This is a genomic window from Micromonospora sp. NPDC049274, from assembly GCF_040678875.1.
GTDB lineage: Bacteria > Actinomycetota > Actinomycetes > Mycobacteriales > Micromonosporaceae > Micromonospora.
This window is the reverse complement of the sequence record NZ_JBFAQS010000014.1, coordinates 55,426-169,956: the sequence shown is the minus strand read 5'-3', so window position 1 is coordinate 169,956 and position 114,531 is coordinate 55,426. Positions and strand designations below refer to the sequence as shown.

The following is a 114,531-nucleotide window of genomic DNA, read 5'->3' as shown; positions in this document are numbered from 1 at the left end:
AGGACGACCCGGGCGCGGTGGTCGACACCCGCGCCGACGTGTACGGGCTCGGCCGCCTCGGCATCCGGCTGCTGGCCGCCGAACCGCCGGACGCGCGGCCGCCCCGGCCCGGTCCGGCACCGGACGTCCGACTCCGCGCGGGCGTGCCTCCGGCGGTGGCGGCGGTGCTCGCCCGGGCGACCGCGTACCACCCGGCCGACCGCTATCCCGACGCCGCTGCCCTGCGGGCCGCGCTGACCCGCGCGACCGACCCGGGGGAGCGGCCGTTCGCGCCCACCCGGGCGAGCGGCCCGGCGGGACGGCCCGTTGATGTGAACCGGGCGGGTGGCCCAACCGGACGGCCCGTGGCGCCGACGCAGGCAGGTGGCCCGGCGGGGCTGATTGCGGCGGCCGGTTCGGGGCGGCGGCCGCGTGCCCGCCGCTCCTACCGGTTGCGGCTGGCCGGGGCCGCTGTCGTGTCCGCCGTCGCGGTGGGTGCGGTGGGCGCCGAGTCGGGTGGCGTCGGGTCGGGTCGACCCGGGGACGGCACGTACACGGCCGGGCCGTTGACTGTGGCGTTGCCGGCCGGCTGGTCCGCCGTGGGAGCGACCTGGGCCGGTCAGTACGGCGCCGATGGCGAGCCGGAACCGGCGTTGGTGATGTCCCCGCAACCCCGGCGCTGGGCCGCTGATCCCCGACTGCCCGGCGCGTTCGTCGGCCTCTCCGCCACCACTGCGGCACGCACCACCCCGGCCGGTTTCCTGGCCGAGCGCACGCACGGGGACTGCGCGCCCGCACCGGCCCGCACCACCCGGCAGGCGGGCGTCGAGTGGACGGTGGTGGCGTACCGCTGCGAGCGGGACCGGCCGAGCATCGTCGAGTCGGCCGGCCTGCATCCCGCCCGGCGCGCCCTGGTGTACGTGCAGATCGCCCCGCCGACGGACAGTGGGCCCGACTTCGTGGACACCCTGCTCGCCGGAGTGCGGGTCACCGGACCACCACGGTGATGGTGTGCTCCCGACCCTCCTGGGGGATCGTCACGGCGACGGTGCCGGGGCGGACGAAGCGGATGTCCACCACGCCCGCCTCGTACTGCTGGGAGACCAGCTCCGGGCGGTCCACGGTGACGAGCCCGGGCCCGATGCCCTGGATGCGCAGCACCGCGCCGGTGGCGAAGCAGAGCGATCGCAGCAGCTCGACCTCGGTCTCGGCGAGCGGCAGGTCGTAGCGGACCGCGCCCTGACAGGCCGGGGTCGCGGCGGTAGGCGGGGAAGTCGTGCGGGGCGTACCCCTTGTTCTGGTTGGTGTGGGGGGTGCCGCGACCGGCCGCCCGCTGGTCGGCGGCGGCGGTCGGGACGGCGAGCCGGCGGGCGCCGGGGTCGCGGCGATCGCGGAGGGTGTCGGTGTGGAACGGGTCGGGCCGGGCGGTTGGACGGGCAGTGGGGCGACGGCGTCGGCGCCGCAGGCGGCCACCGCCACGGCGGCCGTGAGGACGACGGCGAGCCGGCGGAACGACGCCCGGCTCATTCCGCGCCGAGCCGCTGCCGGACCTGCCGCCGGGCCAGGTGCAACCGGGACTTCACGGTGCCCACGGGAACGTCGAGCAGGGCGGCGATCTCGGGGTAGCTCAGCCCGAGGACGTCGCGCAGGGCCACCACCTCGGCGTGGTCGGGGTGGACCGAGTCGAACGCGTCGAGCAGGTCGAGGCGGGTGCCCGCGACCACGCTGGTCCGTCGCGGGTCGGCCTGGTCGGGCACCGGTACGCCGCCGGCCTCCAACCGGCAGCGGCGGCGCAGCGTGCGATAGGTCGAGCGGGCACGGTTCGCGGTCAGCCGGTGCAGCCAGGTGCGGAACGAGGAGCGCCCCTCGAACCGGCTGATGCCGCCGGCCAGGGCCAGCAGCGCGTCCTGGCAGGCTTCCTCGGCGTCCTCCCGGTTGGGCAGGAACCGGGCGCACAGCCGCAGCACCTCCGGGCGCACCGCGACCAGCAGGGCGTCCAACGCCGCCGCCTCACCCTGCGCGGCGCGGCGGGCCAGGGCGTCGAGGTCGTCCGGAGCAGGCATGCCGGGTGTCCAATGCTCGCCGGTGCCGATCCTCAAGCGTACGGCCGTCGTCGCTGTCCGACCCTCCTCCGGTCCGCCACCCGACCCGCGCTACTCGAACCGGGAGACGTCCCCCGCGCCGCGACGCAGAATCTCCGGCTCGGGCCCGGACAGGTCGATCACCGTCGTCGGCTCCTTGCCGCACTCGCCGGCGTCGAGCACCGCGTCGAGCTGGTGGTCGAGCCGCTCCTTGATCTCCCAGCCCTGGGTCATCGGCTCGTCCTCGCCGGGCAGTGCCAGGGTGCTCGACACCAGCGGCTCGCCCAACTCGGCGAGCAGCGCCTGGGTGACGGTGTGTCGGGGCACCCGCACGCCGACGGTCCGTTTCTTCGGGTGCAGCATCCGGCGCGGCACCTCCTTGGTGGCCGGCAGGATGAACGTGTAGCTGCCCGGCGTGGACGCCTTCACCAGCCGGAACACCGCGTTGTTGATCTGCACGAACTGGCCGAGCTGGGCGAAGTCCCGGCAGACCAGGGTGAAGTGGTGCCTGTCGTCGAGGCGGCGGATCTGGCGGATCCGGTCCAGGCCGTCCTGGTTGCCCAACTGGATGCCGAGGGCATAGCAGGAGTCCGTCGGGTACGCGACAAGCCCACCACCGCGGATCAGGTCGGCGACCTGGCCGATGATGCGGGGCTGCGGGTTCTCCGGGTGCACGTCGTAGTACCTCGCCATGGGCAAGAGCCTAGGCCTGTCGGGGTGCGATCAGGAGACGCGGGCCACCCTCGGCGCGGACGGTGGAGCCGCCGAGATCACCTCGGTAGGGTAGGTCCCGGTCGGGTCCGACCAACAAGATCCACACCGCCGGGGGGCGCCAGGCATGGCCGATTCGTTCGCGCATCTGCACGTGCACACGGAATACTCGATGCTCGACGGAGCGGCCCGGCTGAAGGACCTGTTCGCCGAGGCCAACCGGCTGGGCATGCCGGCGGTGGCGATCACCGACCACGGCAACATGCACGGCGCGAACGACTTCTACAACCAGGCGATGGCAGCCGGGATCACCCCGATCCTGGGCGTCGAGGCGTACGTGGCGCCGGAGTCGCGCTATCACAAGGCGCGGGTCAAGTGGGGTCGGCCGGAGCAGAAGAGCGACGACATCTCCGGTAACGGCGCGATCACCCACAAGACCATGTGGGCGAAGAACGCGCAGGGTCTGAAGAACCTGTTCACGCTCAACTCGCGCGCGTCCATGGAGGGGCACTACGTCAAGTGGCCCCGGATGGACATGGAGCTGATCGCCGAGCACGCCGAGGGGATCATGGCGACCACCGGTTGCCCGTCGGGCGCGGTGCAGACCCGGCTGCGGCTCGGTCAGTTCGACGAGGCGCTCAAGGTCGCCGCGAGCTACCAGGACATCTTCGGCAAGGACAACTACTTCCTGGAGATCATGGATCACGGCCTCTCCATCGAGAGCCGGGTCCGCGAGGGGCTCACCGAGATCGCCCGCAAGCTCGACATCCCGCCGGTGGTCACCAACGACTCGCACTACACGCACGAGGCGCAGGCCACCGCCCACGACGTGCTGCTGTGCGTGCAGACCGGCAGCAACATCGACGACCCGAACCGGTTCCGCTTCGAGGGCGGCGGCTACTTCGTCAAGAGCGCCGACCAGATGCGCGCGGTCGACTCGTCCGAGCTGTGGCAGCAGGGTTGCCGCAACACCCTGCTGGTGGCCGAGAAGGTCGACCCGAAGGGCATGTTCGAGTTCCACAACCTGATGCCGCGCTTCCCGGTGCCCGACGGCGAGACCGAGGAGTCCTGGTTCCGCAAGGAGACCTTCGCGGGCCTGGGTCGCCGCTACCCGAACGGCATCCCCGAGGGGCACGTCGTCCAGGCCGAGTACGAGCTGGGCGTCATCAACCAGATGGGCTTCCCGTCGTACTTCCTCGTGGTCGCCGACTTCATCCAGTGGGCGAAGAACCAGGGCATCGCGGTGGGTCCGGGTCGTGGCTCGGCCGCCGGCTCGCTCGTCGCGTACGCGCTGGGCATCACCGACCTGGACCCGATCCAGCACGGCCTGATCTTCGAGCGGTTCCTCAACCCCGAGCGTGTCTCGATGCCTGATGTCGACATCGACTTCGACGAGCGTCGGCGCGGCGAGGTGATCAAGTACGTCACCGACAAGTGGGGTGAGGACAAGGTCGCCCAGATCGCGACCTTCGGCACGATCAAGGCGAAGGCCGCGATCAAGGACTCGGCCCGGGTGCTGGGCTTCCCGTACGCGGTCGGCGACCGGATCACCAAGGCGATGCCGCCGGCCGTGATGGGCAAGGACATTCCGCTCACCGGCATCTTCGACCCGAAGCACCCCCGCTACGCCGAGGCCGGCGAGATCCGCGGCCTGTACGACTCCGACCCGGACGTCCGCAAGGTGATCGACACGGCCAAGGGCATCGAGGGGCTGATCCGGCAGACAGGCGTGCACGCCGCGGGCGTCATCATGTCCGCCGAGCCGATCATCGAGCACATCCCGTTGATGCGCCGCGACGCCGACGGGGCGATCATCACGCAGTTCGACTACCCGACCTGCGAGTCGCTCGGGCTGCTGAAGATGGACTTCCTCGGCCTGCGCAACCTGACGATCATCGACGACGCGGTCAAGAACATCGAGCTGAACCACGGCCTCAAGCTCGACCTGCTGGGCCTGCCGCTGGACGACAAGGCCGCGTACGAGCTGTTGGCCCGCGGTGACACCCTGGGCGTGTTCCAGCTCGACGGTGGGCCGATGCGGTCGCTGCTGCGGTTGATGAAGCCGGACAACTTCGAGGACATCTCCGCCGTCCTCGCGCTGTACCGGCCCGGCCCGATGGGCGTCGACTCGCACACCAACTACGCGCTGCGCAAGAACGGCCTTCAGGAGATCACCCCGATCCACCCGGAGCTGGAGGAGCCGCTGCGGGAGATCCTGGCGCCCACCCACGGCCTGATCGTCTACCAGGAGCAGGTGCAGCGCGCCGCGCAGATCCTCGCCGGCTACACGCTGGGTCAGGCGGACCTGCTGCGCCGGGCGATGGGTAAGAAGAAGAAGGAGATCCTCGACAAGGAGTTCATCCCGTTCCGGGACGGCTGCCGCGAGCGCGGCTACTCCGACGAGGCGATCCAGGCCGTGTGGGACGTCCTGGTGCCGTTCGCCGGGTACGCCTTCAACAAGGCGCACTCCGCCGCGTACGGCCTGGTGTCCTACTGGACCGCGTACCTGAAGGCGCACTACCCGGCCGAGTACATGGCCGGCCTGCTCACGTCCGTCGGTGACGACAAGGACAAGATGGCGCTGTACCTGTCCGAGTGCCGCCGGATGCGCATCCAGGTGCTGCCGCCGGACGTGAACACCTCGGCCGGGCCGTTCACCCCGGTCGGCAAGGACATCCGCTTCGGCCTGGCGGCCGTGCGCAACGTCGGCGCGAACGTCGTCGCCTCGATCATGCGGTGCCGGGGGGAGAAGGGCGACTACGCCGACTTCTACGACTTCCTGTCCAAGGTGGACGCGGTGGTCTGCAACAAGAAGACAATCGAATCGCTGATCAAGGCCGGTGCGTTCGACTCGCTGAAGCACCCCCGCAAGGGCCTGCTCGCGGTGCACGCCGACGCCATCGACGCGTACGCCGATGTCAAGCGCAAGGAGGCGGTCGGCCAGTACGACCTCTTCGGCGCCGGCTTCGGCGACGCCGACACCGGCAGCACGACGGTGATGCCTGTCATCAGCGAGAGCGAGTGGGACAAGCGCGACAAGCTGGCCTTCGAACGCGAGATGCTCGGCCTGTACGTCTCCGACCACCCGCTGTTCGGCCTGGAGCACATCCTGGGAGCGGCGGCCGACACCACAATCGCCTCCCTGGCGGAGGAGGGCGCGGTCCCGGACGGGGCGGTCGTCACCCTCGCCGGCATCCTCTCCGGCGTGCAGCGGCGGGTCACCAAGCAGGGGCGGGCCTGGGCGTCGGCCACCCTGGAGGACCTGGCCGGTGGGGTGGAGACGCTGTTCTTCCCCAACACCTACGAGGTGATCGGGCAGTACATCGCCGAGGACGCCATCGTGGTGGTCAAGGGCCGGGTGGACCGCCGCGACGACACCCCCCGGATCATGGCGATGGACATGTCCATGCCCGACGTCAGCACCAGCGCCACCAACAAGCCTGTCACCCTGACCATCCCGGTGCACAGGTGCACGCCACCGCTCGTGGAACGGCTCAAGGAGACCCTGGTGCTGCACCCCGGCGACACCGAGGTGCACGTCAAGCTGCTCAACGGCGGGCGTACCACCACCCTGCGGCTGGGCCCGTTCCGGGTGGCGGCGACGACCGCGCTGATGGGTGACCTCAAGAGCGTCCTCGGCCCGGCCAACGTGAGCTGACCGGTCCGCGGCCCGGCCGGCGTGCGTCGGCCGGGCCGCGACGCCGGCTCAGCCCCGGTCGGGGGCCGCGATCTCGCGCAACTGGCCGTCGGCCAGCCGCAACCAGCGCTGCACGCCGATCTCGGCGAGGAACCGCTCGTCGTGGCTGACCACGACAAACGCCCCCTGGTACGCGGACAGCGCGCTCTCCAGTTGGGCCACGCTTACCAGGTCCAGGTTGTTCGTCGGCTCGTCGAGCAGCAGCAGTTGCGGCGCCGGTTCGGCGCACAGCACACAGGCGAGAGTGGCGCGCAGCCGCTCACCCCCGGAGAGCACGCCGACGGGCAGGTTCACCCGCGAGCCCCGGAACAGGAACCGGGCCAGCAGGTTCATCCGCCGCGCGTCCGGCAGGCTCGGCGCGTACGCGGCGAAGTTCTCCGCTACCGTGCGGTCGAGGTCCAGCAGGTCCAGCCGCTGCGACAGGTACGCGATCCGCCCGTCGGCCCGTTTGATCTCGCCGCCGGCCGGTGCGAGATCGCCACTGACGAGGCGCAGCAGGGTCGACTTGCCGACGCCGTTCGCCCCGGTGAGGGCGATCCGCTCCGGCCCTCGGATCACCAGGTCGGCGCCGTCGCCGCCGAACAGTTCCCGATCGTCGAAGCGGGCCCGCATCCCGTGGCCGGAGAAGACCGTGCGCCCGCCCGGGACGGTGGTGTCCGGCAGGTCGACGGTGATGGTGTCCTCGTCGCGTACCGCCCGGCCGGCCTCGTCGAGACGGGCCTTGGCCTCGCCGAGCCGGGCCGAGTGGGTCCCCTGCGCCTTGCCCGCCGACTCCTGCGCGCTGCGCTTGAGCCCACCGGCCACGATGCGGGCCAGGCCGGCGTTCTTCAGGTTCTTGGAGGCGTTGCTGGCCCGCCGGTCGGCCCGTTCCCGAGCCTGCTGCATCTCCCGCTTCTCCCGCTTGACCTCCTGCTCGGCGTTGCGCAGGTTGCTCTCGGCCACCTCCCTCGCCGCCTGCACCGCCTCGGTGTACGCGGTGAAGTTGCCCCCGTACCAGGTGATGTCGCCGCGTTCCAGCTCGGCGATGCGGTCCATCCGGTCCAGCAGCTCCCGGTCGTGGCTGACCAGCAGCAGGCAGCCGGACCAGTCGGACAGCACGTCGTAGAGCTTGTGCCGGGCCTCCAGGTCCAGGTTGTTCGTCGGCTCGTCGAGCAGCAGCACGTCTGGCCGGCGCAGCAGTTGCGCCGCCAGGCCGAGGGAGATCACCTGACCGCCGCTGAGGGTGTGCAGCCGCCGGTCGAGCGCCAGGTCACCGAGGCCGAGGCGGTCCAGTTCGGCACGGGTGCGCTCCTCGATGTCCCAGTCGTCGCCGATCGTGGCGAAGTGCGCCTCGCTGGCGTCGCCGCCCTCGATGGCGTGCAGTGCCGCGATCCGCTCGGCGACGCCGAGGACCTGGGCGACGGTCAGGTCGCCGACCAGCGGCAGCGTCTGCGGGAGGTAGCCGAGTACGCCGTCGACTGTGACAGTGCCGCTGCTGGGCGTGAGTTCCCCGGCGATCAGCCGCAGCAGGGTGCTCTTGCCGGCACCGTTGGGCGCGACCAGGCCGGTACGACCGCCGGGGACGGTGAAGGACAGGTCGGAGAAGACCGGAGTGTCGTCCGGCCAGGAGAAGGACAGGTTCGAGCAGACGATGAACGCATCAGACATGCGAGTGACCTCAACGGGTGGGGTGGGCGCGCACGAGCCGCCCGACGACTAACGGGGACCGGTGGAACGACGACATGGCCACGACGGCTGCGCGGACGCGCGCCGAGCCGTTGGCCGAACATGTCCGGTCTCACCCGGAGATGTCGTCGTCACCCGCCATGTCTGGTCTCCCTGGTCGTACCGCTAACCCAACTCCGCAGAGTCTAACAACGGATCTTCCGTCCGCCACCGGGTTCCGACTTGATGCCGCTTCGGGTATAGCTCGGGCTATAGTTATCCCATGTCTCATGAGCCGCCACGTCGCTGGGCGATCAGGACGACAACGGATGTCCGCGACTGGTTGCGATCTCTGCGGCAGACCGACCCGGCGACGTACCGGTCGGTCAACGTGGCCATCGACATGCTTGCGGAGGCGGGCCCTGGCCTGGGGCGTCCGCTGGTTGACACCCTCAAAGGTTCGACCGTCAGCAATCTCAAGGAACTCCGACCGAGGTCCGGAAGGGACGTTGCCGTACGGGTCCTGTTCGTCTTCGATCCCTGGTCCCAGGCCGTGCTGCTGGTGGCCGGCAACAAGGCAGGAGACTGGAACCGATGGTACGAGAAAGCGATCCCGGTCGCTGAGATCGCGTACGAGGGTTGGCTGGCCTTCGAGAGGAAACGGAGGGAGGGCTGATGAGCGACTTCCATGACTGGAACGACATTCGGGCCGAGCTGCACGACGGGGACGATGAAGCGCTCGACGCCGAACGTGCCCGCACCGAGGCGTGGATCAGCGCGTTCCATCTTGCCGAAGAGCGGAAGCGGCTGGGCCTGACCCAGCGACAGGTGGCTGAGCTGATGGGTGTCACGCCCGGTCGAGTCAGTCAGATCGAGAACGGCGACCTGGAGGCCAACGAGGTCGCGACGCTGAGCCGATACGCACGGGCGCTCGGGGCCCGCATGCGGATCATCTTCGACTACGGCGACGACCTCCGGCAGATCGCTTGATCCGGGGCCCGGGAGAATGACCTCAAGTAGGGGAGCCGTCCCGGGTAGAGGCGCGAGCCCTCTGGACAGCGACAGACGTCCGTCGGCGAGTTCTGATGACGGCCTCGATCACCGCCAGGTTGATGATCCAGGCCAGGGTCTGGCCGACCGGAATCATCGAGGGCGCCTGCGCGCCGATCTCGCCCGCGGTGACCCTGCCGAACGGGATCTGCACCAGCAGGAGCAGGGGTACGAAAATGCGAGCCGTGACGGCGAGGAAGGTCAGCGCGTAGTTGCGCATCATCCAGTTCCGGTGGGCGGCGAAGTCCCGCCGTCGGGCGGCCCGGTACCCGAGACCGCCGGTGATCAGCCACAGCGCTGCCGCGGTGGTGAGACTGATCTGCGTCAGGAGGTGACCGGACCACAACGCGACTGGGATCGCCGTGAGGCCGGACGGCAGGACTCCGATGACGAGGTAGCAGCGGCCGATGGTTCGGTGGATCCGTGGGCGGGCGCGCACCTTCGGTATGAACTGGAGAGGGCCGAGGATCAGCGCGACCGCGGCGGTGAAGATGTGCGTGACGAGCACGCCGTAGTGCATGGCGTCACTGACGTCGATACGGCTCTTCTGGATGTCCAGGGCCAGGTACGGGTACGCGAGCACCACGCTGACGACGACGGCGATGACGAGCAGCAGCCAGGGCGTTCGTTTCTGCATGCCCCCAGCGTTTCCGACGACGCCGTTTTCCGCGTCCGCCCCACGACGGCCGATGCGTACGTCAGGCAGCGTACGGCCAGGGGGTCGGCCCGGCCGGCGTCAGCGCTCTGCGGTGAGGCCGGCGCGGATGCCGAAGACGACGAGTTGGGCCCGGGTACGGGCATTCAGTTTCACCATCGCCCGACTGGCGTGGGTCCGCACGGTTGCCGGACTCAGCGACAGTTCTCGGGCGATCTGCTCGTTGGTGTGACCGGTGGCCACCCAGGCCACGACCTGCCGCTCCCGGTCGGTGAGCGTGTCGATGCCTGTGACGCCGCCGCCTGGCTGGCTGAACAGCGACACCACCCGCCGGGTCACCGACGGCGACAGCAGCGCCTCGCCGGCCGCCGCCACCCGGACCGCCCGAACCAGGTCCGCCGGGTCGGTGTCCTTCAGCACGAAACCAGCGGCCCCGGCCTGCAGCGCCTCGAAGATGTACCTGTCGATCTCGAAGGTCGTCACCACGATCACCCGGGTGCCCGCGAGGTCGGGCTCGGCCGCGATCGCCCTCAGCGTCGCCAGGCCGTCCAGGCCGGGCATCCGGACGTCCAGCAGCAGGACGTCCGGCCGCACCCGGCGCACCACCCGCAGTGTGTCGTGCCCGGAGGCTGCCTCGCCCACCACGGCCAGGTCGTCCTCCCGGTCGATGAGCACCCGCAGGCCCCACCGCACCAGTTCCTCGTCGTCGGCCAGGACCACCCGGATCACCCGGCACTCCCCACCGGTAGCCACGCCGTGACCTGGAAACCACCGCCGGTCCGTGGGCCGGCGGTGAACCGACCGCCGACAGCCTTGACTCTGCGGCACAGCCCCGACAACCCTCGGCCTCCCGTCGCGGCACCGTCGGCGGCGCCCCGCCCACGGTCACCTACCTGCACCACCACGTCACCGTCGACCGGTGTCACCTGCACATCCGCCGTGGTCGGTCCGGCATGCCGCAGCACGTTCGTCAAGGATTCCTGCACCACCCGGTACGCCACCGCGTCGACCTCATCGGTAAGCGCCACCTCGGTCATCGTCACCTCAACCGGCAGACCGGCCGCGCGGATCTCGTCGACGAGGGCACCGACACCGGCCAGCCCCGCCTCCCCGGCACGCGGATGGAACGCGTCGAGCATGCCGCGCAGGCCGGCCAACGACACGCCGCTGGTGGCCTTGATCGCCTCCAACGAGGCGCGCGCCTGGTCGGGGCGCTCGTCGAGCACCAACAGCGCGATCCCGGCGTGCATCGCGATCAGCGCGAAGCCGTGTCCGGCGACGTCATGCACCTCGCCGGCGAGCCGTACCCGCTCGGCCGTGGCCGCCCGGGCCACCAGATCGCGCCTGGCCCGATCCCGGGCCACAGTCGTGAGGTGCACCAGCGCGCCCAACGACCACGGCAGCACCACCCAGCCGGTCCATCCCATGGCGAGCAGGGCGGGCTGGTGCAGGTGCGGCATCGAGCGCAGCAGCACCGTTACCGAAGCGGTGAGCGCCGCGATCCCGCACGCGGCGGCGGACAGTCGCAGCGGCCGGCGTCTGGCCACCTCGAACATGGCGACCACCATGCACAACTGCACTGGCCCGTACGGGTAGCCGGCCAGCAGGTAGGCGCTGACGCTCAGCATGGCGCCGGCAAGTGCCCAGACCGGCGCCCGACGCAGTCCCACAGTCGCCAGTGCCGCCGCCGAGACCAGCGAGATCCCCCAGAAGTCCAGGGCCGCATCCGCGGTGTCCTGCCCGCGGGCCGCACCGATCGTGCCGGCGACGAGCACCGCCGCCGCCACGACCGTCCACATCAGGTCCGTCAGCCATCGGAACCGCCGGGGCCCGGGTCGCCCGTCGTGTTCGTCACCTCCCACGAGCCCGCCACGCCCCGAGCATCGCCACGACCCCCGTGACCGCGGCGAACGCCAGCCCGAGCGACATCACCACGTTGCCCGCGACGGTCCCCACATTGTCCGAACGGAAATTCGGCGTGAGTTGGCCGGCCGCCCACCCGCCGAGGACGATCCACAGCGAGATCAGCACCGAGAACACAGGCGCCCACCAGCGCGGGACGGTGAACACCACCAGGGCGCCGCACACCACGATGAAGACGACCCCCGGTGGAAACACGGGGAACTTGCCGGGGTCGGCGATCCACTGGATGAGCAGTCCCAGGATGCCCACCACCAGCCCCCACAGCGACAGCCTTGTGCTTCTCGATGCCGCCGCCACTCTCGCCACGATCGCGCTCACCGTCGAGGTCCTTCCGTCTCAGAGTTCTGTCGTCCGTCTGGGTGCGCCGTCCGGGCCGGCACGGATCTGTGCCGCCGAACGGCGGCGATCCCGAACGCGGCAGCCGCGGCGAATCCGGCCAGCTGGAGCCATGCCGCGCAGAACTGGACGGGTTCCGCCGGGGTACCGAGCCGATCCACGAAGGAGGCGTCGGAGAACCCGCCGACGAGAAACAGGACGCCCGTCACCACCGCCAACAACGGCATGAAGCGCCACCTGACGGCCGCCACCACGGCGGCCACCCCCAGGTAGATCAGCGGCCCCGGCCCGTCGTAACCGGCGACCAGGCTGCGGGAGGAGACAATCTCGGGACCAGCGTCGCCGATCGCCGCCACGACCAGCGCCACGCAGGTCGCGACGGCCCAGCGGCGCCGATCCGCCTTCGCCATGGATTGATCCGTCACGGCTCGACTATCCGCCGCCTGGCCGGGATCGGCGTCAGCCCACGGAAGGCTCGGCTCTACGCAAATCTGCGTAGCCGGGCCGGCTCACCGGGGCCGGTATTCGACCTCGGGGCGGCCGGGGGTGCCGTAGCGGGGGCTGCGGACCGCGCGGTCGATGGTGACCAGGTATTCCAGGTAGCGGCGGGCGGTCACCCGGGAGATGCCGGTCGTCGCGCTCACCTCGGTCGCCGACAATCCCGCCTGCGGGCCGGTCCCGTCGGCAAGCGCCGCGCGTACCCGATTGAGGGTCTGCGCGTCGAGGCCCTTGGGCAGGCTGTGCCCGGCGGCGCCGCGCAGGGTGGCGAACATCCGGTCCACGTCGTGCTGCGCGGCGACCTCACCGTCGGCGAGCGCCTGCGCACGGTAGTCGGCGTAGCGCTCCAGCTTGTCGCGGAACGCGGCGAAGGTGAACGGTTTCAGCAGGTAGTGGGTCACCCCGAGGGACACGGCCGTCCGCACCACTGCCAGGTCCCGCGCAGAGGTCACCGCCAGCACGTCGACACTGCTGCCGGCCGCGCGCAGCGCCCGGCAGACGTCCAGGCCGTGCAGGTCCGGCAGCCGAAAATCCAGGAGTACGAGGTCCACGTCGCCGCCGCCGCCCGCGCGCAGGGCCGCCATGGCCGCCCGCGCGGTGTGCGCCACCCCGACCACCACGAAACCGGGAACCCGTTCGGTGTACGCGGCATGCGCCTCGGCCAGCAGCGGCTCGTCCTCGACGACGAGCACCCGGATGTCTGTCATCGCGGGGCACCGCCGATCGGCAGGCGGACCGTGAACAGACTGCCGCCGTCGTCCGAGCGGCTCACGTCGTAGCTGCCACCGTGGCGGCGGACCACCTGCCCGATCAGCGCCAGACCGAGCCCTCGTCCGGTGCTCTTGGTGGACCAGCCGCGCCGGAACGCGTCCGCCACCCGGTCCGCGGCCAGCCCGGGACCGCTGTCGGCGACCCGGACCACCAGTTCGTCGTCGACGGCGCCGACGAAGACCCGCACCGTGCGTGGCGGTGGCGTGCCGGCGACCGCCTCCAGGGCGTTGTCGATCAGGTTGCCGACGACTGTGAGCAGGTCGTTTGTCGGCAGGGGGCTGTCGTCCAGGCGGCAGTCCGGCTCGATGACCAGGTCCACGCCCCGCTCGCCGGCCTGGGCGGACTTGCCGAGCAGCAGCGCGGCCAGGGCCGGCTCGGTGACCGCGTCGACGACCCGGTCGGTCAGCTGCTGCGCGAGGGCCAGGTCGCGCGTGCCGAGCCGGACCGCCTCGTCGGCCCGGCCCAGCTCCACGAGCGTCAGGACGGTGTGCAGCCGGTTGGCCGACTCGTGAGTCTGCGCCTGCAACGCCTCGGTCAGCGCGCGGACCGAGTCCAGCTCGCTGGCCAGGGTGCGCAGCTCGGTCTGGTCGCGCAGGGTCAGCACCGTGCCCAGCGGCGCGCCCTCGAAGCGGGCGGTCCGCTGGTTGGCCACCAGCACCCGGTCACCGGCCAGCATGGGCTCGTCGAGGGCGTCGCGGCCGGAGCCGAGCAGCTCGGCCACGGCGGGCGGCAGGTCGATCCCGGCCACCGGCCGGTCGGTGACCGGCTCGTCGGCGTCGAGGCCCAGCAGCCGCCGGCCCTCGTCGTTGACCAGCGCCACCCGCCGATCGGTGGTCAGCACCACGAGACCCTCGCGCACCGAGTGCAGGACCGCGTCGTAGTACTCGTACATTCTGGTCATCTGCGCCGGTCCCAGGCCGTGGGTCTGCCGGCGCAGGCGGCGGCTGAGCAGCCACGAACCGGTCGCGGCGAGCGCGAGCGCCGGCGCCGCGACGCCGAGCAGCACGGGAAGCTGGCGCAGCAGCTTGCGGTTGATGGCCCGGGTGGTGATGCCCACCGACACCAGGCCGACGATGCGCCGCTCTTCGTCGTACACCGGCACCACCGCACGCACCGACTCGCCGAGGGTTCCGACGTTTGTGGTGGTGAACGGTCGGCCCGCCAGGGCGGGCCCGATGTCGCCGACGAACGGCTCGCCGATGAGTTTCGGAGTCGGGTGCGAGTAGCGGGTGCGGTCGGGGGCCATCACGACCACGAAGTCGGTGTCCGTGGCCCGCCAGGTCGATTCGGCGTACGGCTGGAGGATGCTGGCCGGGTCGGCGGTCGTGAGGGCCGCGCGGACGTCGGGGGAGCCGGCCACGGTCTGCGCCACCGCGAGCACCTTCTCCTGCGCGGCCTGGCGGGAGTCGACGCGGGCCAGCCAGACGGCGCCCGCCGCGCCACCCAGTACGAGCAGCGTCACCACCACCGCCTGGAGGGCGAACAGCTGCCCCGCGATGCTCCACTGTCGTCGGGCCACCCCCAGCACCTCCTCGAGGTATTTCGCGGTGAACAGAATGACCGCAAGGATGTCAACGGGTGAGACGCGCTTCACATTGTCGACATGGACACCACCGAATCCACCACCACGGCGGAGCCGTCGGCCCGCCGGGACCGTACCCGTTACCTGTACCTGGCCGTCATCGTGGCCGTGCTCGCCGGCATCGTGGTCGGCCTGGTCGCCCCCGATTTCGGCAAGGAACTCAAGCCGATCGGCACGGGCTTCGTCAACCTGATCAAGATGATGATCAGCCCGGTCATCTTCTGCACGATCGTGCTGGGCGTCGGCTCCGTCCGGCAGGCCGCGAAGGTCGGCAAGGTCGGCGGTCTGGCGCTGGGCTACTTCCTGACCATGTCGACTGTCGCGCTCGCCATCGGCCTGGTCGTCGGCAACCTCATCCACCCCGGCGCCGGCCTTGACCTCGGCCAGGACCTCGCGGGCGCGGGCAAGGCCGCCGCCGGCGACGAGGCCGGCGGTACGGCGGAGTTCCTGCTCGGGATCATCCCGACCACCCTCTTCTCCGCGCTGACCGAGGGGGAGGTGCTCCAGACGCTGCTGGTGGCGCTGCTCGTCGGCTTCGCCGTGCAGGCGATGGGCCGGCGCGGTGAGCCCGTGCTCGGCGCGATAGCCGTCATCCAGCGGGTCGTCTTCAAGGTCCTCGCCATGATCATGTGGCTGGCGCCGGTCGGCGCGTTCGGTGCGATGGCCGCCGTCGTCGGCGCGACGGGTGTGGACGCCCTCAAGAGCCTCGCCCAGATCATGCTCGGCTTCTACGCCACCTGTCTGATCTTCGTGCTGGTCGTCCTCGGCGCGCTGCTGTGGTTCGTGGCCCGGATCTCGATCTTCTCGCTGCTGCGCTACCTGGGCCGGGAGTTCCTGCTGATCCTGTCGACCTCCTCGTCGGAGTCGGCGCTGCCCCGCCTGATCGCGAAGATGGAGCACTTCGGCGTGAGCAAGCCGGTCGTGGGCATCACGGTGCCGACCGGGTACTCGTTCAACCTGGACGGCACGGCGATCTACCTGACGATGGCGTCGCTGTTCATCGCCGACGCGCTGGGCAACCCGCTCTCCATCGGCGAGCAGATCTCGCTGCTGCTGTTCATGATCATCGCGTCGAAGGGCGCTGCGGGCGTCACCGGCGCCGGCATCGCGACCCTGGCCGGCGGGCTCCAGTCGCACCGACCCGACCTGGTGGACGGCGTCGGGCTGATCGTGGGCATCGACCGATTCATGTCGGAGGCCCGGGCGCTCACCAACTTCGCCGGCAACGCCGTGGCGACCGTCCTGGTCGGCACCTGGACCGGCGAGTTCGACAGGGATCGGGCGGCCGGAGTGCTACGCGGCGACGACCCGTTCGACGAGGCCACGATGCTCGACGACCACGACGACGACGAGTCGGCGGCACGCCCCGACGAGGCGTCCGCCCGGGCCGGCGTCCCCGCCTGACCCGTTCGGTCTTGATCGACACGGGTTCGGCGACTTGATCGACACGGGTTCGGCGAAACCGGGGTATCCGAACGCGTCGGACCCCCCGATTTCGCTGATCTCGTGTCGATCACCACCGAGAGGCGCCGACCGAAGCGTGTGCGGGTTACCGGGCGGCGGGCCGGTCGGTAGCGTGGGGCGTCGTTGCCCTCAGGGCCGCCGTGCAGAATTCGGCCGGTGGCAGGTATTCGTGGGCGGCCACGTAGTGGAGCAGGAGCTGAGGCGCGGCGTACACGACGCCGTCGCCCCGTACCTCGAATTCGGCGCTCTCGCGGGCGATCGCGCCCTGCCGAACGGCGTCTCTGGTGTCCTCGCCCAGGTCCCGGACGCAGATCTCGCAGTAGTGGTACCCGCGTGTCTGGCGGACGCGCACCGTGGCCAGTTCGGTCAGAGCGGACAGCAGCCCGTCCGGGGGAGCGCCGGTCGGGAACGGATGCGCGGCATCCAGCCAACCGACGTTGAGCAGCGGCTCGTCGGACGCCCGATGGCCGTCCTCGTCGTGCCGCTCCAGGTACGTGTACGGCGTCAGGTCCGCGAAGTAGGTCACGGGTTCTGTCTACCCTCGATGTACTTGACAGGCGATGTGTGAGCGTTAACATCGACAACCACCACTGTCTGTCGGGAGGTCCGATGACGCTCGTCCTCGCGCGTTCCACCGCACGGCGCATGGCGGGGCTCACGGCCCTGGTCGTCCTGCTCGCCGTCGGCCTGAGCGTCATCTCCGGAAAGCCGGCCGCGGCCTGGGACAACGGCACGGCGAACACCCCGCCGATGGGGTGGAACAGCTACGACTCGTTCAACTGGCGCGTCACCGAGTCCGACGTGCGGGCCAACGCCGACTACATGCGAGACAACCTGCGCCAGCACGGCTGGGAGTACGTCGTCATCGACTGGGCCTGGTACTACCCGGGCCAGCACAACAACAGCCCCAACCAGGACGCCAACCTCAATCCTCGGCTGCGGATGGACGCCAACGGGCGGCTGCTGCCGGACACGACGCGGTTCCCGTCTGCGGCGGGCACCAACGGGTTCAAGCCTCTCGCCGACTACGTGCACGACCAGGGCCTGAAGTTCGGCGTCCACCTGATGCGCGGCATCCCGCGGCAGGCGGTCGCGGACAATGTGCCGATCCTCGGCACCAACTGCCGCGCCAACCAGATCAACAACAGCACCACCGCGGCCTGGCTCAACCTGATGTGGGGCCTGAACATGTCCAACGCCTGCGCGCAGGCGTACCTGGACTCGGTCTTCCAGCTCCTGGCCAGTTGGGGTGTCGACTTCGTGAAGGTGGACGACATCGCGGCCCCGACGTACCGGCAGGCCGAGGTCGAGGGCTACCGGACCGCGATCCAGCACAGCGGTCGACCGATGGTGCTGAGCCTCTCGCCCGGCGCGACACCGCTGGCCAGTGGCGCGCACGTGCGGGACAACGCGCACATGTGGCGCATCGTCAACGACCTGTGGGACAACTGGTCGTCGCTCGACGCGCTGTTCGACCAGTTGCGCAACTGGACGCCGTACCGGACGACGGGCGCCTGGCCCGACCCGGACATGATCCCGATCGGACGGCTGTCGAAGTACGGGCCTGTCGGCTCGCCCCGCTACTCCGGGCTCACCGCCGACGAGCAGCGCACACTCATGAGCCTGTGGGCGATCAACCGGGCGCCGCTGATGTGGGGCGGCAACCTGGTCGAGAACCGCGCCGCCGAGCTGGCGTTGATGACGAACGCGGCGGTGCTCGCCGTCGACCAGAACAGCGCCAACAACCGGCAGCTCGTCGGCGGCACCCGGCAGGTGTGGACCGCCGACGTTCCGGGCAGCGACAACCGGTACGTGGCGCTGTTCAACCGCGAGAGCGCGACCGCCAACGTCTCGCTGAACCTGGCCGACCTGGGCATCGGCTCGGCCACCGTCACCGACCTGTGGTCAGGTGCGGGTCTCGGCACCGTCACCGGGACGCTCACCCGATCCCTCCCCGCCCACGGCAGCGGCCTGTACCGGGTGGCGCCGCTGACCACCGCCCCCACGCCTACCACCTACACGGTGGCCGCGCGGCACAGCGGCAAGCTTCTCGACGTCTCCAACGCGTCCACCGCCGACGGCGCCAACGTGGTGCAGTGGGGCGCGAACGGGCAGGCCAACCAGCGGTGGCGGTTCACCGACGCCGGTGGCGGCTACTCCACGGTGACAAGTGTCAGCAGCGGCAAGTGTCTCGACGTGTACGGCGGCGCGGGTGCCACCGGCGACGGCGTCCGGGTGATCCAGTGGGCCTGCAACGGCGGCACCAACCAGCAGTGGCGCGTCGAGGACCTCGGGACCGGGTACGTCCGGCTCGTCGCCCGCCACAGCGGCAAGTGCCTCGACGTGCAGAACGCCGCCACGGCGGACGGTGCCCAGGCCGTGCAGTGGACCTGCGGCACCGGCGCCAGCCAGCAGTGGCGACGCACCACCGTGTAGCGCGCCGTCGCCCCCTCGGCGTGATTCGGTCGCGAAACACGCCGCCCCCGCGCGACCCCGAGAACAATTGTGGATCGGAAAGGGGTGCCGCGACGAACCGGGGGAGCAGGCGTGCTCGCGACCAGCCTCCTCGGCCGGCTGCGTCGCCGTGACCCGGGGGACGCCGTCCTGCGGCGCGCGGTGCGCCTGACGCTCGTCGCGTCCGTCGTCTTCTACGCCTGCCGTTACGGGGCGGGCAGTCAGGTGCTCGCCACGTACGGGCTGTTCGGCACGATCGCCGCCGGGTCGTTCGCCCAGTTGCCCGGTCCGGCGCCGCAGCGGGCGCGGATCCTCGTCACGGCGCTGCCGGCGGTCTGGGCGTTGATCGCGGCCGGCACGCTGCTGGCGTGGAGCACGTGGGCCGCGGCCGGCGGAATGCTCGTCGTCGGGTTCGTCGTGTCGTTCGCGGGGGTCGGCAACCCGCGCCTGGTGGGTCTGGCCAGCGCCTTTCAGCTCTTCTACATCCTGGCGTCCTTCCCGCCGTACCAACCGGACACCCTGCCGCAGCGCCTCGGCGGGGTCACGCTCGCGGTCGTGCTGCTCGCCGCGGCCGAGGTGCTGCTCTGGCCCGACCCGGTGCCGGTCACCTACCGGCAGCTGCTCACCCGGGCGGCCGACGGCGTCGCGGCGTTCCTCGACGATGCCGCCGACGCGCTTACCGACCCGCACGCCGGTCACGGTGGCCGGGACAGCCGGCGTGCCCAGGCGTACGACCTGGTGGCCCCGCTCGGTCTCGGCCGTAACCCGCCGGAGCAGGCGCCGACCGCGGCGGGCGCCCAGGACCGGGCGCTGCGGATCTCCGCTGCGGCGTTGCGGGAGGTGCTCGCCGAGGCGGACCGGCTCGCGGCCGACGCCCCGCCCGAGCCGATCCCGGACCTGGCGGCGGCGCGGCTGCTGCGCGCCTGCGCGGAGACGACCAGGGCCGGCGGCCGGAGCCTGTCACCCGGCGTGGCACCTGTCGACCTGGGGAGCCTGGACGCCGCGATCCGCACGGCCGAGGCCGCGTACCCGGTGGAACGCGGTGGCGGTGCGCCGGACGTACCCCGGATGTGCCGGGACGCGACCGCGCTCGCCCTCGCCGACCAGGTGCGGGTCTTCGCCGTCGGCGCCCGGGTCGCCGCCGGGGCACGGCCCGCCGGGGGCGCGGCCTACCCCAGACTCTTCGAGTACGCGCGACACAGCCCGTGGACGCTGTACTGGCGGCAGTTCCGCGCCCACCTGGCGCCCCGCTCCGCCCACCTGCACAGCGCGCTGCGACTGGCCGTGGCGCTGTCGGTCGCCCGGGTGGCCGCCGGGGTGTTGCAGCTCCACCACGGCTTCTGGGTGCTCCTGACGACGCTCACGGTCCTGCGGACCTCGGCCGCGGACACGCGCACCGCGTTGCGACCGGCCGTGCTGGGCACGATCGCGGGCGTCGTCGTGAGTGGCCTGCTGGTGCTCCTCATCGAGGAGCCCATCGTGTACGCCGTCGTGCTGCCGGTCACGCTGCTGCTGGCGTTCGGTGTCGGTCGCCTGCTGGGCCCGGTGTGGCAGCAGGCGCTGTTCACCCTGCTGCTGACTGTCGTCTTCAGCCAGCTCAGCCCGGAGGGGTGGCGGCTCGCCGAGGCGCGTCTGGTCGACGTCGGACTCGGCGCGGTGGTCGGTGTGCTCGCCGGCGTCGCGATGTGGCCGCGCGGCGCGAGCCACGACCTGCGCCACAACGCCGCGCGGTACCTGACGGCCAGCGGGGACGCCGTCGCGCAGACCGTGGAGGCGGTGCTCGGCGACGCGCCGCCGCCCGAGGACGACCTCGATCGGGTCCGCCGGCGCATGGTCCTGGTCGACTCGTCCTACTGCCAGTACCACTCCGAGCGCCACGACCCCCGACGTGGGCGCGTCGACTGGGACGCCGCCCTGGGCGCCGGGCAACACGTCGTGCCCGGCGCCGAGTCGCTGCTGCGCCGCAACCCGCCCGGCTGCCTCGCCGGCTGGCCGGCGGCGGCGGTCCTGCTGCGCGACGCGGCCGGGCAACTGCGCACGGCGTACGACGAGCTGGCCGGCGAGGTGGCACACGGCCGGACCTCGGGCCCGGTGCCCACCCCGGCCGACTGTGTCGACGAGGTGGACCGGGTCCGCCCGCTGCTCGGCGCGGTGGACACCGCGGCGGTGCGGCACCTGGTGGAGGTCGACAGGTGGCTCGCCGGCCTCGCCGACAGCCTCAACCGGATCCACCCACCCGCCGACGGCGAGCCGTCCGGCGAACGCCTCAGGCCCTGACGAACGCCTGGAAGCCGTCGCCGCTCACCAGGGCACCGGACCGTTGTCATCGAAGAATCCGCCGGTCGCGCCGTCGTCGCCGACCGTGGCCCAGTACACCGAGGCGCGGGCGCCCTCGTCGGTGCTCTTCACGCCCTTGAAGCTGTTCAGGTCGGTGGCGACGTACCCGGGTGTGACGGCGTTGATCTTCACGTGCGCCAGCTCCGGATCATCGAGGAACGCGTTGGCGTACTTGACCGTCAACATGTTCACCGCGGTCTTGGCGGCCGAGTACGCAAACGACTCGTGCGAGTGGGCGAACATCGAGCCCTTCTCGGTGGCCTTGGCGAAGATCGCGGAGTCGCTGGAGAGGTTGACGATGCGCGGTGCCGCCGACCGACGCAGAAGCGGCAGCATGGCATGGATGACCCGGACGGTGCCGAACACGTTGGTCTCGAACTCCGGGCGCATGTCGTCGGCCGACACCTCGACGGCCGGCTTGCGGATGAGCATCCCGGCGTTGTTCACCAGGACGTCGAGGCGGCCGTACTCGTGGTCGACGAACTCGGCTGCCTGCCTCACCGACGCGTCGTCGGTGACGTCGATCTGCACCGGGCGCACCGTGAGCCCGGCGTCGACGAGGTCCTTGGCGGCTTCGGCCCCGCGCTGGGCAGCACGGCTTCCCAGGAGAACGGTGAGGCCGCGTTCGGCGAGCTGCCGCGCGGTGGCCAGACCGACGCCCTTGTTGGCGCCGGTGACCAGGGCGATCTTTTCGGTGGACATGTGTCGTCACTCCCTTGGGGCAGGGGACGTAGGATCAGAAGTGATAGTGCCCCTACACTTTTACCGTAGGGGGCCTACGTTTGACAAACGACGAAGGGTGGCAGGGTGGCGATCCCCGCGTCGCGACGTCCGAAACGAGCGGACGCCCGCCGCAACTTCGACGCGCTGCTCTCGACGGCCCGGGAGGCGTTCGCCGAGAACGGTGCGCAGGCCTCACTGGAGGAGATCGCCCGGCGGGCCGGGGTGAGCATCGCCACCCTCTATCGCAACTTCCCCACTCGAGAGGACCTGGTGGAAGAGGTCCACCGTGAGGAGGTCGAAGCCCTGTGCCGCGCGGCCGCCGACCTCGATGCCCTCGACCCGTGGGACGCCCTCGTCACCTGGCTGCGCCACTTCGTCGACTACATCGGCACCAAGCTCGCCTTCGCCGACGCGCTCAACCGCACCAGCGACAGCTTCCAGGCCTGCCGCCGGGCAATGCGCCAGGCTGGCGGCCCGCTGCTCGAACGCGCGCAACGAGCCGGTGTCGCGCGCCCGGAGCCGTCGATCGACGACATCCTGCGCATGGTCGCCGGCGTGAGCACCGTCTCGTACGTCGACGACGCGCAGCGCGAACGCGTCCTCGGACTGACACTCGACGGCCTGCGGGCGGCCCCTGCCGGCTGAGCACGGTGAGGCTGGCTCCGTCGGACCGTCCGCAGGCCGCCCGTAGCGGATTGGTCGTGCCACGGCGAGATGATCCCGCCTAGCGTCGACGTCATGGAGATCGCGCAGGCACAGCAGTTGTGGAAGCCGGAGCCCGGCTGGTTGAACACGGCCTCCTACGGATTGCCGCCCGAGCCGGCCTGGACGGCGTTGCAGGAGGCCCTGGCCGGCTGGCGGCTGGGCAGCACGTCGTGGGAGGGCTGGGGTGAATCGGTGCACCGCGCCCGTACCGCCTTCGCCGGTCTGATCGGCGTGTCGGCTTCTGACGTGGCGGTTGGCGCGACAGTCTCCCAGATGCTCGCGCCGGTGGCGGCGGGGCTGCCGGCGGGGGCCACCGTGGTGGTTCCGGAGATCGAGTTCACCTCGAACCTGTTCCCCTGGCTGGTCCAGGAGGAGCGGGGCGTCACGGTCCGCACGGTGCCGGCGGACCGGCTGGCCGACGCGATCGACGCCGACACCTACCTCGTCGCGTTCAGCCTGGTGCAGTCGTCCGACGGCTCTCTCGCCGCGTACGACGAGATCGTGGCCGCGGCCCGCGCGCACGACGCGCTGGTGGTGGTGGACGCCACCCAGGCGTGCGGGTGGCTGCCCTTCGACGGGAGCCGGGCCGACGTGGTGACGGTGGGCGGCTACAAGTGGCTGATGAACCCACGCGGCACGGCGTACACCTATCTCGCCCCGGCGCTGCGCGAGCGGCTGCGCCCGGACGCGGCCGGGTGGTACGCGGGCCGCGACCCGCACGCCTCCTACTACGGCCCGCCGCTGCGGCTGGCCGACGATGCCCGGCGGTTCGACATCTCGCCGGCCTGGTTCAGCTGGGTGGGCGCGGCGCCGGCCATGGAGTTGGTCGCCGAGATCGGGGTGCCGGCGATCCGGGAGCACGACGTGGCGCTGGCCAACCGGTTCCTGGCCGGCCTGGGCCGACCGCCGGCGGACAGCGCCATCGTCAGCGTCGACGTGCCCGGCGCGGAGCAGCGTCTCGCGGCGGCCGGCATCCGGGCGGCGGTACGCGCCGGACGGGTCCGCGCCTCGTTCCACCTCTACTCCACCGAAGCCGACGTGGACGCGGCTCTGGAGGCGCTGACGGGCTGACCCGACTCAGGCCAGGTGGCCGCCGATCTTCGTGTACCCGCGCAGCAGGTCCCGGGAGATGATCAGCCGCTGCATCTCGTCGGTGCCCTCGAAGATGCGGTAGAGCCGGACCTGTCGGTACCAGCGCTCGATGGGCAGCTCCCGGGTGTAGCCCATGCCGCCGTGGATCTGGAGCACCCGGTCGACCACCCGGTTGACCATCCCGGCGCCGTAGAGCTTGCCCATCGACGAGGCGTGCCGGGGGTCCAGGCCCTGGTCGACAGTCCACGCCGAGCGCAGCACCAGCCAGCGGGCCGCCTCCAGCTCGGTCTCCGAGTCGGCGATCATCCACTGGATGGCCTGGTTGGTGCCGATCTTCGCGCCGAACGTCTCGCGGGTGTTGGCGTAGTCGATCGCCATCTGGAGGACCCGCTCGGCGATGCCGATGGCGTGCGACGGGATGGTGTAGCGGCCCTTGCCGATCCACTCCATGCCCAGCGTGAAACCCTGCCCGATCTCGCCGAGGATGTTGCGGTGCGGCACGCGTACGCCGTCGAAGATCAGCGACGCGGGTCCGCCCTCGCCCATGGTCTGGATGAACTCCGAGCGCCAGCCCATCGACCGGTCCACCAGGAAGGCGGTCGCGCCGCCGTTGCGGGCGCCCTTCTCCCGGTCGGTCACCGCGACCACGATGGCGAAGTCGGCGTCGTGGCCCCCGGTGATGAACGTCTTCTCGCCGTCGAGGATCCAGTCGTCGCCGTCGCGGCGGGCGGACAGCCGGATGTTCGCCGCGTCCGAGCCGGCGCCCGGCTCGGTGATGGCGAAGCAGGACCGCCGCTCGCCCTCGATCGTCGGGATGAGGAACTCCTGCTTCTGCTCCTCGGTGGCGTGGAACAGGATGTTGTCGGCCTCACCGCCGAAGCGGAACGGCACGAACGTGTGACCCAGCTCCGTCCAGATCAATGACTGGAGGACGGCCGGCAGGTTCATCCCGCCGTACTCCTCGGGGGTCGCCAGGCCCCAGAAGCCGAACTTGCGCGCCTTGAGTTGCAGCTCGCGCACCTCGGAGTGGTCCAGGCCCGGCTGGTGCGCGCGTTCCCGGCGCAGCACCTCCGCCTCCAGGGGCATCACCTCGCGGCGGATGAACGACCGGACGGTGTCCCGCACCGCCCGCTCCTCGTCGGTGAGCGAAAAGTCCACGGTGGTCCTCCTGGCGTCGGCGCGGCCGGTCGCCTCTAAACTAGCGGTGTAAGTTTTGATGCGTCCAGACCCCACGACCCGGACCCGACGAGGAGCGCAGTGCCCCGACCCCGCCAGCCCCGGCTCACCCGGCAGCTGATCGTCGACGCCGCCACGGCGCTCATCGACGCCGAGGGTCTGCCCGCGCTCTCCACCCGTCGACTCGCCGCCGCGCTGGGCGTGCAGGGCCCGTCGCTCTACAACCACTTCGCCACCAAGGACGAGATCCTCGACGCGGTCGCCGACACGGTCACCGGCGCCGTCGACACCAGCGGCTTCACCGGCCGGGACTGGGCCGCCGCGCTGCGCGACTGGGCCTGGTCGTACCGGCGGGCGCTCACCGCGCACCCGAACATCGTGCCGTACCTGGCGCAGGGTCCCGGCCGCCGACCGGCAGCGCTCGCCATGGCCGACGCGGTCTACGGCGGCCTCGTCCGCGCCGGGTGGCCACCGGCCCGCGCCACCCACATCGGCGCGGCGCTGCGCTACTTCGTGGCCGGCTCGGCGCTCGGCTCGTTCGCCCGCGGTTTCGTCGAGGACCCCGAGCTGTACGCCGCGCACTACCCCCACCTGCGCCAGGCGCACCGGCTCGCCGAGCACCAGCAGAGCGTGGACGAGGGCGCCTTCGCCCTCGGCCTGGACGCGTTGCTGCACGGCCTGGCTGCCGAGTACGCCCGCACCGTCGGGCCGGTGGAGTCCGGCCGGCCCAGCGGGTAGCGTCCAAACTCCCGGCGCTAGTTTCCTCGCCCGCCGCGACCCCGCCACCGTCACCCGCCGTCGCCCCGCCCGCCGTCACTCGACCCGCCGCCACCGCCCGTCGCCCACCCCGGAAGGGACGCCATGGACCTCGCCGCCCCGCCGTCGCTGCTGCCCGATGCCCTGCGCCTCAGGCGCCACCTGCACGTCGGCGGAGAGTGGACGTCTCCCGCCGGCACCGACGTGATCGACGTGGAGAACCCGAGCACCGGTGAGCCGATCGGTCAGGTGCCCGCGGGCACGGCGGCCGACGTGGACGCCGCCGTCGCCGCCGCCCGCGCCGCCTTTCCCGGCTGGGCGGCCACCGCGCCGGCAGAACGGTCCGCGTACCTGGACCGGCTGCACGCCGCGCTCGCCGCGCGCGCCGACGACCTCGCCCGCACCATCGCGGTCGAACTGGGCGCCCCGCTCAAGCTCGCCACCCGTGTGCAGGTCGCGCTGCCACTGATCGTGCTGCGCGACCACGTGGCGCTCGCCGCCCGGCCGCCGGTCGAGGAGACCATCGGCAACTCTCTCGTCGTCCGCGAGCCGATCGGCGTGGTCGGCGCGATCACCCCGTGGAACTACCCCCTGCACCAGGTGATGGCGAAGGTCGCGCCCGCGCTCGCCGCCGGCTGCACTGTCGTCCTCAAGCCCAGCGAGTTGACCCCGCTGACCGCGTACCTGCTCTTCGACGCGGTCACCGAGGCCGCTCTGCCGCCGGGTGTGCTCAACCTGGTCCCCGGCACCGGCGCGGTCGTCGGCGAGGCGCTCGCCAGGCACCCCGACGTCGACCTGGTCTCGTTCACCGGCTCCACCGCCACCGGCACACGCATCATGCGACTCGCCGCCGACCGGATCGCCCGGGTCGCGCTGGAGCTGGGTGGCAAGTCCGCCAACGTGATCCTCCCCGACGCCGACCTGCCCACCGCGGTCAAGGTAGGCGTCGGCAACGCCCTCATGAACTCCGGTCAGACCTGCACGGCGTGGACCCGGATGCTTGTGCACCGCGACCGGTACGCCGAGGCGCTCGACCTGGTCGCGAAGGCGGTGGCCGGCTACGGAGTCGGCGACCCGTTCGACCCGGCCACCCGGCTCGGCCCCCTGGTCTCCGCCGCTCAGGCGACGCGGGTGCGCGGGCACGTCGAGCGGGCTCTCGCCGAGGGCGCCCGCCTCGTCGCCGGCGGCCCGGACGCCCCGGTGCCGGCGCGGGGGCACTTCGTCGCCCCGACCGTCTTCGCCGACGTGCACCCGGACGGCGCGCTCGCCCAGGAGGAGGTCTTCGGCCCGGTGCTCGCCGTACTCCCGTTCGACGACACCGACGAGGCCGTGGCCATCGCCAACAACTCGCGCTACGGGCTCGCCGGTGCGGTCTGGTCCGCCGACACCGAGGCGGCGCTCGCGGTGGCGCGGCGGCTGCGGACCGGCGCGGTCGACATCAACGGCGCGGCGTTCAACCCGCTCGCGCCCTTCGGCGGTTACAAGCAGTCCGGCCTGGGCCGGGAGCTGGGCGTGCACGGGCTCGCCGAGTTCTGCGAGCTGAAGGCCATCCAGCGATGAGCGGCCCCGAGCGGGCCGGCGCGCCGGCGGTGGGTGCTGCCGCGACGGCCGGCGTGTCGGCGGTGGGCGCCGAGCCGGCCGTCGCTGTTGGGCCGGCGGGCGCGCCGGTCACCGTCCGCGCGCTTGTCGCGCGCGGGCCCGGCGCCGAGCTGCGGGTCGAGCGGGTACGCCTGCCCGCGCCCGGCCCCGGCGAGGTGCGGGTGACGATCCGGGCGGCCGGCGTGTGCCACTCCGACCTGTCCATGGTCAACGGCACCCTGGCCGCGACGTTCCCGCTGGTGCTCGGGCACGAGGCGACAGGCGTGGTGGCCGAGGCAGGTGCGGGCACCCGGCTGCCGGTCGGCACGCCTGTGGTGCTCAACTGGGCGCCCGCCTGCCGGGCGTGCTGGTGGTGCCGGCACGACGAGCCGTGGCTCTGCGCCGCCAACACCGCCCCGACGGTGGCGCGCGGCGAGACCGAGGACGGCGTACCGCTGCACCTCACGCTCGGCCTCGGCGCGCTCGCCGAGGCGGTGGTGGTGCCGGAGAGCGCGGTCGTGCCGATCCCCGCCGGGTTGCCCGCCGAGCAGGCCGCGCTGCTCGGCTGCGCGGTGCTCACCGGTGTCGGCGCGGTCGGCAACACGGCCCGGGTCGCGCCCGGCGAGTCGGTTGCCGTCATCGGGCTCGGCGGGGTCGGGCTCGCCGTTCTCGCCGCCGCCCGCCGGGCCGGCGCCGCGACGATCCTCGCCGTCGACGTGGCCGAGGCGAAGCGGGACCTGGCCCTCGCCGCCGGGGCCACCGACTTCCTGCTCTCCGACGACCGGCTCTCCAAGGAGGTGCGGGCGCGCACCGAGGGTCGGGGCGTCGACCACGCCTTCGAGTGCGTGGGGCGCGCCGCCACGATCCGGTCGGCGTGGCGGCTCACCCGGCGCGGGGGAGCGGTCACCGTGGTCGGCATGGGTGCCAAGGACGACATGGTCAGCCTCGGCGCGCTGGACATCTTCCACTCCGCGCGGACCCTGCGCTCCTCGGTGTACGGCTCGTCGGACCCGGACCGGGAGGTGCCGGTGCTGGCCGCTGAGCTCGCCGATGGCGCGCTGGATCTGCGCGTGCTGGTCAGCGGCACGGTCGGGCTGGACGAGGCGCCCGCCGCGTTCGACCGGCTGGCTCGAGGCGAGGGCGCTCGCTGGGTGGTCACGCTGGACTGAGCGAGCAGGCTCGCGTGCCGGCCGTTTCCGGCCGGCAGCGCGCGCGGTCTCGATCAGAAGGGTGGGGTGTCCTCGCCCATCAACGCCAGCACGACGCCACCCCTCCCGCTCTTGAGGCTCTGGACCACGACCTTGCCGGTGCTGCCGTCGGGCAGCTCCAACGTGAAGGTCTTCCCGACCGCGTTCTTGGGACCGTTGCCGGCGCTGTTGGCGGGCCGGAAGTCCCCTGCCCACGGCCGGGTCCCACCCTTGCGGGCGGGCTCGGCGAAGAGGGCGGCGGTGCCAGGGGTCCTGGTGCCGTCCGAGGAGAGAAGCACTGAGGCGCTGCGAAAGGTAGCCATATGCGGCAAGGATATCCCGGACCGCGCTCGGCCGCGCTCCGCAACTGCCCTCTACACCGAACGGCCACCGGAGCGACCGCGATCTGCCACCCCCTGGTGACGATCGTGTGATGGGTGCGGTCCGGGCCAGGCCCGGTCGCTGAATCCGCAGCCGATCGTGCGCCTGAGGAGCATGACGACATCGACGAGGCACTTCCGACAGTCGGCAGGAGCTGAACAGCGTAGGGTCGGCGTGCAGTGGAGGACTTCGCGCCCGCCGCGGGTCTTCTGTCACCTGCACGCCGCGATCAGGCGAGTACCACGCTGCGCGTTCACCGACCTGCTCCAGGAGGTTCGATCATGTCCAAGGACTCGACGAGCAAGGCGAACGTCAAGAAGAAGGGCAAGACGATCAAGGAAAAGCAGACTGCGAAGCGCCTGAAGCGCGACGAGCAGACCGGGCGTTCCTCAAACATCGTGCCCACGGGGCGCTGACGCCGGCAGCATCGCTCAACTGTCCGAATGCGGTGATGAAGGTGGGGGCCGACGATAGTCGGATCCTCACCCGCCGAATCACCAGCGGGCCGCCCGGCGCCAGCACCGCCGGTAGCTGCTCGGCACGGCAGGGAATTCAGGACCGGTACGCGGGCCATAAGATCTACTTCTATGGTCCGCACCACACCGCCGCGTCCCCTGGACATCACCGAGCTCTTCCCCGAACTGCGGGAACATTCCACCACCGCTACCCGCCTGCATCCCCGGCCCGGTGCTCCGACCGCCCGGGACAGCTCGGTCGGCGGACCGTTGCTGTGGCCGGCCGACGAGGTGTGGCCGGTCTGCGACGACGCCGGGGCGCACGAGCCGTACAACCTGACCACCATGGCCGCCCTGCGCCGCAGGCGGGAGATTCTCGCGACCGCCGAAGCCCGGGAGTCGCTGCCGGGCGAGGACTTCTTGACCGCGCTGGAGCGGGCCGAGCTCGATGCCGCCGACGCTCTGGATCTGGACGACCTGATCGAGGATCCCATCCCGTTGGTCCCGGTCGCGCAGCTGTACCGACGAGATATCCCGGACTTCGCCGGTCCGGACGGCACCGACCTGCTCCAGGTGCTGTGGTGCCCGGTGGACCACGCGGACCGGCACTACAGCCCTCGCGTCTTCCTCTACTGGCGCGACAGTTCCGCCCTCGGCCCGCTGCTCGAAGCGCCTCCCGAGCCGCCGGTGATCAGTGACATGTACCTGCCGGTGCCGTGCGTGGTGCACCCGGAACAGGTCCGTGAGTACCAATACGCTGGCCTGCTCCCCGCTGACCTGTGCGAGCGGCTCGACGCGTGGGACGACGACGAGGACGACAGCCGTCCCCACTACCAGTCCGACCTGTCCCTGGCGCCGGGGTGGAAGGTCGGCGGGTACGCGAACTGGTCGCTGACCGATCCGTACCCGATGGACTGTGCTGTTTGCGGCACCGCGATGACCTTGGTGTTCACCGTGGCCTCGGCCGACTGGAACGGCACGCGTTGCAGCTGGCGCCCGTCCGAGGAGGACCCGACCGCGTCCTCGGACACCACGGGTGTGCAGATCGGTCGTTGCTATTCGCTGTACACCTTCCGTTGCCCCGAATCCTTCGCGCATCCCCCGGCCACCGCCATGCAGTGACGCGGCCTTTCTCCCTGGCTTGCCGGCGCGCGCGTGGGACGCGACAGTTGTCCGCGGATCACGTGGTGTGATCAGTAGATGTGAAGGGGGCACGGTGGGGCGCAAGGCGATCATCTTCCACGGGACCGGTGGCAACCCGGACGTCGTCTGGTACCGCTGGTTGGCGGGGCGGCTCGAGGCGCGGGGTTACGCCGTCGAGGTGCCGTACCTGCCGGGCCTCAACGTCGAGCCGATCGCGACGTTCCTGCCGACGGTGCTGGCCGGGCACCACGTCGACGAGGACACCGTCCTGGTGGGCCACTCCGGCGGCGCGGCGTTCCTCCTGGCGTTCCTGGAGCATGTCGAGGCGACCGTCGCTCAGGCGATCCTGGTCGCCGGCTACTGCACCCAGCCCAACACCAGCGAGGAACCGGTGCTTCAGGAGAGCTACGACTGGGCCGCGATCCGGTCGCACGTGCGCGACATCGTCTTCATCAACTCCCGCGAGGATCCGTACGGCTGCGACGACCGGCAGGGACGCGCCATGTTCGAGCGGCTCGGCGGCACCCAGATCGTGCGCGACGACGGGCACTTCGGCGACTACGACCAGCCGTACGAGCGGTTCGAGCTGCTCGACCGACTCATCCCCTGACGCTCGTCACATCCGCGCCCGCAGCACGTCGACCTCGCAGCCGGGCGCCGACGGGTCGAAGCCGTGCTCGACCAGCCAACGGATCGCCACCAGGCTGTGCCACGACCACCAGCCCCGGATCACGTCGAGGTCGACGTCGGCGCCGTAGCCGGTCAGGACGTCGCCGAGGCGCTCCTCGTGGCCGAGCGTCAGGATGGCGAGGTCGTACAGGGCGTCGCCCCGGCTCGCCTCGGACCAGTCGAGCACACCGGTGACCTCGTCGCCGTCGACGAACACGTGGGCGACCTGCAGGTCGCCGTGCGTGAACACAGGTGTCCACGGCCGGAGCGCCGCCTGGGCCACGTGGCGGTTGCGGGTGACCAGGTCGGCGGGGAGAACGCCGTTCGCGGCGAGCCACCCGCACTCGCCGTCGAGCCGCGCGATCAGCTCGTCGAGGCTCCGACCGGGCCAGGGCGGCAGCGGCGCGTCGTGCAGCGCCCGTACGGCGGCGCCCGCCGCGGCCCATGCCGTCGACGGCGCGGTCGACGGCTCGCCGAGGCGGCCGAGCGCCCTCCCGCGCAGGGCGGCGAGCGCGAGCACGGGCGGTTTGCGCCACAGGACCTCCGGGGTCGGCACGGGCGCGAGCGCCATCGCCGCGACCTCGATGTCCGCACGATCCTGCTCGGCGTCGATCTTGAGGAACACGTCGCCGACGCGCACGGTCGTCCGCTCCCGGTGGGCGACGACGACCTCGATCTCCTGCACACCGGCCATTGTGGCGGGATCGACCACCGACGCCCAACGGGTTTCCGGGCCTGATCCGTTGCGTCGGAAAAATACCTAGCAGTACTATGCATCGTACTTCTAGGGTTTGGGGGTGAGGGGTCTCGTGAAGGTCGCGAAGGACCTGGTGGCCGCGTCGGCGACACCGATGGTGCTCGGCATCCTGGCCGAGGGGGAGAGCTACGGCTACGCCATCCTCCGGCGGATCAACGAGCTGTCCGGGGGTGAGCTGGACTGGACCGAGGGGCTGCTGTATCCGCTGCTGCACCGGCTCGAACGCCTGGGCCATGTGGAGGCGAACTGGCAGTCGGTCGCCGGTGAGCGCAAGCGCAAGTACTACCGGATCACCGATCGGGGCCTGGCCGAGCTGGCCGAGCAGCGCCGACAGTGGGACACCGTCGTGGGCGCGCTCAAGGAGATCTGGCACGACCGTACGCCGCTGACGGCGCGCCCGCTGGAGGGCCTCGCGTGACGGCGCACGACGGGCCGGAGGAGCTGGAGGCGCAGTTCGCCCAGTGGCGGCGCTACGTGCTCCGGCGTCGGGAACTGCAGTCGGTGGACGCCGACGAGTTGGAAGACCACCTCCGCGGCTCGGTCGACGAACTCGTCGCGGCGGGCCTGAGCCCGGACGAGGCGTTCCTGGTCGCGGTCAAACGGATGGGCAGCCTCGACGAGCTCTCCCGCGAGTTCGCCCGGGAGCATTCGGAGCGGTTGTGGAAGCAGCTCGTGCTGACCGGCGACTCCGGCCCGGCCGCCGGCCCGCGCTCCCGTCGGGACCTGTGGGTCATGCTCGGCTGCGCGGCCGGCGCGGTGGTGTCCGTCAAGGCGCCCGCGCTGTTCGGGTGGAGCTTCGAGGACGACGGCTCGTTCTACGCCCGCAACGCCACCCTGTTCGCGCTGCCCTGGCTGGCGGCGTTCCTGGCCTGGCGCAGGCGGGCCCGACCGCTGGTGATCGGGGTGCTGGCGGCGCTGTTCGTCCTCGGCGCCGTGGCGGCGAACGTCTACCCCCTGGCGGACGACTCGCAGTCAGTCGTCGTCACCGGCGTCCACCTTCCGATCGCCCTGTGGCTCGTGGTCGGGCTGGCCTACGTCGCCGACGACTGGCGCTCGTCGCGTCGACGCATGGACTTCATCCGCTTCACCGGCGAGTGGTTCATCTACTACGTCCTGATGGCCCTCGGCGGCGGCGTGCTCGCGGCGTTCCTGTTCAACACCTTCGCCGCCATCGGGATCGTCCCCGAGGCGTTCGTCTCGCAGTGGCTCCTGCCCTGCGGCGCCGCGGCAGCGGTCGTCGTTGCCGGGTGGCTGGTCGAGGCCAAGCAGAGTGTCGTCGAGAACATCGCGCCGGTCCTCACCCGGCTGTTCACCCCGCTCTTCACCGCCGCCCTGCTCGCCTTCCTCGTGGCCGTCGTCTGGACCAGCCACGGCATCGACGTCGAGCGCGAGGCGCTGATCCTGTTCGACCTCCTGCTCGTCGTGGTGCTGGGGCTGCTGCTCTACTCGCTCTCGGCCCGCGACCCGCTGGCCCCGCCGGGCGCCTTCGACAAACTCCAGCTCGCGCTCGTGGTCAGCGCGTTGGCCATCGACGTGCTGGTGCTGGTGGAGATCACCGGCCGCATCACCGACAACTACGGCGGTACGCCCAACCGGGCGGCGGCGCTCGGCGAGAACGTGATCCTGCTGGTGAACCTCGCGTGGTCGGCGTGGCTGCTGCTGAGCTTCCTCCGTCGGCGTACGCCGTTCGCGGCGCTCGAACGCTGGCAGACCGGCTACCTGCCGGTCTACGCCGCGTGGGCCTGGATCGTGGTCCTCGTCTTCCCCCCGCTGTTCAGCTACGCCTAGCGGCCGATGGGTACGACCCCGTCCGGCAACCTCAACCAAGCGGTTGGTTGACAGTGCGGCACAACGATGCTGAACTATCAACCAACCGCTTGGTTGGGGATGGGTGAGGATGACGGAACGGCACGACCGCCGGCAGGCGCTGGTTCACGCGGCATTCTCGGGGATCGCCGAGAGCGGCTTCGAGGGGTTCCGACTGCGGCCGATCGCCGCAGCGGCCGGCATCGACCACTCCACCCTGCACCACTACTTCCGGACCAAGGCCGACCTGATCGCGGCGGTGCTCGAACACGTGACAAGCCAATTCGAGGCGACGATGCACACCGATCTGGACCCCGCCGCTCGACTGCGGCACCACCTCCGCGAGATCGCCACCGCCGTCGCGCGGCGGCCCGAGTTGTTCATCGTGCTCGACGAGCTAGATCTGCGGGCCCGACGTGACGAGTCCACCGGGGCCGACATCGAGCGCGACGAACAGGGCTGGCGGGACGCGCTCGCGGCGATCTTCACCGAGGGTGTCACGCAGCATGTCTGGTCGACGGACCTCGACGTCGCGGCCAGCGTCGAGCTGGTGATCGCCACCGTCAAGGGCATTCGCCTGCGTCCCGACCGAGCCGAGTCCGTCGTCAACCAATTGTGCGACCTCTTCGCACCGGAAAGGCTCACCCATGACTGACGTGCTCATCGTCGGCGGTGGCATCGGCGGCCTCGCTCTCGCCCAGGGTCTGCGGAAGCACGGCATGACCGTCGCCGTGTACGAGCGTGACCGCCACCGCGACGACCGGGTGGACCGCTACCGCCTCGCGATCAACCCGGCGGGCAGCCGGTCGCTGCGTGCCTGCCTGCCCGACCGACACTGGCAGGCGTTCACCGACACCGCGGGCCGGCCCGGCGGCGGTTTCGGCTTCCTGGGCACGGACCTGCGCACGCTCGTCCTCGTGGAGGACGCCCTCATGTATCCCGACGATCCCGATCCCGCGGAACGGGCCTACCCGGTCGACCGTTCCACGCTGCGCGACGTCCTCCTCGACGGGCTGGACGACGTCGTCCACTACGACAAGGCGTTCGAGCGCTACGAGCTGACCGCCGGCGGTCGCCCCACCGCGCACTTCGCCGACGGGACGTCCGCAACCTGCGACGTCCTGGTCGGCGCGGACGGGATCAACTCCCGGGTACGCGCGCAGTATCTGCCGACCGCCACCCAGCGGGACACCGGTGCGGTGGGCGTCGGGCTCAAGCTGCCGCTGAACGACGACACCCGAGCCTGGCTGCCCGCCCGGCTGGCCGCGGGCATGAACCTCATCGTGACCGGTGGGCCGTACTTCCTGTTCACCTCGGTGTTCGAACGCCAGCAGCCGACGGGGGACGACTATCTGCTGTGCGCGTTCGTCGCCCGTACCGACCTGTTCCCCTCGCGTCCGGAGCGCCTCGACGGCGCGCAGGTGAAGACCTACGTGGCGGGGCTGATGACGGACTGGCACCCCGCGCTACGCCAGTTGATCGACAGGTGCCCACCGGGCGACGTGAGCGCGTTCCCTTTTCAGGCGTCCGACCGTCCGGCGCCCTGGGCACCCTCGCGGGTCACCGTGCTCGGCGACGCCGTGCACGGCATGCCGCCGGCCGGCGGCAACGGCGCCAACACCGCGCTGCGCGACGCCGCCCTGCTCACCCGCCAGTTGTCGCTGGCCGACGGCGGCCACCTGCCGCTGCTGGACGCGATCGGCGAGTACGAGACCGAGATGCGCGAGTACGGGTTCCACGCCGTCGACCTGGCCATGCGAACCCTCCACCAGGGCATGATGAGCAACCCGATCAGCGTGGGTCTGACCCGTGGCTGGTTCGGCCTCTGTGGCATCGCGGCACCGCTGCGCCGGATGACGTTCGGCGCGAGCTGGGCCAGGATCAGCGCCCCGCGCCACTGGGAGCGGGCCGCCTGACGAGCGCTTCCCTCACTTGCCGGTGACGATGCCCGGGTTGATGCACAGGCCCGGGTTCGCGCCGTTCTTCTCGGCGATCTCGAGACAGCGGGTCACCTTGTCGACCTTGGCGTTGGTCTCGGTGATCTGCTTGGAGATCTCGGCGTTCTTGCGATCCTGCTCCAGGTTGCGGGTCTGGGCGAGTTTGTCCTGGAACGCCTTGATGTTGCCCTCGGTCTTGTCGTCGTGGTTCACCCGCGTGATGGTCACCGAGAGGATGTCCACGTCGCTGGCGAGGCGGGTGTCCGCGCTGGTCTTGATGTTCGCCGCGAACGGCTTGAGGTCGACGTTGAGGTCGCCGGTCCGATCATCGATCTTTTCCAGCGGGTTGTACGCGGCGAACGCGTCGTTGACCGCGCTGTCGAGCTGCACACCCACCCGCTGACCCCGGAAGCTGTCGAAGTCTCCCTTGTAGTCCATGAACTGCTTCGGCGCGTTCTCCGGCTTGACCTGCCACTCGATCAGCACCTCGACGCACGCGTCGGCGAGCGTGCCGGTGCGGACGCGTACGCAGTTGTTGCCGCCGATGTGGTCGTACTTCTGCCGGCCCGCGTCCCATTCGCCGACCTTCTGCCAGGGGGCCACCCACTTCAGACCGGAGCCGGTCACCTTGCCGGTGGGCTTGCCGAAGCTGGTGACGATGCCGACCGAGCGGATCGGCACCGAATGGGCGCTGGAGACGACGCCGACCAGCAGGGTGAGAGCGAGGAAGGCGAGCGCCGCGAGGGCGGCCATCCGCTTCAGGGGCCGCGCGGGGGCGACGAGAGCCAGGACGGCGCTGACGACCAGGGCGACGGCGAAGACGATCGCCATGGTGAAGCCGACAGGCATGGGGTGGGACCTTCCGCTGGGCTGTGTAGATCATCAACCTAGGAGGTCCGGTCAAGCGACTCGCACGGCCGGTAGTGGCTTTCGCCGCCGCAGCTAAATTCCGCGCCGGGCGCATCCGCCGCGCGCAGTGGCAGCGAACTCCGGGTAGCGAACGTCTACCCGGGGGTACGCCTTTGCTGACCGAGCCGATGCTGACCGATCCGATGCCGGCCGATGCCGTGCAGACGGCGCTCAAACGGGTCTTTCTGGCGGCCGAGGACCTGGACGGCAACCGTGTCGCCGCGCTGACGCGGGAGTTGGCCGTCGATTGGGGCGTGCCGGCGCTCTGGGAGCAGGTCTGCCGGCCGCTGCTGGCGGGGCTGTCGGGGCGTACCGCCGCCGAGGTCGCCGTCGAACACGCCCTGGCCGAGGGGGTCCGCGTCGGGCTGGACGTGCACCGCCGCGAACCTGGCCGCTCCCTGCCCACCGGCGGGGTGCTGCTGGCCGGCGCCGAGCAGGAGGCGCACAGCCTCGGCCTGCACGCGCTCGCCGCCGCCCTGCGAGAGCAGGGGCGCGGCTGCCTGAACCTCGGGCCCGCGCTGCCCTGGCCCGCCCTGACCAGCGCGGTGTACCGGGCTCGCCCGCACACGGTCGTGCTCTGGTCGCAGACGCCTGTCACCGGCCGCGCGTACCGCCTGGTGCGTTTCGCCCGGGATTTTTCCCACCTGCGGGTGTACGGCGCGGGGCCGGGATGGATCGAGCCGCTCGCCGCGCCGGTGGGCCACCTGGCCGGATTGCCGGCAGCCGTCGCCGCCTGTCTGGCGGCTCAGCGAGCGTGACGCCCGCCACATACGATACGGATCGGTTCCGTATCGTTAATGCCTGCCCTTAGGCTGTCTGCGTTACGAGACTGGCCCGTATCGTATTGCACGACGGGTGCAACCGGGGGGAGAACCGGGCATGGAACTGCACGACAACACGGGACACCCGAGGAGGTGGGCGATCCTGGGGGTGCTGGTGATCAGCCTCCTCGTCGTCGTCCTCGACAACACGATCCTCAACGTGGCCCTGCGCACGCTGGCCGACCCGGTGCACGGCCTCGGGGCCAGCCAGGGCGAGCTGGAGTGGTCCATCAACTCCTACACGCTGGTCTTCGCCGGGCTGCTGTTCACCTTCGGGGTGCTCGGTGACCGGTCCGGCCGCAAGCGCTTCCTGATGATCGGGCTGGTCCTGTTCGGGCTGGCGTCACTGCTCTCGGCGTACGCCCAGAGCCCCGGTCAGCTCATCGCGGCCCGCGCCCTGATGGGGGTCGGCGGCGCGGCCATCATGCCGGTGACGCTGTCGATCATCTCCAACGTCTTCGACCCGCGGGAGCGCGGCCGGGCCATCGGCGTCTGGGCCGGTGCGGTCGGCCTGGCCGTGGCGGTCGGCCCGATCCTCGGCGGCACGCTGCTGGAGCACTTCTGGTGGGGTTCGGTCTTCCTGATCAATGTCCCGGTGGTCGTCGCCGGCGTGGTCCTGGTGGCGCTGCTGGTTCCCGAGTCGCGTGACCCGCGCCCCGGCCGCGTCGACGTGCTCGGCGTCCTGCTCTCCGTGGTCGGCCTGGTGGCCCTCTCCTACGGCATCATCGACGGCGGCGAGCACGGCTTCGACCGTCCGCTGGCCTGGGGCTCGATTCTGGTGGGCCTCGCCGTGCTGGCCTGGTTCGTTCGGCACGAGCTGCGCGCCGAACACCCGTCGCTGGACGTCCGTCTGTTCAAGGTGCCCCGGTTCGCCGCGCCGGTGGCGATCGTCGGCCTGGTGTTCTTCGCCGCGATGGGCGTGATGTTCTTCAGCTCCTTCTACCTGCAGCTGGTGCGCGACTACAGCCCGCTCCAGACCGGCCTGCTCTTCCTGCCCTTCGCCGGCGCACAGCTGATCTTCGCGCCGCGCAGCGCGGCGATGGTCCGCCGCTACGGCGGCCGCGCGGTCGCCGCCGTCGGACTGGGACTCACCGTGGTGGCACTGGCCGCGTTCGCCTTCATCGGCGCGTCCACCCCGATCTGGGTCGTGCTTGTCGTCTTCTTCATCCAGGGTGTCGGGATGGCCAACATCATGCCGCCGGCCACCGAGTCCATCATGTCGGCGCTGCCCCGTGAGAAGGCCGGCGTGGGCTCCGCGGTGAGCAACACCGTCCGCCAGGTGGCCGGCGCGCTCGGCGTGGCGGTCCTCGGCTCGGTGCTCTCCGCTGTCTACCGCAGCGACGTGGGCGACGCGCTGACCGGCCTGCCCGCGCAGGCCCGCGACGCGGCCAACGAGTCGATCTCCGGGGCGTACGCGGCCGCCGGAAATCTTGGCCCGGCGGCGCCGACACTGATCTCGGCGGCCAACGACGCCTTCGTCACCGCCATGCACTGGGCGGCGGCGCTCTCCGCGATCGTCGCGGCCCTCGGCATGCTTGTGGTGCTGCGCTGGATGCCGGGTCGCGACGCCCTGGCTCCGGCGTCGGCGGCGCCCGCCGCCGAGCCCGAGCTGGCCGGGACGGCCTAGGTTCTTCGACGATGTCCGACATGACCTCCACCGCCGATGCTCCGCGGTCGCCTGGGCGACCGCGGAGCCTCCGCGCCGACGAGGCGATCATCGAGGCGACGCTCGACCTGCTCGCCGAGGGCAGCACCATCGAGGCGCTCTCCATCGAGGCGATCGCCGCCCGCGCCGGCGTCGGCAAGGCCACCATCTACCGCCGCTGGGCCGGCAAGGACGCGCTGCTGCTGGACGCGCTGCGCCGGCTCAAGGGCATCCTGCCGCAGCCCGAGGGGCACTCGCTGCGGGACGATCTGATCCTGCTGGTCGGCGCCATCGGGAAGAACGTCGACCCGCGGGCGTCGAAGATCATGCCCTGCCTGGTGCCGGAGGTGAACCGCAGCCCGGACCACTTCCGCCTGTACCAGAACATCATCGCCCCGCGCCGGCAGCTCATGCGCGAGGTGCTCCGACGGGGCATCAGCGAGGGATTGCTCCGGCCCGACCTCGACATCGAGGTGACCATGGCGTTGCTCACCGGGCCGATGCTGATCCAGCGGGTGCTGCAGTGGAACCCGGAGCTGAACGAGCAGACCCTTCCGGAGCAGGTCGTCGACGCGGTGCTGGCGGGCATCCTGACCCGCTGACCCGGCCCACCGGGCACGGACCGACCGGTCCGGCCCCGGTGGACCCGGGCTGCCAGGGGGTGGCTGCGCTCCGCGCCGGCCGGCGGGCGCGGGTGTCGGCCGTCCCGGTGGACGCCGGCGGCAGGCGGGGGCGCGGCGGTCCGAGGTCAGGCGTTCGAGGCGCGCAGGCGGTGCAGGCGCAGCGCCAACTGCACCTCCAACGCCCGCTCGGGCCGCTGCCAGTCCGCGCCGAGCAGCTGCCCGACCCGCTCCAACCGCTGGGTCACCGTGTTGACGTGTACGTGCAACTGCTCGGCGGCCCGGGCCAGGCTGCCGCCCACCCCGAAATACGCCTCCAGCGTCTTCACCAGCGCCGTCCCGCGCCGGGCGTCGTAGTCGACCACCGGCCCGACCGTGGCGGTGAGGAACTGGGCCACGTCCCTCTCACCCCGGTCACCGACCGTGCCCAGCAACAGCCCGACGAAGCCCAGCTCCGCGGTGCTGGCCCCCTGACCGGCGCGGCCCAGCGCACCCAGCGCCGTCAGGCAGCGGTCCGCCTCGTGGAACGTCGCGGCCAGCGTCCCCGGCCCGGTCGACGGGCCGCTCGCCCCGGCGGTCACCGGCCGGCCCGTCACCCGCGACAGGTCACGCGCCACCGCGCGGGCGCTGCCGCCGGCATCCTGACCGGGCAGCATCAGGACCACCCGACCGTCGCGCGCCGCGGCCAGACCACCGCGCGCCGAGGCGTACGTGGTGGCCCAGGAGAGCACCCGCTGCCGAGCCGAGCCGGTCGCCGCGATCGCGTCCTCGCCCACCGCCACCAGCACGTGCGGCGCGTCCAGGTCCACGCCGAGCCGACGCGCCCGACTGCGCAGCGCGTCGGTGTCCCGCAGCGGCCGGGCGATCAGGTCGTCGAGCAACTCGCCACGGACCCGACCCTCCGCCTCGGCCACGGTCCGGCGGAACAGCAGCAGCAGCGCGGTCACCAGCGCCGCCCGCTCCAGGATCCGCTGGTCGGCGTCGACCAACTCGTCGTCGGGACGCAGCACCAACGCGCCCAGGTTCTCCGCGCCGGCCACCACCGCCGCGTACCAGAGCGGGCCGCGGCGCACGCTGCGTCCCTCCGTACGCGACGCGGCCACCGCCTCGACGATGTCCGCCCGGTCCGGCTCGTCGATCTCTCCCACCCGGGCCAGCAACCGGCCCTGGGCGTCCAACGCCAGCAGCGCCCCGCCCAGCACGTCGGTCACCGCCGCCGCCACGTCCTCCACCCCGCCACCGCGCAGCACCAGCGCCGTCATCCGGTCGTGCGCCGCCGCGGCCCGCTCCACCGAACTGCTGTGCGCCCGGATGGTGGTGTTGGCAGCCGACAACTCGGCCAGGGCCGAGCGGGTCTCGGCCAGCAGCCGAGCCGTGTCGATCGCCACCGCGGCGTGCGCGGCGAGGGAGACCAGCAGCGCCACCTCCTCCCGGGCGAACGGCCGGGCCGAGCGGTTGGCCGAGTACAGCACCCCGATCGAGGTGGAGCCGAGTCGCAGCGGCACCCCGAGGATCGCCACCAGGCCCTCCTCACCCACGCCGGCGTCGATCTCCCCGGTGTGGTGGAAGCGCGCGTCCTCGCCGTAGTTCGCGGTGACGTACGGGGCGCCGGACTGGGCCACCAGGCCACCGAGGCCGGCGCCCATCGGCAGCCGCAGCCGCTGGAAGCGGGCCGACACGGACCCGTCGGTCACCCGCATGTAGGTGTCGCCGCGCTCGTCGTCGTTGAGCGTCATGTACGCCACGTCGGCGCCGAGCAGGTTGCGGGCCCGGTGCACGATCGCCCGCAGCACGTCGTCCAGGTCGCGCAGCCCGGCCAGGTCGCTGACCGTGTCGTACAGGCCGGACAGCTCGGTCTCGCGGCGGCGGCGGCGCTCCAGCAGCGCGCGGACCCGCAACGCCACCGTCTTGGCCTGCTCCAGCTCGGCCAGCCGGTCGGCGGGCATCCCGGCGGCGCGCGCGGCCACCAACGGGCCCTCGAACTCCACCGCGGCGGCCTCGCGAGCGAGCAGTTCGAGGAACTCCACCGGCGACGACATGGTCGACATTGTGCTCAGGCCCACTAGTTGGCCGTCCAGCCCCCGTCGAGCGCGATCGACGCGCCCGTGATGAAGGCCGCCGGCGGCGCGCAGAGGTACGCCAGCAGCTCCGCCACCTCCTCCGGCTCGATCAGCCGCTTGATGGCGGCCCGCGCCAGCATGACCTTCTCGATCACCTCGGTCTCGCCGATGCCGTGGCTGGCCGCCTGGTCGGCGATCTGGCTCTCCACCAGCGCCGTCCGCACGTACGCCGGGTTGATGCAGTTGGCGGTCACCCCGTGCGCGGCGCCCTCGAGCGCCACCACCTTCGACAGCCCTTCCAGGGCGTGCTTCGCCGAGACGTAGGCCGCCTTGTACGGCGAGGCGCGCAGGCCGTGCACCGAGGAGATGTTGATGATCCGTCCCCAACCCCTGGCGTACATGTGCGGCAACGCCCGGCGGATCAGCAGGAACGGCGCCTCCACCATCACCCGCTGGATGTACTCGAAGCGCTCGACGGGAAAGTCCTGCACCGGCGCCACATGTTGGAGCCCGGCGTTGTTGACCACGATGTCCACGTCCACGTCGAGCGCGTCCACGGCCGCCGCGTCGGCCAGGTCCACGCCCTCGGCGCGTCCGCCTGCCTCGGCGGCCACCGCCCTGGCCGCCTCCAGGTTGCGGTCCACCACGAGCACCGTGGCGCCGGCCGCGCCCAGTCGCAGGGCACAGGCCCGCCCGATGCCGCTGCCGCCCCCGGTGACCAGGGCGGTCCGACCGGCGAGGTCGACCTGTACGACGTGGGGGACCGCCACGGGTTCTGCCGTCATGGCGCAAGAAGTTACGAGCTGTGTGCCCTGCGGCACATGGGGCAGCGACACATACTCCGTACCACTGCTGTGTGGCCCACTCGCCCCCTGCCACCCGTTCCGCCCCCGTCCCGCCACGCCTCGCGCCGCAAGATCGCGCCACCTCCTGGATGTAGTGGCTTCCTGACGCTTCGTGGCCACCGCATCCAGGATCGAACGCGACCTTGACGGCCGGCGGCGCCCAGACCCCGCTTCGGTCCCTTGGGCACGCTGGCCGTCGCCAAGATCCGCGCAATATCAGGGATGTTGCTGTCTCGCGGCTGTCGGAGGCAGCACCATCCGGGAAGTTGCGCGGATCTTGGCGGGGGCGGGGGCGAGGGGTGAAGGGGCGAGGGCGAGGGCGAGGGGTGAAGGCGAGGGGCGAAGGGGCGAAGGGGCGAGGGGGCGAGGGCGTGTCCCGTGGGGCCGGTGGGAAGGGCGGCAGTTAGGGTGTCGAACACACGTACTGCTGACGGCTGGGGGAGGGGGCGGCGTGCGGGTGCTGGGGGTCGACCCGGGGTTGACGCGCTGTGGGGTGGGCGTCGTCGAGGGCGTGCCCGGTCGCCCCTGCAGGCTCATCGCCTACTACGTGGTCTACACCGACCCGGCCGACGACCTGGCGCTGCGCCTGCTGCACCTGGACCAGTCGCTGACCAAGCTGGTCGCCGAGCATCAGCCGGAGAGCGTCGCCGTCGAGCGGGTGTTCAGCCAGCACAACGTCCGTACGGTGATGGGCACCGCGCAGGCCAGCGGCATCGCCGTGCTGGCCGGGGCGCGGGCGGGGCTGCCGGTGCAGACGTACACCCCCAGCGAGGTGAAGGCGGCGGTGACCGGTTCCGGTCAGGCCGACAAGGCGCAGATGACCACCATGGTGACCCGGCTGCTGCGGCTGGACGAGCCACCGAAGCCGGCCGACGCCGCTGACGCGCTCGCCCTGGCCATCTGCCATGTGTGGCGCGGTGGCACCCGCTCCAAGCTGGCCGCCGCGGCCGACCGGGCACGACGAGGAGGAGCACGATGATCGCCAGCGTGCGCGGCACGGTGACCGCGACGGGTCCGGATCTGGCCGTGATCGAGGTCGGCGGTGTCGGCCTGGCCGTGCACTGCGCCCCCGGGACGCTCGCGGAGCTGCGGGTGGGGCAGCCGGCCCGGCTCGCCACCAGCCTGGTGGTCCGGGAGGATTCGCTGACCCTCTACGGGTTCGCCGACGACGACGCCAAGGCGCTGTTCGAGCTGTTGCAGACCGCCAGCGGGGTCGGCCCGCGGCTGGCTCAGGCCGTGCTGGCCGTGCACACGCCGGACGCGGTCCGCAAGGCCATCGCCAACGCCGACACCGCCGCGCTGACCCGGGTTCCGGGGATCGGCAAGAAGGGCGCCGAGCGTCTGGTGCTGGAATTGCGGGACCGGATCGGCCCGGTGTCGATAGGCGCCGACGGGGTGGGTGGCGTGACCGGCGGCGCCTGGCCCGATCAGGTACGCCAGGCGCTTGTCGGCCTGGGCTGGACGGCCGGTCAGGCCGACCAGGCCGTGGCCGCCGTGGCGGAGACCATCGACGGGGCCACCCCGCCCGTGCCGGTCCTGCTCAAGCAGGCCATCCGCCTGCTGGGTCGGACCCGATGACCGCCCGGCCGCGACGGGAGGCGGCACGGTGAGCGATACCGACGGGCTCGTCTCGGCGTACGTCAGTGATGCCGACCGGGACGCGGAGGCCACCGTGCGGCCCCGGCGGCTGGCCGAGTTCATCGCCCAGGACCGGGTGCGCGATCAGCTCGACCTGCTGTTGCAGGGCGCGATGCGGCGGGGGTCGCCCCCGGATCACATCCTGCTCTCCGGGCCACCCGGGCTGGGCAAGACGAGTCTGGCCAACATCGTCGCCGCGGAGCTGGGAGCGGGCATCCGGGTGACCAGCGGCCCGGCGATCGAGCGTTCCGGCGACCTGGCGGCGATCCTGACCAGCCTCGCCGAGGGCGACGTGCTCTTCATCGACGAGATCCACCGGATCGCCCGGCCGGCGGAGGAGCTGCTCTACAGCGCGATGGAGGACTTCCGGGTCGACGTGATCGTGGGCAAGGGTCCGGGGGCGACGGCGATCCCGCTGGACGTCGAGCCGTTCACCCTGGTCGGCGCGACCACCCGCTCGGGTCTGTTGACCGGGCCCATGCGGGACCGGTTCGGCTTCGTGGCGCACCTCGACTTCTACGCCCCGGCGGACCTGGAGACGCTGCTGCACCGGTCGGCGCGCATCCTCGGCGTGCCGATCACCGCTGACGGCGCGGCAGAGATCGCGGGCCGGTCCCGGGGCACACCCCGGATCGCCAACCGGCTGCTGCGCCGCGTCCGCGACTACGCCGAGGTCCGGGCCGACGGTGTGGTCACCCTGGGCACCGCCCGCAAGGCGTTGACGGTGTACGACGTCGACGCGCTGGGCCTGGACCGGCTGGACCGGGCGGTGCTGACCGCGCTGGTGGATTCGTTCCGGGGCGGTCCAGTCGGGTTGTCCACCCTCGCCGTCGCGGTGGGGGAGCAGCCGGACACCGTCGAGGAGGTCTGCGAGCCGTTCCTGGTGCGGGCCGGCCTGTTGGCTCGTACCCCGCGGGGCCGGGTCGCCACGGAGGCCGCCTGGCGGCACCTGGGGCGTACGCCGCCGAATGGTACATTTGGGATGGATGTCCCGTCTGCGCCCGATCTGTTCTCCCAGGACACCGATCAGCCGTGATGTGAACGTGATCTGTGCCGCATTCGGTGTTCTCAGGTGCAGGGATTAGACTTCGCCGCGGTCTGTACAGGATGTGAGAATCCGCCTCCGCTCCGGCACCCTCGTGCCGGGACGGTGGCCAATGGGAAGGCAGTAACCGTGCAATACCTTGCAGCGGGTGGTGGGGCCGGCGGCTTCACGCCGATCCTGATGATCGTCCTGCTCTTCGGCGTCATGTACTTCATGATGATCCGTCCGCAGCAGAAGCGTCGCCGCGACGCGGAGGCCATGCAGTCCGGGCTGGGTCCGGGCGACGAGGTCGTCACGATCGGTGGGCTCTACGGCACGGTCACCGGCGTCGAGGACGACGCCGTTCTGCTCGAGATCGCTCCGGGCGTGCAGACCCGCTACGCGCGGCCGGCCATCGCCCGGGTGGTTACCCGCGCGGAGTTGCCGAGCGAGCCGGTCACCGAGGACGCGGACACCGTCAAGGACTGATCCGGGCGGCGGTCCTGGCGTACGGCCAGGCGACCGGCGCTCGGAGCCACCGCGCCCGACGGGGCAGCGGACGCGATGTGAAAACTGGATAGTTGGGTCGACGCCGGGCGTCGGCACGTTCCCGTGACCGTCGGCGTCCCACGTCGGCGCGTCCGGTCAGCGTGCCGGCACCCCCGTCGGCCAGGTCAGACCCGTTGGCCGGGACCCCCGGCCCGACACTCGCCGCCGCCGCGCGCAGCGGCGCGACCGTACAGGGAGACAGGACAACCGTGGCACCACCTCAGGGACAGATGCGACCCGGCCGGCAGCTCGCCGTGCTCGGGTTCATCTTCGTCGTCCTCTATCTTTTGGTGTTCTTCTCGGGCGGCGCCAGCGGCAGCTTCAAGGACCGGCTGGAGCCCAAGCTCGGCCTGGACCTGATCGGCGGCACCCGGATGACGCTGGAGGCGACCAACAACGTCGACGGCAAGCCCCCGACGGCCGAGAACCTCGAGGAGGCCCGGCAGATCATCGAGAACCGGGTCAACGGGCTCGGCGTGGCCGAGGCCGAGGTGGTCACCGAGGGCAACCGGAACATCGTCATCTCCCTGCCCGGTGAGAACCGGAACCTCGACGAGGTGGGCAGCGCCGCCGAGCTGCGCTTCCGCAAGGTGCTCAAGGCCGCCGACGGCAGCGGTACGGCCGCAGCGCCGCCCGCTCCCACGGGGGCCCCGCCGGGCAGCGTCACCCCGTCCGGCGCTCCCTCGGCGACCCCGTCGGGCAGCGGCGCGCCGAAGGTGAGCACGCCGGCAAGCGGCGCGGCGAAGGTGAGCCCGTCGGCCAGCGGTGGGCAGGGCGGGATGGCGCCCGCGCCGTCCGCCAGCGCCACGCCGGCCCCCTCGGCTTCGGCCTCTGCCTCGGCTCCGGCGAGTGCCGCCGCGCCGTCCGCCAGCGCCGAGCCGGTGTCGGCGAGCGTCGAGGAGCAGCGCAAGGCCGTCGAGCAGAAGGTCGGCGCCGCCGCCTGGCAGGCCGCCAGCGGTTTGCAGGCTCCCGCCGACCTGAGCGCCGACCCGTCGCTGGGCGACAAGCTGAAGCCGTTCAGCGCGCTGTCGCCGCAGGAGGTCGCCGTGCTGCCGGCGCAGATGCAGTTCAACGTGCCGACGATCGGCTGCGCCCAGCTCGACAAGCGCCCCCCGGCGTCGATCTCGGCCGAGAAGCAGCAGGTCGTCGCCTGCGAGGGCGGCGCCTCGAAGTACCTGCTCGACCAGGCCAAGGTGCTCGGCACCGACGTGGACGACGCCGACGCGGTGCTCGACCAGACCAACGCCTGGGTGGTCAGCCTCGACTTCACCGGTGACGGCCAGGCCAAGTGGACCGCGTTGACCCGCGAGTCGTTCACCAACGAGGGCCAGGCCTGCGACGCGTCGGCTCTCGGCCAGGACGGCAAGTGCCGGGTGGCCGTCGTGCTGGACAACGAGATCGTCTCCTCCCCGGAGATCCAGGCTGTGCTGACCGGCAACTCCCAGATCACCGGCAGCTTCACCCAGAAGGACGCCAGCGCACTCGCCGGCCAGCTCCGCTACGGCGCGCTGCCGGTGACCTTCAAGCCGCAGGAGTCGCAGAACGTCACCGCGACCCTGGGCGCCAGCCACCTGCGGGCCGGTCTGCTCGCCGCCGGCATCGGCATGCTGCTGGTCATCATCTACGCGTTCTTCTACTACCGGCTGCTCGGCTCGGTGATCTTCCTGAGCCTGATCCTGTCCGCGCTGCTCGTCTTCGGCGCGCTTGTAGTGCTGGGCCGGCAGATCGGCTTCACGCTCACGCTCGCCGGCATCGCCGGCATGATCGTCTCGCTCGGTGTGGCGGCGGACTCGTTCGTCATCTACTTCGAACGACTCAAGGACGAGATCCGGGAGGGGCGCAGCCCGCGCAGCGCGGTGCCCCGCGCCTGGGTCCGCGCCCGCCGGACGATCATCTCGGCCAACGCGATCACCCTGCTCTCCGCGGTGGTGCTCTACGTGGTCTCGGTCGGCACGGTCAAGGGCTTCGCGTTCGCCCTCGGCCTCGCCACGGTGCTGGACCTGGTCGTGGTCTTCCTCTTCCGGCACCCGATCATGACGATGTTCGCCCGGACCCGGGCGTTCCTGTCCCCGCGGGTCAGCGGCCTGGGCCGAGCGCTTCCGGCCCGCAGCCAGCAGACTCAGCCCCGCAACCCGCGCGCCAAGGAGGCCTGAGATGGCTCAGAACGGTCTGGCGAGCCGCCTCTACAACGGCGAGGCCGGTCTCAACGTCGTCGGTCGGCGCAAGCTCTGGTTCGGTGTCGCCGGGATCCTGATCCTGATCGCGATCCTGAGCGTCTCGATCCGCGGGTTCAGCCTCGGCATCGAGTTCGCCGGCGGCAACTCGTTCCAGGTGCCGGCAAGCGTCGGCACCATGGACAGGGCTGAGGAGCAGGTAAACGCGGCGCTCGCGGCCGAGGGCGGCGGCGCCGAGGTGGCGACCGCGCAGAAGGTCGGCGGCACGGGCGGCGACTCGTACGAGTTCCGTACCGGTCAGCTCAGCGCGGAGCAGACCACCGCGGTCAAGGCCGACATCGCCAAGCGGTTCGGCATCGACGCGGGCCAGATCAGCGGCAACCAGGTCAGCGAGGCGTGGGGCAGCCAGGTCACCTCGCGGGCCCTGCTCGGCCTGGTCATCTTCATCGCGCTGGTGATGGTCTATCTGATCCTGCGCTTCGAGTGGCGAATGGCGGTCGCCGCGGTGGCGTCGCTGTTCACGAACCTGATCCTCACCGCCGGCATCTACTCGCTTGTCGGCTTCGAGGTCACGCCGTCGACGATCATCGGCTTCCTCACGATCCTGGGCTTCGCGCTCTACGACGTGGTGGTGGTCTTCGACAAGGTGCAGGAGAACACCCGGGGCATCACCGCCAACAACAACCTGACGTACGGCGAGGCGGCCAACCTGGCTGTCAACCAGAGCCTCATGCGGTCGCTGAACACCTCGGTGGTGGCCCTGCTGCCCGTCGGTGGTCTGCTCTTCATCGGCGCCGGTCTGCTCGGCGCCGGCACGCTGAAGGACCTCGGCCTGGTGCTGTTCGTCGGTATGGCGGTGGCGTTCCTGACCTCCATCCTGGTGGCGACGCCGCTGCTGGCGCTGCTGAAGAACTACGACCCGCGCATCCAGGCGCACAACAAGCGGGTGCAGGCCCGCCGGGGTGCGCCGAGCCGTGGCGAGGTCAGCGGCAAGGGTGCCCCGGCCCCGGTCGACGGCGAGGTGGCCGACGCGCCGCTCGACCCGGATTCCGCCGCGCTGGCCGGCGCCGCCCCGAAGGTGGGCGCGCGGCCGGCGGGCAAGCGGCCCACCGGTGTCCGGGGTGGCCGCCCCGGCGGCGGCGGCAACCGGCCGGGTGGCGCCAAGCGGCGCTGATCGGCCCCGGGGCCGACCCGGGAGGAAACGCCTGAACGGCGTCCGGCATGCTGTGCGAGCAGCATGCCGGACGCCGTCGTCGTTGGAAGGGAAGCGGAACAGCCGTGACGGAGACCCACAGCACCGCGGCGCGCGGGGACAGCGGCCCGGAGGCCGCCCGGTTGGTGGCCAGCCGGGTGCTGGACGTGCCGGACTTCCCCAAGCCCGGTGTCCTGTTCAAGGACCTGATGCCGCTGTTCGCCGACGGCAAGGCGTTCCGTGAGGTGATCGACGGGATCGTCGCGTACCACGGGCGGGACGGCTTCGACGTGGTGGTGGGTATCGAGGCGCGCGGCTTCGTCGTCGCGGCGGCTGTCGCGTACGCGGCCGGGGTGGGCGTGGTGCCGGTGCGCAAGGCCGGCAAGCTGCCCCGCCCGGCGCACTCGGTGTCGTACGCCCTCGAGTACGGCGAGGCGACCCTGGAGGTGCACGAGGACGCCTTCACGGCCGGCCACCGGGTGCTTGTCGTCGACGACGTGCTGGCCACCGGCGGCACCGCCGAGGCGACGCTGGACCTGGTCGAGCGGGCCGGCGGAACTGTCACGGGCTTCACCGTGCTGCTGGAGCTCGGCTTCCTGGGAGCGCGCGAGCGGCTTGCCCCACGTCCTGTGCATGCCCTGTTGACCGTTTGATCCCGGCCCGCCGGGCGGAGGTCAGGCCGACCGTCCGGCGGAGCGGCACCCGACCGTCCGTGCGGGTAGCATTGCCCTTTGCTGACGCCGGCGGTACACCGTCCGGCGAGCGCGACCAGGCCGGCCGAGGTTCGGCCGGTGTGTTTCCGGCGAGCGGTGAGGAGGCCGGTGTCCCACGATGTCGTCCCTCCGGCGGAGGGCACGGTGCACCCCACAGGCGACGCTGACGGCTCGGTGACCGACCGGAACGGCGACGCGCCGGCCCGGGTGACGGGCACCGACAACGGTTCCGGCAGCTCTCCTGCCGATGGCGCGACGGCTCCGACCGGCGTCGCGGCGGGCCCCACCACCGAGGCGCCCCCGGGCGCCGACGGGGTAGTGGTCCCGTTCCCGACCGACGCGGACGTCGACCCGTCGCCGAGCGGTGGCTTCGCGTTGTCCAACGCGCCCACCGGTCGTCGGGTACGCGCCCGGCTGGCCCGGTTCAACGCGCCCTGGCAGACCTCGCAGGTCAGCGAGGTGCTGGAGCCGCTCATCGCGAGCCACCGGGAAAACCACCCGAAGGCCGATGCACGGCTGCTGCAGCGTGCCTTCGACACGGCCGCGCGGTGGCACTCCGGGCAGTACCGCAAGTCCGGCGATCCGTACATCACCCACCCGCTCGCCGTCGCCACCATCCTCGGCAACCTGGGGATGGACACCACCACCCTGGTGGCCGCGCTGCTGCACGACACCATCGAGGACACCGAATACACCCTCGACGCGATGCGCGCCGACTTCGGTGGCGAGGTCGCCCTGCTTGTCGACGGCGTCACGAAGCTCGACAAGGTCAAGCTGGGCGACGCCGCCAAGGCCGAGACGATCCGCAAGATGGTCGTGGCGATGGCCAAGGATCCGCGGGTGCTGGTGATAAAGCTGGCCGACCGGATGCACAACATGCGGACGTTGACCTTCCTGCCCCGCCCCAAGCAGGAGCAGAAGGCCAAGGAGACGCTGGAGATCCTCGCGCCGCTGGCCCACCGGCTCGGTATGAACACGATCAAGTGGGAGCTGGAGGACCTGGCGTTCGGCACGCTGTTCCCCAAGCGCTTCGAGGAGATCAACCGGCTGATCGGCGAGCACCAGCCGCAGCGGGAGTCGCTGCTGCGACAGGTGACGCAGAAGGTCGGCACCGACCTGAAGGCCGCCAAGATCAAGGCGGAGACGACCGGTCGGCCGAAGCACCTCTACTCGATCTACCAGAAGATGATCGTGCGGGGTCGCGACTTCAACGACATCTACGACCTGGTCGGCGTCCGGATCCTGGTCGACACCGTGCGGGACTGCTACGCGGCGCTCGGCGTGATCCACGCCAACTGGCAGCCGGTGCCGGGGCGGTTCAAGGACTACATCGCGATGCCCAAGTTCAACATGTACCAGTCATTGCACACGACTGTCATCGGGCCCACCGGCAAGCCGGTGGAGATGCAGATCCGCACGTACGCGATGCACCGCACCGCCGAGTTCGGCATCGCCGCGCACTGGAAGTACAAGGAGCACAAGGGCACCCAGATCGTCGGCCCGCCGGCGCACATCGACGAGATGACCTGGCTGCGGCAGCTGCTGGACTGGCAGCGGGAGGCGGCCGACCCGAGCGAGTTCCTGGACGCGCTGCGCTTCGACCTGTCCAGCCAGGAGGTGTACGTCTTCACCCCGAAGGGTGACGTCATCCCGCTGCCGACCGGGTCGACGCCCGTGGACTTCGCGTACGCGGTGCACACCGAGGTCGGGCACAAGTGCATCGGCGCGCGGGTCAACGGCAAGCTGGTGCCCCTCGAATCGACGCTGTCCAACGGCGACGTGATCGAGATCTTCACGTCCAAGTCCGAGACCGCCGGCCCCACACAGGACTGGCTGGGCTTCGTCAAGAGCCCCCGCGCGCGCACCAAGATCCGCCAGTACTTCAACAAGGAGCGGCGCGAGGAGGCGATCGAGGCCGGTAAGGACGCGATCGTCAAGGCGATGCGCAAGCAGGGCATGCCGTTGCAGCGGATGCTCACCTCCGACGCGCTGATGTCGATCGCCCGGGACCTGCACCTCGCCGACGTGGCGTCGCTGTACGCGGCGGTCGGCGACAGCCAGGTTTCGGCGCAGTCGGTGGTGCAGAAGCTGATGGCCGCGTACGGCGGCGAGGAGGGCGCGGCGGAGGACATCGCCGAGACCGCCGTCGCCACCCGGCCGCCGCGCAGCCGGCAGAGCAGCAGCGACCCCGGCGTGGTGGTCCGCGGCGTCAGCGACGTCTGGATCAAGCTGGCCCGCTGCTGCACCCCGGTCCCACCGGACTCGGTGTTCGGCTTCGTCACCCGCTCCGGCGGGGTGAGTGTGCACCGCGACGACTGCGCCAACGCCGAGGACCTGCGGGCGCAGGCCGAGCGGGTGGTCGAGGTGAGTTGGAAGCTCACGTCCGCCTCCACGTTCCTGGTGGCGATCCAGGTCGAGGCTCTGGACCGGCACAAGCTGCTCGCCGACGTGACCCGGGTGCTCTCCGACGAGCGGGTCAACATCCTGTCCGCGACGGTCACCACCACCCGCGACCGGGTGGCGGTGAGCCGGTTCAGCTTCGAGATGGCCGACCCGAAGCACCTGGGCCACCTGCTGGCCACCGTCCGCAAGGTCGACGGGGTCTTCGACGCGTACCGGGTCACCTCGGGCGCCTGAACCCCGTACCCCGCACACGGAAGCGCCCGCCGGCTCAGCCGGCGGGCGCTTCGTTGCGCGGGTCTCAGCCCTGCGGCGCGCTCATCGTGAGGTCGGTGATCACGACCTCCTTCTTCGGGTGGCCGCCACCGGCCTGCTTGGCGAACGCCCCGTCGTCGCCGGCCTTGGCCACGTCCTTGACGATGTCCATGCCGCCGGTGACGGTGCCCAGCACCGTGTACGCCGGGTCCAGCGGCGAGTCGCCGTAGACGATGAAGAACTGGCTTCCGGTGCTGCCCGGCTGGCCGGAGTTGGCCATCGCGATGACGCCCTCCGGGTACGGCGGCCGCTTGTCGGTGGGCAGGTTCTCCTCGGGCAGCCGGAAGCTCGGGCCACCCGTGCCGTCGGTGTCCCGCCAGCCCTTGCCGGTGGCGCTCGGGTCACCGCACTGCAGCACCTTGATGCCCTCGGTCACCAGGCGGTGGCACTTGCTGTTGTCGAAGAAGTTCTTCTCCGCCAGGTAGCTGAACGCACCCGCCGTGCACGGCACCTGCGACCTGTCGACCTTGGCCGTGATCGGGCCCAGGTTGGTGGTGATCGTCATGGTCTGCACGCCGGTGCCCGACTGCTGGTTGCTGGGCGTCCCGACGTCCTTGATCTGCGGGGGCCGCTGGTCGGTGGGCATCGCGTTGTAGACGCACTCCCTGGCGCCGGACTGCGAGGCGGCGGTGCCGCTCTTGTCGTCGTCGCCGCCGAGGGTCGTGACCAGCCAGACGGTGCCGGCGACCACGAGCACCAGCACGGCGGCGGCCCCGACGATCGCCTGCGTCTGGCGGCGCTTGCGGGCCTTGGCCGAGCGCTCGGCCATCTCCTTCTCGAGTCGGGCGCGTGCCGCCGCGCGCTGCCGCTCTCTGGTGGACGTCACGCCTGGATCCTCCTGGCTGTTTGCTGCGGGGTGCCGCTCGGGTGGGGTGGGGCGACCGGTCACCCGGCGCTCGGGCTGCTGGCCGGTGCGCCGGACGACGCCGGTGCCGCGCCGGTGGTCGGCTCGCCGACCGTGAGGCTCTGGATCACCACGTCGGTCTTGGGCTTGACCTTGGCCCCGGTCCCATTGTCCACGGTCGGCTGGGCGCCGATCTTCTCCACCACGTCGAGCCCACCGGTCACCTTGCCGATCACCGGGTACTTCGGGTCCGTGGTGGTGAAGTCCTTGAAGAAGATCAGGAACTGGCTGCCGTTGGCACCCGGCGGGTTCGAGATCATCGCCACAGTGCCCTTGGGGTACGTCGGCGGCTGGCCGGGCGCCGGGCTGGCCGACGGCGAGGCCGACGGCACGGTCGGTACGTCCTCGTCGTAGAACGAGTAGGTCGGACCGCCGAGGCCGGTGCCGCTGGGGTCACCGCAGCGCAGCGCGCCGTCGGCGGTGATCTCGTGGCACTTGGTGTTGTCGTAGAACGACCGGCTCGCCAGGTGGGCGATGCTCGCCGCCGCGCACGGGGAGTTGGTCAGGTTCAGCTCGGCGGTGACCGGCGCACCCTGGTTGGTGGTGACTGTCATCGCCCGCGTGCCGTCGGTCGGCAGGTCCTTGGTCGCCGGCGTGCCGACGTCCTTGAGGTTGGTGTTGGCGCTCGCGTCCTGTGGCGTCCAGAGGCAGGTGTCGGACGCGGCCGTGTTCTGCTTCGGGTCGGAGTCGAACGCCCCGAGCGCCCAGGCCGAGCCGGCCACGATCACCGCGAGGACCAGGAAGGCGCCCACACCGGCCTGGATCTGCCGGCGGCGCCGCGTGGCGGCGGCCCGGCGAGCCAACTGCCGGTCGAGCTTGGCCCGCGCGAGTTTGCGCTGCCGGTCCCTGCTGGAAGCCACAGGTGCTCCCCTTTCCTCTGCCTGGTCGTCACCGGCGGCCGGGTACCCCGGCCCGTCCGGGCGTCGCGTGTGCCACGCCACACGCCCGCCAGAGTGTACGGCTAGTGACTGGGAATGTGGTGTACGAGGTCCATCCCGCCGCCAGCAGCCCATATCGTGCGATGTCACTGTGTCGGATGGGGCCGCGGGGGCGGACGCGCCAAACGCGCTCGCGCCGCCGGTTAGGCTGCTCAGGACGACAGCTCGACGGAGAGGACAGCGCCCGTGCTCGTGGCCGGCTTTCCCGCGGACGCCTTCGGCACCAACTGCTATGTGGTGGCCACCGCGCCGGGGGAGCAGTGCGTGGTGGTCGATCCCGGCATCGGGGTGCTCGACCAGCTCGACGCGCTGCTCGCCGAGCACCGCCTGCATCCGGCCGCCGTGCTGCTCACCCACGGCCATCTGGACCACACGTTCTCGGTGGCGCCGGTCTGCGGTGCGCGCGGGATCACCGCGTACGTGCACCCCGGCGACCGGGAGATGCTCGCCGACCCGGCCAAGGGCCTGTCGGCCGACCTGACCTCGCTCTTCGGTGGCCGGCTGACCTACACCGAGCCGGAGGACGTGGCCGATCTGACCGACGGCGCCACCCTCACGCTCGCCGGCCTGGAGATCGCTGTCGACCATGCCCCGGGCCATACCGGCGGGTCGGTGCTGTTCCGGCTGCCCGGCGCCGGGTCGGGCTGGGAGGCGGACGAGATCTGCCTCTCCGGCGACGTCCTCTTCGCCGGCTCGATCGGCCGCACCGACCTGCCCGGCGGCAGCATGCCGGCGATGCTCACCAGCCTGCGCGACAAGATCCTCCCGCTGGCCGACGACACAGTCGTGCTGCCCGGCCACGGCCCCGGCACCACCATCGGCCGCGAGCGCGCCAGCAACCCGTACCTCATCGAGGTGGCCGGCGCGACGCCGGCCGCGCCCACCCGGGGCCTCTAGTTCTTTCGTCCGCGCCGCGCGCGGACCCACGACACCACCGCGCCGCGGGCGCGGAATCGCAAGGAGTACGCCGATGAGCAAGCCCACGCCCATCTCCGGTTTCCCGGAGTGGACCCCCGGACAGCGGATGATCGAGCAGTTTGTGCTCGACAAGATCCGGGACACCTTCGAGCTGTACGGGTTCGCGCCGCTGGAGACCCGCGCCGTGGAGCCGCTGGACCAGCTGCTGCGCAAGGGCGAGACCTCGAAGGAGGTCTACGTGATCCGGCGGCTGCACGCCGACGCCGAGGGCGCCGGCGGTGACGACCAGCTCGGCCTGCACTTCGACCTGACCGTGCCGTTCGCCCGCTACGTGCTGGAGAACGCCGGCAAGCTGACCTTCCCGTTCCGCCGCTACCAGATCCAGAAGGTGTGGCGGGGCGAGCGACCGCAGGAGGGGCGCTACCGGGAGTTCGTCCAGGCCGACATCGACATCGTCGACCGGGACACCCTGGCCCCGCACCACGAGGCGGAGATGCCCCTCGTGATCGGGGACGCGCTGCGCGCCCTGCCGATCCCACCGGTGACCATCCAGGTCAACAACCGCAAGATCTGGGAGGGCTTCTTCCGGGGCATCGGGGTGACCGACCCGGAGGCGGCGCTGCGCACCGTCGACAAGCTCGACAAGATCGGCCCGGTGAAGGTGGCCGAGCTGCTGGCCGAGACCGCCGGGGCGAGCGAGGCGCAGGCCAAGGCGTGCCTGTCGCTGGCCGAGATCTCGGCGCCGGACGCTTCCTTCGCCGACGCCGTACGCGCGCTCGGCGTCAACGACCCGCTGCTCGACGAGGGCATCGAGGAGCTGGTCGGTGTGGTGGAGACCGCCACCGAGCACGCGCCGGGCCTCTGCGTGGCCGACCTGCGCATCGCCCGTGGCCTGGATTACTACACGGGCACCGTCTACGAGACCCAGCTGCACGGGTACGAGCGGTTCGGGTCGATCTGCTCGGGCGGCCGCTACGACAACCTCGCCACGGCCGGCAACGTCTCGTACCCCGGGGTGGGCATCTCGATCGGTGTTACCCGGCTGCTCGGGCTGCTCTTCGGCGCGGGGGAGCTGTCGGTCTCCCGTTCGGTGCCCACCTGTGTCCTGGTGGCACTGGCCGACGAGGAGCACCGCCCGGCCAGCGGCCGGATCGCGTCGGCGCTGCGTCGGCGGGGCATCGCCACCGAGGTGTCGCCGAGCGCGGCGAAGTTCGGCAAGCAGATCCGCTACGCCGAGCGGCGCGGCATCCCGTACGTCTGGTTCCCGGGGGCCGACGGCGCGCCGGACGAGGTGAAGGACATCCGCTCGGGTGAGCAGGTCACGGCCGACGCCGGGGAGTGGGCGCCGCCCCGGGAGGACCTGAAGCCGACGATCGGTTGAGTGTCACGACTGGCGCGCACGGCCGCGGGGACCTACGGTAGCGTAAGTTACGCCACCGTAGGGAGTTACTCGTGACCGTGAGCACCACACTGAGCCAGACCGCCCTGCTCGTCGAGCTGGAGCCGGTTGTCGCCCGCAACCTCGACCGCCACCTCTCGCTGGCCAAGGAGTGGTTCCCGCACGAGTACGTGCCGTGGAGCGAGGGGCGGACCTTCGACGGGCCGCTCGGCGGCGAGGCGTGGTCACCGACCGACTCCACAATTCCCGACGTGGCCCGCACGGCGCTGATCGTGAACCTGCTGACCGAGGACAATCTGCCCTCGTACCACCACGAGATCGCCACCCTGTTCGGCCGGGACGGCGCGTGGGGTACCTGGGTGCACAGGTGGACCGCGGAGGAGGGTCGGCACGGGGTCGCGATCCGCGACTACCTGACCGTCACCCGCGCGGTGGACCCGGTGGCGTTGGAGCGGGCCCGGATGACGCACATGTCGGAGGGGTACACCAACGCCCACGGCGACGAGGTGCTGCACTCGTTGGCGTACGTCTCGTTCCAGGAGCTGGCGACCCGCATCTCGCACCGCAACACCGGCAAGGCCACCGGCGACCCCGCCTGCGAGGCGCTGCTGGCCCGGGTCGCCGCCGACGAGAACCTGCACATGGTCTTCTACCGCAACCTGCTCGCCGCCGCGTTCGAGCTGGCCCCGAGCCAGGCGATGCGGGCCGTGGCCGACGTGGTGGCCGACTTCCAGATGCCGGGCAACGGCATCGACGGCTTCGCCCGCAAGTCGGTGGCGATCGCCCTCGCCGGCATCTACGACCTGCGCCAGCACCGCGACGATGTGCTCCAGCCGGTGCTGCGTCAGTGGGACGTCTTCAACGTGACGGGCCTGAACGCCGACGGCGAAGCCGCCCGCGAACAACTGGCCACCCAGCTCGACGCCCTGGAAAACGCGGCGTCCCGCTTCGAAGAAAAGCGCGACGCCCGAGCAGCCCGCCTAGCCCTCCGCTAAACCCCACCCCACCCCACCCCACCCCTCCCCCCTTTCGTTGTTGATGATGAAGTTATTGCCGCGACACGCCGACGAGGCGGGCAATAACTTCATGATCAACGCGGTGGGGTTAGGGGAGGGGGAGGGGAAGGGGGAAGAGGAGGCAGGTGCTTGTCGCGTGGGCTATCAGGCGGTTTCCCGCGTCCGTCAGGCGGGCTTCGGCCAGGGCCGTGCGGCGGCCGCGTTGCAGCACAGTGCCCTCACAGCGCAGCGTGCCGCTGTCGACGGTGACCGGGCGGAGGAACTTCACGTTCAGGTCCAGCGAGGTGTAGCCCACCCCGGCGGGCAACGTGGTGTGAACGGCGCAGGCGGCGGCGGTGTCCAGCAGGGTCGAGATGACGCCACCGTGGACGGTGCCCAGCGGGTTGTAGTGGAACTCCTGCGGGACCAGCTCGACGGCGACCCGCCCCTCGTCGGCCTCCATCCGCGCCATGTCGATCAGGTGCATCACCGGGGGTGCGGCCAGTTCTCCGGCGATCATCGCGCGGAGCAGGTCGAGGCCGCTGCGCCGACCGACCTGCGCCGCGTTGGCCGCCGGGTCGGACCAGGTGAAGGTCCGGCTGCGCGCCGGCTCCTGGGTCTGTGTCATGGACGCAGCGTGGCAGCACGTTGCTGAGTCTGTCAATGAGACCTAGCCTGGTCGGATGACACCCGCGGCACTGGACTGGTCGGTGGAGAACTGCACCATCGCCCGCGCGATGGAGATTCTCGGCGAGCGGTGGACGATGGTGGTGCTGCGGGAGGTCTTCAGCGGCGTACGACGCTTCGACGACATGCGCGTTCGCACCGGGATTCCACGTCAGGTCCTCACCAACCGGCTGGCCGTGCTCGTCGAGCGGGGCGTGCTGCGTCGTGAGCCGTACCGGGAGCCTGGCAGCCGGGTGCGCCACGAGTACCGGCTGACGGAGAAGGGTCTGGCCCTCTGGCCGGTGCTGGTCGCCGTGCTCGGGTGGGGTGACCGCTACCTGGCCGATGCCGAGGGCTCGGCCCTGAGCGTCGAGCACCGCGACTGCGGCGCCCCGGTACGCGTCGAGCTGCGCTGCGCCGACGGGCACCCGGTGGATGACCCCCGCGACGTGGTGCCCCGCCCGGGCCCCGGCGCGCGCCGCCGTACCCCCTGACACCGCCGCGCCGCCTGTCCGCCGCGCCGCCTGTCCGCCGCGCCGCCTGTCTGCCGCGCCGCCGCACGTCCGCCCTCCCGCCGCCGGCTGTCCGCCGTGCCGCCCGATCCGTGGAGGTGTCGCGGCGGGGTTGTGGCGTCAACGGCGGCGGTTGACGAGGGGTGTCCGAAACGGATCCGGTGGTCGTCGAGGTGTGACGGCAGGTGTCCGCGAGCGTGTCAGCGGTGTTGCGGAGGTGTGACCGGCGGGGGTCGACGAATTCGGGCGAAACCAGGTCTTGTCAATGATCTTAAGTATGTGAATACTTCAGTGCACTCGGCCGGTTTTCGCAGATCGGCCGGGTTGCCCTCGGGTCAGCCACCCCCGGCCAGACCCGTCTCCCCCGCCCAGGAGGTTTGTTACATGCGACCCACGAGGTCCTCATTCCGCGTTGCGGCGACAGTTGCCGTGAGCGGAACCCTGGTCGTCGGTTCGCTCATCGGCGCACCCGCCCAGGCCGCCCCCGCCGCCTCGCCCGACGCCGCCGCGGCCCTCTCCGCTCAGCTCGGTGACCGCTCCGCCGGCTCGTACATCGACGCCAGCGGCAAGACCGTCGTCACGGTGACCGACGCCGCCGCGGCGCGTACGGTCAGCAACGCCGGGGCGAGCGTCCGGTACGTCACCCGCGGCGCCGCCGAGCTCAACCGCGCCACCGCCGAGCTGGAGCGCTCGGCGAAGATCCCGGGCACCGCCTGGTGGAGCGACCCGGTCACCAACCAGGTGGTCGTCTCCGTCGACAGCACCGTCACCGGTGCCAAGCTGGAGCGGGTCAAGGCCGCCGCGGCGCGCGCCAACGGCGCGGTGCGGGTCGAGGCCGAGGCCGGTGTGCTGAGCACCCGCATCTCGGGTGGCCAGGCCATCTACACCGGCGGCTACCGCTGCTCGCTCGGCTTCAACGTGCGCAGCGGCAGCACCTACTACTTCCTGACCGCCGGGCACTGCACCAACCTCGGCACCAACTGGTACTCGAACTCCAGCCAGACCGCCCTGCTGGGCACCCGTACCGGCACCAGCTTCCCGGGCAACGACTACGGCATCGTGCGGCACAACAACTCCGCCAACGCCGCCGGTAACGTCTACCTCTACAACGGCAGCTACCGGGACATCACCGGCAGCGGCAACGCGTCGGTCGGCCAGTCGGTGCAGCGCTCCGGCAGCACCACCGGCCTGCGCAGCGGCACGGTGAGCGCGACCAACGCCACGGTGAACTACGCCGAGGGCTCGGTCTCCGGCCTGATCCGCACCAACGTCTGCGCCGAGGGTGGCGACAGCGGTGGTTCGCTCTTCTCCGGTGGCACCGCGCTCGGCCTCACCTCCGGTGGCAGCGGCAACTGCAGCAGCGGCGGCACCACCTACTTCCAGCCCGTCACCGAGGCCCTGAGCCGCTACGGCGTCAGCGTCTTCTGATCGATGCACCGCCCGCGGGTCGCCGGATTCCTCCGGCGGCCCGCGTCGCGCGTCCGGGGGCGCCGCCGAGGCCGGCCGCCCGCCCCGCCACCTACGCGTGCGGGCCCGGCGTCCGTGCGCGGCCTCAGGCGAGACGATCCGGGCCGTCGGTGGGGAACAGGGGATCCGGGGGTACGGCACCTGTCGTCGGCAGGGCCGGCCCGAGTGTCGTGGTGCCCTCGGTGGCCCGTGCGAGGTGTGCCCGTCGAGCGGAGAGGACCGCCAGCAGCGGCCAGAGCGACACGCCCACCGCCGTCACCCGTTCGGCCAGGCCGGTTCGTGATCCGTTGGTCACCTCGAACGCGAACCAGCCGAAGAGGGCGAGCAGCACGAGCGTGGCGCTCAACGCCACCCCTCGACGAAACGCCCAGGGCACCCGCGGATGGGCGGTGTCCGGGCCACGCGGCAGCCGCAGCGCCGACCCGGCCGGCCAGAGCGCCAGCGCGAGGACCGCGACGGTAGCCGCGATGCCGTGGCTGAGGGAGCCGCCGACCGCCGGCCGGGGAAAGGCGACGAGCGCGATGGTGGCCACGCCGCCGACGGCGAGCAGGAAGCGGCTGGGCAGCCCGGCCGCGTGCAGCACCGCCGCGATCGCCAGGTAGCAGCAGCCGAGCAGCAGCAGAGCAGTGATCATGATCCAGCCGTCGGTGGCGTCGTGCCCGGCCAGTTCGCTGATGGTGTCCCGCACCGGGTCGTACCCGGCCGGCTGTCGGGCGCCCGCGACCGTCCAACCGCCCACCAGCAGCACCGGCGCGGCCACCGCCGTGGCGACGCCCCAGTTCGGTACGGCGCGCATTCGGCCACGTTAACCGGCGTGACGGCCCGCCGAGCCGGGTTCGCCAGGCTGCCACCGGCGACGCGCACCGGACTGCCGCCTGCCCACCAGCGAATCGTGCCGGCCTGCCGGGTGCCCCCGAGCGGAGCCGGCCGCCCCTGACAGAATGCGGGTGAGGACTGTTCCACGATGAGGAGTTGCCAGCCGTGATCCGTACCCACAATGCCGGAAGCCTGCGCGCCGCGGACGCCGGCTCGACGGTGACGCTCGCCGGGTGGGTTGCCCGCCGGCGTGACCACGGCGGCGTCATCTTCGTCGACCTGCGCGACGGCTCCGGCGTGGTCCAGGTGGTGTTCCGCGAGGAGGACGCGCACGCGCTGCGCAACGAGTTCTGCGTGAAGGTCACGGGTGAGGTGACCCGCCGGCCGGCCGGCAACGAGAACCCGGAGCTGCCCACCGGTGACGTCGAGGTGACAGCCGTCGACCTGGAGGTGCTCTCCGAGGCCGCGCCGCTGCCGCTTCCGGTGGACGACCAGGTCGAGGCCGGCGACGACCTCCGACTGCGCTACCGCTACCTGGATCTGCGCCGCAGTGGCCCGGCGAACGCGCTGCGGCTGCGCTCGCGTGCCAGCCACCTGGCCCGAGGCGTGCTCCACGAGCGGGACTTCCTGGAGATCGAGACGCCGACGCTGACCCGCTCGACGCCTGAGGGCGCCCGCGACTTCCTGGTGCCGGTGCGGCTCCAGCCCGGCAGCTGGTACGCGTTGCCGCAGTCGCCGCAGCTGTTCAAGCAGCTGCTGATGGTCGGCGGCATGGAGCGGTATTACCAGATCGCCCGCTGCTACCGCGACGAGGACTTCCGCGCCGACCGGCAGCCCGAGTTCACCCAGCTCGACATCGAGATGTCCTTCGTCACCGAGGACGACGTGATCGACCTCGGTGAGGCGATCGTCTCGGCGCTGTGGAAGGACCTGGCCGGGCACGAGATCACCCGACCGATCCCGCGGATCACCTGGCACGACGCGATGGCCCGGTACGGCTCGGACAAGCCGGACCTGCGCTACGGCGTGGAGCTGACGGACCTGACCGAGTACCTGCGCGGCACCGAGTTCCGGGTCTTCGCCGGGGCGATCGACGCGGGTGGCTACGTCGGCGCGGTGGTCATGCCGGGTGGCGCGTCGCAGAGCCGCAAGGAGCTGGACGGCTGGCAGGACTGGGCGAAGGCGCGCGGCGCGCGGGGTCTGGCGTACGTGGTGCTGGACGCCGAGACCGGCGAGGCGCGCGGGCCGGTGGCCAAGAACCTGTCCGCCGAGCACCTGGGTGGGCTCGCCGACGCGGTCGGCGCCAAGCCGGGCGACGCGGTCTTCTTCGCCGCGAGCGCCACGACCCGGGAGGCGCAGGAGCTGCTGGGCGCGGCCCGCGTCGAGATCGCCAAGCGGGCCGGTCTGGTCGACGAGAGCGCCTGGGCGTTCTGCTGGGTGGTCGACGCCCCCATGTTCGAGAAGACCGACGAGGGTGGCTGGACGGCCGTGCACCACCCGTTCACCTCGCCGAACGCCGAGTGGGTGGACCGGTTCGAGGAGGCGCCGGACCGCGCCCTCGCGTACGCGTACGACATCGTCTGCAACGGCAACGAGATCGGCGGCGGGTCGATCCGTATCCACCGCGGTGACGTGCAGAAGCGGGTGTTCGACCTGCTCGGCATCACTCCCGAGGAGGCGCAGGACAAGTTCGGCTTCCTGCTGGAGGCGTTCAAGTACGGTGCTCCGCCGCACGGCGGCATCGCGTTCGGCTGGGACCGGGTCTGCATGCTCCTGGCCGGCGCGGACTCGATCCGTGAGGTCATCGCGTTCCCGAAGACCCGGGGCGGGTTCGACCCGCTGACCGGCGCGCCGACGCCGATCACCGCCCAGCAGCGCACCGAGGCCGGCATCGACGCCAAGCCCAAGCCCCCCGCGACGGCCCACACGGGCACGGCCGGCCCGGCAGCCCCGGTGGCCGACCCGGTCTGACCCCACCCTGCCCTGTCGCTTGGTCGATCAAGAGGTTTGCGTCATCATCGCCCCGCGAGATGACGCAAACCTCTTGATCATCAGTGGGGGAGTGGGCTGCGATGCGGGTGCTTGTCGTCGGTGGTAGTGGGTTTCTGGGCTCCGAGGTCTGTCGGCGGGGCCTGCGCGCCGGGTTCTCGGTGGTGGGGACGTTCCACTCCGGGTCCATCGGGGTGCCGGGGGTCGCCGGGCGGCGGCTGGACGTGACCGACCGGGCGGCCGTGCGCGCGCTTGTCGCGCAGGTGCGGCCGGACGCCGTGGTCGCGACCCCCTATCGGTACGACGACTGGACGGTCACCGCCGACGGCGCCGCCCACGTGGCCCTCGCCGCCGCCGAGGTGGGAGCGAGGCTGGTGCACCTGTCCAGCGACGCGCTGCACGGCGGCCGACCCACCCCGTACGCAGACGACGACCCGCCCAGCCCGGTCAACGCGTACGGGGCCGCGAAGGCGGCGGCCGAGACCGCCGTGCGGGCGATCGACCCCGGCGCGGCGCTGGTGCGTACCTCGCTGATCCTCGGGGAGGGCAGCAAGCAGATCGAACTCTGCCGGGACGCGCTCGCCGGCCGCGCCGTCCTGTTCACCGACGAGTTCCGCTGCCCGATCGACGTGGGCGACCTGGCCGACGCCGTGCTGGAGCTGGCCCGCTCGTCGTACGCCGGAGTGCTCAACGTGGCCGGTCCGGAGGCCGTGAGTCGGGCCGAGCTGGGTCTGCTGGTCGCCGAACGGTTCGGTCTGGACCCGGCCGGGCTGAAGACCACCACGGCGGCCGCCGCCGGCGTGGTCCGCCCCAGTGACGTACGCCTCGACTCCGCCCGTGCGGCCGACCTGCTGCGGACGCGACTGCGCGGGGTGCGGGAACTCCTCGGCTGACGACTCTGCACACTTTCTATGCACAACTCTTGTGCATAGAAAGTGTGCAGAGATAGTGTGCAGTCATGGCGACTGACGAAGCGACCCCGCGGCCCGCCCCGCGGGAGGTACGGATCGACAAGCGGCAGGTCCGGGTGCTCGCGCACCCGCTGCGGATGCGGCTGGTCGGCGCCCTGCGCGTGAACGGGCCGGCCACCGCCACCACCCTCGCCGAGCTGCTCGGCACCAACACCGGCGCGACCAGCTATCACCTGCGCCAACTCGCCGAGGCCGGGCTGGTCACCGAGGATCCCGACCGGGGCAGCGGACGGCAGCGCTGGTGGCAGGCGACGCACGACGTCACCAGTTGGGACCCGAGCGACTTCGACGACGACCCCGACGCCCGCGCCGCGATCGAGTGGATCCAGGGCGACCAGGTGCGCCTCCTCGTCGAGCACGCCGAACGTTGGTTCGCCACCCAACACGAGTGGTCCCCCGCCTGGCGGGACGCCCTCGGCATGGGCGATGTCTTCCTGACCATCCCGCCGGAGCGGCTGGAGGCGCTCAAGGCGGAGGTGTGGGCGGTGCTGGAGCGCTATCACCGGGAGGCCGAGCCGGTCGACACGGCCGAGCCCGCCGACCCACAGGCCCGTCCGGTGCAGGTCTTCCTGGCCGCCTACCCACTGCTGGACGGCCCCCGATGAGCGCGAGGAGTGAGCCGGGTTTGCGAGCCCCGCAGTCGCGAGTGGAGGTGGCGTCATGAGCGCGAGGAGTGAGCCGGGTTTGCGAGCCCCGCAGTCGCGAGTGGAGGTCATGCCGTGAGCGCGCTGACCGTACGCCAGGTTCGGGGTCGTTACCTCACGTTGTACGGCCTGCGCTGGCTGCCCACGGGGTTGATGATCCCGGTGATGATCCTGCTGATGCAGGAGCGGGGCCTGTCGCTGCCGCAGATCGGCCTGGTCAGCACGGCACAGGGGCTGCTGGTGCTCGCGTTGGAGCTGCCCACCGGTGGTCTGGCCGACGCTCTCGGCCGCCGACCCGTCCTGCTCACCGCCGGGGCGATCAACCTCGCCTCGCTGGCGCTGTTCGCGGTGGCCGACTCGTTCTGGATGTTCTTCCTGGTCTGGGCCTTGCAGGGGATCTACCGGGCGCTGGACAGCGGCCCGTTGGAGTCCTGGTACGTCGACGCCACCCTGGCCGCCGACCCGCAGGCCGAGTACGAGAAGGGCCTCGGGTACGCCGGCACCGTCATCGGAGTGGCCATCGGCGGCGGCGCGCTGCTCAGCGGCGGCCTGATCGCGCTCGGTCCGCTCGGGCCGGTCAGCGCGCTCACCGTGCCGGTGTTGGCCGCGATCATCGCGCAGGCGGGGGCGCTCGTCGCGTTGCTCGTCCTGCTGGTCGAGGAGCGGCCGGCCACCGGGTTCGCGGCGCTGCGGTCCTCGGTGGCGCAGGCGCCCCGCATGGTCGGTCAGGCCGTCGGGCTGCTGCGCCGGTCCCGGGTGCTGCTGGCCCTGGTGGCGGTGGAGCTGTTCTGGGGCTTCGGCATGGTCACCTTCGAGTCGCTGCTGCCGCTACGGCTCGCCGAGGTGATCGGCGACCCGGAACGCGCCGCCGCGCTGCTCGGGCCGGCCAGTTCGGCGGCCTGGATCGCCAATGCGGCAGGCGCGGCGCTGACCCCTCTGCTCCTGCGCTGGCTCGGCGCGGCGCCCGGTGCGGCCCTGCTGCGCATCCTGCAGGGCGTCACTGTCGTCGGGATGGGGCTGCTCGCCGGCCCGGTCGGGGTGCTGGTGGCCTATCTGGTCTGCTACGCCGTGCACGGCGCGTCGAACCCGCTGCACAGTGGCCTGTTGCACCGCCAGGTCGACGGCCCGTACCGGACCAGCGTGCTCTCGCTGAACTCGATGATGGCGCAACCGGCCGCCGCGCTCGGCGGGGTGGTGCTGACCGCTGTCGCCGCCGCCGCCAGCGTCAGCACCGCGATGGTGGTCGGCGCGGTCGTGCTGGCCGTCGCGGCCCCGCTCTACCTGCCCGCCTGGCGCGCCGGCCGGCGCGCCGTCGCCGATCCCGCCGACCCGCCAGCGGTCCCCGCGCAGGCACCCGCGCCCGGAGCCGTACCCGCTCCCGTGCCCGGATCTGCCGACCAGCGCGCCGGCCGGTAGGACGTCAGGCGAGGCGGATCGAGGTGACGTGGTGGGTGCTGGTGAAGCCGAGGCGGCGGTAGAGCCGTACCGCCCCCACGTTGTCCGGGTAGACGCCGAGCCCGACGGTGTCGTGTCGGGCCAGCAGCGCCCGGGTCATGCCGGCGGTCAGCGCCGCGCCGAGGCCCCGGCCGCGCTGGTCGGGGGCGACGGTCAGGCCCGCCAGGAACCCGACGTCGCCCCGGCTGCGGTCCGCGCCGCACGCCACCAGCCGGCCGCCGGCCCGGATGCCGTACCAGTCGACCACCCGCGGGTCGCCCGGCCGGGTGGTGGTGCTCGGGAACGCCTCGTCGACCAGAGACTGGAGTTCCGGGCGGTCGGCGTCGGTGAGCCGTACGACAGGCTGCTCGTCCGGCTGCTGCGGCGGCGGCACTGTGGTCCAGTGGAAGTCCCAGTCGACGTGTTCGGCCACCGGTAGTCGGGCGGCCAACAGGGCGGGGTCGAGCCGGGGCAGGTGCAGCCGGTGCTCAGGCCGCAGCACCCCGTCGGCGACCAGCGCGGCGCAGATCGCCAGCACCGGCTCGGTGGGGCCGACGGCGTCGGCGCCCAGCCCGCGCTCGGGCGGCAGCAACCACAGCACGGCGCCGTCGCGCCGGTAGCCGTGCGCCGGCACGCCCGGCGAGAGCGAGTGCCTGACGAACGGGTGGTCACCGGCCGCGGCCAGGATGACGGCCCGCTCGTGGATCGCCTGGTCGTCGGTGATCATGACGGTCAGCCTAGAAGTCGCCGTACGAGCGAGCGCGCCCGGTCCGGCAGCCGGCGGGCCGATCCACTGTCGAGATTGGCGAGCCGACCGATTGGGTACATCACGCGCCGACCCACTGGGAACCCCCACCGGAGGACCGACATGCTCGCCATTCTCGCCGCCATCGTCTTTGGCTTCGCCCTGCTGCTCGACCTGCTCAACACCGACTTCGGCGCGCCGGACCTGTTCAACTGGAACACCCTCGTGCTCATCGGCCTGCTCCTGCTCTCGCTCTACCTGGCCGGCGTCGGCAGCGGCCCGCGCGGCGGTGGCGGCGGCCGCTGGTACCGGGGCCGTCGTCCCGGCCGTGGCTGACCGAGACCGATCAGCGATGGCCCGGCCCGCAGCGCGCTTCCGGCGTCGCGGGTCGGGCCCGGTACTGTCTTCGTGATGGAGTCCGACGCTCTCTTCTCCCTCGGTGCGCCCACCGGGCCGCGCAGCGCGCCCGAGGGCCCCACCGGTGTCGACGGCTTCACTCCGGTAGCGGACGATTCGCCCCTGCCCGTCCGCATGCGGCCCACGAGCCTGGACGAGTTGATCGGGCAGGACCACCTGCTCGCCCCCGGCGCGCCGCTGCGGCAACTGGTCTCCGGCGGTGCCCCCCTGTCGGTCATCCTCTGGGGGCCACCCGGCAGCGGCAAGACCACCATCGCGCACCTGGTGGCCAGTGCCACCGACCGCCGCTTCGTCGCCATGTCGGCCCTCTCGGCCGGCGTCAAGGATGTCCGGGCGGTGATCGAGGCGGCCCGTCGTCAGCGCCGCTCGGGCGGCCCGCAGACGGTGCTGTTCATCGACGAGGTGCACCGGTTCAGCAAGACCCAGCAGGACTCGCTGCTCGCCGCCGTCGAGGACCGTACTGTCACGCTGCTCGCGGCGACCACTGAAAACCCGTACTTCTCGGTCATCTCACCGCTGCTGTCGCGGTGCGTGCTGCTCACCCTGCAACCGCTCGACGACGACGCGGTCCGCGGCCTGCTGCGCCGCGCGGTCGCCGACGAGCGCGGCCTGGGCGGCGTACTCACCCTGACCACCGACGCGGAGGACCACCTGGTCCGGCTCGCCGCCGGTGACGTCCGCAAGGCGCTGACCGCGCTGGAGGCGGCGGCGGCCTCGGCCGCGGCGCTCGGCGTCGAGCGCATCGACCTGGCGACCGCCGAGCAGGCGGTGGACGTGGCGGCGGTGCGCTACGACCGCGACGGCGACGCCCACTACGACGTGGTCAGCGCGTTCATCAAGAGCATGCGCGGCTCGGACGTGGACGCCGCGGTGCACTGGCTGGCCCGGATGCTCGTCGCGGGGGAGGACGCCCGGTTCATCGCCCGGCGGCTGGTCATCTTCGCCAGCGAGGACGTGGGCATGGCCGATCCCACCGCGCTGAGCGTGGCCACCGCCGCCGCGCACGCCGTGGAGTACGTGGGCCTGCCCGAGGCGCAGCTCAACCTGGCGCAGGCGGTGATCCACCTGGCCACCGCACCGAAGTCGAACTCGGCCACCACTGCGATCGGCGCGGCCATGGCGGACGTACGGGCCGGCCGGGGTGGGCCGGTGCCTCGTGGGCTGCGGGACGCGCACTACGCCGGCGCCCGCGGACTGGGCCACGGCGCCGGATACCGCTACCCGCACGACGACAAGCGTGGCGTGCTCACCCAGCAGTACGTCCCGGACGACCTGGTGGGCGTCGACTACTACCAGCCCAGCCCGCACGGGGCCGAACGGTCCGTGTCGACGCGGCTGCCGTTGCTGCGCCGGATCGTACGCGGGCTGCCGGCCCCGCCCGCCCGCCCCGAAACCCCGACCGCCGGGTCGCCCGCCGCCAGTGTCACCGCGTCCGCGACAGCGGTCCCGTCGGTGGCGGCCCCGACCGTCGGTCCACCGGTAACGCCACAGCCCGACCCGGCGCTTGCCGGTCGGAACGGCCGGCCGGCCACGGATGCGGGCGGTCCCGGCACGAAGCAGGACAGCGGCACGGACGCCGCAGGAGAGGGTCAACAGTGAGATCGCGTGGTGCGGACCGCCCCGACGAGGGCCCGGACGAGCGGCGTGATCCCCGCGCCAAGGGCCGCCGCTGGGGTCGAGGCCGAGCCGAGGCCGAGCCGGAAGAGCCGGTGGCCGGCGAGGAGTTCGGCTGGATCGACGACCTGCGCTCGGCCAAGCAGCAACGCGGCGAGCTGGGCCCGGACGGCGCCCCGGCCGAGCCCGTGCCACCTCGCGCGGGCGCGGCGACGCCGCCGGACGCGCCGCCCGGCCCACGCCGCCCCGACGCCGAGAGCGCCGGAACGCGCCGCCCGGTCGACGGGCCGTGGCCGGGAGAGGCGCCCCCGCCGGGTCGCCGCCCGGACGCCCGCCCGCCCGCCGACCGCGAACTCCCCGACGGCCCACCCGCCGACCGCCTCCGGGCACCCGGTCCTGCCGGCGCTGTCGCGGGCCCGCCGACGCCGCGCGGCGCCCAGCCGGTTCCCGGCACCGGCCCCCGCGCCGCCGCGCCCCCCCTCGCGCCACCGGCCGCCCGCCCGGGCGACGGTGACCCGGCGAGCCCTCCCGGTCCCCGCCCGCCCACCGGCGCTCCGGCCGGCCCGGCCCGACCGCGTCCGACCGTGGGACCGTCCGGCCCGCGCCTGGGACAGCCGACCGCGGGCGCCTCGACCGGCCACTCGCCGGATGCCGCTGCCCCGACCGGCCGGGCGGACGCGATGCCGCCGCTGCGCCGGCCGGACGCCGGGCCGTCGGGCCGCCGACCCGGGCCCGACCCGACCGGTGGCGGCCGGCCGCCGACAGGTGATGGCCCGCCCGTCGGGCGACGGGCGACGGGACCCGTCCCCGATCCGGCACGAACCGCCGGGCCGCCCACCGCGGCCGGTCCGGCCCGGCTCGGTGCGCCGCCGCCCGGCGTCGCACCGCCTGTCGGCGACGGGTTGCGCGCGGACCCCGCGATCGACAGCGACCCGCGTACGGCCCGGCGTCGTCCCGGCCCCGTCGACCCGGGAGCGCCCGAGCCCGAGGGTCACGCCCGGGCCGCCGGAGGTGGTCGCCGCCGTGCCGCCGAGCCGGACGAGCCGGTGGTGCCCCGCTCGGGCAACGCCCCACCCATGCCCGAGGCACCCACCGTGCCGCCGAGCGCCGCAGCCACCGGCGCTGGTCCCACCGGCGCCACCAGCGCTGGACCTGCCAGCGTCACGTCCACCGACGGCACCGGCCGCCGTCGGGCGGTCCCCGACGACCAGGGTCGACGCGCGCCGACCGGCGGTGAGCCGCGGGCGGACCGTCCGGAACGGCCGGCCGACTGGCTGCGTCAGGCCGGCCGGCTGCCGCACACCGACCCCGGCCTGCCGGTGGTCAACCGCCGAGGCGGCGATGCGCAGCCGCCGACCGCGAACCGGCCCGTCGGCCGCCGTGGCGCCCCGCCGCCCGCCGGTGATCTGACCGATCGCTCCGGTGGCCCCCTCGCCGTCCCCGATCCGGCCGCGGACCGCGCTGCCGGTCGCCGTCCCGTCGGGCCGCCGGCCGACCCGGGCGCGGACGCTCCCACCGGCCGTCGGGCGGCCCGATCCGGTGCGCCGGAGTCCACCGCGGAGCAGCCGAGCGGTCCCGCGCCTCATCCGACAGGTGAGCGACCCGTCGGGCGTCGGGGCGCTCCGGGAACGGCTTCGGATCCGATCAACCGACGACGCCGCCCGCCCGCCGAGCCCGCCACCGACGGACGCACCGGCCAGGTGGACGACCGCGGCGACGACCCGTACGCCGGCCCTGGCGGCAGCGGACGGCCTGCGCCCGTCCGGGGTGCCCGCTCCGCACCACCCGGCGCTCGGGCCCGGCTCGCGCCCGGCGACGCGCCGGTCTCCGGCGCCGGTCGCCGTGGCCCCGACGGTCCACCCCGTCCCAGCGGCATGCCCGAGCGCGGCGCCGCGCGCCCGGACGGGCCGGCGCGTGCCGCCGTCCCGCCGGGCGCCGGCCCGGATGGTCCGCCCCGGCCTCGCGCGGACGGGCCGGCGCGTGCCGCCGTCCCGCCGGGTGCCGGCCCGGATGCTCCGGCGCGTGCCGCCGTCCCGCCGGGCGTCGACCCGGATCGTCCGGCCCGCGCGGTGGTACGCCCGGGCGTCGGCCCGGACGCCCCGCCGCGCCCCGGCTCGGCGCGGCCCCGCCCGGACGGCCCGGCCCGTGCCGCCGTCCCGCCGGGCGGCGGCCCGGACGGTCCGGCCCGTGCGGCAGTCCGTCCGCCGGGCGTCGGGCAGCCGCCGGTCGGCGACGACCGAGCGGGTGCCGAGCACGCCGGCCCCGGTGCACCTGCGGCCGCGCGTGCTGCCGCCCCGCGACCGGCGGACCGCGCCGCGGGCCGTGCCCTGCCGCCGCCCCGCGAGGCCGGTCGGCCCGAGCCCAGCGGTGTCGCCCCCGTGCCGCCGCCCGGCCGGCCCGGCGAGCCGGCCGGTGTGGCCCGCGCCGCCGTCGTGGTGCCCGCCGCGACGCCGCCGGTGGACCGGCCGATCGCCGAGCCGACCGACGGGCCCGCACTGCGCGCGGCCGGCCAGGAGGCGTCCGACGACGATGCCCCGGGCGCCCGTTCCGAGGTACGCCGGCAGTCACGCGAACGGCGCCGACTGCGGGTGGCCATTTTGGCGCTGGTAAGCGTCGTGCTGCTCGGCGCGGTACCGCTCTTCTTCGGGGTTCGCACGCTCAGCCGGGACCCGGTCTTCGACAACCTGGACCAGCTCGGTGTGCCCGCGTGGGCCGCGACGAAGACTGTCGACGATGTCAGCGGCAGCCGCTGGTGCCTGCTGGACTGTCGGCTGCGCGAGCGCACCGTCACCTCGGAGAAGTCGCCGGAGGAGACGACGAAGGTCTACGAGGAGGCGCTGCGCCAGGACGGCTGGCGACCGTGGAAGGTGAGCCGCTGCCCGGAGCAGAAGACGAAGGGCAGCTACAGCTGCTGGCGTCAGGACGAGCTGACCCTCGACCTGTGGGTACGGGCGCCGGCCTGCGTGCCGCCACCTGTCGACGGGGAGCCGGCGATCGTGCCGTCCCCGGAGCCGTCGGCCGCTGCGGGGGAGTGCACCGGCTCGTTGGTGTCGGTGAAGGTGCGCAACGCGATCGACGACGAGCGGACCAGGCCGCAGCCCAGCACCGATCCGTCACTGACCGGAGAGGACCCGTTCCCGACGGTCAGCGGAGATCCGCTGGGCGACGTGACACCCTCACCGTCCTGAGCCGCTCTCCATCACGGACGGTAGGGTCTGGGGCTGGCGGGCCCGCCCGTGTCCGGTGACCGGCGACGGCCCGGCTTGTTCGGTGGGCACCACTGTTGTGCGTTCCGGGGACGTCGGGTCCTGCGGAACTCTGCTTGAGGAGGACAGGCGTGGGCGACATTTTGGCGATCGCGGCGCTGATCGCGGCGAGCGCGTTCGCGGTGCTGGTGCTCATCCTGACGCTGCCCATCCTGCGGCTGCGACACACGGTGGACGCCACCACCCGGATGATCAACGATCTCAACGATCGGACCGGACCGCTGCTCGGTGACGTGAACACCACTGTGAAGAACGTCAACGTCGCCCTGGAGCAGGTGCAGACCTCGCTCGACGGCGTGAACCTCCAGCTGGCGAAGGTCGACACGATGACCAGCCACGCCCAGAACGTCACCGCCAACGTCGCCAACCTGGCCACCGTCGTCTCTGCCGCGGCCGCCAACCCGCTGGTCAAGGTGGCCGCGTTCGGCTACGGCGTGCGCAAGGCCGCCGCCGGCCGCCGGCACGCCGAGACCGAGCGCGAGGTGCGCGACACCATCAAGCAGCAGCGACGGGCCGCGCGGCGCGGCAACAGCTGACCGGCCCGGCGCACCAGGAGGTAGCGAGACATGAGGCGCTTGTTCTGGCTCGGCATCGGCGTGGCCGTCGGTGTGATCGTGGTCCGCAAGGCGACCCGCACCGCGCAGGCGTACACCCCCGCCGGCATCGCCAGCTCGTTGTCGGAATCCGCTGGCGGCCTGATGGAGTCGCTGCGTAGCTTCGTGGAGGACGTCCGGGTCGGGATGGCCGAGCGCGAGCAGGAGATCCACCACGCGTTCGCCCAGGGCGAGGCGTTCGACGACAAGTTCGCCGACCTGCGGGAGGACCCGCGCATCGGCGATCGAGACATCTTTCCGGAGGAACACCAGCGATGAAGACGGCGGAGATCAAGCGGCGGTACCTCGCGCACTTCGAGGCGAACGGCCACGCCGTGGTGCCGTCCGCTCCGCTGCCCGCCATCAGCGACCCGAACCTGCTGTTCGTCAACGCCGGCATGGTGCAGTTCGTGCCCTACTTCCTGGGCCAGCAGACCCCGCCGTACCGGCGGGCGGTGAGCGTGCAGAAGTGCATCCGCACGCCGGACATCGACGAGGTTGGCAAGACCAGCCGGCACGGCACGTTCTTCCAGATGAACGGCAACTTCTCCTTCGGTGACTACTTCAAGGCCGGCGCGATTCCGCTGGCCTGGGAGTTGTCCACGAAGCCGGTCGCCGAGGGTGGGTACGGCCTGGATCCGGAGCGGATCTGGCCGACGATCTACCTCGACGACGACGAGGCGTACGAGATCTGGCGGTCGGTGGGTGTGCCGGCCGAGCGGATCGTCCGCCGGGGCAAGGCGGACAACTTCTGGTCGATGGGCATTCCCGGCCCATGTGGGCCGTCGTCCGAGCTGTTCTACGACCGGGGCCCGGAGTACGGGGCCGAGGGCGGCCCGGCGGTCGACGAGGACCGGTACATGGAGTACTGGAACCTCGTCTTCATGCAGTTCGAGCGCGGCCCGGGCACGACCAAGGAGGACTACCCGATCCTGGGTGACCTGCCCGCGCAGAACATCGACACCGGCATGGGCCTGGAGCGGATGGCCTCCATCCTGCAGGGTGTCGACAACCTCTACGAGATCGACGAGGTTCGACCGATCCTGGCCCGCGCGGCGGAGCTGACCGGCAAGCGGTACGGCGCGCACTCCGGGCACGTGGCCAGCGAGTCGCACCCGGACGACATCCGGCTGCGGGTGGTCGCGGACCACGTGCGTACCGCGCTGATGCTGATCGGCGACGGCGTGACCCCGAGCAACGAGGGCCGTGGCTACGTGTTGCGCCGGATCATGCGCCGGGCGATCCGGTCGATCCGGCTGCTCGGCTGGCAGGACCGGGCGCTGCCCGAGCTGCTGCCGGTCGCGCGGGACTGCATGGCGCCGTCGTACCCGGAGCTGGCGACCGACTTCGACCGGATCGCGCAGTACGCGTACGCCGAGGAGGAAGCCTTCCTGTCGACGCTGCGCGCCGGGACGACGATCCTGGACACGGCGATCGCCGAGACCCGCACGGCGGGCGGCACGGCGCTGTCCGGAGCGAAGGCGTTCCAGCTGCACGACACGTACGGCTTCCCGATCGACCTGACCCTGGAGATCGCGGCGGAGCAGGGCCTGAAGGTCGACGACGAGGGCTTCCGCCGGCTGATGGCCGACCAGCGGACCCGGGCGAAGGCGGACGCGCAGGCCCGCAAGACGGGGCACACCGACGTGTCGGCGTACCGGTCGGTGCTCGACGCGGGCGGCCCGGTGACGTTCACCGGCTACAACGAGGTGACCCGCGAGTCGCGGGTGCGGGCGCTGCTGGGCGCGGACGGCCCGCGCCAGGCGGCGACCGAGGGCGAGACCGTCGAGTTGGTGCTCGACACGACCCCGTTCTACGCCGAGGGCGGTGGCCAGCAGCCCGACCACGGCATCATCACCGTCGGCGACGGTCAGGTCGAGGTGCTCGACGTGCAGCAGCCGGTGCCCGGCCTGATCGTGCACCGGGCCCGGGTCATCCGGGGTGAGGTGCACAGCGGCGACACCGGCTACGCCGAGATCGACACCACGCGGCGGCGGGCGATCTCCCGGTCGCACACGGCCACCCACCTGGTGCACCAGACCATGCGCAACTTCCTCGGCGAGTCGGCCACCCAGGCGGGTTCGCTGAACGCGCCGGGCCGGCTGCGGTTCGACTTCAACACTCCGACGGGTGTGTCGCCGACAGTTCTGCGGGACGTGGAGCAGCAGGTCAACGAGGTGCTCCTGGCCGACCTGGAGGTGCACGCCTTCATCACCTCGCTGGACGAGGCGCGGCGGATCGGCGCGATGGCGCTGTTCGGCGAGAAGTACGGCGAGGAGGTGCGTGTCGTCGAGGTCGGCGACTACGCCCGCGAGCTGTGCGGCGGCACGCACGTGGCCCGCTCGGCGCAGCTCGGCCTCGTGAAGATCCTCTCCGAGTCGTCGATCGGCTCCGGTGTCCGCCGGGTCGAGGCGCTCGTCGGCATGGACGCCTTCGGCTTCCTGGCCAGGGAGCACCTGCTGGTGTCCCGGCTGGCCGAGCTGTACCGGGTGCCCAACGACCAGGTCGCCGACCGGGTCGAGCAGACAGTCACCCAGCTCCGCGACGCGGAGAAGGAGCTGGAGAAGCTGCGCGCCCAGTTGGTGCTGGGCGGGGCGGGGGCGCTCGCCGCGCAGGCCAAGGATGTGCGCGGGGTGGCGTACGTGGGCACCGAGGCGCCGGAGGGCGCGGCCGGCAACGACGTACGGACCCTGGCGCAGGAGATCCGCGGCAAGATCGACCCGGCGCGGCCGGCGGTGGTCGCGGTGGCGGCCCGCGCCAACGGCAAGGCGTCGCTTGTGGTGGCGGTCAACGCGGCGGCCCGCGCTCGGGGCCTGGCCGCATCGGACCTGGTGAAGGCGGCGTTCTCCGGGCGCGGCGGGGGCAGCCCCGACCTGGCCCAGGGTGGCGGCCTGCCCGCGGCCGAGGCGCCGAACCTGCTGCTCACCGTCGAGAAGGCGATCACCGAGGCGTGATGGGCGGTCATTGTCGACCAGGGCGGGCCGATCGGTCCGCCCTGGCTCGTCGACAGCCGAGGGGTGACCGACGGTGAGCGGTTTCACACGGGGGGTTCGCATCGGCGTGGATGTCGGTCAGGTGCGGGTCGGCGTGTCCCGCTCGGATCCGGACGGGGTGCTGGCCACGCCGCTCGTCACCCTCGCCCGCGATCTCACCGCCGCGCCGGACGTGGTACCGAGCGACATTGCCCAGCTCGTGGCGTTGGTGGCCGAACACGAGGCGGTCGAGGTTGTCGTCGGCCTTCCGGTCAATCTGGCCGGCAAACACGGCCCGGCGGCGGTCGGAGTGAAGGCGTACGCTGACCGACTGGTCGATGTGATAGCGCCCGTACCGGTAACGCTTACCGACGAGAGGATGTCGACGGTGGTCGCTTCTCGTAGGCTTGCCGAACGTGGCGTCCGAGGTAAACGTCAACGTGCGGTTGTCGACCAGGCGGCCGCGGTGGAGATCCTGCAGAGCTGGCTGGACGCGCAGCGGAGGCGGACGTAATGATCGACGATCTGGATCTTGGGTTTGACGAGCCGGAGCGGGGTGAGAAGGGCCGGCACCGGCGCAGCTTCGTCCGTAAGCGAAACGGCGGCTCCGGCTCCGGGGGGCGCGGCAAGACCTTCCTGGCGCTGCTGATGGCCCTGCTCCTGCTGGGCGGCATCGGTGGCGGGGCGTTCTACGGGTTCGACCGGATCCAGAACTACTTCGTCACCCCCGACTACGACGGCGGCGGCTCCGGCGAGATCACCGTCGAGATCAAGAGCGGCGCGCTGCTCGCCGACATGGCCGACACCCTGGTCGCCGCCGATGTGGTGAAGAGCCAGAAGGCGTTCATCGAGGCCGCCGAGGCCAATTCGCGCAGCAAGAACATCCAGCCGGGCACGTACAAGCTGCGCAAGCAGATGAGCGGCGCGAGCGCCGTGACGGCCATGCTCGACCTGAAGAACAAGATCGTCAACGGGTTGACCATCCCCGAGGGCCGCACCAGCATGAACATCTACAAGCTGCTCTCGGAGAAGACCAAGATCCCGGTCAAGGACTTCCAGGCCGCCGCCAAGGACCCGGAGGCGCTCGGCGTCCCGGACTGGTGGTTCAAGCGCGACGACGGCAAGAAGGTCGTCAAGTCCATCGAGGGCTTCCTCTACCCGGACACGTACGAGATTCCGCCGAAGGCCACCGCCGAGAGCATCCTCAAGCTGATGGTGGACAACTTCCTCTCGGTGACCGGCGAGATGAAGTTCGCCGACCGCGTGCAGAAGGAGCGCAAGGTCAGCCCGTACGAGGCGCTGATCGTGTCCTCGCTGGCGCAGGCCGAGGCCGGTAACAAGGACGACCTGGGCAAGGTCGCGCGGGTGGCCTACAACCGGGTGTACGGCGAGTTCCCCTGCAACTGCCTGGAGATGGACGTCACGGTCAACTACTACCTGGAGTCGACCGGGCAGAAGACCAAGTCGTCGAAGGAGATGACGGCGGCCGACATGGACAACCCGAAGAACCCGTACAACCGCAAGCTGCCGGGCCTGGTCCCCACCCCCATCAACAACCCTGGCAAGCAGGCGTTGGAAGGCGCGATGAATCCGCCGGTGGGTAAGTGGCTCTTCTTCGTGGCCATCGACAAGCAGGGTCACTCGGAGTTCGCCGAGACACCCGAGCAGCACGAGCGGAACAAGGCCAAGGCCCGGGAGGCCGGTATCATCTGACGAATTCCCGACCACCGAAAAGGCTCCCTTTCCGCAGCGGAAAGGGAGCCTTTTCGTCAGCCCGCAGACACCATTTGCGGTGTCGTTGTCAGTGGCTCGTGCCGGTCCACGAGCCGGTGCGCGGATTCAGGAACGTCCACACCCCGTTGCTGTTCTGCTTGCGCAGTGGGAAGGTGCGGTTGTAGCCGTAGTAGAAGTACCCGGTCTGGGTGCTCGTGTCGTAGCCGGTGTTGCGGTTGACCGCACCGTACGCCTTACCCCAGGTCTGCGGCCCGACCTTTCCGTCGATGCCGATGTTCATCACGTCCTGCCAGGTCCTGGTCTTGGCGGCGGTGTTGGAGCCGTACTCGCCGTCGATGAAGCTGGTGCCGACGGTGCCGCTCAGGTCGTCGGCCCAGATGATGGCCTGCCAGAGGCGCACGATGTTGCCGGCACGCACGCACGAGCTGGACGCGCACAACTCGTGATTGTCCGACCAACTGCCCGCCGCGCTGTCCGCACGCGCGGGCGCGGCCGCCATCAGCGAAATGCTGAAGGCCGCGGCAATCGCGATGAGGACGCGCAGAATCCGTTTGTTCATGGTTCCCCCCAGTTTTCGATCGATCGTCCTGCGCCGAATGCTTTCACCGACGTCGATGAAACGTCAAGCGAACAACCGTCGGCGCGGTCGGGGACGGGTGGTGCGGCGGCCGGTGCGGTCGGTAGGGTCGAGGCGACGTGTACGGGGGGCGGACATGACGCGGACAGTGGTGGCCCGTCGGGCCGCGGTGCTGGGCAAGCCCATCGCCCACTCGCTGTCCCCGGTGATCCACACCGCCGGTTACGCCGCCGCCGGGCTGACCGGCTGGTCGTACACCCGGATCGAGTGCGCGGCCGCGGAGCTGCCGGCCCTGGTCGCCGGCCTGGGCCCGGAGTGGGCCGGGCTGTCGGTGACCATGCCGGGCAAGGAGGCGGCGCTCGCCGTGGCCGACGCCGCGTCGCCGGTCGCCGTCGCCGTCGGCGCGGCCAACACGCTGGTACGCCGTCCGGACGACTCCTGGTACGCGGACAACACCGACGTCGGCGGCATGGTCGAGGTGCTCACCGGCGCCGGGGTGGTGCCCGGCGCCGCCGTTACCGTGTTGGGCGCGGGTGGCACGGCCCGTGCCGCGCTCGCCGCCGCCGCCCGGTTGGCCTGCTCGTCGGTCACGGTGGTGGCCCGCCGGCCGGAGGCGATCGACGAGCTGCGTCCGGTGGCCGACGCCCTCGATCTGGCGCTGACGGGCGCCGTGTGGCCCGACCCGGCCCGGCTCGCCGCCGCCGACGTGGTCGTCTCCACGGTGCCGAAGGGTGTCGCCGACCCGCTCGCGGCCGTGGTGACGTGGCGACCGGGCGGGGTGTTCTTCGACGCGCTCTACGACCCGTGGCCGACGCCGTTGGCCGCGTCCGCGCTCGGAGCCGGTCTGCGGGTGGTGTCCGGACTGGACCTGCTGCTGGCGCAGGCGGTCGGCCAGTTCGAGCAGTTCACCGGCGTTGCCGCGCCGGTGGAGGCGATGCGAGAGGCCCTGATGGCGGCCCGCAGGGCGACTTCCTTAGCTGACGGTTAAGACGCGCTTACGGGAAACTGTCCTCCGTACGACATGCCCTGGTCGTGGATACGCTGCTCACGGTTATCGCAGCAGACACAGGGAGTTCTCCTTGACCAGGCATGGACTGCACCGCATCACCCGGCTCCGCAACGGTCCCCGGCGCAAGGCGATCGCCATCGGCGTGGTCGGCGGTGCGGTGGTGGCCGGCATCGTGGCCACCATGATGCCGCTGCTGGCCAGCGACGACCTGTCGATCCGCGCGGTCGCGGACACCACCGCGACGGTGGTGACCCAGGACGGCGACAACGCCACCAAGACGACCCTGGCGACCTGCCCGGCGCGCTGCGACGGCAACCCGCGCGGTGGTCGGGAGGCGGTCGTCGAGTTCGCGGTGACCACCGTTCCGGCCGCCGCCGTCAACGTCCGGGCGACGCTGCGCATGCACGCCTGGCAGCAGTTCGCCGCCACGGTGACCGCGCACGCCTCGGCGTTGAGCGCCCGCGAGACGCGCCCCACCCCGGCGACGGCGGGAGCCGCGCTGGACACCGTGACCGGCGTGGCCAAGGGCGTCAACGAGTGGGACGTCTCCAAACTGGTCACCGGCAACGGCACCTGGACGGTGTCGCTCGCCCAGACCGGCCTGGAGACCCGGGTCTACTGGGCGTCGGTCGAGAACCGCGACCCGGACCTGCGACCCAGCCTGGTGATCAGCTACGACCTCGGCACCCCGCCGTCGTCGGCGCCGACGACCCGACCGGCGCCGTCGGCGTCGCCGAGCACGCCGCCGACCACCGCCGCGCCCAAGCCGACGCTCGCGCCGTCCCGGACGCCCACGCCCACCGGCAGTCCGGAACTCCCGTCCGGCAAGTGCGGCCAGGTGTCGGACACGCTCGTCCCCTCCTGCGGCGCCTGGTGGGGCATGTACTCACCCGCCAACGCGGGCAGCGGCTGGGATCACGCCAAGGCGATCACCACCGTCGAGGCGCAGGTCGGGCGCAGGTTCGACATCGTGCACCGCTACCACGACTTCTCCAACGCCGGCAGCAACGGTGCTTTCCCCGACGCGTACGAGGCGCAGCAGATGCGCGAGGGCCGGCTGATGTTCTTCGCCTGGGAATCCCGCGACTTCTCCGCCGGCACGACGCTGAAGTGGTCCGACGTCTACAGTGGTCGCCACGACGCCACCATCGACGCGGTCGCCGGTCGCATCCGGGCCGCCAAGGTGCCTGTGTTCCTGGGCTTCGACCACGAGCCCGAGGACGAGCCGAACAAGGGCAGCGACGCCGACTTCGTCCGCGCCTGGAAGTACGTGTACGAGCGGTTCGCCAAGGCCGGCGCGGACAACGCCGTCTGGGTGTGGACGATGATGGGCTGGTCCGGGCACTACTCCCGGTACGCCGGCCTCTACCCCGGCGACCGGTACGTCGACTGGGTGGCCTACGACCCGTACAACTTCCACGTCTGCAACGGCAGCACCGTGTGGAAGAGCCCGAGCACGACGGTGGACGGCTTCTACCGCTGGCTCGACGAGAATGGCATCGGGGTCGGCAAGCCGCGGATGCTCGCCGAGTTCGGCACGAACTTCAACTCCGCCGACCCGGGTGCCAAGCAGCGCTGGTTCCAGGAGTTCCCGGCCGCGCTGAAGGCCCACCCGAAGATCAAGGCCGCGATCTACTTCAATTCGCCGGGCATGACCACCCGCACGGCGACCTGTGACATGACGATGAACCACGACGCGTCCGCGGTGGCCGGCTTCACGCAGGCCGGCAAGGACGCGTACCTGCGGCAGCCCACCGGAGGGAGCCGCTGACCGACGATGACGACATCGTGAACGCCGACACCGTTCAACGGGAGTTCGCCGGCTGATCCTCCGGCGTTCTGTCGGCTAGCAGATTCATGCACCGCCCAATCGGCGGATGCGCCTACCAGGCTGGGCGAGGGACGCTACCTCGGGTTCTCATCCATCTTGGAGGCGCAGCGTGCCCAAACTCTCGCACTTGTGGCGGTTGTCAGGACGACGTCGTACTCGGGCGGGGGTGGTCGCTCTCGCGACCGTCGCCGCGGTGCTCAGCGTGCCCTCGGTGTCCTCGGCGGCGGTGGTGCCGGTCCCCGAGACCGCGACCCTGGTGTCCGGTAATCCCAGCGACACGACCCCGCACGCCCGCGACGGTGAGACCCGCGCCTTCGCGCAGGTCGGCAACACCGTCTTCGTCGGCGGCAGCTTCACCCAGCTCCGACAGACCGCCAGCTCCGCGTGGATCACGCAGCGCTACCTCTTCGCGTACGACCGCACCACCGGCACCATGTCCACGACCTTCCTGCCGGTGCTCGACGGCGCGGTCAACACGCTGCTCGCCGGTCCCGGCGGCACGCTGATCGTCGGCGGCGCCTTCAAGACCGTCAACGGGGTCTCCCGCAAGAACCTGGTCGCGCTGAACCCCGCGACCGGCGCGACCATCGACAGCTGGGTCGGGCGCTCCGACGGCGGCACCGTCCGCGACCTGGTCCTGTCCGGCAACTCGCTCTACGTGGCCGGCGCGTTCAACTGGCTCAACGGCACCGCGCACGCAGGTCTCGGCCGGCTCAACGCGACCACCGGCGCGATCGACCCGACGTTCAGCATCGACGCCACCGTCGGGCGGCACAGCACCACGTCGTACGTGTGGACGATCGACGTCACGCCGGACGGCCACACCCTGGTCCTGGGCGGCAACTTCACGCTCGTCAACGACCTGCCGCGCAACCAGATCGCGCTCGTCGACCTCACCGCCACCCCGACGGTGCTGGACTGGAGCACCGAGAAGTACGTGTCGCCGTGCGCGTCCCCGGCGACGTTCGTGCACTACGTGCAGGACGTGCGGTTCGCTGAGGACGGCAGCTGGTTCGTCGTCGGCTCGAACGGCGGCGGCGGTTGGCCGACCGCGTACTGTGACGCCCTGGCCCGTTTCGAGACCCCCGCCCGGGGCGCCGGCCAGCTCGCCACCTGGATCGACTTCACCGGCAACGACACCATCACCTCGGTCGAGGTGGCCGACAACGTCATCTACCTCGGCGGGCACTTCCGCTGGCTGAACAACCCGAACGCCAGCGACACCGCCGGCGCAGGCGCGATCGACCGGCTCGGCATCGCCGCGGTCACCCCGGCCACCGGCCTGCCGGTGAACTGGAACCCGCGCCGCAGCGGCAGCGCCTCGATGCCCGCCGGCACCACCGCCTGGGGATCGGCGGTGCCGGTGCTCTGGCGCGGCTCGGACGGCCTCTACTTCGGGCACAACTCCGACGGGATGGGCGAGGAGTACCACGGCCGGCTCGGCATGTTCCCGCTCGCCGGTGGCCGTACCTTCACCGCCAAGAACCCGCCGTCGGCGACCACCGGCAACCTCTATGTGGCCACCGCAGCGGGCGCCGTGACCAAGGTGCCGTTCGACGGCACCGCGCTGGGCACCGCGACCGCGACCAGCCAGCCCGCCTACACCGCGGCCGGCGCGACCTGGCGGGTCGACGACCGGATCTACTGGGCGCACACCGTCGCGGGAACGCCCACCGGCAGCCGGATCGACATCTCGCTGTTCAACGGCGGCGCGATCGGGTCGCCGTGGGAGGCGTCCGGCTACAACGACTGGTTCAATCCGGCGCTGCTGACCGGCGCCTTCTACCTCGACGGCCGGCTCTACTACACCCGGACCGGCGCGAACAGCCTCTACTACCGCTACTTCGAGATCGACGGCAACTATCTGGGCGCCACCGAGTTCACGTTGCCGACCACCGCTGTCACCTGGTCGGGTGTGCGCGGCATGGCCTGGGTCGGCGGTCAGATCGTCTACGGTGCCACCGACGGCACGCTGCGCAGTGTGCCGTTCGACCCGACGGCCGCGCCGACCGCCGTGGTCAACGGTGCCGCGGCGACGGTCATCGCCACGGCGACGCCCGAGTTGTCCTGGTCCACCCCCTCGCTGTTCTTCTCCGTGCAGTAACGGTCCACCGTTCGTAACGGAGCGTCGGTAGATTGTTCACGTTGGGTCGGCGGCGGGACCACCGCCGCCGACCCCACGATGTGGGGAGGGGTCGTTGGTCGGCGCTGCTGGCATCCGCGCGAAACGCGCCGTGCACCTGGTCTTCGCGCTCAAACGCGCCTGGTACCAGCTGCGCTACCGGCGGCTCACACTCGGCCGGGACGTGGAGATCCGAGGGCGGATCCGGCTGCGCCGGGGCGTACGGGTGAGCATCGGCGACCGGACCCGCCTCAACAAACTGGTGCGCTTCGCCGGTCCCGGCGAGGTACGCGTCGGCGCGGACTGCCTGCTCAACGCCACGTGGATCGGCGTCTGGACATCGGTGACCGTGGGAGACCGGTGCCTGCTGTCCGATTGCGAACTCCTCGACAACGACTTTCACAACCTGCCACCCGAGCAGCGGCACGCGCCGCCCGGCCCGGCGACGCGCGCCCCGATCGTCATCGAGGAGAACGTGTGGATCGGCGCGCACGCCCTGGTGCTCAAGGGGGTCCGCGTCGGCCGGGACAGCGTCGTGGGCGCGGCGACAGTGGTGCGCGCGGACGTGCCACCGGGTGTCGTCGTCGTCGGCAATCCTCAACAGACGGTGAAGAAGTTCCATGACTGACGCGACATCCGCCTCCTGGCCGACGGACGGCCCGTCCGCCGGCACCGCCCGTGCCGTCACGCTCACCGACCTGCTGCGGGTGCCGATGCACCGGCTGCGGCTGGTGGTCGCCGTCGCCCTGGTCGGCCTTCTCGCCGCCCTCGGCTACGTGCTGCTCGTCCCGGCGGCGGTGAGCGCGAGCGCGGTGGTGGCGGTCCGCCCGGTGGTCACCGACGCCTTCACCCCCAGTGGCGCGGGCGCCGACCGCGCCGTCAACATGAACGTGGAGAGCGGCCTCGCCACCGGCACGCAGGTGGTCCAGCGTCTCGCCGACGCCGCCGGCGGCGAACCGCGTGACATCCGCAACGCCCTCGAGGTCGAGGTCCCCACCGGCGGGCAGATCCTGCGCTTCACCTACCAGGCGCACGACGCGCAGCGGGCGGTGCAGGGCGCCAACCTCGCCGCGCAGGCGTACCTGGACGTGCGGCGCACCATGTACGAGCAGCAGCGCGCCGAGATGCTGCGCTCCTACGACGCGAGCATCACCAAGGTCGCCGCCCAACAGGCAGCCGTGCAGAAACGGGTGACGAGCGCCAAGGGCACCGCCGCCGGGGATGCCGCGCTGGCCGAACTGTCCGGAATCAACAATCAGCTCACCCAGCTCAACACCTCCCGTACCGAGATCGCCGCGGTCGACGTGAACCCCGGCTGGATCACACAGACCGCCGAACGGGCACTGGCCACCTCCGCCGGCCACCGGCCGCTCTACCTGGTCGCCGGCCTGCTCGGCGGCGCGCTGATAGGCGTTGTGCTGGCGTACGTGTGGGAGTCGACCGACCGGCGGGTCCGCTCGGTCAGCGACGGCCGGGACGCCACCGGTCTGCCGCTGCTCGGGACGGTGCGTCGGCAGGCGTTTCGGGGCAGCCCCCGGGCCGTCGACGCGGACATCCGCTACGTGGCGATGGCGGTCGCCGAGCGGGTCCGCCAACCCGCCCGGGTCGCGCTGGTCACCACGCGGGAAGACGCCACGGCACTCACCGCCGGGCTGGCCGTGGCGCTCGCCGCCGACGGCCGGGAGGTCTTCGTCGCCGACGACAACGGGCGCGTCGAGCGCCTGCGCGCCGCCGTCCTGGCCGACCGTGGGCGGCTGCCCATCGACCCGTCCCGGCCGTCGGTGCCCAAGCCGCGCCCGGCCGGCGCCGCGGCCCCCGCCGCCACGGCGGAGAGCCCGCCGCCGCGGCGGCCCTCCCCGCACCCGCCCGGCGCCCGCCCCTCCACCGACCCGGACGCCACGCTGACCCTGCCCCGGGTGGCGTCCGCCCCGTCCGAGAACGGCCGACCGGCGGCGGCCGACGAGGTGACAGTGGGTGTCGGCAGCGTCCGCTTCGGCACCTGGCGTCAGGGCGCGGACCACGGACTGGTGCTGTTCAACGCCCCACCGGCCGAGTCCGACGAGCGTGGCGTGGCGGTGGCCCGGCAGGGCAGCGCCGTGGTGGTCGTCGAGCGGGACCGCACCCGGCAGAGCGACCTGCGGCGGCTCGTGGAGCGCTTGCGCGCCGCCGGGGTCACCCCGCTGGGCTTCGTGCTCACCCGCAACGGCCGGGCCTGACACGTGTCGGTCACCCGTGCCCCGGCGATCGAGCCGCCACCCGGCGACGCCGCCGCCCCCCTCGGGCCGGCGCCAGCGGTCCCACCCCCGGCCCGGCTGCCGCTCTGGCCGCTGGCGCTGATGTTCGGGCTGGTGCCGCTCTGGTGGGCGCTCGGGGCGTTCTACCTGGGCTGGCCGCTGCTGGGTGCGCTGCTGCTCGCGTTGTTGCTCACCCGGGGTCGGGTGCCGCTGCCACCGACGTCCGGCATCTGGCTGCTGTTCCTGGCCATCGTGGTCGTCAGCGCCACCCAGTTACCGTCGCCTGCCTCGCTGCTGACGTTCGCCCTGCGGTTGGCCTTCTACCTGACCGCGCTGGTGGTCGCCGTCTACGTCTACGCCGCCGCTCGGGAACGCGCCGACCTGGTGGCGGTGCTCACCCCGCTCTGCGCGTTCTGGTTCGCCCTGGTGGTGCTGGGCTGGCTCGGGGTGCTGGTGCCCCGGCTGGGGATGGCCACCCCGATGGAGGTGCTGCTGCCCGGCGGGGTGGCCCGCACCCCGTTCATCCGGGACATGGTGCACCTGAGAACCGCGGAGTACAGCGAGCGCTCGCTCAACCCGATCTACCGGCCGGCCGCGCCGTTCTCGTACACCAACAACTACGGCAGCGCGTACGCCATGACGCTGCCCTGCGTGGTGGCGTACACCATGCTGCGCCGTCGGGGGTTGCTGCGCTGGGCGCTGCTGGCGTCGCTGCCGCTGTCGCTCGCGCCCGCGTTCCTCACACTGAACCGGGCGATGTTCCTCAGTCTGGGCGCCGGGCTCGCGGTGCTCGGGGTGCGGGCCAGCCTGCGCGGCAACGTCCGGGTCGCCGCGTCCATCGTCGGCGTGGTCGTCATCGGCGCGCTGGCCACCCTGTTCATCCCGATCACCGACCTGATCAACCAGCGGGTCGATTCCAGCGACACCAACACGGACCGCCTGTCGCTCTACACCGAGGTGATCCGCCGCGTGCAGGACTCGCCCTGGCTGGGCTACGGCGCGCCGGTGAACGTGGACACGGTCTCCGCCGCCGCGCCGATCGGCACCCAGGGGCAGCTGTGGATGGTGTTGTTCAGTCACGGCGTACCGGCGCTTGTGTGTTTTCTGGCCTGGTTCGTCGCCGCCGCGGTGATCTGCGCCCGGGCGACCTCGGCGGCCGGGCAGTGGCTGGCGGTGGTGCCGGTGGTCTGCCTCGTGCAGGTCCCGTTCTACGGCATGGCCAACCAGAACCTGTCCGTCGCGTTCTTCGCGGTCGCGTTCGCCATGGCGCTCGCCGAACGGGAACGGCTCACGAGCGCGCGGCGGGGGCACCGCCCGCGCACGCCCGCCACAACGGTGCCGGCATGACCGCCGCCATCCGGCCGCCGACCGGCCCGCAGCGCCCGGCGGCGGACGCCGCCGGCACGGACGACGTCGGCGCGGCCGAGACGCGCCGCAGCGCCCGCAGCGGCGTGGCCGGGCTGCTCGGCGCCGCCACCAGCGGACTGTTCGGCTTCGTGCTGGCCGTGGTGATCACCCGGGGGTACGGGACGACAGGCGCGGGCGCGTTCTTCGCGGCGATCGGCGTGGTCACCGTGGCCACCGCGGTCTGCACGCTGGGCGCGGAGACCGGTCTGATGTGGGCGCTGCCCCGTCGTCGTCTCGGCGTCCGGGGCGACGCGGCCCGAATGCTTCCGGTGGCGCTGATCCCTCCGCTGCTGGCCGGGCTGGTGGTCGCCGGCGTCGGAGCGCTGAGCGCCGGCGCGCTCGCCCCCCGACTGCTGCGGGGCTCGGGCGAGCACGGCGACGCGTTGCTGACGCTCACCTTCGCCGCCGTGCCGGTGGTGGTGGCGATGACCCTGCTGCTGGCCGCGCTGCGCTGCGTGCGACCCATCCGCGCGTACGTCGGCGTGCAGTTCCTCCTGCTGCCGGTGGCCCGCCCGGCGCTTGTCGGCGCCGCAGCGCTGGTCGGCGGCGGCCTGCTCGCCGGCATGACCGGCTGGCTGGTGCCGGCGGCGCTGGCGCTGCTGGCCTGCCTCACCCTGGTGGCCGGCCCGCTCGGCCTGGGCCGGGGCGCGGCTCTGCGACCGGGCCGGGCCGACTGGTCGACGTTCTGGCGTTTCGCGCTGCCCCGGGCCGCCTCGGCGGCCATCGACGCGGGCAGCATGTGGGTGGGGGTGCTGCTGACGTCGGTGCTTGCCGGCCCGGCCGACGCGGGTGTCTTCGGCGCGGTCGGCCGGTACGTGCTTGCCGGTCAGCTCGCCATGCAGGGGCTGCGGGTGGCGGTGTCACCGCAGCTGTCCCGGCTGCTGGGGCGTGGTGAGCGGGCCGCCGCGGCCGCCGTGCACCGGCAGTTGACGACCTGGGGGCTGGTGCTGTCCTGGCCGGTGTACCTGCTGCTCGCGGTGTTCGCGCTCGCGTTCCTGCAACTGTTCGGCCCGGAGTTCACCGCCGGCGTGCCGGCCATGACCGTGCTCGCGCTGGCGATGCTTGTGAACACCGGCGTGGGCAACGTGCAGAGCCTGCTGCTGATGGGCGGGCGCAGCGGCCTGCATCTGGTGTCCACACTGGCCGGGCTCACCGTGACCGTCTCGCTCGGGCTCTGGCTGATCCCCGGGCACGGCGCGACGGGCGCGGCGTTCGCCTGGGCCGCCGGTATCGCCACCGAGAACCTCACCGCCGCCGCGTTCGCCCGTGCGGTGGTCGCCGAGCCGCTTGTCGACGCCGCGACGCTGCGCGCGGCGGCGGCCACCCTCGGCGGGGTGGGCCTCGCGGCGGGGATCGGCGTGCTGGCCGGGGGCCGTGGCCTGTCCGGCCTGGCTGTGGCGCTGGGCGTGTTGCTGGCCGGTTGCGTCGGCATGTTGACGTTGCCCCGGGTGCGCGCCGGCATCCGGGTGACCATGAGGCAGATCCGTGGGTCCGACGACGCGGTCACGGCCGCCCGGTCGGCCCCGGAATCGACGAGAGGCAGGTGAGGGCCATCGTGGCGTCCATCCGTGACCGGGTCAAGCAGCTGGTGCCAACCCAGGTGACCACCCGGGTGCGAGAGTCCCTGGTCGACTACGGGGTACGCACCAGTGATCGCCGGCCACTGCCGGATTTCCTGATCATCGGCACCAAGCGGGGCGGCACCACCTCCCTGTGGAACTACCTCCTCCAGCATCCCCTGGTGCCCCGGCTGTTTCCCGCGTGGAACACCAAGTCGGCGCACTACTTCGAGGAGCACTGGGGTCGCGGCGAGGCGTGGTACCGCTCGCACTTCCCGACCGAGCGGCAGCGCGACGCCCTCACGAAGCGGCACGGCGGGCCGGTCCGGGTCGGCGAGGCCGCCCCGCTCTACATGTTCCACCCGCTCGCCGCGCAGCGGGTCGCCGCGCTGATGCCGACGGTGAAGCTGATCGTGCTGCTGCGCGACCCGGTCGAGCGGGCGTACTCGCACTGGAAGGAGCGCCGCACCCACGGCATCGAGCCGCTGGACTTCGCCGAAGCGCTGGCCGCCGAGCCGGAGCGCACAGCGGGGGAGCGGGAACGGCTCATCGCCGAGCCGGAGGCGTTCAGCGAGGCGTACGACTGGTACACGTACCGGGCCCGGGGGCGTTACCTGGAGCACCTGGAGCCGTGGTTGGAGCGCTTCGACTCCGGGCAGATCCTCTTCCTGCCCAGCGAGGACCTGTACCGCGACTCCCGTGCCACCTATCAGCGCACCCTCGACTTCCTCGGGCTGCCCCCGTACGACCTGCCGAACTTCAAGGTCTACAACGACAGGCGCTCCGCTCCGCTGGAGCCGGCGCTGCGCGCCGAGTTGACCGACTACTACCGCCCGTACAACGACGCGCTGCGCGAGCGGCTCGGGTTGGACCTCGACTGGGCGGACCGGGCGGCGTGACGACCGGGGTCACCCCGGCGACCGATCCCCGATCCCGGGTGGACGGGCTGGGCTGGGTGAGCCGCGCGGTGTTCCCGGACGACCGGGTCGGTCTGACGGTGGGTGGCACGCTGCCGGCCGGGCATCGGGCGGTGGCCCGGTACGCGGTGGTGCCGTCGGTGGCCCGGGCCCGGTTCCTCGTGCCGCTGGGCGCACCCCGGGCCGGCGCGGCGTCGTTGCTGGCGTACAACGCGTTGCGGCCGCCGAAGGTGCGGGCGCTGCGGGCGGCGCTCGGCGGGCTGGCCCGGTTCGGCGGGGCGGGTCTGGCGCCGTTTCCGACGCTCACCGTCTCGGTGCCGGTGGGGGCGCCCGTGGCCGAGTTGCTGCTGACCGAGCGGCTCGCCGCCGCGCTGGGCGGTACGCCGCTGTTGGCCGCGTGCGGGGTCCGCCCGCCGGATCCGAACGTCAAACCCACCCTGCAACTGTTCACAGTCGACGGTCGCCCGCGTGGCTACGCGAAGATCGGCTGGAACGACGCCACCCGGGCGCTTGTCACCGCCGAGGCGAGCGCCCTGCGGGAGTTGCGGGCGGTGAGCGGCGTCGCCGACCATCCGGTGCCGCCGGGGCTGCTCACCGAGACGGCGTGGGCCGGCCAGGCGGTCGCGGTGATCGAACCGCTGCCGCCCGACGTACGCGGTGTGCCGGCCGACGACCCGCCCCGGATCGCGGCGCTGCTCGCGGTCGCCCGCCGGGGCGCCCCGGCCGGGACGCCCCGACCGCTGGCCTCCTCGACGTTCCTGACCCGGCTGGCCGCCCAGGCCGAGCGGGCCGCCACGGCCGAGCCGACCGGGGCGCGGGCGGTGGCGGCGGTCGCCGCGCTGGCCCGCCGGCACGGCGACACGGCCGTCGAGTTCGGCCACTGGCACGGCGACTGGGTGCCGTGGAACCTGGGCACGCACGACGGCCGGCTGGTGGCCTGGGACTGGGAGCACAGTGGCCCGGACGTGCCTGTCGGCTTCGACCTGGCGCACGACGCCTTCCAGCGGTCGCTGGTGCTGCGCGCCGAACCGGCGGCGGTGGCCGCCGCGGCGGTGGACGACCAGGTGGATCGGCACGGCGGGCGGCTGGGCCTGGGCCCGGCGCAGTGCCGGCTGGTGGCCGACGCGTACCTGCTGGAGATGTGGCTGCGGACGTGGCGGCTGGCGGACGCCGGCGCCGGGTGGAACGGCGCGCTGCATCCCGCACTGTTGGACGTCATCGAGAAACGACATAGCGACTGAACCGGAGACAGCGCGACGCCGGGTGCGCGTCGTAGAGTGACGACAAAATGGCAGGTCGTGATGACGATCAATGGGCCGTGGGGTCGACAGTGGGCCTGACCACGCCGAGTGGAGATCGTCGCCTCGTCCGGTCGCGCTATTCAACGACCGGGAAACCTGTGATCTGCTTCTGCCTGGCGTGAATCGGAATTCCAAGCGGACTTGTGGGGAGTCGCGTGGACACGAACGACGAGGACAATTCGTCGGTGCTGCTGCTGGTGGGTTCCAGCGGCGGACACCTGGCCCAACTACTCGCCCTGCGGCCCTGGTACGAACGGTGGCGGCGCTGCTGGGTCACTTTCGACACACCGGAGGCGGTGTCGCTGCTGGCCGGCGAGGACCTGGTTCCGGCGCACCATCCGACCACGCGCAACGTGCCGAACCTGCTGCGCAACGCGCGACTGGCCTGGCGCGTGCTGCGCGGGCGGCGGGTCGCGGCCGTGGTCACCACCGGCGCCGGCGTGGCCGTGCCGTTCGTGGTGCTGGCCCGCCTGCGTCGCATCCCGACCGTCTACATCGAGGTGTACGACCGGATCGACACCCCGACACTCACCGCCCGGCTCTGCCGCCCGTTCCTGTCCGCGATGCTCGTGCAGTGGGACGAGCAGCGCCGGCAGTATCCGGAGGCCACAGTCGTCGGGACGCTCCTGTGAGCGGGGAGGCGGGCACGGCCCGCCGCGACACCGCCGCCGACGGGTCCCGACTGCCGCGCCAGCGCGACACCACGGACGTCGGGCAGACCCGGCTGCTCGTCGCCGTCGGCACCGACAAACACCCCTTCGACCGGCTCGTCGACTGGTTGGCGCAGTGGCACGCGCAGGCCGGCCCGGTCGGGTTGACGGTGCAGCACGGGCACACGGCGGCGCCGCCGCTGCCCGGTGCGGTGCCCTTCCTCGGCCACGACGCCCTGCAGGAGGCGATGGCCGACGCCGACCTGGTGGTGTGCCACGGCGGCCCGGCGACGATCCTGGAGGCCCGCCGGCACGGCCACCTGCCCATCGTGGTGCCGCGCGACCCGTCGCACGGCGAACACGTCGACGACCACCAGCAGCTCTTCGCCCGCCGGCTCGGCGCGGCCGGGCTGGTGGCGCTCTGCGAGACCCGGGAGGCGCTGCACGACGCGCTCGCCGCCGGGCAGGCCGACCCCTCCCGGTACGCGGTCGCCGCCGACCCGGCCGCGCACGAGGCCCGCCGCGCGGCCGTCGCCCGCGTCGGGCAGATCGTGGATGACCTGGTGGCCCGGTCGACCCGGCGCCGACCCCGCTGGCGGACCTGGCCGCGCCCCGGCCAGGGTACGGAGGAGACCCGATGACCCCAGCGCCGAGCGTCAGCGTCGTGGTGCCCACCCGGGACCGCCCCGAGCTGCTGCGGGCCGCCCTCGCGGCGATCCTCGCCCAGGAGTACCCGGGGCGGATCGAGGCCGTCGTCGTGTTCGACCAGTCCACGCCCGACGAGTCGCTGACCGGCCTGGCCGGGCCGGACCGGGCGGTGCGGGTCATCGGCAACGGGCGGGCGCCGGGGCTGGCCGGGGCGCGCAACAGCGGCACCCTCGCCGCCGGGGGTGAGCTGATCGCGTTCTGCGACGACGACGACGAGTGGCTGCCGGGCAAGCTGGCCGCCCAGGTCGACGCCCTGGCCGCCGACCCGGCGGCCGAGTTCGTCTGCTGCGGCATCCGGGTGAGCTACGACGGGCACACGGTCGACCGGGTGCTCGACAAGGAGCGGATCACCCTCGACGACCTCCTGCGGGACCGGTTGACCGAGCTGCACCCGTCCACCTTCCTGATCCGCGCCACGGCGCTGCGCGACGGCTTCGGCCTGGTCGACGAGGAGATCCCGGGCAGTTACGCCGAGGACTACGAGTTTCTGTTGCGGGCCGCCCGCAGCGCGCCGCTGATCAACCTGCCGACGCCGTCGGTGCTGGTGCGCTGGCACAAGCGCTCGTACTTCGCGCAGCGCTGGGACACCATCTCGGAGGCGTTGCAGTGGCTGCTGCGGCGCTACCCGGAGTTCGCCACCCAACCGGCGGGCGCGGCCCGGGTCAGCGGGCAGATCGCGTTCGCCCACGCCGCCTCCGGTGATCGCCGGGGCGCGCTGCGGTGGGCGCGACGCACCCTGCGCAGCAACCCTCGCGAGCCGCGCGCCTACCTGGCGATCGCGGTCGCCGGTCGGGTGGTCCGGGCCGACGCGGTGCTGCGTACCCTGCACAAACGCGGCCGGGGCATCTGATCCGTCGCGCGGGGCGTCCTGCGCAGCCGCCCTGCGGACGGTTCCGGCCGTCCGCAGGGCGGGACGCGGCGGGCAGCGCGACGCGTCTGTCGCGCGCCGTGACAGACTGACAGGTGTGTTGCGCTGGCTGACTGCAGGTGAATCGCACGGTCCCGCCCTCGTCGCGTTGATGGAGGGGGTGCCGGCCGGCGTCGAGGTGGGCACCACCGAGATCGCGGGTGAGTTGGCCCGCCGTCGGCTGGGCTACGGCCGTGGGGCCCGGATGTCGTTCGAGCAGGACGAGATCGAGGTGATCGGCGGGCTGCGGCACGGCGTGACCCTGGGCAGTCCGGTGGCGATCCGGGTGGGCAACTCCGAGTGGCCGAAGTGGCGCACGGTGATGGCCGCCGACCCGGTCGACCCCGACGAGCTGGCCCGGCAGGCCCGCAACGCCCCGCTGACCCGCCCCCGGCCCGGCCACGCCGACCTTGCCGGGATGCAGAAGTACGGCCACCACGACGCGCGGCCGATCCTGGAGCGCGCCAGCGCCCGGGAGACCGCCGCCCGGGTTGCCGTCGGCACCGTCGCCAAGGCGTTGATCCGGCAGGCCCTGGGCATCGAGATCGTCTCGCACGTCGTCGAGCTGGGGCCGGTGGCCGCGAAACCCGGGCTGCGCCCGACCCCGCAGGACGCCGACCGGATCGACGCCGACCCGCTGCGCTGCCTCGACCCGGAGGCCAGCGCCCTGATGGTCGCCGAGGTCGATGCCGCGAAGAAGGCCGCCGACACCCTCGGCGGCGTGGTGGAGGTGCTGGCGTACGGGGTGCCGCCGGGCCTGGGCAGCCACGTCCAGTGGGACCGCAAGCTCGACGCCCGGCTGGCCACGGCGCTGATGTCGATCCAGGCGATCAAGGGAGTGGAGATCGGCGACGGGTGGCAGCAGGCCCGTTCCCGCGGCTCCGAGGCGCACGACGAGATCATCCCGTCGGCCACCGGCGTCCGCCGCGTCACCGACCGGGCCGGCGGTCTGGAGGGCGGCATCACCACCGGCGAGCCGCTGCGGGTGCGTGCCGCCATGAAGCCGATCTCCTCGCTGAACCGGGCGCTGGCCACCGTGGACGTCGTCACGGGCGAGCCGGCGACCGCCATCAACCAGCGCTCCGACGTCTGCGCGGTGCCCGCGGCCGCGGTCGTCGCCGAGGCGATGGTGGCGCTCGTGCTGGCGGAGGCGGCCACCGAGAAGTTCGGCGGTGACTCGGTCGCCGAGATCCGCCGCAACCTGGCCGGCTACCTCGACGCGCTGGTCATCCGCTGATGGCGCCGGTCGTGGTCCTGGTCGGGGTGCCCGGCTGCGGCAAGACCACAGTGGGGCAGGCGCTCGCCGCCACCCTCGGCGTGGAGTTCCGGGACACCGACGCCGACATCGAGCAGCTGGCCGGCAAGGCCATCCCGGAGATCTTCATCGACGAGGGTGAGGAGCACTTCCGAGCCCTGGAGCGGGCCGCCGTGGCGGCGGCACTCGCCGCCGGCTCCGGTGTGCTCGCGCTCGGCGGCGGCGCCGTGCTCGCCGAGGAGACCCGGGCCGCCCTGGTGGGGCACCGGGTCGTGCACCTCTCGGTGGAGCTGCCCGACGCGGTGAAGCGGGTCGGGCTCGGCGCGGGCCGGCCGCTGCTGGCGATCAATCCGCGCGCCACCCTCAAGCACCTCATGGATCAGCGCCGGCCGCTCTACGCCGAGGTGGCCACCGAGACGGTGATCACCGACGGCCGCCCCCCGGCGGCGGTAGTCGCCGAGATCGCCGCGCTGCTTCCCCGCTGACCCCTGCCGGCCCCGCGCCGGGCCTGCGCTTATTCCTGGGCGACGGCGTCGAGCACGTCGGCGAGGCCCTTCGGCTCGCTGAGCATCGGCCAGTGCCCGGTGGGCAGCTCGAACAGCCGGCCACCGGCCAGCCCGGTGAAGTACGGGTGCCCCTGGTCGATCATCTCGCGCACCACCGCTAGCGGGAAGGTGCTCGCGACGAGCGCGGTCGGCACCGGGCGGCCACCCGTGCGGCGTACCGGATCTGTCGCCGTGCGCAGGGGCTGCGGCGTGGCACGCTCGCGCAGGAGGGCCAGCGTCGGCTCGTCCAGGCCGGCCAGGTTTGTCGGGTCGGCCGCCGGGTCCCAGGCCGGCGGTGGCAGCAGGTGCCCGTCGCCGATCGCCGCGCGCAGCCGCTGCCGTTCCTCCGGCGGCACCGTGTCGAACTGTGCGGTGCCGTCCGGCAGCGGCCCACTCTCCACGTAGACCACCCGGGCGATGCGGTTCGGGATGCGGTCGGCCACCTGCGCCACCGGCATGCCGCCGCCCGAGTGCCCGACGAGCAGCACGTCGCGCAGATCCTCCACCTCGATCAGCCGGACGATGTCGGTGGTGTGCGTCTCCAGGGTCACCTCCGGCCCGGCGAGGTGGTGGCGCTCGGCCACCCCGGTCAGCGTCATCGGGTGGACGTCGTGCCCTCGCGCGCGCAGCAGACCGGTCACCTCCCGCCATGCCCACGCGCCCAACCAGAATCCCGGTACCAGGACGAACGTCGCCATCTGTCGCTCCTTCTCTCGGCTACCGACCGACCGTACGATCGAATCCGGACAGGATCCGCCCGGTTTGAAGGAGTGACCCGTGTCGCATCCCGCCGGTCGGGTGCTGGCCCTGCTCGAACTGCTCCAGGCCCGGCACCGGGCGACGGCCGGCGAGCTGGCCAGCCGGCTCGGTGTGGACGAACGGACCGTCCGCCGGTACGCGGCCACCCTGGTCGAGCTGGGCATCCCGGTGCTCGCCGACCGGGGCCGCCACGGCGGCTACCGCCTGCACCACGGGTTCAAGCTGCCGCCGCTGATGCTCACCGACGACGAGGCGGTGGCCGTGCTGCTCGGCCTGATCGTCGCCGAACGGGTCGGGCTGGCCACCGAGCTGCCCGCCACGGCGACCGCGCTGGCGAAGATCCACCGGGTGCTGCCGGCGGCGCTCGCCGACCGGCTGACCGCCGTGCAGGAGCACCTCGGCTTCACCCTGCGGCGGCCCGAGCCCCGGGCGCGTCCGGCGTCGGGCACCCTGCTGGCCCTGGCCGCGGCCGCCCGGCACCGGCAGCGCGTGAGCCTGGACTACCGATCCTGGCGCGGTGAGCGGTCGCATCGTGAGCTGGACCCGTACGGGCTGGTCTTCCACGCCGGCCGCTGGTACGTCACCGGCCACGACCACCGGCGTGGGGAGGTACGCACATTCCGACTGGACCGCATCGGGGCCGTCACGCCCGGCGAAGCGACGTTCACGGTGCCGGACGGCTTCGACGCGGTGGCGTGGCTGACCCGGTCGCTGGCGGGCGTGCCCTACCGGCACGAGGTCGAGGTGCTGCTGGAGACCGACCTGGTCACCGCCCGGCGACGCATCCCGCCCAGCGCGGCCGAGCTGACCGCCAGCGGCGACGGGGTGCTGCTGCGGGCCCGGGCGGAGAGCCTTCCGGGCATGGCGGCGCTGCTCGCCGGGCTGGGCTGCGCGTTCACCGTGCGACACCCGGAGGCGTTGCGCGCCGCCGTGGCCGAGCACGCGCGCCTGCTGGCCGAGTGGGCCGCCCGGCCAGCAGGTGGACAGACGCCGTCGCCACGCCGTCCGCTGGACTAGGCTGCCGGCGATGAACGAGGTGACCCGGATTCCGGTCGGCGGCGAACGGCCGTACGACGTGCTGGTGGGACGCGACCTGCTGGACGCGCTCCCCGGGCTGCTGCCCGGGGCGACCCGGGTGGCGGTGCTGCACACGCCCCCGCTCAAGGCCCTGACGGACGCGATCGGGGAACGGCTGCGCGCGGCAGGCGTCGAGCCACTGGCGATCGAGGTGCCCGACGCGGAGTCGGGCAAGCAGATCGACGTGGCGGCCGCCTGCTGGGACCGGCTGGGGGCGGCCGGCTTCACCCGTACCGACGCGGTGGTCGGGGTCGGCGGCGGCGCGGTGACCGACCTGGCCGGCTTCGTCGCGGCCTGCTGGCTGCGCGGCGTGCGCTGGGTGCCGGTGGCCACCTCGCTGCTGGGCATGGTGGACGCCGCCGTGGGCGGCAAGACCGGGATCAACACCGCCGCCGGCAAGAACCTGGTCGGCGCGTTCCACCCGCCGGTCGGCGTGCTGGCCGACCTGGCCACCCTGGACAGCCTGCCCGCCGTCGACCTGGCGGCCGGGCTGGCCGAGGTGGTCAAGTGCGGCTTCATCGCCGACCCGGTGATCCTGGATCTCGTCGAGCGTGACCCGGCGGCGGCCACCGACCCGCGCGGGCCGGTGACCCGGGAGCTGATCGAGCGGGCCATCCGGGTCAAGGCCGACGTGGTCGCCGGCGACCTGCGCGAGTCGGGCCTGCGGGAGGTGCTCAACTACGGTCACACCCTGGCCCACGCCATCGAGCAGGTCGAGGGTTACCGCTGGCGGCACGGCCACGCGGTGGCCGTTGGTCTGGTGTACGCCGCCACGCTGGCCCGGCTCGCCGGCCGGCTGGACACGGCGACCGCCGACCGGCATCGGCGCACCCTGGCCGCGCTCGGCCTGCCGGTGAGCTACCCCGCCGACGCCTGGCCGCGACTGTTGGCCGTCATGCGGGTGGACAAGAAGGCCCGGGGCAGCCGGTTGCGGTTCGTGGTGCTGGACGCGCTGGCCCGCCCGGCGATGCTGGAGGGCCCGGACGACGCGCTCCTGGAGGCTGCGTACCGCGAGGTGGCCACCCCGTGAAGGTGTACGTGTTGAACGGGCCGAACCTGGGCCGGCTGGGCACCCGGGAGCCCGCCGTGTACGGCTCGACGAGCTACGCCGACCTCGTGGCGCTCTGCGCGGCGACCGGCCGGGAGCTGGGGCTGGACGTGACGGTCCGGCAGACCGACGCCGAGCACGAGCTGCTCGGCTGGCTGCACGCCGCCGCCGACGAGGGCGCCGCAGTGGTGCTCAACCCGGCCGCCTGGTCGCACTACTCGTACGCGGTGCGCGACGCCTGCGCCATGCTGCGCGGGCCGCTGGTGGAGGTGCACCTCTCCAACATCCACGCCCGCGAGGAGTTCCGGCACCACTCGGTGGTCTCCGCGGTGGCGACCGGGGTGATCTGCGGCCTCGGCATCGACGGCTATCGCCTCGCCCTGCACCACGTGGCCGCCCGAGGCGCCTGACCACCGGCCTCCTGTCCGACGCCGGCTTGTCCCCGCTGGTGTTCAACCCCCACCGGCTGCTTCCCACCGGCTGTGACAAATCACTGATTGTGAACGCTAACGTCGTTGCTGAGCGTCACCCCTGTTCACCACGTCCGGGGCTGGAGCATGTCCCTGCTCAGGTCCTTTGCTCTGCTTCAACTGACGCAACAGGGCCGTGAACTGCAGATTTGCCGGTTGTGTCGTACCGAGGCCGGCCGGCTGGCCGGCACGTTGGGTGACTGGTGCGCCGGTTGAAGCAGAGCAAAGGGTCCGAGGAGGGCGAACGAACACCACCCGACGGTTGCGCTCCGTAACCAATGTGGGCGTCGATGTCCGGCGGTCGGCTCCCGCCCACGTAGGGCGGTCAGCAGGTCTCGGCGCAGCTAGTAGACTCGTAAGGTCTGTCCGCCAATTGATGATCAAGGCAGGAAATGGCCTCCACCAACGACCTCAAAAACGGCCTGGTACTCAACCTGGACGGCGAGCTCTGGGCCGTCGTCGAGTTCCAGCACGTCAAGCCCGGTAAGGGTGGCGCGTTCGTACGCACCACGCTGAAGAACGTGCTGTCCGGGAAGGTGGTCGACAAGACCTTCAACGCGGGCACCAAGGTCGAGACCGCGACCGTGGACAAGCGCACGATGCAGTATTTGTACGCCGACGGCGAGGACTTCGTCTTCATGGATCTGGAGACCTTCGACCAGATCACCGTGCCCGGTGGCACCGTCGGTGAGGCAGCCAACTACCTGCTGCCCGAGGCGGAGGCGACCGTCGCCCAGCACGAGGGTGTGCCGCTCTACATCGAGCTGCCCACCAGCGTCGTGCTGGAGGTCACCTACACCGAGCCCGGCCTGCAGGGCGACCGTTCGACCGGCGGCACCAAGCCGGCGACCGTGGAGACCGGTGCCACCGTGCCGGTTCCGCTGTTCATCACCACCGGTGAGAAGATCAAGGTCGACACCCGCGACGGCCGTTACCTCGGCCGCGCCTGATGGCTGAGGGTCCCAAGCAGCAGATGCCGGCGCGCCGCAAGGCGCGCAAGCGGGCGCTGGACGTCCTCTACGAGGCCGACCTGCGGGATCGGCCGCCCGTCGAGGTCCTGGCCGGCTACCTCCAGCGCATCGAACAGCCCCGCCCGGAGCACCTGGGTTACGCGGTGGGCCTGATCGAGGGGGTCGCCGAGCACCTCAACCGCATCGACGAGCTGATCGCCAGCTACGCCGAGGGTTGGACGTTGGAGCGGATGCCGGTGGTCGACCGCAACCTGGCCCGGATCGCCGTCTACGAGTTGCTCTACGTCGACGAGATCGACGACGCGGTGGCGATCAGCGAGGCCGTCGAGCTGGCCCGGCAGATGTCCACCGACGATTCGCCGCGGTTCCTCAACGGCGTGCTCGGCCGCATCGCCGAGTACGCCACCCGCTGAGCTACCGCGTACCCGCACGCAAAAGAAGGGCCCGTGCCAACCGGCACGGGCCCTTCTTTTGGTGAAGCGACAGCTCAGGAGGCGAAGAACGCCCGGGGGTCGGCCACCAGCACGCCGTGCTCGGTGAGCCGCTCGATCAGACCCGACGGTGAGGCGTCGTAGACGATCGCGAGCGCACGCAGGTCGTCGGCGCGGATGGAGAGCACCCGGCCGTTGTAGTCACCGCGCTGCTGCTGGATGGCGCGGGCGTAGCGGGCGACATAGGCCAGGTCCTCGGAGGCCTCGTCGTAGAGCCGCTCCAGGTCCAGGACGATCTTGCTGGTGGGCTCGTGCCGGACGCCGCTGCCGTCGGGCAGCAGTTCCGAGACGGGGACACGGTAGAACTCGGCCAGCTCGGCCAGACGGGACACCGTCACGGCCCGGTCGCCGCGCTCGTACGAGCCGACCACCACGGCCTTCCATCGCCCGTTCGACTTCTCCTCCACACCCTGCAGGGAGAGGCCCTGCTGCTGGCGGATGGAGCGCAGGCGTGCGCCCAGAGATTTGGCGTATTCAGAGGGCATTCGGACACTCCCAGTGCTGCTCGGGGTTCTCCCGTCGATCGCTACGGAGCGTGACGGTACGGGGAATGCGACACGTGGTCAAGTGGTCGTGACCTTACCGTTGGGGAGCACCGAGGGAGTTATCCCCATTTCGTGTGCCTGATCCGATGGTCAGCGGCCGCTGTCCGTCGGCCCGGTGACCACTGGTAACGTGGCGTGAAGCCCCGGTCAGGTCTGCTCGCGCGAGCCGGCCGGAGGTGCCCGACATCCTTTAACGACCCGTCCCGTGAGGCGGGGAAGGAGGTCCGCCGTGGCATACCCACCGGCTGCCCGCTCGTCACCACCGCGACAACCCTCGGTGAAGGTGATCCTCGCCAGCGCCGACGTGCAGCGAGTGGTCGACCGCATCGCCCACCAGATCCTGGAGAAGACCCAGGGCGCCGCCGACACCGTGCTGCTCGGGATTCCCACCCGGGGAGCGCCCCTCGCGCGGCGGCTCGCCTCCCGGATCAGCACCTTCGAAGACGTCGTCGTCCCGGTCGGTGTGCTCGACATCACGCTGTACCGCGACGACCTGCGCCGGCACGCCACCCGCGCGATCGGCCCGACCCAGGTGCCCACCGGCGGCATCGACGGCAAGCGGGTGATCCTCGTCGACGACGTGCTCTTCTCCGGGCGCACCGTGCGCGCCGCGCTCGACGCGCTCAACGACGTGGGCCGCCCGGCGTCGGTGCAGCTCGCCGTCCTGGTCGACCGCGGCCACCGCGAGCTGCCGATCCGCGCCGACTACGTCGGCAAGAACATCCCGACGGCGCTCGCCGAGAGCGTCAAGGTGACGCTCGCCGAGATCGACGGCGCCGACGAGGTCAAGTTGTACGGGGGACCCACCTCATGATCAGGCACCTGCTCTCCGGCGCGGACCTGGACGCCGACACCGCCACCGAGATCCTGGACACCGCCGCCGAGATGGCCACGGTCGCCGGCCGCGAGATCAAGAAGCTGCCCGCCCTGCGCGGCCGGACGGTGGTGAACCTCTTCTACGAGGACTCCACCCGCACCCGGATCTCGTTCGAGGCGGCGGCGAAACGGCTCAGCGCCGACGTGATCAACTTTTCGGCGAAGGGGTCCAGCGTCGCCAAGGGCGAGAGCCTGAAGGACACGGCGCTGACCCTGCAGGCCATGGGCGCCGACGCGGTCGTCGTGCGGCACCCCGCCTCGGGCGCCCCGCACCGGCTCGCGAACTGGGTGGACGGGTCGGTGGTCAACGCCGGCGACGGCACGCACGAGCACCCCACCCAGGCGCTGCTCGACGCGTACACCATGCGGGCCCGGCTGGGCCGGCTGGCCGGCCTGTCGGTCGCTGTGGTCGGGGACGTGCTGCACTCCCGGGTGGCCCGCTCCAACGTCCTGCTGCTGTCCACCCTCGGCGCGAAGGTCACCCTGGTCGGCCCGCCCACGCTCATCCCCGTCGACATCGCCGGCGCCCTCGCCCCGGGCACCGACGTGTCCTACGACCTCGACGCGGTGCTGCCCGACGTCGACGTGGTGATGATGCTGCGGGTGCAGCGGGAGCGGATGAAGGACTCCTACTTCCCCTCCGCGCGCGAGTACTCCCGCCGCTACGGGCTGGACGGCCCGCGGATGCGCCGCCTGCCCGAGCACGCGATCGTCATGCACCCGGGCCCGATGAACCGGGGGATGGAGATCACCCCCGAGGTGGCCGACTCACCCCGCTCCACAATCGTCGAACAGGTCACCAACGGGGTCTCCGTGCGGATGGCTGTTCTTTACCTGCTGCTCGGAGGGAACAACCGGTGACCGCGTACCTCATCACCAGCGTGAGCATCGTCGGCGCCGCGCCGACCGACCTGCTGATCCGCGACGGCGTCGTCGCCGAGGTCGGGCCGGGGCTGTCCGCGCCGGACGCCGTGGTGGTCGACGGCGCCGGGCTGGTCGCCCTGCCCGGCCTGGTCGACCTGCACACCCACCTGCGCGAGCCCGGCCGGGAGGACGCCGAGACCGTGGAGTCCGGGTCCCGGGCGGCGGCGCTTGGCGGCTACACCGCGGTCTGCGCGATGGCGAACACCTCGCCGGTCGCGGACACCGCAGGCGTCGTCGAGCAGGTCTGGCGGCTCGGCCGGGAGGCCGGGCTCGTCGACGTGCAGCCGGTCGGCGCGGTCACCGTCGGGCTGGCCGGCGAGCGCCTGGCCGAGCTGGGCGCGATGGCCGACTCCGCGGCCCGGGTGCGGATTTTCTCCGACGACGGGCACTGCGTCGCCGACCCGTTGCTGATGCGCCGGGCCCTGGAGTACGTCAAGGCGTTCGACGGGATCATCGCCCAGCACGCCGAGGAGCCCCGCCTCACCGAGGGCGCCCAGATGCACGAGGGTGAGGTCTCCACCCGGCTCGGTCTGATCGGCTGGCCGGCGGTCGCCGAGGAGGCGATCATCGCCCGGGACGTGCTGCTGGCCGAGCACGTGGGCAGCCGCCTGCACGTCTGCCACGTCTCCACCGCCGGCAGCGTCGAGGTGCTGCGCCAGGCCAAGGCCCGTGGCGTACGCGTCACCGCCGAGGTCACCCCGCACCACCTGCTGCTCACCGACGAGCGTGCGGAGAGCTACGACCCGGTCTTCAAGGTCAACCCGCCGCTGCGCACGGCCGCCGACATCGCCGCCCTGCGGTCCGCGCTCGCCGACGGCGTCATCGACATCATCGCCACCGACCACGCCCCGCACGCCGTGGAGGACAAGGAGTGCGAGTGGGCGTACGCCCGGCCGGGGATGCTCGGTCTGGAGACGGCCCTGTCCATCGCGCTGGACGTGCTCGGCCCGGAGTGGGACCTGATCGCCGAGCGGATGTCGCGTACCCCCGCCCGGATCGCCGGGCTCACCGGTCACGGCGTCGACCCGGCGCCCGGCGTGCCGGCCAACCTGACAGTGGTCGACCCGGCCGCCCGCCGCACCATCGAGCCGACGGAGCTTGCCAGCCGCAGTCGCAACACCCCGTACGCCCGCATGACGCTGCCGGGTCGCATCGTGGCGACCTTCCTGCGCGGCGAGCCGACGGTCCTGGACGGAAAGGCAGTCAAGTGAGCAAGCGCAGACCCGCGATCCTGGTGCTAGAGGATGGGCGCACGTTCCCCGGCGAGGCGTACGGCAGCGTCGGCGAGACCTTCGGCGAGGCGGTCTTCAACACCGGCATGACCGGCTACCAGGAGACGCTCACCGACCCGTCCTACCACCGGCAGGTGGTGGTGCAGACCGCCCCGCACATCGGCAACACGGGCGTCAACGGCGAGGACGACGAGTCCGGTCGGATCTGGGTGGCCGGTTACGTCGTCCGCGACCCGGCCCGCATCGGCTCCAACTGGCGGGCCACCGGCAGTCTGGAGGACCGCCTCGCCACCGAGGGTGTGGTGGGCATCAGCGGCGTGGACACCCGGGCGTTGACCCGGCACCTGCGCGAGCGGGGCGCCATGCGGGTGGGCATCTCCAGCGTCGAGAAGGACCCGCAGAACCTGCTGGCCCGGGTCCGGCAGTCACCGCAGATGGTCGGCGCGGACCTGTCCGCCGAGGTGACCACCGCCGAGCCGTACGTCGTCGAGGCGCTCGGCGAGCACCGGTTCACCGTGGCCGCGCTGGACCTGGGCATCAAGCGCAACGTGCCGCGCCGGCTGGCCGCGCGCGGGGTGACCACCCACGTGCTGCCGGCCTCGTCGAGCATCGAGGCTCTGCTGGCCACCGGCGCCGACGCGGTCTTCCTGTCGCCCGGCCCCGGCGACCCGGCCACGGCCGACGGTCCGGTGGCGCTGGCCAGGGAGGCGCTGCGGCGGGAGGTGCCGTTGTTCGGCATCTGCTTCGGCAGCCAGATCCTCGGCCGGGCGCTCGGCTTCGGCACCTACAAGCTGGGCTACGGCCACCGGGGCATCAACCAGCCGGTGCTCGACCGGGCCACCGGCAAGGTCGAGGTGACAAGCCACAACCACGGCTTCGCGGTCAAGGTGCCGGGCGCGGGCGCCGGCGCGGTGGTCCCCGACCAGGTGATCGACACCGACTTCGGCGGTGTGCGGGTGTCGCACGTCTGCCTCAACGACAACGTGGTCGAGGGGCTGCGGGCCGTGGACGTCCCCGCCTTCACCGTCCAGTACCACCCGGAGGCGGCGGCCGGCCCGCACGACGCGGACTACCTCTTCGACCGATTCGCCGAGCTGATCGAGGGCCGGATTCACAGCGGGGGGCGCAGCAATGCCTAAGCGGACCGATCTCAAGCACATCCTCGTGATCGGCTCCGGGCCGATCGTCATCGGGCAGGCCTGCGAGTTCGACTACTCCGGCACCCAGGCGTGCCGGGTGCTGCGCAGCGAGGGCATCCGGGTCAGCCTGGTCAACTCCAACCCCGCCACGATCATGACGGACCCGGAGTTCGCCGACGCCACGTACGTCGAGCCGATCACCCCGGAGTTCGTGGAGCTGGTCATCGCCAAGGAGCGCCCGGACGCGATCCTGGCGACCCTGGGCGGGCAGACCGCGCTGAACACCGCTGTCGCCCTGCATGAGGCCGGCGTCCTGGAGAAGTACAACGTCGAGTTGATCGGCGCGAACATCGACGCCATCAACCGGGGCGAGGACCGTCAGCTGTTCAAGGAGATCGTGGCGAAGGCCGGTGTACGCCTGGGCGTCGACGACCCGGCCGCGCTGGTGCCCCGGTCCCGGGTGTGCCACTCCATGGACGAGGTCGAGGCGACAGTCGCCGAGCTGGGCCTGCCGGTGGTGATCCGGCCGTCGTTCACCATGGGTGGCCTGGGCTCCGGCATGGCGCACACCCCGGAGGACCTGGCCCGCATCGCCGGCGACGGCCTGACCGCCAGCCCGGTGCACGAGGTCCTCATCGAGGAGAGCGTGCTCGGCTGGAAGGAGTACGAGCTTGAGCTGATGCGCGACCGGCACGACAACGTGGTGGTCGTCTGCTCGATCGAGAACCTCGACCCGATGGGCGTGCACACCGGCGACAGCGTCACCGTCGCGCCGGCCATGACGCTCACCGACCGGGAGTACCAGCGCCTGCGCGACCTGGGCATCGCGGTGCTGCGCGAGGTCGGGGTGGACACCGGCGGTTGCAACATCCAGTTCGCGGTCAATCCGGTCGACGGCCGGATCGTCGTGATCGAGATGAACCCCCGGGTGTCGCGCTCCTCGGCGCTGGCCTCCAAGGCGACGGGCTTCCCGATCGCGAAGATCGCCGCCAAGCTGGCCATCGGCTACACCCTTGACGAGATCCCCAACGACATCACGCTGAAGACCCCTGCGGCGTTCGAGCCGGCCCTCGACTACGTCGTGGTGAAGATCCCCCGGTTCGCGTTCGAGAAGTTCCCCGGCGCGGACCCGGAGCTGACCACCACCATGAAGTCGGTGGGCGAGGCGATGAGCCTCGGGCGCAACTTCAGCGAGGCGCTGAACAAGGCGATGCGCTCGATGGAAACCAAGGCCGCCGGCTTCTGGACCGTGCCGGACCCGGCCGACGTCACGCTCGCGGACACTCTCGCCGCGTTGCGTATCCCGCACGACGGCCGGCTGTACACCGTCGAGCGGGCGCTGCGCCTCGGCGCGTCGATCGCCGAGGTCGCCGAGGCCTCCGGCGGGATAGACCCGTGGTTCCTCGACCAGATCGCCGCCCTGATCGAGCTGCGCGCCGAGATCGTCGAGGCGCCGGTGCTCGACGCTGAGCTGCTGCGTCGCGCCAAGCGGGCCGGCCTGTCCGACCGGCAGCTCGCCGCGCTGCGCCCGGAGCTGGCCGCCGAGGACGGAGTACGGACCCTGCGGCACCGCCTCGATGTGCGGCCGGTCTACAAGACCGTGGACACCTGCGCCGCCGAGTTCGAGGCCACCACGCCGTACCACTACTCCACCTACGACCTGGAGACCGAGGTCGCGCCGTCGGACCGGCCGAAGGTGCTGATCCTGGGCTCCGGCCCGAACCGGATCGGGCAGGGCATCGAGTTCGACTACTCGTGCGTGCACGCGGTGCAGGCGTTGCGGTCGGCCGGTTACGAGACTGTCATGGTCAACTGCAACCCGGAGACGGTCTCCACCGACTACGACACCGCCGACCGGCTCTACTTCGAGCCGCTGACGTTCGAGGACGTCCTCGAGGTCTGGCACGCGGAGGACTCCTCCGGTCGTGCCGCCGGCGGACCGGGCGTGATCGGTGTGGTCGTACAGCTCGGCGGGCAGACCCCGCTCGGGTTGGCGCAGCGGCTCAAGAACGCGGGGGTGCCGATCGTCGGCACCTCCCCGGAGTCGATCCACCTGGCCGAGGAGCGGGGCGCGTTCGGCGCGGTGCTGGCCCGTGCCGGGCTCCGCGCGCCGGCGCACGGCATGGCCACGTCCTACGACGAGGCCAAGGCGATCGCCGACGAGATCGGTTACCCGGTGCTGGTCCGGCCGTCGTACGTGCTGGGCGGGCGGGGCATGGAGATCGTCTACGACGACCCGACCCTGCGCGACTACATCGGCCGGGCCACCGACATCTCCGGCGACCATCCGGTGCTGGTGGACCGGTTCCTCGACGACGCCATCGAGATCGACGTGGACGCCCTGTGCGACGCCGACGGCGCGGTCTACATCGGCGGCGTGATGGAGCACATCGAGGAGGCCGGCATCCACTCCGGCGACTCGTCCTGCGCGCTGCCCCCGATCACCCTCGCGGGGTCGCACCTGGCCGAGGTCCGCCGCTACACCGAGGCGATCGCCCGCGGTGTCGGCGTCCGCGGTCTGCTCAACGTGCAGTACGCGCTCAAGGACGACGTGCTCTACGTCCTGGAGGCCAACCCGCGCGCGTCGCGGACCGTTCCGTTCGTCTCCAAGGCGACGGCCGTTCCGCTGGCCAAGGCGGCGGCCCGGATCGCGCTCGGCGCGACCATCGCCGAGCTGCGCGCCGAGGGCCTGCTCCCGGCGACGGGGGACGGGGGCACGATGCCCGCCGACGCGCCGATCGCGGTCAAGGAGGCGGTGCTGCCGTTCAAGCGCTTCCGGACCCGGGCGGGCAAGGGGATCGACTCGCTGCTCGGGCCGGAGATGAAGTCGACAGGCGAGGTGATGGGCATCGACACCAACTTCGGGCACGCCTTCGCCAAGAGCCAGTCCGCCGCGTACGGGTCGTTGCCGACCGCCGGGAAGATCTTCGTCTCGGTGGCGAACCGGGACAAGCGCGGCATGATCTTCCCGATCAAGCGACTGGCCGACCTGGGCTTCGAGATCGTGGCGACCGCCGGCACCTCCGAGGTGCTGCGCCGGCACGGCATCGCCTGCGAGCAGATCCGCAAGCACTACCAGGCCGGCGAGGGTGACGACGCGGTGTCGCTGATCCTCGGCGGCGACGTGGCGCTCGTCATCAACACGCCGCAGGGCTCGGGTGCCAGCGCCCGCTCGGACGGCTACGAGATCCGCAGCGCCGCCGTCACCGCCGACATTCCCTGCATCACCACGGTCCCCGGCGCGGCCGCGGCGGTCATGGGCATCGAGGCGCGCATCCGGGGCGACATGCAGGTCCGTCCTTTGCAGGACCTGCACGCGACGCTGCGGGCGGCCCAGTGACAGTGTTCGAGCGGGTCGTACGGCCGGGGTTGTTCCGCCTCGGCGGCGGGGACGCCGAGGCGGCGCACGAATGGACACTGCGGCGGTTGGCGGCGCTGTCCCGGCGTCCGGTGGCCCTCGCCGCCCTGCGGGCCCGGTACGCGGTCGACGCGCCGCGCACGGTGTTCGGCGTGCGGTTTCCCAACCCGGTCGGGCTGGCCGCCGGCATGGACAAGGACGGCGCCGCGCTGGCTGCCTGGCCGGCGCTCGGCTTCGGCTTCGTCGAGGTCGGCACTGTCACCGCGCACGCCCAGCCGGGCAATCCCCGGCCTCGGCTGTTCCGGCTGCCGGGCAGCGAGGCGGTGATCAACCGGATGGGCTTCAACAACGCCGGGGCCGCCGCGCTCGCCGCCCGGCTGGACGCGCTGCCGCGCCCGATCGGGGTGCCGCTGGGCATCTCGCTGGGAAAGTCCAAGGTGAGCCCGCTCGACGAGGCGGTCGAGGACTACCTCGCCTCGTACCGCGCGCTGCGCGGGCACGGCGACTACTTCGCGGTCAACGTGTCCTCGCCGAACACGCCCGGCCTGCGGTCGTTGCAGGATCGGGCACACCTGGACGCCCTGTTGGCCGCGCTGGTGGGGGAGAAGCCGGTCCTGGTCAAGATCGCACCGGATCTCACCGAGGCGGCGATCGCCGAGCTGCTGGAGGTGTGCCTGGCCCGGGGCGCCGCCGGCGTGATCGCCACCAACACCACGCTGTCCCGGGACGGGCTGGCCTCGGCCGATTCCGCACGTGGCGCCGAGATCGGTGGCCTGTCCGGGCGGCCCCTGACCGGCCGTGCCCGGGACGTGGTCGCCTTCGTGCACTCCGAGACCGGTGGCCGCCTGCCGATCATCGGCGTCGGCGGGGTGCTGGACCCGGACGACGCGGCGCGGATGGTCGACGCCGGGGCGGCCCTGGTGCAGCTCTACACCGGCTTCATCTACCGGGGCCCGACCCTGGTCCGCGCCTCTGCCCGGGCTGCCGCCCGAGCGGCGGCCACAGCGGTGGCGCCGGACCCGGTCGCCGGACGGTGACCCACCCCGGCCCGGTGCTGGCCCGCCCCCAACGCCGGGCCGGCTCCGCGCCGGGCCGGCTCCGGGCTGGCTCTGGGCTGGACCGGGCCGGGCTGGCTCTGGGCTGGACCGGGCCGGGCCGGCTCTGGGCTGGACCGCGCCGGCTCCGCGCCGGGCGCCCACCTCCTTCGCCGTTCCTTTGCTCTGCTTCAACCCACGCAACGGCCGACGTCCGATATCCGGACACCCGGCGTTGCGTCCGTTGAAGCAGAGCAAAGGTGGCGAGGGGCCCCCCGGCCCCGGCCCCCTGACCACCACCACGGCCCGGTACGTCCGGGCCGGAAAGAGGAGTACGTGTGACACCCGAGGAGATCCTGGCCGCCGACCGGGCGCACGTCTGGCATCCGTACGCCGCGCTGCCACCGGCGAACCCGCCGTACGTGGTGCAGAGCGCCGAGGGCGTGCGGCTGACCCTTGCCGACGGGAGGGAGCTTGTGGACGGGATGTCGTCCTGGTGGGCGGCGATCCACGGCTACCGGCACCCGGTGCTGGACGCGGCCGTGACCGACCAGCTCGGCCGGATGAGCCACGTGATGTTCGGCGGCCTCACCCACGAGCCTGCCGTACAGCTCGCCCAAACCCTGGTGGAGCTGGCCCCGGAGGGTCTGGAGCACGTTTTCCTGGCCGACTCCGGCTCGGTCGGTGTCGAGGTGGCGGTGAAGATGTGCCTGCAGTACCAGCGGGCCGTCGGCCGACCCCAGCGACGCCGGTTGGCGACGTGGCGGGGCGGCTACCACGGCGACACGTTCCACCCGATGAGCGTCTGCGACCCGGAGGGCGGGATGCATCACCTCTGGGGTGACGTGCTGCCCCGGCAGGTCTTCGCCCCGGTGCCGCCCGGGGGCTTCAGCGACCCACCCGACGAGGCGTACGTGGCGGCGTTGGCGGAGACGGTGGAGCGGCACGCGCACGAGCTGGCCGCCGTGATCGTCGAGCCCGTCGTCCAGGGTGCCGGTGGGATGCGGTTCCACCATCCGGGTTACCTGCGGGTGCTGCGCGAGGTGACCCGCGCGCACGGGGTGCTGCTGATCTTCGACGAGATCGCGACCGGGTTCGGCCGTACCGGCGCGATGTTCGCCGCCGAGCACGCCGGGGTGGCCCCGGACGTGCTGTGCGTGGGCAAGGCGCTCACCGGTGGCTACCTGACCCTGGCCGCGACGTTGTGCACGGCGGAGATCGCCCGGGGCATCTCCGCCGACGGCGTGCTGGCGCACGGGCCCACGTTCATGGGCAACCCGCTGGCCTGCGCGGTCGCCAACGCCTCCATCGGGCTGCTGCGGGCCGGGGACTGGGCGACGCAGGTGTCCAGGGTCGGCGCCGGCCTGCGCGCCGGCCTGGAGCCGTTGCGCGCCGCCCCGGGCGTGGTCGACGTGCGGGTGCTCGGTGCGATCGGGGTGGTCCAGCTCGACCACGAGGTCGACCTCGGCGCGGCCACCGCGGCGGCCGTCGAGAGCGGCGTCTGGCTGCGGCCGTTCCGCGATCTGATCTACACGATGCCGCCGTACGTCACCGACGACGCCGACCTGGCCCGCATCACGGCCGGGGTGGCGGCGGCGGTGGCGGCCGGCTGAACGTTCCGGTCAACGAGTACGCCGAGGCGGTTCGCCGCCCGGACGAGAAGAGGGGAAGTACGCCGATGGAGAGCTTCGGCAACCGACTGCACCGGGCCATCGCCGAGCGTGGGCCGCTCTGTGTGGGCATCGACCCGCATCCCGGTCTGCTGGCCCGCTGGGGTCTCACGGACGACGTCGACGGCCTGGAACGGTTCGCGGGGACCGTGGTGGACGCCCTCGGTGACCGGGTTGCGGTGGTCAAGCCTCAGTCGGCCTTTTTCGAGCGGTTCGGATCCCGCGGTGTGGCGATCCTTGAGTCAACTATCCGACAGTTACGAGAAGCCGGTTCGCTCGTTCTTCTCGACGTCAAGCGTGGCGACATCGGCTCAACGGTCAGCGCGTACGCCTCCGCGTACCTCGATCCATCCAGCCCGCTGTATGTCGACGCGGTTACGGCCAGTCCCTACCTGGGAGTAGGTTCGCTGGCCCCGATGTTCGAGTTGGCCGCCGAGCACGGCGGCGGCGTCTTCGTGCTGGCCCTCACCTCGAACCCCGAGGGCGCGGCTGTGCAGCGGGCCCGCACGGCCGACGGGCGCACCGTCGCGCAGACCGTGATCGACGAGATTTCGCAGCTCAACCGGGGTGCGGACCCCCTCGGAAGCTTCGGTCTGGTGGTCGGCGCGACCATCGGTGACACCGGTCATGACCTCTCCGGCGTGGGGGGTCCGCTGCTCGCTCCGGGGCTCGGCGCACAGGGTGCGGGTGCCGCCGATCTGCGTACCGTCTTCGGTTCCAGCCTCGCCGCGGTGCTCCCGTCGTACTCCCGGGAGGTCCTGTCGGCGGGACCGGACGCCGACGCTCTGCGGGCCGCCGCGGACCGTGTTCTGGCCGACTGTCGGGCCGTCCTGGCTGCCCGTTGACTGACTGACGGCTCGGTCACTTTGCGGTGATCATCGCGCGCCCACGTTGCCGAAAGCTCCGTTGACCGCTAGTTTTCCCCGCGCTGGGAACCACGGACCCCTTGGTTCACAGCGACACCACGTTTCACAGATGCGGCGGTGCGCCCCGCCCGCCGCGATAGGGACCTGAGGAGAACTGGTGCCGCTCCCGTCACTGACCCCCGAACAGCGCGCTGCCGCGCTCGAGAAGGCCGCGGAGATCCGCAAGGCCCGTGCCGAGCTGAAGGAGCAGCTCAAGCAGGGCAAGACCACTCTCGGTGCCGTCCTCGAGCGGGCCGAGAGCGACGACGTCGTCGGCAAGCTCAAGGTTTCGGCCGTCCTGCAGGCGATGCCGGGCATCGGCAAGATCCGGGCCACCCAGATCATGGAGAAGCTCAAGATCGCGGACAGCCGTCGCCTGCGTGGCCTCGGCGAGCAGCAGCGCAAGGCACTGCTTGGAGAGTTCGCCGCCAACTGAACCTGGCAGCGTGTAGAAACAAGCAGTGAGCACGGATGACGAGGCGCGCCCGGCGGCTCGGCTCACTGTCCTGGCTGGACCTTCGGGTTCCGGCAGGGAGAGTGTCGTCGAGCTCGTTCGGGCGCGTTTCCCGTCCGTGTGGATCCCGGTGCCGGCAACGACAAGGCCGCGCCGGGAGCCGGAGGCCGACGGAGAGCAGCGGGTCTTTCTCGCCCCGGCCGAGTTCGAGCGCCGGGTGGCCACCGGCGACCTGGTGGAGTGGTCGCGGATCGGCGCGTACCACCGGGGCACCCTCTACCCGCCGCTGCGCGTCCGGCTCGACGCCGGGCAGCCGGTCCTACTGCCGCTCGACGTGGCCGGGGCCCGCCTGGTGCGGGCGCGACTGCCCGACACGCGGCTGGTGCTGCTGATCCCGTCCGGGCGCCGGCCCGACGCCGCCGTGGCGGCGGCCTTCACGCACACGCTGACCCACGACCGCACCGATCGGGTCGCCGACGAGCTGGTAGGCTTACTCGGTTCTTCTTATCCGGATCCGGCCTGGTCACGCGTGCGTGGCTGAACGGCCGGCCGCCGTTGAGACTCAGCACCGCGTCCGCGCGGTTCGAAAGACGCAGAGGTTAATTCGTGGGATCCATCGCCAACCCCGAAGGCATCACCAACCCGCCGATCGACGAGCTCCTCGAGAAGACGACGTCGAAGTACGCGCTGGTCATCTTCGCCGCCAAGCGCGCGCGCCAGGTCAACGCCTATTACAGCCAGCTCGGTGAGGGCCTCCTGGAGTACGTCGGCCCGCTCGTCGAGACCACCCCCCAGGAGAAGCCCCTCTCCATCGCCATGCGCGAGATCAACGCGGGCCTGCTCACCGCCGAGCCGACCGACCAGCCGTAAGCCCGCACCCGTCGATGTCCGCCTCGATCGTCCTCGGGGTCGGCGGCGGCATCGCCGCCTACAAGGCGTGTGAGCTGCTGCGACTCTTCACCGAGTCGGGTCATCGGGTCCGTGTCGTGCCGACCGCGTCGGCGCTGCGGTTCGTCGGGGCGCCGACCTGGGCGGCGCTCTCCGGTCAACCGGTCGCCGACGACGTCTGGTCCGACGTGCACGAGGTGCCGCACGTTCGCCTCGGCAAGCAGGCCGACCTCGTGGTGGTCGCGCCGACCACCACCGACCTGCTCGCCAAGGCCGCCCACGGGCTCGCCGACGACCTGCTGACCAACACGCTGCTGACCGCCCGCTGCCCGGTGGTGCTGGCTCCGGCCATGCACACCGAGATGTGGGAGCACCCGGCCACCGTCGCCAACGTCGCCACGCTGCGGGCCCGGGGCGTCCGGGTCATCGAGCCGGCCGTCGGGCGGCTCACCGGCGCCGACACCGGCAAGGGTCGACTGCCCGACCCGGCGGAGATCTTCGCGGTCGCCCGCCAGGTCCTCGCTCGGGGCGTGTCCGCTCCCGCCGACCTGACCGGCCGCCGGCTGGTGGTCACCGCCGGGGGCACCCGTGAGCCGCTGGACCCGGTCCGCTTCCTCGGCAACCGCTCCTCCGGCAAGCAGGGCTACGCCTTCGCCCGGTCGGCTGTCGCCCGGGGAGCGCGGGTCACGCTGATCTCGGCCAACGTGGCCCTCGCCGACCCCGCCGGGGTCGACCTGGTCCGCGTCGGCACGACCGCCGAGCTGCGTGAGGCGACCCTCAAGGCCGCCGTCGAGGCCGACGCGGTCGTGATGGCGGCGGCTCCGGCCGATTTCCGACCGGCGACGTACGCGCCTGGCAAAATCAAGAAGTCGGACGACGGAGTGGCGCCCACCATCGAGCTCGTCACCAACCCGGACATCGCGGCGGAGCTCGGCCAGCGCAAGCGACCGGAGCAGGTGCTTGTGGTGTTCGCCGCCGAGACCGGCGACGCGGAGGCCAACGGCCGGGCGAAACTCGCCCGGAAGCGGGCCGACCTGATCGTGGTCAACGAGGTCGGTGCGGACCTGGTCTTCGGCGCCGACACCAACACGGTGACGGTCATCGGCGCGGACGGCTCGGTGAGCCGCCTGCCGGAGCAGTCCAAGGAGGCCGTGGCCGACACCGTGTGGGATCTCGTCGTGGCGCGGCTGGCCAACCGCTCCTGACGGGTGGAACAGCGCGCGACCGACCCCGACACCGGCCGCAGCGGTGACTAGACTGCCGCGGAACGACCTCACACGCTTAGGAGTGCCGTGACACGCCGCCTCTTCACGTCCGAATCGGTCACGGAAGGCCACCCGGACAAGATCGCCGACCAGATCAGCGACGGCATCCTCGACGCGCTGCTCACCGAGGACCCGCACAGCCGGGTCGCGGTCGAGACCATGATCACCACCGGCCAGGTACACATCGCCGGTGAGGTGACCACGAAGGCGTACGCCGACATCCCGACCATCGTCCGGCGCACCATCCTCGACATCGGCTACGACTCGTCGAAGAAGGGCTTCGACGGCGCGTCCTGCGGAGTCAGTGTCTCGATCGGCGCGCAGTCCGAGGACATCGCGCAGGGCGTGGACAACGCCTTCGAGCTGCGCACCGGCGCGTCGGAGAGCGCGCTGGACGCGCAGGGCGCCGGTGACCAGGGCATGATGTTCGGCTTCGCCTGCTCGGAGACTCCGGAGCTGATGCCGCTGCCGATCGCGCTCGCCCACCGGCTGGCCCGCCGCCTCGCCGCGGTGCGCAAGGACGGCACCATCCCGTACCTGCGTCCGGACGGCAAGACCCAGGTCACCATCGAGTACGAGGGGCTGCGCCCGGTCCGCCTGAACACGGTGGTGGTGTCCAGCCAGCACGCCGCGGACATCTCGCTGGAGTCGCTTCTCACCCCGGACGTGCGTGACTCCGTCATCGCTCCCGAGCTGGAGAGCCTCGGTCTGGACACCGACGGCTACCGGCTGCTGGTCAACCCGACCGGCCGGTTCGAGATCGGCGGCCCGATGGGTGACGCCGGCCTGACCGGTCGCAAGATCATCGTCGACACCTACGGCGGGTACGCCCGCCACGGCGGCGGCGCGTTCTCCGGCAAGGATCCGTCCAAGGTGGACCGCTCGGCCGCGTACGCGATGCGCTGGGTGGCCAAGAACGTGGTCGCCGCCGGCCTGGCCGAGCGGTGCGAGGCGCAG

The 114,531-nt window shown here is 72.1% G+C and carries 106 protein-coding genes (2 of these 106 cut by a window edge); 79 read left to right on the top strand and 27 right to left on the bottom strand.

The genetic code is table 11. The annotated features are described in order from the left end of the window. On the top strand, window positions 1-986 hold the 3' portion of the coding sequence (locus tag AB0K10_RS24545) for a protein kinase (RefSeq protein ID WP_363687059.1). The gene continues 553 nt to the left of window position 1, outside the view; only the last 986 of its 1,539 coding nucleotides appear in the window; its start codon lies beyond the left edge, outside the window; the stop codon is at window positions 984-986. On the opposite strand, the gene AB0K10_RS24540 is transcribed toward AB0K10_RS24545, so the two are convergent. The 3 genes from AB0K10_RS24540 to AB0K10_RS24530 form a co-directional block, all read right to left on the bottom strand. Then, window positions 967-1,506, bottom strand: a complete 540-nt coding sequence (locus AB0K10_RS24540; protein WP_363687057.1) for a hypothetical protein — start codon at window positions 1,504-1,506, stop codon at window positions 967-969. The two genes, AB0K10_RS24545 and AB0K10_RS24540, sit on opposite strands and share 20 nt — an antisense overlap. After that, entirely contained in the window at window positions 1,503-2,042 is a 540-nt protein-coding gene (locus AB0K10_RS24535) for an RNA polymerase sigma factor (RefSeq protein ID WP_363687055.1), read from the bottom strand. The genes AB0K10_RS24540 and AB0K10_RS24535 overlap by 4 nt, the downstream gene beginning before the upstream one ends. Window positions 2,043-2,132: 90 nt before the next feature. After that, the gene (locus AB0K10_RS24530; protein WP_007458197.1) at window positions 2,133-2,753 is read right to left on the bottom strand and encodes an L-threonylcarbamoyladenylate synthase; all 621 of its coding nucleotides are present in this window, start codon (window positions 2,751-2,753) and stop codon (window positions 2,133-2,135) included. Between the two features lie 145 nt (window positions 2,754-2,898). On the opposite strand from AB0K10_RS24530, the gene dnaE reads away from it, so the two are divergent. Continuing rightward, the gene (gene dnaE, locus AB0K10_RS24525) at window positions 2,899-6,429 is read left to right on the top strand and encodes a DNA polymerase III subunit alpha (RefSeq protein ID WP_363687053.1); all 3,531 of its coding nucleotides are present in this window, start codon (window positions 2,899-2,901) and stop codon (window positions 6,427-6,429) included. A gap of 48 nt (window positions 6,430-6,477) precedes the next feature. On the opposite strand, the gene abc-f is transcribed toward dnaE, so the two are convergent. Further along, window positions 6,478-8,115 (bottom strand): ribosomal protection-like ABC-F family protein, encoded by a 1,638-nt coding sequence (gene abc-f, locus AB0K10_RS24520; protein ID WP_363687051.1) that lies wholly within the window; start codon window positions 8,113-8,115, stop codon window positions 6,478-6,480. Window positions 8,116-8,395: 280 nt separating this feature from the next. Here abc-f and AB0K10_RS24515 point away from each other — a divergent pair, with 280 nt between their 5' ends. Continuing rightward, the gene (locus AB0K10_RS24515) at window positions 8,396-8,788 is read left to right on the top strand and encodes a type II toxin-antitoxin system RelE/ParE family toxin (protein ID WP_363687049.1); all 393 of its coding nucleotides are present in this window, start codon (window positions 8,396-8,398) and stop codon (window positions 8,786-8,788) included. Further along, window positions 8,788-9,102: a helix-turn-helix transcriptional regulator gene (locus tag AB0K10_RS24510; RefSeq protein ID WP_121654474.1), complete on the top strand. Its 315-nt coding sequence runs from the start codon at window positions 8,788-8,790 to the stop codon at window positions 9,100-9,102. Before AB0K10_RS24515 ends, AB0K10_RS24510 begins: the two co-directional genes overlap by 1 nt. Window positions 9,103-9,124: 22 nt before the next feature. On the opposite strand, the gene AB0K10_RS24505 is transcribed toward AB0K10_RS24510, so the two are convergent. The 7 genes from AB0K10_RS24505 to AB0K10_RS24475 form a co-directional block, all read right to left on the bottom strand. After that, window positions 9,125-9,799, bottom strand: a complete 675-nt coding sequence (locus AB0K10_RS24505) for a DUF2306 domain-containing protein (RefSeq protein ID WP_363687047.1) — start codon at window positions 9,797-9,799, stop codon at window positions 9,125-9,127. A gap of 99 nt (window positions 9,800-9,898) precedes the next feature. Beyond that, window positions 9,899-10,546, bottom strand: coding sequence for a response regulator transcription factor (locus AB0K10_RS24500; protein WP_363687045.1), 648 nt, complete (start codon window positions 10,544-10,546; stop codon window positions 9,899-9,901). Beyond that, window positions 10,543-11,616: a histidine kinase gene (locus AB0K10_RS24495; protein WP_363687044.1), complete on the bottom strand. Its 1,074-nt coding sequence runs from the start codon at window positions 11,614-11,616 to the stop codon at window positions 10,543-10,545. Before AB0K10_RS24495 ends, AB0K10_RS24500 begins: the two co-directional genes overlap by 4 nt. Before the next feature lie 52 nt (window positions 11,617-11,668). Beyond that, on the bottom strand, window positions 11,669-12,058 hold the full coding sequence (locus AB0K10_RS24490) for a hypothetical protein (RefSeq protein WP_363687042.1): 390 nt from the start codon (window positions 12,056-12,058) through the stop codon (window positions 11,669-11,671). Next, window positions 12,055-12,486, bottom strand: a complete 432-nt coding sequence (locus AB0K10_RS24485) for a hypothetical protein (RefSeq protein WP_363687040.1) — start codon at window positions 12,484-12,486, stop codon at window positions 12,055-12,057. The genes AB0K10_RS24490 and AB0K10_RS24485 overlap by 4 nt, the downstream gene beginning before the upstream one ends. Before the next feature lie 99 nt (window positions 12,487-12,585). Then, window positions 12,586-13,281, bottom strand: coding sequence for a response regulator (locus AB0K10_RS24480; protein WP_363687038.1), 696 nt, complete (start codon window positions 13,279-13,281; stop codon window positions 12,586-12,588). Next, window positions 13,278-14,939, bottom strand: coding sequence for a sensor histidine kinase (locus AB0K10_RS24475; protein WP_363687036.1), 1,662 nt, complete (start codon window positions 14,937-14,939; stop codon window positions 13,278-13,280). The genes AB0K10_RS24480 and AB0K10_RS24475 overlap by 4 nt, the downstream gene beginning before the upstream one ends. A 9-nt stretch (window positions 14,940-14,948) precedes the next feature. Here AB0K10_RS24475 and AB0K10_RS24470 point away from each other — a divergent pair, with 9 nt between their 5' ends. After that, complete coding sequence (locus tag AB0K10_RS24470; protein ID WP_363687034.1) at window positions 14,949-16,331, top strand: cation:dicarboxylase symporter family transporter; 1,383 nt, start codon at window positions 14,949-14,951, stop codon at window positions 16,329-16,331. 145 nt (window positions 16,332-16,476) lie between these two features. On the opposite strand, the gene AB0K10_RS24465 is transcribed toward AB0K10_RS24470, so the two are convergent. Continuing rightward, the gene (locus tag AB0K10_RS24465) at window positions 16,477-16,917 is read right to left on the bottom strand and encodes a hypothetical protein (RefSeq protein ID WP_363687032.1); all 441 of its coding nucleotides are present in this window, start codon (window positions 16,915-16,917) and stop codon (window positions 16,477-16,479) included. Between the two features lie 83 nt (window positions 16,918-17,000). Between AB0K10_RS24465 and AB0K10_RS24460 the strand changes: the two genes are divergently transcribed. Next, window positions 17,001-18,827, top strand: coding sequence for an alpha-galactosidase (locus AB0K10_RS24460; protein ID WP_363687030.1), 1,827 nt, complete (start codon window positions 17,001-17,003; stop codon window positions 18,825-18,827). Window positions 18,828-18,938: 111 nt separating this feature from the next. Then, window positions 18,939-21,122 carry an FUSC family protein gene (locus AB0K10_RS24455; protein ID WP_363687028.1) on the top strand — a complete coding sequence of 728 codons (2,184 nt, stop codon included), beginning with the start codon at window positions 18,939-18,941 and terminating at the stop codon, window positions 21,120-21,122. Window positions 21,123-21,146: 24 nt separating this feature from the next. Here the strand turns inward: AB0K10_RS24455 and AB0K10_RS24450 are convergent, their stop codons facing one another. Next, a complete protein-coding gene (locus AB0K10_RS24450; RefSeq protein WP_363687026.1) occupies window positions 21,147-21,884 on the bottom strand; it encodes an SDR family oxidoreductase in 738 nt (245 codons plus the stop codon). A 105-nt stretch (window positions 21,885-21,989) separates the two neighbouring features. Here AB0K10_RS24450 and AB0K10_RS24445 point away from each other — a divergent pair, with 105 nt between their 5' ends. Together AB0K10_RS24445 and AB0K10_RS24440 are read left to right on the top strand one after the other, a co-directional pair. Then, on the top strand, window positions 21,990-22,550 hold the full coding sequence (locus tag AB0K10_RS24445; RefSeq protein ID WP_363687024.1) for a helix-turn-helix domain-containing protein: 561 nt from the start codon (window positions 21,990-21,992) through the stop codon (window positions 22,548-22,550). A 93-nt stretch (window positions 22,551-22,643) separates the two neighbouring features. Continuing rightward, entirely contained in the window at window positions 22,644-23,681 is a 1,038-nt protein-coding gene (locus AB0K10_RS24440; protein ID WP_363687022.1) for an aminotransferase class V-fold PLP-dependent enzyme, read from the top strand. A gap of 6 nt (window positions 23,682-23,687) precedes the next feature. On the opposite strand, the gene AB0K10_RS24435 is transcribed toward AB0K10_RS24440, so the two are convergent. Continuing rightward, window positions 23,688-24,860: an acyl-CoA dehydrogenase family protein gene (locus AB0K10_RS24435; protein ID WP_007458234.1), complete on the bottom strand. Its 1,173-nt coding sequence runs from the start codon at window positions 24,858-24,860 to the stop codon at window positions 23,688-23,690. Window positions 24,861-24,959: 99 nt separating this feature from the next. Between AB0K10_RS24435 and AB0K10_RS24430 the strand changes: the two genes are divergently transcribed. The 3 genes from AB0K10_RS24430 to AB0K10_RS24420 all read left to right on the top strand — a co-directional run bounded on the left by AB0K10_RS24430 (window position 24,960) and on the right by AB0K10_RS24420 (window position 28,381). Further along, the gene (locus tag AB0K10_RS24430; RefSeq protein ID WP_266249994.1) at window positions 24,960-25,616 is read left to right on the top strand and encodes a TetR/AcrR family transcriptional regulator C-terminal domain-containing protein; all 657 of its coding nucleotides are present in this window, start codon (window positions 24,960-24,962) and stop codon (window positions 25,614-25,616) included. A gap of 123 nt (window positions 25,617-25,739) precedes the next feature. Continuing rightward, window positions 25,740-27,194: an aldehyde dehydrogenase family protein gene (locus AB0K10_RS24425; RefSeq protein WP_363687019.1), complete on the top strand. Its 1,455-nt coding sequence runs from the start codon at window positions 25,740-25,742 to the stop codon at window positions 27,192-27,194. Next, window positions 27,191-28,381, top strand: coding sequence for a zinc-binding dehydrogenase (locus AB0K10_RS24420; protein WP_363687017.1), 1,191 nt, complete (start codon window positions 27,191-27,193; stop codon window positions 28,379-28,381). Before AB0K10_RS24425 ends, AB0K10_RS24420 begins: the two co-directional genes overlap by 4 nt. A gap of 53 nt (window positions 28,382-28,434) precedes the next feature. Here the strand turns inward: AB0K10_RS24420 and AB0K10_RS24415 are convergent, their stop codons facing one another. Continuing rightward, window positions 28,435-28,722: a hypothetical protein gene (locus tag AB0K10_RS24415; RefSeq protein WP_358104958.1), complete on the bottom strand. Its 288-nt coding sequence runs from the start codon at window positions 28,720-28,722 to the stop codon at window positions 28,435-28,437. A gap of 339 nt (window positions 28,723-29,061) precedes the next feature. Between AB0K10_RS24415 and AB0K10_RS24410 the strand changes: the two genes are divergently transcribed. The 3 genes from AB0K10_RS24410 to AB0K10_RS24400 all read left to right on the top strand — a co-directional run bounded on the left by AB0K10_RS24410 (window position 29,062) and on the right by AB0K10_RS24400 (window position 30,988). Beyond that, a complete protein-coding gene (locus AB0K10_RS24410; protein WP_363687015.1) occupies window positions 29,062-29,196 on the top strand; it encodes a hypothetical protein in 135 nt (44 codons plus the stop codon). Window positions 29,197-29,367: 171 nt separating this feature from the next. Next, complete coding sequence (locus AB0K10_RS24405; RefSeq protein ID WP_363687013.1) at window positions 29,368-30,357, top strand: hypothetical protein; 990 nt, start codon at window positions 29,368-29,370, stop codon at window positions 30,355-30,357. Between the two features lie 94 nt (window positions 30,358-30,451). Then, a complete protein-coding gene (locus AB0K10_RS24400; protein WP_363687011.1) occupies window positions 30,452-30,988 on the top strand; it encodes an alpha/beta hydrolase in 537 nt (178 codons plus the stop codon). A gap of 6 nt (window positions 30,989-30,994) precedes the next feature. Here the strand turns inward: AB0K10_RS24400 and AB0K10_RS24395 are convergent, their stop codons facing one another. Further along, the gene (locus AB0K10_RS24395) at window positions 30,995-31,741 is read right to left on the bottom strand and encodes a phosphotransferase (protein WP_363687009.1); all 747 of its coding nucleotides are present in this window, start codon (window positions 31,739-31,741) and stop codon (window positions 30,995-30,997) included. Between the two features lie 103 nt (window positions 31,742-31,844). On the opposite strand from AB0K10_RS24395, the gene AB0K10_RS24390 reads away from it, so the two are divergent. From AB0K10_RS24390 to AB0K10_RS24375, 4 genes are all read left to right on the top strand, one after another. Then, complete coding sequence (locus tag AB0K10_RS24390; RefSeq protein ID WP_363687007.1) at window positions 31,845-32,222, top strand: PadR family transcriptional regulator; 378 nt, start codon at window positions 31,845-31,847, stop codon at window positions 32,220-32,222. After that, window positions 32,219-33,592 carry a permease prefix domain 1-containing protein gene (locus AB0K10_RS24385; RefSeq protein ID WP_363687005.1) on the top strand — a complete coding sequence of 458 codons (1,374 nt, stop codon included), beginning with the start codon at window positions 32,219-32,221 and terminating at the stop codon, window positions 33,590-33,592. The genes AB0K10_RS24390 and AB0K10_RS24385 overlap by 4 nt, the downstream gene beginning before the upstream one ends. A gap of 109 nt (window positions 33,593-33,701) precedes the next feature. Continuing rightward, on the top strand, window positions 33,702-34,265 hold the full coding sequence (locus AB0K10_RS24380) for a TetR/AcrR family transcriptional regulator (RefSeq protein WP_363687003.1): 564 nt from the start codon (window positions 33,702-33,704) through the stop codon (window positions 34,263-34,265). Continuing rightward, window positions 34,258-35,526 (top strand): FAD-dependent monooxygenase, encoded by a 1,269-nt coding sequence (locus AB0K10_RS24375; protein ID WP_363687001.1) that lies wholly within the window; start codon window positions 34,258-34,260, stop codon window positions 35,524-35,526. The genes AB0K10_RS24380 and AB0K10_RS24375 overlap by 8 nt, the downstream gene beginning before the upstream one ends. Window positions 35,527-35,538: 12 nt before the next feature. Here the strand turns inward: AB0K10_RS24375 and AB0K10_RS24370 are convergent, their stop codons facing one another. Then, window positions 35,539-36,396 (bottom strand): SPFH domain-containing protein, encoded by an 858-nt coding sequence (locus AB0K10_RS24370; protein WP_363686999.1) that lies wholly within the window; start codon window positions 36,394-36,396, stop codon window positions 35,539-35,541. A gap of 188 nt (window positions 36,397-36,584) precedes the next feature. On the opposite strand from AB0K10_RS24370, the gene AB0K10_RS24365 reads away from it, so the two are divergent. The 3 genes from AB0K10_RS24365 to AB0K10_RS24355 all read left to right on the top strand — a co-directional run bounded on the left by AB0K10_RS24365 (window position 36,585) and on the right by AB0K10_RS24355 (window position 39,524). After that, window positions 36,585-37,214: a transcriptional regulator gene (locus AB0K10_RS24365; protein ID WP_363686997.1), complete on the top strand. Its 630-nt coding sequence runs from the start codon at window positions 36,585-36,587 to the stop codon at window positions 37,212-37,214. A 121-nt stretch (window positions 37,215-37,335) separates the two neighbouring features. Continuing rightward, on the top strand, window positions 37,336-38,904 hold the full coding sequence (locus tag AB0K10_RS24360; RefSeq protein ID WP_363686995.1) for an MFS transporter: 1,569 nt from the start codon (window positions 37,336-37,338) through the stop codon (window positions 38,902-38,904). A gap of 11 nt (window positions 38,905-38,915) precedes the next feature. Continuing rightward, window positions 38,916-39,524: a TetR/AcrR family transcriptional regulator gene (locus AB0K10_RS24355; RefSeq protein WP_363686993.1), complete on the top strand. Its 609-nt coding sequence runs from the start codon at window positions 38,916-38,918 to the stop codon at window positions 39,522-39,524. Window positions 39,525-39,670: 146 nt separating this feature from the next. Here the strand turns inward: AB0K10_RS24355 and AB0K10_RS24350 are convergent, their stop codons facing one another. Next, window positions 39,671-41,590 carry a helix-turn-helix domain-containing protein gene (locus AB0K10_RS24350; protein ID WP_363686991.1) on the bottom strand — a complete coding sequence of 640 codons (1,920 nt, stop codon included), beginning with the start codon at window positions 41,588-41,590 and terminating at the stop codon, window positions 39,671-39,673. Window positions 41,591-41,604: 14 nt separating this feature from the next. Beyond that, complete coding sequence (locus tag AB0K10_RS24345; protein ID WP_363686989.1) at window positions 41,605-42,387, bottom strand: 3-hydroxybutyrate dehydrogenase; 783 nt, start codon at window positions 42,385-42,387, stop codon at window positions 41,605-41,607. A gap of 511 nt (window positions 42,388-42,898) precedes the next feature. On the opposite strand from AB0K10_RS24345, the gene ruvC reads away from it, so the two are divergent. The 8 genes from ruvC (at window position 42,899) to AB0K10_RS24305 (ending at window position 52,374) form a co-directional block, all read left to right on the top strand. After that, window positions 42,899-43,426: a crossover junction endodeoxyribonuclease RuvC gene (ruvC, locus tag AB0K10_RS24340; RefSeq protein WP_363686987.1), complete on the top strand. Its 528-nt coding sequence runs from the start codon at window positions 42,899-42,901 to the stop codon at window positions 43,424-43,426. After that, window positions 43,423-44,025, top strand: a complete 603-nt coding sequence (gene ruvA, locus AB0K10_RS24335) for a Holliday junction branch migration protein RuvA (protein ID WP_354856024.1) — start codon at window positions 43,423-43,425, stop codon at window positions 44,023-44,025. Before ruvC ends, ruvA begins: the two co-directional genes overlap by 4 nt. Before the next feature lie 28 nt (window positions 44,026-44,053). Continuing rightward, the gene (gene ruvB / locus AB0K10_RS24330) at window positions 44,054-45,121 is read left to right on the top strand and encodes a Holliday junction branch migration DNA helicase RuvB (RefSeq protein WP_363686985.1); all 1,068 of its coding nucleotides are present in this window, start codon (window positions 44,054-44,056) and stop codon (window positions 45,119-45,121) included. 138 nt (window positions 45,122-45,259) lie between these two features. Beyond that, complete coding sequence (yajC, locus tag AB0K10_RS24325; protein ID WP_007458273.1) at window positions 45,260-45,598, top strand: preprotein translocase subunit YajC; 339 nt, start codon at window positions 45,260-45,262, stop codon at window positions 45,596-45,598. Between the two features lie 269 nt (window positions 45,599-45,867). Further along, a complete protein-coding gene (gene secD / locus AB0K10_RS24320) occupies window positions 45,868-47,811 on the top strand; it encodes a protein translocase subunit SecD (RefSeq protein WP_363686983.1) in 1,944 nt (647 codons plus the stop codon). Between the two features lies 1 nt (window position 47,812). Next, window positions 47,813-49,006, top strand: a complete 1,194-nt coding sequence (gene secF / locus AB0K10_RS24315) for a protein translocase subunit SecF (RefSeq protein WP_363686981.1) — start codon at window positions 47,813-47,815, stop codon at window positions 49,004-49,006. Between the two features lie 104 nt (window positions 49,007-49,110). Beyond that, window positions 49,111-49,677 carry an adenine phosphoribosyltransferase gene (locus AB0K10_RS24310; RefSeq protein ID WP_363686979.1) on the top strand — a complete coding sequence of 189 codons (567 nt, stop codon included), beginning with the start codon at window positions 49,111-49,113 and terminating at the stop codon, window positions 49,675-49,677. A 168-nt stretch (window positions 49,678-49,845) separates the two neighbouring features. Beyond that, window positions 49,846-52,374: a RelA/SpoT family protein gene (locus AB0K10_RS24305; protein WP_363686977.1), complete on the top strand. Its 2,529-nt coding sequence runs from the start codon at window positions 49,846-49,848 to the stop codon at window positions 52,372-52,374. 64 nt (window positions 52,375-52,438) lie between these two features. On the opposite strand, the gene AB0K10_RS24300 is transcribed toward AB0K10_RS24305, so the two are convergent. Both AB0K10_RS24300 and AB0K10_RS24295 read right to left on the bottom strand, forming a co-directional pair. Continuing rightward, the gene (locus tag AB0K10_RS24300) at window positions 52,439-53,278 is read right to left on the bottom strand and encodes a peptidylprolyl isomerase (protein ID WP_363686975.1); all 840 of its coding nucleotides are present in this window, start codon (window positions 53,276-53,278) and stop codon (window positions 52,439-52,441) included. 59 nt (window positions 53,279-53,337) lie between these two features. Further along, entirely contained in the window at window positions 53,338-54,216 is an 879-nt protein-coding gene (locus AB0K10_RS24295; RefSeq protein WP_363686973.1) for a peptidylprolyl isomerase, read from the bottom strand. Between the two features lie 264 nt (window positions 54,217-54,480). Here AB0K10_RS24295 and AB0K10_RS24290 point away from each other — a divergent pair, with 264 nt between their 5' ends. The 3 genes from AB0K10_RS24290 (at window position 54,481) to AB0K10_RS24280 (ending at window position 57,606) form a co-directional block, all read left to right on the top strand. Beyond that, a complete protein-coding gene (locus tag AB0K10_RS24290; RefSeq protein WP_363686971.1) occupies window positions 54,481-55,191 on the top strand; it encodes an MBL fold metallo-hydrolase in 711 nt (236 codons plus the stop codon). 73 nt (window positions 55,192-55,264) lie between these two features. Further along, entirely contained in the window at window positions 55,265-56,593 is a 1,329-nt protein-coding gene (gene hisS, locus AB0K10_RS24285; RefSeq protein ID WP_363686970.1) for a histidine--tRNA ligase, read from the top strand. Window positions 56,594-56,664: 71 nt separating this feature from the next. Next, window positions 56,665-57,606 carry an acyl-ACP desaturase gene (locus AB0K10_RS24280; RefSeq protein ID WP_363686968.1) on the top strand — a complete coding sequence of 314 codons (942 nt, stop codon included), beginning with the start codon at window positions 56,665-56,667 and terminating at the stop codon, window positions 57,604-57,606. Between the two features lie 109 nt (window positions 57,607-57,715). Here the strand turns inward: AB0K10_RS24280 and AB0K10_RS24275 are convergent, their stop codons facing one another. Further along, window positions 57,716-58,234 carry a PaaI family thioesterase gene (locus AB0K10_RS24275; RefSeq protein ID WP_363686966.1) on the bottom strand — a complete coding sequence of 173 codons (519 nt, stop codon included), beginning with the start codon at window positions 58,232-58,234 and terminating at the stop codon, window positions 57,716-57,718. A 55-nt stretch (window positions 58,235-58,289) separates the two neighbouring features. Here AB0K10_RS24275 and AB0K10_RS24270 point away from each other — a divergent pair, with 55 nt between their 5' ends. Then, complete coding sequence (locus AB0K10_RS24270) at window positions 58,290-58,766, top strand: helix-turn-helix domain-containing protein (protein WP_363686964.1); 477 nt, start codon at window positions 58,290-58,292, stop codon at window positions 58,764-58,766. Window positions 58,767-59,168: 402 nt separating this feature from the next. Then, complete coding sequence (locus AB0K10_RS24265; RefSeq protein ID WP_363686962.1) at window positions 59,169-60,212, top strand: S1 family peptidase; 1,044 nt, start codon at window positions 59,169-59,171, stop codon at window positions 60,210-60,212. Window positions 60,213-60,336: 124 nt separating this feature from the next. Here the strand turns inward: AB0K10_RS24265 and AB0K10_RS24260 are convergent, their stop codons facing one another. Further along, window positions 60,337-61,047, bottom strand: a complete 711-nt coding sequence (locus tag AB0K10_RS24260; protein WP_363686960.1) for a DUF998 domain-containing protein — start codon at window positions 61,045-61,047, stop codon at window positions 60,337-60,339. Between the two features lie 185 nt (window positions 61,048-61,232). Between AB0K10_RS24260 and aspS the strand changes: the two genes are divergently transcribed. The 4 genes from aspS (at window position 61,233) to AB0K10_RS24240 (ending at window position 66,087) form a co-directional block, all read left to right on the top strand. After that, entirely contained in the window at window positions 61,233-63,038 is a 1,806-nt protein-coding gene (aspS, locus tag AB0K10_RS24255; RefSeq protein ID WP_363686958.1) for an aspartate--tRNA ligase, read from the top strand. Between the two features lie 101 nt (window positions 63,039-63,139). Then, window positions 63,140-63,949: a sugar nucleotide-binding protein gene (locus AB0K10_RS24250; RefSeq protein WP_363686956.1), complete on the top strand. Its 810-nt coding sequence runs from the start codon at window positions 63,140-63,142 to the stop codon at window positions 63,947-63,949. Between the two features lie 65 nt (window positions 63,950-64,014). Continuing rightward, the gene (locus tag AB0K10_RS24245; protein ID WP_363686954.1) at window positions 64,015-64,632 is read left to right on the top strand and encodes a helix-turn-helix domain-containing protein; all 618 of its coding nucleotides are present in this window, start codon (window positions 64,015-64,017) and stop codon (window positions 64,630-64,632) included. 114 nt (window positions 64,633-64,746) lie between these two features. Continuing rightward, a complete protein-coding gene (locus AB0K10_RS24240) occupies window positions 64,747-66,087 on the top strand; it encodes an MFS transporter (protein ID WP_363686952.1) in 1,341 nt (446 codons plus the stop codon). 4 nt (window positions 66,088-66,091) lie between these two features. On the opposite strand, the gene AB0K10_RS24235 is transcribed toward AB0K10_RS24240, so the two are convergent. After that, entirely contained in the window at window positions 66,092-66,832 is a 741-nt protein-coding gene (locus tag AB0K10_RS24235; RefSeq protein WP_363686950.1) for a GNAT family N-acetyltransferase, read from the bottom strand. Window positions 66,833-66,973: 141 nt separating this feature from the next. Between AB0K10_RS24235 and AB0K10_RS24230 the strand changes: the two genes are divergently transcribed. The 8 genes from AB0K10_RS24230 to mltG all read left to right on the top strand — a co-directional run bounded on the left by AB0K10_RS24230 (window position 66,974) and on the right by mltG (window position 77,425). Then, entirely contained in the window at window positions 66,974-67,186 is a 213-nt protein-coding gene (locus tag AB0K10_RS24230; protein WP_007458297.1) for a hypothetical protein, read from the top strand. Window positions 67,187-67,261: 75 nt separating this feature from the next. After that, on the top strand, window positions 67,262-68,866 hold the full coding sequence (locus AB0K10_RS24225; protein WP_363686948.1) for a replication-associated recombination protein A: 1,605 nt from the start codon (window positions 67,262-67,264) through the stop codon (window positions 68,864-68,866). Between the two features lie 2,510 nt (window positions 68,867-71,376). Then, window positions 71,377-72,069, top strand: a complete 693-nt coding sequence (locus AB0K10_RS24220) for a hypothetical protein (protein WP_363687115.1) — start codon at window positions 71,377-71,379, stop codon at window positions 72,067-72,069. Window positions 72,070-72,227: 158 nt separating this feature from the next. Further along, window positions 72,228-72,683, top strand: a complete 456-nt coding sequence (locus AB0K10_RS24215) for a DUF948 domain-containing protein (protein ID WP_144057110.1) — start codon at window positions 72,228-72,230, stop codon at window positions 72,681-72,683. 30 nt (window positions 72,684-72,713) lie between these two features. After that, complete coding sequence (locus tag AB0K10_RS24210; protein ID WP_363686946.1) at window positions 72,714-73,019, top strand: hypothetical protein; 306 nt, start codon at window positions 72,714-72,716, stop codon at window positions 73,017-73,019. Beyond that, entirely contained in the window at window positions 73,016-75,694 is a 2,679-nt protein-coding gene (gene alaS / locus AB0K10_RS24205; RefSeq protein WP_363686944.1) for an alanine--tRNA ligase, read from the top strand. The genes AB0K10_RS24210 and alaS overlap by 4 nt, the downstream gene beginning before the upstream one ends. A 73-nt stretch (window positions 75,695-75,767) precedes the next feature. Then, window positions 75,768-76,226 (top strand): Holliday junction resolvase RuvX, encoded by a 459-nt coding sequence (gene ruvX, locus AB0K10_RS24200; protein ID WP_363686942.1) that lies wholly within the window; start codon window positions 75,768-75,770, stop codon window positions 76,224-76,226. Continuing rightward, a complete protein-coding gene (mltG, locus tag AB0K10_RS24195) occupies window positions 76,226-77,425 on the top strand; it encodes an endolytic transglycosylase MltG (RefSeq protein WP_363686940.1) in 1,200 nt (399 codons plus the stop codon). The genes ruvX and mltG overlap by 1 nt, the downstream gene beginning before the upstream one ends. Window positions 77,426-77,513: 88 nt before the next feature. Here mltG and AB0K10_RS24190 read toward each other — a convergent pair whose 3' ends face one another. After that, window positions 77,514-78,005, bottom strand: coding sequence for a peptidoglycan-binding domain-containing protein (locus AB0K10_RS24190; protein ID WP_363686938.1), 492 nt, complete (start codon window positions 78,003-78,005; stop codon window positions 77,514-77,516). Window positions 78,006-78,159: 154 nt separating this feature from the next. Here AB0K10_RS24190 and AB0K10_RS24185 point away from each other — a divergent pair, with 154 nt between their 5' ends. The 14 genes from AB0K10_RS24185 (at window position 78,160) to AB0K10_RS24120 (ending at window position 94,408) form a co-directional block, all read left to right on the top strand. Further along, window positions 78,160-79,011, top strand: a complete 852-nt coding sequence (locus AB0K10_RS24185; RefSeq protein ID WP_363686936.1) for a shikimate dehydrogenase — start codon at window positions 78,160-78,162, stop codon at window positions 79,009-79,011. A gap of 91 nt (window positions 79,012-79,102) precedes the next feature. Next, on the top strand, window positions 79,103-80,803 hold the full coding sequence (locus tag AB0K10_RS24180; RefSeq protein ID WP_363686934.1) for a glycosyl hydrolase: 1,701 nt from the start codon (window positions 79,103-79,105) through the stop codon (window positions 80,801-80,803). Between the two features lie 226 nt (window positions 80,804-81,029). Then, window positions 81,030-82,967 (top strand): hypothetical protein, encoded by a 1,938-nt coding sequence (locus AB0K10_RS24175; protein ID WP_363686932.1) that lies wholly within the window; start codon window positions 81,030-81,032, stop codon window positions 82,965-82,967. 94 nt (window positions 82,968-83,061) lie between these two features. Then, a complete protein-coding gene (locus AB0K10_RS24170; RefSeq protein WP_363686930.1) occupies window positions 83,062-83,613 on the top strand; it encodes an acyltransferase in 552 nt (183 codons plus the stop codon). Beyond that, window positions 83,606-85,201, top strand: coding sequence for a lipopolysaccharide biosynthesis protein (locus tag AB0K10_RS24165; RefSeq protein WP_363686928.1), 1,596 nt, complete (start codon window positions 83,606-83,608; stop codon window positions 85,199-85,201). Before AB0K10_RS24170 ends, AB0K10_RS24165 begins: the two co-directional genes overlap by 8 nt. A 27-nt stretch (window positions 85,202-85,228) precedes the next feature. Beyond that, on the top strand, window positions 85,229-86,566 hold the full coding sequence (locus AB0K10_RS24160; protein WP_363687113.1) for an O-antigen ligase family protein: 1,338 nt from the start codon (window positions 85,229-85,231) through the stop codon (window positions 86,564-86,566). Beyond that, window positions 86,563-88,173: a lipopolysaccharide biosynthesis protein gene (locus AB0K10_RS24155; protein ID WP_363686926.1), complete on the top strand. Its 1,611-nt coding sequence runs from the start codon at window positions 86,563-86,565 to the stop codon at window positions 88,171-88,173. Before AB0K10_RS24160 ends, AB0K10_RS24155 begins: the two co-directional genes overlap by 4 nt. 8 nt (window positions 88,174-88,181) lie before the next feature. Beyond that, window positions 88,182-89,084 (top strand): sulfotransferase domain-containing protein, encoded by a 903-nt coding sequence (locus tag AB0K10_RS24150; protein WP_363687111.1) that lies wholly within the window; start codon window positions 88,182-88,184, stop codon window positions 89,082-89,084. Beyond that, window positions 89,081-90,343: a hypothetical protein gene (locus tag AB0K10_RS24145; protein ID WP_363686924.1), complete on the top strand. Its 1,263-nt coding sequence runs from the start codon at window positions 89,081-89,083 to the stop codon at window positions 90,341-90,343. The genes AB0K10_RS24150 and AB0K10_RS24145 overlap by 4 nt, the downstream gene beginning before the upstream one ends. A 215-nt stretch (window positions 90,344-90,558) precedes the next feature. After that, window positions 90,559-91,035: a UDP-N-acetylglucosamine--LPS N-acetylglucosamine transferase gene (locus AB0K10_RS24140; RefSeq protein ID WP_363686922.1), complete on the top strand. Its 477-nt coding sequence runs from the start codon at window positions 90,559-90,561 to the stop codon at window positions 91,033-91,035. Further along, the gene (locus tag AB0K10_RS24135; protein ID WP_363686920.1) at window positions 91,032-91,694 is read left to right on the top strand and encodes a glycosyltransferase; all 663 of its coding nucleotides are present in this window, start codon (window positions 91,032-91,034) and stop codon (window positions 91,692-91,694) included. The genes AB0K10_RS24140 and AB0K10_RS24135 overlap by 4 nt, the downstream gene beginning before the upstream one ends. Then, window positions 91,691-92,611 carry a glycosyltransferase family 2 protein gene (locus tag AB0K10_RS24130; protein ID WP_363686918.1) on the top strand — a complete coding sequence of 307 codons (921 nt, stop codon included), beginning with the start codon at window positions 91,691-91,693 and terminating at the stop codon, window positions 92,609-92,611. The genes AB0K10_RS24135 and AB0K10_RS24130 overlap by 4 nt, the downstream gene beginning before the upstream one ends. A gap of 115 nt (window positions 92,612-92,726) precedes the next feature. Then, window positions 92,727-93,905 carry a chorismate synthase gene (gene aroC, locus AB0K10_RS24125; RefSeq protein ID WP_363686917.1) on the top strand — a complete coding sequence of 393 codons (1,179 nt, stop codon included), beginning with the start codon at window positions 92,727-92,729 and terminating at the stop codon, window positions 93,903-93,905. Then, window positions 93,905-94,408: a shikimate kinase gene (locus AB0K10_RS24120; protein ID WP_363686916.1), complete on the top strand. Its 504-nt coding sequence runs from the start codon at window positions 93,905-93,907 to the stop codon at window positions 94,406-94,408. Before aroC ends, AB0K10_RS24120 begins: the two co-directional genes overlap by 1 nt. Window positions 94,409-94,437: 29 nt before the next feature. Here AB0K10_RS24120 and AB0K10_RS24115 read toward each other — a convergent pair whose 3' ends face one another. Further along, window positions 94,438-95,166, bottom strand: coding sequence for an alpha/beta hydrolase (locus AB0K10_RS24115; protein WP_363686915.1), 729 nt, complete (start codon window positions 95,164-95,166; stop codon window positions 94,438-94,440). A gap of 79 nt (window positions 95,167-95,245) precedes the next feature. Here AB0K10_RS24115 and AB0K10_RS24110 point away from each other — a divergent pair, with 79 nt between their 5' ends. From AB0K10_RS24110 to nusB, 5 genes are all read left to right on the top strand, one after another. Continuing rightward, window positions 95,246-96,244 (top strand): YafY family protein, encoded by a 999-nt coding sequence (locus AB0K10_RS24110; protein WP_363686914.1) that lies wholly within the window; start codon window positions 95,246-95,248, stop codon window positions 96,242-96,244. A gap of 10 nt (window positions 96,245-96,254) precedes the next feature. After that, the gene (gene aroB / locus AB0K10_RS24105; RefSeq protein ID WP_363686913.1) at window positions 96,255-97,334 is read left to right on the top strand and encodes a 3-dehydroquinate synthase; all 1,080 of its coding nucleotides are present in this window, start codon (window positions 96,255-96,257) and stop codon (window positions 97,332-97,334) included. Further along, window positions 97,331-97,762: a type II 3-dehydroquinate dehydratase gene (aroQ, locus tag AB0K10_RS24100; protein ID WP_363686911.1), complete on the top strand. Its 432-nt coding sequence runs from the start codon at window positions 97,331-97,333 to the stop codon at window positions 97,760-97,762. The genes aroB and aroQ overlap by 4 nt, the downstream gene beginning before the upstream one ends. 452 nt (window positions 97,763-98,214) lie before the next feature. Next, window positions 98,215-98,772, top strand: a complete 558-nt coding sequence (gene efp / locus AB0K10_RS24095; protein WP_007458344.1) for an elongation factor P — start codon at window positions 98,215-98,217, stop codon at window positions 98,770-98,772. A 23-nt stretch (window positions 98,773-98,795) separates the two neighbouring features. Further along, entirely contained in the window at window positions 98,796-99,206 is a 411-nt protein-coding gene (nusB, locus tag AB0K10_RS24090) for a transcription antitermination factor NusB (RefSeq protein WP_193376622.1), read from the top strand. 74 nt (window positions 99,207-99,280) lie between these two features. On the opposite strand, the gene AB0K10_RS24085 is transcribed toward nusB, so the two are convergent. After that, window positions 99,281-99,769, bottom strand: a complete 489-nt coding sequence (locus AB0K10_RS24085) for a transcriptional regulator (protein ID WP_007458348.1) — start codon at window positions 99,767-99,769, stop codon at window positions 99,281-99,283. 289 nt (window positions 99,770-100,058) lie between these two features. On the opposite strand from AB0K10_RS24085, the gene pyrR reads away from it, so the two are divergent. The 13 genes from pyrR to metK all read left to right on the top strand — a co-directional run. Beyond that, entirely contained in the window at window positions 100,059-100,643 is a 585-nt protein-coding gene (gene pyrR, locus AB0K10_RS24080) for a bifunctional pyr operon transcriptional regulator/uracil phosphoribosyltransferase PyrR (RefSeq protein WP_363686909.1), read from the top strand. After that, a complete protein-coding gene (locus AB0K10_RS24075) occupies window positions 100,640-101,566 on the top strand; it encodes an aspartate carbamoyltransferase catalytic subunit (protein WP_007458351.1) in 927 nt (308 codons plus the stop codon). The genes pyrR and AB0K10_RS24075 overlap by 4 nt, the downstream gene beginning before the upstream one ends. Beyond that, the gene (locus tag AB0K10_RS24070; RefSeq protein ID WP_363686907.1) at window positions 101,563-102,840 is read left to right on the top strand and encodes a dihydroorotase; all 1,278 of its coding nucleotides are present in this window, start codon (window positions 101,563-101,565) and stop codon (window positions 102,838-102,840) included. The genes AB0K10_RS24075 and AB0K10_RS24070 overlap by 4 nt, the downstream gene beginning before the upstream one ends. Beyond that, the gene (gene carA / locus AB0K10_RS24065) at window positions 102,837-104,000 is read left to right on the top strand and encodes a glutamine-hydrolyzing carbamoyl-phosphate synthase small subunit (RefSeq protein ID WP_363686905.1); all 1,164 of its coding nucleotides are present in this window, start codon (window positions 102,837-102,839) and stop codon (window positions 103,998-104,000) included. The genes AB0K10_RS24070 and carA overlap by 4 nt, the downstream gene beginning before the upstream one ends. Further along, window positions 103,993-107,340 (top strand): carbamoyl-phosphate synthase large subunit, encoded by a 3,348-nt coding sequence (carB, locus tag AB0K10_RS24060; protein WP_363686903.1) that lies wholly within the window; start codon window positions 103,993-103,995, stop codon window positions 107,338-107,340. Before carA ends, carB begins: the two co-directional genes overlap by 8 nt. Then, entirely contained in the window at window positions 107,337-108,395 is a 1,059-nt protein-coding gene (locus tag AB0K10_RS24055) for a quinone-dependent dihydroorotate dehydrogenase (RefSeq protein WP_363686901.1), read from the top strand. The genes carB and AB0K10_RS24055 overlap by 4 nt, the downstream gene beginning before the upstream one ends. Before the next feature lie 335 nt (window positions 108,396-108,730). Beyond that, window positions 108,731-110,005 carry an adenosylmethionine--8-amino-7-oxononanoate transaminase gene (locus AB0K10_RS24050; RefSeq protein WP_363686899.1) on the top strand — a complete coding sequence of 425 codons (1,275 nt, stop codon included), beginning with the start codon at window positions 108,731-108,733 and terminating at the stop codon, window positions 110,003-110,005. A gap of 65 nt (window positions 110,006-110,070) precedes the next feature. Next, on the top strand, window positions 110,071-110,907 hold the full coding sequence (pyrF, locus tag AB0K10_RS24045) for an orotidine-5'-phosphate decarboxylase (protein ID WP_363686897.1): 837 nt from the start codon (window positions 110,071-110,073) through the stop codon (window positions 110,905-110,907). A 178-nt stretch (window positions 110,908-111,085) separates the two neighbouring features. Continuing rightward, window positions 111,086-111,403, top strand: coding sequence for an integration host factor, actinobacterial type (mihF, locus tag AB0K10_RS24040; RefSeq protein WP_007458370.1), 318 nt, complete (start codon window positions 111,086-111,088; stop codon window positions 111,401-111,403). Between the two features lie 25 nt (window positions 111,404-111,428). Continuing rightward, complete coding sequence (locus AB0K10_RS24035; protein ID WP_363686895.1) at window positions 111,429-111,962, top strand: guanylate kinase; 534 nt, start codon at window positions 111,429-111,431, stop codon at window positions 111,960-111,962. Window positions 111,963-112,027: 65 nt separating this feature from the next. Beyond that, a complete protein-coding gene (gene rpoZ / locus AB0K10_RS24030) occupies window positions 112,028-112,291 on the top strand; it encodes a DNA-directed RNA polymerase subunit omega (RefSeq protein WP_007075826.1) in 264 nt (87 codons plus the stop codon). Between the two features lie 14 nt (window positions 112,292-112,305). Then, window positions 112,306-113,514 (top strand): bifunctional phosphopantothenoylcysteine decarboxylase/phosphopantothenate--cysteine ligase CoaBC, encoded by a 1,209-nt coding sequence (gene coaBC, locus AB0K10_RS24025; protein ID WP_363686893.1) that lies wholly within the window; start codon window positions 112,306-112,308, stop codon window positions 113,512-113,514. 87 nt (window positions 113,515-113,601) lie between these two features. Next, on the top strand, window positions 113,602-114,531 hold the 5' portion of the coding sequence (gene metK / locus AB0K10_RS24020; RefSeq protein ID WP_363686891.1) for a methionine adenosyltransferase. Its footprint extends 264 nt past the window's final position; only the first 930 of its 1,194 coding nucleotides appear in the window; the start codon lies at window positions 113,602-113,604; the stop codon falls past the right edge of the window.

Bases quoted from the DNA above. Each gene is read 5' to 3' on its own strand.
- AB0K10_RS24350 (WP_363686991.1), bottom strand. From the start codon at position 41,590: ATGTCGACCATGTCGTCGCCGGTGGAGTTCCTCGAACTGCTCGCTCGC.
- AB0K10_RS24155 (WP_363686926.1), top strand. From the start codon at position 86,563: ATGACCGCCGCCATCCGGCCGCCGACCGGCCCGCAGCGCCCGGCGGCG.
- AB0K10_RS24230 (WP_007458297.1), top strand. From the start codon at position 66,974: ATGCTCGCCATTCTCGCCGCCATCGTCTTTGGCTTCGCCCTGCTGCTC.
- efp (WP_007458344.1), top strand. From the start codon at position 98,215: ATGGCCTCCACCAACGACCTCAAAAACGGCCTGGTACTCAACCTGGAC.
- AB0K10_RS24235 (WP_363686950.1), bottom strand. From the start codon at position 66,832: ATGATCACCGACGACCAGGCGATCCACGAGCGGGCCGTCATCCTGGCC.
- AB0K10_RS24460 (WP_363687030.1), top strand. From the start codon at position 17,001: ATGACGCTCGTCCTCGCGCGTTCCACCGCACGGCGCATGGCGGGGCTC.
- AB0K10_RS24370 (WP_363686999.1), bottom strand. From the start codon at position 36,396: ATGCCTGTCGGCTTCACCATGGCGATCGTCTTCGCCGTCGCCCTGGTC.
- AB0K10_RS24365 (WP_363686997.1), top strand. From the start codon at position 36,585: ATGCTGACCGATCCGATGCCGGCCGATGCCGTGCAGACGGCGCTCAAA.
- AB0K10_RS24405 (WP_363687013.1), top strand. From the start codon at position 29,368: ATGGTCCGCACCACACCGCCGCGTCCCCTGGACATCACCGAGCTCTTC.
- dnaE (WP_363687053.1), top strand. From the start codon at position 2,899: ATGGCCGATTCGTTCGCGCATCTGCACGTGCACACGGAATACTCGATG.
- ruvA (WP_354856024.1), top strand. From the start codon at position 43,423: ATGATCGCCAGCGTGCGCGGCACGGTGACCGCGACGGGTCCGGATCTG.
- AB0K10_RS24440 (WP_363687022.1), top strand. From the start codon at position 22,644: ATGGAGATCGCGCAGGCACAGCAGTTGTGGAAGCCGGAGCCCGGCTGG.
- AB0K10_RS24380 (WP_363687003.1), top strand. From the start codon at position 33,702: ATGACGGAACGGCACGACCGCCGGCAGGCGCTGGTTCACGCGGCATTC.
- AB0K10_RS24165 (WP_363686928.1), top strand. From the start codon at position 83,606: ATGACTGACGCGACATCCGCCTCCTGGCCGACGGACGGCCCGTCCGCC.
- AB0K10_RS24410 (WP_363687015.1), top strand. From the start codon at position 29,062: ATGTCCAAGGACTCGACGAGCAAGGCGAACGTCAAGAAGAAGGGCAAG.
- AB0K10_RS24210 (WP_363686946.1), top strand. From the start codon at position 72,714: ATGAGGCGCTTGTTCTGGCTCGGCATCGGCGTGGCCGTCGGTGTGATC.
- coaBC (WP_363686893.1), top strand. From the start codon at position 112,306: ATGTCCGCCTCGATCGTCCTCGGGGTCGGCGGCGGCATCGCCGCCTAC.
- AB0K10_RS24275 (WP_363686966.1), bottom strand. From the start codon at position 58,234: ATGACACAGACCCAGGAGCCGGCGCGCAGCCGGACCTTCACCTGGTCC.
- AB0K10_RS24250 (WP_363686956.1), top strand. From the start codon at position 63,140: ATGCGGGTGCTTGTCGTCGGTGGTAGTGGGTTTCTGGGCTCCGAGGTC.
- AB0K10_RS24360 (WP_363686995.1), top strand. From the start codon at position 37,336: ATGGAACTGCACGACAACACGGGACACCCGAGGAGGTGGGCGATCCTG.
- AB0K10_RS24130 (WP_363686918.1), top strand. From the start codon at position 91,691: ATGACCCCAGCGCCGAGCGTCAGCGTCGTGGTGCCCACCCGGGACCGC.
- AB0K10_RS24245 (WP_363686954.1), top strand. From the start codon at position 64,015: ATGGCGACTGACGAAGCGACCCCGCGGCCCGCCCCGCGGGAGGTACGG.
- AB0K10_RS24355 (WP_363686993.1), top strand. From the start codon at position 38,916: ATGTCCGACATGACCTCCACCGCCGATGCTCCGCGGTCGCCTGGGCGA.
- AB0K10_RS24085 (WP_007458348.1), bottom strand. From the start codon at position 99,769: ATGCCCTCTGAATACGCCAAATCTCTGGGCGCACGCCTGCGCTCCATC.
- alaS (WP_363686944.1), top strand. From the start codon at position 73,016: ATGAAGACGGCGGAGATCAAGCGGCGGTACCTCGCGCACTTCGAGGCG.
- AB0K10_RS24075 (WP_007458351.1), top strand. From the start codon at position 100,640: ATGATCAGGCACCTGCTCTCCGGCGCGGACCTGGACGCCGACACCGCC.
- AB0K10_RS24115 (WP_363686915.1), bottom strand. From the start codon at position 95,166: ATGGCGACGTTCGTCCTGGTACCGGGATTCTGGTTGGGCGCGTGGGCA.
- mltG (WP_363686940.1), top strand. From the start codon at position 76,226: ATGATCGACGATCTGGATCTTGGGTTTGACGAGCCGGAGCGGGGTGAG.
- secF (WP_363686981.1), top strand. From the start codon at position 47,813: ATGGCTCAGAACGGTCTGGCGAGCCGCCTCTACAACGGCGAGGCCGGT.
- AB0K10_RS24495 (WP_363687044.1), bottom strand. From the start codon at position 11,616: ATGTGGACGGTCGTGGCGGCGGCGGTGCTCGTCGCCGGCACGATCGGT.
- pyrF (WP_363686897.1), top strand. From the start codon at position 110,071: ATGGAGAGCTTCGGCAACCGACTGCACCGGGCCATCGCCGAGCGTGGG.
- AB0K10_RS24415 (WP_358104958.1), bottom strand. From the start codon at position 28,722: ATGGCTACCTTTCGCAGCGCCTCAGTGCTTCTCTCCTCGGACGGCACC.
- AB0K10_RS24260 (WP_363686960.1), bottom strand. From the start codon at position 61,047: ATGCGCGCCGTACCGAACTGGGGCGTCGCCACGGCGGTGGCCGCGCCG.
- AB0K10_RS24225 (WP_363686948.1), top strand. From the start codon at position 67,262: ATGGAGTCCGACGCTCTCTTCTCCCTCGGTGCGCCCACCGGGCCGCGC.
- aroB (WP_363686913.1), top strand. From the start codon at position 96,255: ATGAACGAGGTGACCCGGATTCCGGTCGGCGGCGAACGGCCGTACGAC.
- AB0K10_RS24345 (WP_363686989.1), bottom strand. From the start codon at position 42,387: ATGACGGCAGAACCCGTGGCGGTCCCCCACGTCGTACAGGTCGACCTC.
- AB0K10_RS24480 (WP_363687038.1), bottom strand. From the start codon at position 13,281: ATGACAGACATCCGGGTGCTCGTCGTCGAGGACGAGCCGCTGCTGGCC.
- nusB (WP_193376622.1), top strand. From the start codon at position 98,796: ATGCCGGCGCGCCGCAAGGCGCGCAAGCGGGCGCTGGACGTCCTCTAC.
- AB0K10_RS24375 (WP_363687001.1), top strand. From the start codon at position 34,258: ATGACTGACGTGCTCATCGTCGGCGGTGGCATCGGCGGCCTCGCTCTC.
- AB0K10_RS24190 (WP_363686938.1), bottom strand. From the start codon at position 78,005: ATGAACAAACGGATTCTGCGCGTCCTCATCGCGATTGCCGCGGCCTTC.
- AB0K10_RS24540 (WP_363687057.1), bottom strand. From the start codon at position 1,506: ATGAGCCGGGCGTCGTTCCGCCGGCTCGCCGTCGTCCTCACGGCCGCC.
- AB0K10_RS24395 (WP_363687009.1), bottom strand. From the start codon at position 31,741: ATGGCCGGTGTGCAGGAGATCGAGGTCGTCGTCGCCCACCGGGAGCGG.
- AB0K10_RS24185 (WP_363686936.1), top strand. From the start codon at position 78,160: ATGACGCGGACAGTGGTGGCCCGTCGGGCCGCGGTGCTGGGCAAGCCC.
- hisS (WP_363686970.1), top strand. From the start codon at position 55,265: ATGAGCAAGCCCACGCCCATCTCCGGTTTCCCGGAGTGGACCCCCGGA.
- AB0K10_RS24450 (WP_363687026.1), bottom strand. From the start codon at position 21,884: ATGTCCACCGAAAAGATCGCCCTGGTCACCGGCGCCAACAAGGGCGTC.
- AB0K10_RS24470 (WP_363687034.1), top strand. From the start codon at position 14,949: ATGGACACCACCGAATCCACCACCACGGCGGAGCCGTCGGCCCGCCGG.
- AB0K10_RS24535 (WP_363687055.1), bottom strand. From the start codon at position 2,042: ATGCCTGCTCCGGACGACCTCGACGCCCTGGCCCGCCGCGCCGCGCAG.
- AB0K10_RS24270 (WP_363686964.1), top strand. From the start codon at position 58,290: ATGACACCCGCGGCACTGGACTGGTCGGTGGAGAACTGCACCATCGCC.
- AB0K10_RS24515 (WP_363687049.1), top strand. From the start codon at position 8,396: ATGTCTCATGAGCCGCCACGTCGCTGGGCGATCAGGACGACAACGGAT.
- AB0K10_RS24420 (WP_363687017.1), top strand. From the start codon at position 27,191: ATGAGCGGCCCCGAGCGGGCCGGCGCGCCGGCGGTGGGTGCTGCCGCG.
- AB0K10_RS24530 (WP_007458197.1), bottom strand. From the start codon at position 2,753: ATGGCGAGGTACTACGACGTGCACCCGGAGAACCCGCAGCCCCGCATC.
- AB0K10_RS24265 (WP_363686962.1), top strand. From the start codon at position 59,169: ATGCGACCCACGAGGTCCTCATTCCGCGTTGCGGCGACAGTTGCCGTG.
- AB0K10_RS24120 (WP_363686916.1), top strand. From the start codon at position 93,905: ATGGCGCCGGTCGTGGTCCTGGTCGGGGTGCCCGGCTGCGGCAAGACC.
- AB0K10_RS24425 (WP_363687019.1), top strand. From the start codon at position 25,740: ATGGACCTCGCCGCCCCGCCGTCGCTGCTGCCCGATGCCCTGCGCCTC.
- AB0K10_RS24505 (WP_363687047.1), bottom strand. From the start codon at position 9,799: ATGCAGAAACGAACGCCCTGGCTGCTGCTCGTCATCGCCGTCGTCGTC.
- abc-f (WP_363687051.1), bottom strand. From the start codon at position 8,115: ATGTCTGATGCGTTCATCGTCTGCTCGAACCTGTCCTTCTCCTGGCCG.
- carB (WP_363686903.1), top strand. From the start codon at position 103,993: ATGCCTAAGCGGACCGATCTCAAGCACATCCTCGTGATCGGCTCCGGG.
- AB0K10_RS24485 (WP_363687040.1), bottom strand. From the start codon at position 12,486: ATGGCGAAGGCGGATCGGCGCCGCTGGGCCGTCGCGACCTGCGTGGCG.
- AB0K10_RS24510 (WP_121654474.1), top strand. From the start codon at position 8,788: ATGAGCGACTTCCATGACTGGAACGACATTCGGGCCGAGCTGCACGAC.